The organism is Paenibacillus oleatilyticus (genome assembly GCF_018998565.1).
GTDB lineage: Bacteria > Bacillota > Bacilli > Paenibacillales > NBRC-103111 > Paenibacillus_G > Paenibacillus_G oleatilyticus.
Genome location: NZ_JAHNZO010000021.1, coordinates 1 through 114,665, shown reverse-complemented (window position 1 = coordinate 114,665; position 114,665 = coordinate 1). Strand labels below are relative to the sequence as shown.

The window sequence follows — 114,665 nt, the reverse complement described above, 5'->3', positions numbered from 1 at the left end:
CGAATGCGTATAAAAGGATTCCATCAATCGGTAAACGGATTGTTCCTCCGTAAGGCCCGCAATGAAAACAAAGGCGCACGGAATCTCGTTATCCGGTCCTATCATCATTTCCCTTATGATCAGATCGGAGCTGTTCCCGAGCTGCTGCCGCAGCTCTTGAAGATCGACCTGGAGGAGACCGCTGAGTGGACTGTTGTCGTTAGAAGCGGCTTTGCCGCCTCCCTGTTGTCCGGTTTGCTTCGAGGCCGGCAAGCGATTCATGCCGCTTTTGTTTTTGCGAAAAAAAAATTGCACGGTTCCTCGACCTCAAATCTTAAGTGTTGCCATTATTATTCATCCCCGGCAGTTACTTTATTCCATAAGATGCATATGGTTGGCGAAACGAACAAAATATAGTAACGATTTACACGGGAAGGGGGACCGATCGTGCATTTTTTTTCATTAACCGCTCGCCAGTTTATGCTTTTGACGGCGTTGTTCGTTATTGGCGACACCATTTTGTACGTCCCCTCCAATGTCGCTTTTGTAGCCGGGCGAGACGCCTGGATTTCCGGCCTGGTTGCAACTTGTGCCGGTCTTTTGTTGGTTTCGCTGTACGGAATATTAGGTAAACAGTACCCTCGTATGCTGCTGATTGATATTTGCGAAAGCGCGTTCGGACGCTTCCTTGGCAAGGTGGTCGGCCTGTGGGTGATTTTATTTTTCTTTATCGATTCCGGGGTGCTCCTTTGGCAAATCGGCGATTTTATGTCCACCCACATCCTGATGGCAACACCGATTCAGGCTAACCTGATCCTGTTTATCGCGATTATTGTCATGGGGGTACGTTTGGGGGCCGAGGTTCTTGGGAGGGCTTCCGAAATTATTTTCGGATGGAGCGCTGCGCTTTTTGTTCTGTTCGTGCTGATGCTGTCTCCCAATTTGGAAGGTCATCGCATTGTGCCGTTGGCCGAACATGGACTCCGTCCGGTCGTTCGCGGCGCTCTTTTATTAATCGGCTACTATTTGGAGTGCTTCGTCCTTATTTCCCTTTTTCCATATCTCAAAAATAGGGAAAAACTATCAGATGTTTTCCGCAAGGGAATGCTGATCGGATCGTCCGTGTTAGCCTTAACCATCCTGATGAGTGCCTCCATCTGGATCTTTACCCTTTACTTCAAATTGACCCTTTGTTTTCACGCCGCGGTCCGGGAAATGGCACAGTTGTTTCAAATAAAGATTACAAAATATTATCGTTCCCCTCGGCCGTTCTGGTCGTCGCGGCTTCTCTGATCCTTGTACCGAATGTCTCTTATTTCAACTCGCTCATTATCCAAACCTGGTGGCCCTATACGCTAACTCAAGGGCTGCTTCTGCCGCTGCTTCTGCTCGGTATCCCTAAAGTCAAGTCGCTTATTTCCGCAAGACAGAGATAACGGTGCCGATTCTGGCTGCAGCGCTCATGCGCCTGCCGGAACATGAATACAATGGGGAAAAGCGGAAAAAGCGGCAGAGGAGGTCATACGTATGACCACAATGCTTACGGGAAGCGTCGTCCGTCCGGGAGACCCCGGTTATGAGGAGGCACGGCTGAATATCAATGCCCGGTTCTCGAAATATCCGGCGGCCATCGTCTTTTGCGAGCATGTCGAGGATGTCGCGAATGCGGTCCGCTGGTCACGAAAGAACGGCTATCCGCTCCGCGTGCGCAGCGGCCGGCATTGCTACGAGGATTTCACGCTGGCCGACGGCGGAATCGTCATCGATGTCAGCCCGATGAACGATGTCCGGTTCGATCCGGCGAGCGGAACCGCCGTCGTCCAGACCGGTATCCGGCAGCTTTCGCTGTATGAGGCATTGTGGCGGGAAGGAGTCACCATTCCGGGCGGCACCTGCCCGTGGGTCGGAATTGCCGGGCTGACACTGGGCGGCGGATTGGGATTTCTCTCCCGGCTTCTCGGACTTGCCTGCGATCAACTGCTGGAGGTCGAAATGGTGCTTGCCGGAGGCCAGGTGATCCGGGCCAACGACCGCCAGTATGCGGATTTGCTCTGGGCCTCCCGAGGGGGCGGCGGCGGCAACTTCGGCATTGCCACTTCGTTTACGTTTCGGGCACACCCCGTATCAAACGTTGCCATCTACCGAATCGTCTGGCCTAGGGGGGATTTGCCGCAGTTGCTGAACGTATGGCAGCATTGGGCGCCGTCGGTCGACGAGAGGCTGACGCCTTCACTCGTCCTGTCGGCCAGCTCGAACGACTATTGCTCCTCTTCCGGCCTATTCTTGGGACCCGAACGGCGGCTTCGCGAACTGCTCGCCCCGCTGCTTGGGACGGGAACGCCCCTTGAAACGGAGATCATGACGGTGCCTTATCTGGAGGCGATGTACCGGTTCGGCGGATTGAGAAAGGAGCAATCGCAGTGGCAAATGATCCCCGAGCGCAGGTACCGGTTCAAAAACAGCGGCGGCTTCGTATACCGCCCTCTGCCGCCTCAGGCGATCTCGACGATTGCCGCGTTTCTGGATGCGGCGCCAAGTCCGCTCTGCATGATCGTCTTCGAAGGCATGGGGGGCCGTTTGGGGCGGATTCCAGCCCATTCCACCGCCTTCGTTCACCGTCAGGCAAGCTTTCACATGCAGTACATCACGCAATGGGACGATCCGGCGGCGGACGAACCTCATCTCCGCTGGGCCGAGAGCATTCGGAAGGCATTGCTGCCTTATACGTTCGGTCAGTACGTCAATTACCCGAACGTCTTCGACCCCGATTGGGCGCACGCCTATTACGGCTCCAATCTTAATGCGCTGCGCCGGATCAAGCGGAAATACGACCCGGATAACGTGTTCCGTTTCGCGCAGAGCATTCCGCCGTTGTAAAACGCTTGCAACACCAAGCTCCGTTGTGCTATAGTATTAATCCTGTCCATTTTTAGGAATTCATAACACGAACGGAGGTACGGACCCATGGAATCCGGTCTGCAAAGCGCTTACTTGGAGGAAAAAGAACGGCTGGAGCACACCATACAAGAAATGGAAAGGCATCTTGAGGCACTACAGGCTATACCGCCCTATACGGGACACGACATGACGGAGCAGGTGCTGGAGTCGATCCGCGAAAACAAAAGGCGCAGCTTGGCGCACGCGCTGCCCGAGCCTTACTTCGGCAGACTGGATTTTCACGAAACGGGCAAGCCCGGTCCGGCCCCGCTCTATATAGGCAAGTCCGGCGTGGAAAAGGCGGACTCTCCCGAGTTAATGGTAATTGATTGGCGCGCTCCGGTAGCGAGCCTTTTTTATTCGTTCACGGGTGGCACCGAAGCGGCCAGCTACGATTCGCCGGACGGCGTCGTGCAAGGGCTCGTCTACCTGAAGCGCAACCTCGTGATCCGCAAGCAAATTTTACAGCGCGTGGTCGATACGTTCGACCGCGCATCGGACGCGATGGCGGTCACGGACGAGTTCCTGCTGTACCGGCTCGGCGAGAACAAGGACAACAAGCTGCGCGATATCGTCTCGACGATTCAGGCGGAGCAGGATGCGATCATCCGGGCCGGCAAAAACCATGCGCTCGTCATTCAAGGCGTCGCCGGAAGCGGGAAAACGACCGTGGCCCTGCACCGGCTCGCTTACCTGCTCTACCAATACCGGGATCAAGTGAAAGCGGAAAAAATGATCATTTTCGCCCCTTCCCGCATGTTTCTCGATTATATTTCGGGCGTTCTGCCGGAGCTCGGCGTCGGGCATATCCAGCAGACTACCTTCGCCGACTGGGCGCTGGAGCTGCTGGACCACGAAGTCAAGCTGGCCGATCCGGCCCATGCGCTGCGGCATTGGTTCGCCGTCGGCACGGCGCGTCCGGTTATTGACGATACGGCGCCCGGCCGGTTTAAGGGCTCGCTCTTCTTCATGCAGTGGTTGGACGGGCTCTTGAACGCATACGAGCTGCAAGCGGTGCCGCAGACGGATTTTGTGCCGTGGGACGGCGTCAAGCTTCCGTACCGCACCATCCGCGAATGGTACGCGGTGGAATATAAGCACGAGCCGCTCATGAAGCGCCGTGAGCGGGTGCTGGCCCGGATCAAGCGTTGGCTGGAGATGGAGCTGGATAAAGTATGGGAAGTCCACTTAAAGAAGGACTACAAGAAGCGCGGCTCTGCCCGTCTTCGCGATTACGGTAAGCAGTGGACGGCCTATACGCCGTTCGGCTTCTATAAGGAGCTGTTCCGCTCCACGGTGGAGTCCGGCGCCCTGCCTTTCGTTTCCGAGGCGGATGCGCAGTTCATTCCCGAGGAGCTGCGGCAATCCACACTTGCGGCAGCCAAGAAGAAGCTGGTGCAGCCGGAGGATCTCGCCCCCCTGCTCTATATTCGACAGCGCTTCGAAGGCATTCACGGCGATCTGCGCTTCGACCATACGGTCATCGACGAAGCGCAGGACTTCTCGCCATTCCAGGTGGCGCTATTGGCGCTGCACACGAAGAATGGCTCGTTCTCGATTCTCGGCGATTTGTCGCAAGGCATCCACGCCTACCAAGGCATTCAGGATTGGCAGGAGCTGCTGTCGCTGTTCCCGGAAGAGAACCGCGCGTACTATACGCTTAACCGCAGCTACCGGTCAACGATGGAAATCATCTACTTCGCGAACGAAGTGCTGAAGCGCGGGCTTGCCGAGCCGCCGGCGCTGGCCGTGCCGGTATTCCGCAGCGGCGAGCCGGTCGAGCTCGCGCAAGCGGACGGCCCGGCGCTGGCGCAGCGTCTCGCCGGAGCCGTGCAGGAACACCGGCAGCGCGAGAGCGCAGGCACGCTGGCTGTCCTCGCCCGCACAGAGGAGCGGTGCCGCGAGCTGCACGCGCAGCTGCTCGCCGCCGGATGCGACGGCGTGAACCTGATCGTCCCGGGCCAGCAGCAGTACGAGGGCGGCGTCTCCGTCGTTCCGGTGTACATGGCCAAAGGGCTTGAGTTCGATTCCGTCCTGCTCGTGGACGTCGATCCGGTCCATTACGCGCAGACGCCGCAGGACGCGAAGCTGCTCTATGTCGGCTGTACCCGGGCTCTGCACGAACTGAAGCTGTTTTATTCGGGCGAACCATCCCCGCTGATCGCCGGCGTTCAAGGCGACTTTGTGAAGGCCGGGCTGTAATCGAGGGGCCGGCAATGAAGGCCAGGTGCTCTGCCTGGCCTTCATTGTGCCTTTTTTTGTCGGCGCACTGTCACTCTAGAGATCAATCCATTCGAAGTTCGTCACGAAGTCTGCCGTATCGTTTTGTTCCCTTCTCAATTGTTCATTGGCCAAATGCATGGCATATTGAATCGGCCTCCTGATGGATTTTCGGTAAGTGTCTATTTCTTTCGACTTGATGAAAGCCGTATGGCCTGGTTTAGGATTGGCCTCAATCAGCCATACGCGTCCGTTGACGTCAACTCCCACATCCAATCCAAACTCGACCATAGAGCCAAACCGTTCTTCCACAACTTCCATCAACCGATGAGCAAGCTCCTCGCATTCCAGCTCAATTTCTTTCGCTTTATCCAATCCGAAACGGGATTTGATGAAAGTCTGAAATCTCAGCACTTTTCCATCCCCGTAGATTAAATTCGTGGTAGGACTATTCTTAGCGCCTACGCGCAAAACTTTGCCGGTCACTTCCCAGTTTCCAATTTCGTTCTTTTGAATTAGCAATCGAACATCCACCTGTCGGCGAGGGATAAGCTGCAAATCCAGTCCTTGCTGGACCATAAATGACCCGGATCGTATTTTTTCAGTTTGCACCCAACGGTTAATCCAGCGGATGACCCTCTGTTTCGTCATTACCGGCCTTACCACAATCCGGCCTGACCTTTTTCGTCCTTGAAGCCGGTAACCGCAGACCGTTTTCTTGATACTGAGAACACTATGCCCGCCGGTCCCGTTCCCCGGTTTCACATAGACCAGGTCATAGTTCTCAATCATCTGCTCTAACGCTTCTGGCGAGTAAAGAGACGTCTTGGGAATCCAGCGTTCCAACTTGTCGGATTCGGCAAACAGCTTCATCGCTTTCCATTTGTAAGTAAATTTATGATTGGCATAAACGAACAAATCCTTGCGACTGCGCATATCGCGAAACGGTTTGTATAGCTTTCGGCAAAAATCGATGACGACATCCGGCCACGGGCAAGTCGCTCCCGTCCATCTCCCTTCGGATGGGGTAAAGCCGTGAATCGTCCTGCTTTCTTCTTGTACGTCCCTGTGGGAAAATACGTATACGTCAGCCCCTAGCTCCCTCCCTTCCGTTACAAGGTCGCTTAAAAACCTGGAGTTCAGAAAAATATTGCCTTGCCGATGAGCAAGAATGCCTATATTCAGCTTTTTCATACGGGCCTCCGTCTAGTTGTTATGCTGCAATATATACTCATACCCAGCATTGCGTAACGGTACGTGCCTATATGCTTTAACGCCCAAAAACGGATGGCCTGCTCATTTTCCTCCCACAAGCCCGCCACTTTCAAGCCTAGAGGAACTGACGTTCGTTATCCGCTTCATTTTGTCATTTTTTTGTGCAATAGAGGAACTCAGGTAATCTATCCATCGTGTTTCTCAACAAAGAAACATGATTCGACACGAATAAAGCCTTTGGCTTCCTCTACCGCATAGCCCTCGATTGTCCAGATCATTGCACGCAAAAAAGCCGCATTCAGCGGCGAGCTTGTTGAGAAAGTGGTCAGACGGAATAACGAAGGGCGGGGTATCTACTTCCGACCGCTGCCCCACCCCACAAAGTGAAGTTGAATCAGGGAAGCTTAGTCCGAGTACTTTGCGGGGACCCCGGGTCCTCGGGAAATTTGATTGGAAGCCGCTTCATAGCGGATGTTTCCCGATGACAAAGGCGGACGCTATCGCTTCTCCAGTAGATCCCCCACCTCCGTGTGTTTCTCTATTCTTGTCTTTACAGCATCGTACGACAGCGGCTATTCGAGCAGCTCCCGAAGCTCCGGCACGACATTCGGCGGATGCCCGCCGGTCAGGGCGGCGACGAGATTGCGCGCGGCGAGCATCGCCATATCGAGCCGCGTCTTGGCTGTGGCCGAGCCGATATGCGGCAGCGTGACCACGTTCGGCATATGCAGCAGCGGATTGTCCGGGCTTGGCGGCTCCGGGTCAAATACGTCAAGTCCCGCGCCCCGGATGAGTCCGGTTTGCAGAACTTGAATCAGCGCCGGCTCGTCCACCGTCTTCCCGCGGGAAGCGTTGATGAAGAACGCCGTCGGCTTCATCTTCTCGAAGTGCTCCAGACGGATCATGCGTTCCGTCTCCGGTGTCAGCGGCGTCATCATCACGACGAAGTCCGACTCCCCCAGCAGCTCGTCCAAGCCGCAGTAGCGGGCGCCGAACCGTTCTTCCGTCTCCGGCTTCCGGCTGCGATTATGGTAAAGCAGGCTCATGCCGAAGCCGTCCACCGCCCGCTTGGCAATCGCTTCGCCGATCCGGCCCATCCCGATGATACCGATCGTCTGATGGTGCACGTCTATGCCGAAGAAATCTTCGTCGGTCAGCCCTTTGCCCCGCTGCCAACGGCCCTGCTTCACGAACGCATCCAGCTCGGGGATACGCCGTGCCGTGGATAGCATGAGCGACAGCACCAGGTCCGCGACCGTCTCGTCCAGCACGTGCGGCGTGTTCGTTCCGATGACGCGGCGGGCTTTCATCGCTTCCAGATCGAAGTGATTGTACCCGACCGAAATGCTGCTCACCGCTCGCAGCTTCGGGGCATGCTCCAACAGCTCTTGGTTAATCGGACCACCGGTCGTCAGCAGCCCTTCCACATCGTGAAGCTGCGCAAGAAGCCCTTGTCGGGATGCGGCGCCTTGTCCGTCCCACATCCGGCACTCGCAGTGCTGCTCCAGATAAGCAAGCGCCTCCTCGGGAATCGCTTTGGAAATATAAATTTTCGGTTTGCTCATCGAATCGGCTCCTCTCCGAACTTATGCCTGCGCTGTCGCTTGAACCGACTGCTCCTGCGGCGAAAGCACTTCGTTCAAGCTGCCCGAACGGTATCCTTTCAAGTCCATCGTCACGTAGGCGTAGCCGATCTCCTTCAGCTTCGCGTGAACCGTCTCCGCGACGGCCAGCACGTCGGCCAGCTCCGACGCCGGCACCTCGATCCGCGCCAACGTATCGTGCTGGCGCACGCGCACTTGGCGGAAGCCGAGCTGAATCAGGAAGTCTTCCGCACGATCGATCATGGACAGCTTCTCCGCCGTGATCGCTTCCCCATACGGAATGCGCGAAGACAGACAGGCGAATGACGGCTTATCCCACGTGACCAGGCCGAATTTGCGGGACAGGTGCCGGATTTCCGATTTCTTGATGCCCGCTTCCAGCAGCGGCGCGCGAACGCCCCGTTCATGAGCGGCCTGCAGTCCGGGACGGTGCTCCCCGAGGTCGTCGGCGATGGCGCCGAACACGACATGCTCATAGCCGCGCGCACGGGCGATCGGAATCAAATGATCGAACAGCGAGTTTTTGCAGAAATAGCACCGGTTCGTCGGATTTTCCGCATACCCGGGAATATCCAGCTCGCTGGTGTGAATAACCTCATGGGGCGCGCCCAGGCTCCCGGCAAGCGCGATCGCCTCCAGCTTCTCCCGTTCGGGATACGTCTCCGAATCGGCCGTAATGGCAAGCACCCGGTCCTTGCCCATAAATTCAAGCGCCGCCTTGAGCAGAAAAGCGCTATCCACCCCGCCGGAGAAGGCGACGACGACTTTGTTCATCGACTGCAAAATTTCCCCGAGCTTGGCGTATTTTTGATCTATAACTTGCTCTATGGTTGCCATAGGTCCAGCCTCCCTTTTGCGCAAGCCGCGGCGTCAGTCGATCTGGTTGCACACGTTTGCAATCTACGGTTATACCGCTTCATACCTGTTTATTATAGACCGTTTTTCCTTTCGGAAAAAGGTGTATTTTTTCGAAGGCACGACTTCTCCCCCGCCTGAACGGCAAAAGCAGCCTGTCCCGGTACGGAACAGACTGCTCGCTTCGCCGCTTATTCGCTTAACAGCTTTTGAATGTCTCCCTCGATGGCCGCCGGTTCCGTGCGCGCAGCGTACTGCTTGACGACCTCGCCTTGGCGGTTAACCAGAAACTTCACGAAGTTCCATTCGATGTCCCCGGTCCGGTAAGGCTCCGGCACGTGCGAGACCAAATATTGATACAGCGGATGCGCGTGCTCTCCCTTGACGTCGATTTTGGCAAAGAGCGGAAACGTCACGTTATAGCGCGTTTCGCAGAACTGAGCGATCTCGGCCTCCGTCCCGGGCTCCTGTCCGGCAAATTGGTTGCACGGGAAGCCGAGCACGACCAGACCTTGATCCTTATAGGTTTCATATAGCTTCTGAAGCCCTTCGTAATGCGGCGTCAAGCCGCAGGCGCTTGCTGTGTTGACGATCAGCAGCACGCTGCCCCGGTAGTCCGACAGCGGCTTGTCCGCGCCTTGAATCGTTGTCGCCGAAAAATCGTAAACCGACATGTCCCATCGCTCCTTTTTTTCCATAAATGCCCTGAACTCTATTGTAGCATGAAGCGGTTTGGAATGAAAAATCCGCACGATCATTAGAGAAAAGAGCCGCGGTCTGCTACAATATGAAAATGGATGTCACAGGAAAACATAACGATCGAGGGAGGGAGCGTCTCCGTCCTATTCTCCTACAAGCCTGACGGCTGCAACGTTCGGACGGGATGCGACGATGGATATGAACGAGCTGGAATCGATAAGCCATAAACTGGAGCAAGCGATCGGCCATTTGGAAGCCCGCTTTCTCGAACGCGAAGAGTTGATCCGGGTGCTGCTGCTCGGTCTGATGGCCGGCGAGAACGCCCTGCTGATCGGCCCGCCCGGCACCGCCAAATCCCAGCTTGCCCGCGCCCTCTCCCAATTGTTCGGAAGCGGACGCTGGTTCGACTATTTATTGACGCGCTTCACGACGCCGGACGAGATGTTCGGGCCGGTATCGCTGCAGCGGCTCAAAGCCGATCAATACGTCCGCCAGACGGACGGCTATTTGCCTGCGGCTGACTTTGCTTTTCTTGACGAAATCTTCAAGGCGAACAGCGCCATCTTGAACGCGCTTCTGTCCATTCTGAACGAACGGGTGTTTTTTAACGGACAGGAGAAGCAAAGCGTGCCGCTGCTGTTTCTGATCGCCGCCTCCAACGAACTGCCGGAGGAAAACGAACAGCTCGCCGCGCTGTACGACCGCTTCCTGATCCGCTACGAAGTCGGGTACTTGAAGCAAATGTCGAGCTACGAGAAAATGTTCCAGCTTCCAGACGAGCCGCTCCCCGCCCTGCTCTCGCTGCGGGATATCGAGACCGTACGGCGGGCGAGCGCGGATGTCGTCATCCCCGAACCGCTGATTTATATGCTGTATCAACTAAAAACCGAGCTGGAAGCGAAGGAATTCGCGTTGTCCGACCGCCGCTGGCGCAAGATCGGACAGGTATGGAAAACGTCGGCCGCGCTGAACGGTCGCCGCGAGGTCACCGTGTGGGATACCGTGTACACCCCGCATATGCTGTGGGATTTGCCGGAGGATTACGGCACGCTGAAGGAGATCTTTCAGAAGGTATTTCAGGAGGGGCTCAAGCAAGAGACGGAAAAGGAGCTCCCTCTTCGCCGCTACGACCGGATCGCCAAGCACTGGCTCGAAGAAGAAGACGCGCTTCACGCGTTTCAGTTCAAAAAAGAAGTCGGCGGCCGGCTGAGCAAGGAAGAACAGGACAAGGCGAAAGCCAATCTGGAGGAATGCCGGCTGGAGCTGGAGGAAAAGGCCCGGGAGCTGCAAAGCAAGCTGCTCCAGTGGCTGCAACGGGAAAAGGACTTGCCCGGGTACATCCGCAACCGCAATTTCCTGCTGCTGCAAACGGCGGAGTATGCGGTGAAGTATACGCACCTGCGCATTCAGGGCGAGCGCATTTTGCAATCGATGCAAGGGCTGTACCGGACGCTGTTCGACCGCGAAATTCCGGGCGTTCAATACGACTATACACTTTAGAAGCCCGATGAATGAACATGCCGCAGCGCAAGCGGATCATTCACCGGACTTCCTCGGCAGCGAGGTGATTTGGCATGATCATCCGGTCGGCAAAAATCGACCGCTACGTATTTGACGGGTACGTCCATTCCTCCCGCGCCGCACAGGAGTGGATTCGCGAGGCCAAGGCGCAAACGCCATGGTTTTCGGTGGAGCTGTTTGCCGATTTTTTCATGTGCTTCTATTTAGCCCGCCCCGAACTTGACCGCAGCCAGGAGGCGGCGCCGTTCCATCGCTGGCTTGTGGCGGAGCTGCAGAAGCAGTTTTTTTACCGCGCGATCCATCCGCGGACGACGGGCGAGGTCAACGCCTCGTTCAAAACGGCGCTGAAGGCGCTCATGTGGCTGACGCAAACGTTCGAAGACGAAGTGAAGCGCCGCAAGCAGGAGGAGCAGCAGCTTCGGACGATCGGCCTCAGTGAGAGCCGTCAAGGGCAAGGCGATGACCAACCGCAGGTGCAGGAGCGCTTGAACGAGAAGCAGATCGAGCAGCTGCGGCTCGTCGGCTACACGCTGCAGCGCGGCAAGCGCAACGTCGAGGAGAAGCAGGCGGCGCTGGACAGCCGGCCGCTCGTGGAAGCGGAGATCGGCGCGCTGAAGGAGCGCATCCGTTCGCTGCAGGAAGAGATGCGGACCGACTTCGTCCGGCGTGACAAGCTTCGGCAGAAGCTCCAGAAGGCCGAAGCCGAGCTCGGCGAGCGTGAGAAGCGGATCGAGCGGCTGGAGCGCCGCGACCGGGAGACGCTGCGGGAGCTGGAAGCCCAGCTCGGCGGCTGGCTCAACCGGGCGCTGCAGGAATCGCTCGGCCGTGAAGACAGCGAAAGCTTGAACCTGTTCGAGCTGCTGCAAGCGAGCCAGCGGATCGCCAACCGACGCTGGGGCAGCGATCTCGGACGGCTGCACCGGCAGCAGTTCGCCAATTACCTGCAATGGGTCGAGAAGCTGAAGCGTCACCCCGAGCTCGTCGCCTTCCTGCAGGAAATCGGCCGGAACGTGCAGCATTTGAAGGCGCAGCGCCGGAAGATCCGTTCGCCGCGCATCCCGGAAAGCTACGACGACCTGCGTCAGTCCGGCGATATTACGCATATGCTGCCGAGCGAAGCGAGTCTGCTGGCCGACGAAGACTACGAAGCGTATTTTATGGTCAAGTGGCTGGAGCGCAAGCTGCTCACCTATAACGTCACGGGCTGGACACAAGAGCCCCTGAAAGGGCCGGTCGTCTGCATGCTCGATACGTCCCATTCGATGCGCGGCAGCAAGCTGCGGCTCGCCCAGCTGTTCGTCGCCACGTTCGCCGCCTTCAGCCTGCTGGAGAAGCGCGATTTTCGGCTGCTGCTGTTCGGCGCACGCGGCGAGCTGGTCGAGCATCCGCTCTACTGGCGCAAGCCCGACTGGCCGGCGTTCTACGCCTTGTCGCAGCTCGCCTTCGGCGGCGGCACGCACTTCGACGCCCCGCTGCGGCGCGGCATCGAGCTCGTGTCCGCCGAGCCGCGCTACCATGACGCCGATTTCGTCATGGTGACCGACGGCGTCGGCGCGGTGTCCCCGCCCGTACGCGAAGCGCTGGCCGAGCTCGGCCGCTCGAAGCAGGTGCGCCTGCACTCGCTGATCGTCGGTACGGCGCGTCAGCATCTCGCCCAGCGCTACGAGATTTTGGGCGTGTCGCATCAAGTGCGTTTCGCCGCCACATGGGAAACGCAGCAAAGCGAAGAGCTGCTGCTGGACGTGCTTAGCACAAAGGGGTAGGAGGAAAATTCCCCCTACCCCTATTGCTTAACGAGCCGCTTCGGTGGCCTCCTTGTCCTTGGCCGCTTCGGTAGCCTGCTTGGCCTTGCTTTGATCGATGGCGATATCCCCCTTCCAGCTCCCTTTGGTTTTGCCGATGCGGTCGATATCCACACTAAGCTTAATCGTTTGCGGTAATGAAGCGCCGCCCTTCATCACGAAGCCAATCGTCCCTTCCGGCTTATCCTTGTCCGCAACGCCCGTCTCGATTTCTTTGCCCGCCGCATCGGTCAGACGAAACGTAAGATAGTCTTTGTCTTTCAGTTCCCTACCGATAAAGTTGAGCCGGTTGAAACCTTCCACACCCGGTTCCTGGTAAGTCGGATTGTCCACCTGTTTGCCGTCTTTTTTCCCGTCGGAGATGATCTGCAGCCCGGTCGTATCGAATTCCCAAGGAACGAGCGTGCCATCCTGCTTCTCGATCCGGTAATGAACCAGAACCTTGGTATCCTCGACATACATTTCTTTAAAATGTATCGTGATGCCTTGATCCGTGATTTTGTGGTCGATCGGCACCGACAGCCCTTCGGACACCGCGCGTTTTACCCCGCTGCCGACCAATCCGCTGATGTCCGCCTGATCCTGGGCAAAATAAGAGCTGCTGAGCGAATAAGCGCCTGTCGGGATTAATACGGCTGCCGCAATGCTGAAAGCGATGATCGTTTTTTTCATTTTCTTGTTCTCCTTTTTCTCATGAAATTGTACGAAAGATTGTCTTACCCGCCTATCGACGTCTTCCGGAACTTGCGTCTTGTCGAATTGCTCCGTCAGCGATTGTTTAATTTCGTCCGAGATTGACATGTTCGGAACCAGCCTCCTCATTTTCTTGAGTGTCCAACCATTTGCGCAGCTGCTTCAAGGCCAGATGATTTCTGGATTTGACCGTGCCGAGCGGAATTTGCAACAGCTCCGCCACCTGTTCGTGCGAAAAATCATAGTAAAACCGGTATATAATCACGATGCGCAGCTTGAACGGCAATTGATTGATCAGGCGCTGCATTTCCCTTTGCGATTCGTTCTCCAGCAGCGGTTCTTCCGGCCGCTCCACATGCTGCTCCACGCTCAAACGGTTTTTTTTCTCAAGCAAACGGAATCTTCTCCAAAGCTGCCGCCGCCAACTGCTTATTTGCCGAAGGACGATCCCGTTGAGCCAGAACAGAAAAGGACGCGTGCGGTCGTAGCCCGGCAAAGCCCGCCACAGCTGATAATAAATCTCGCTCACAATGTCGTTGACATCGGCGGGATGAGCCACCAACGCCGCCACGGTCGCATACACTTTGTTTCTGGTCATGCCGTAAATCACTTCAAAAGCGTCCGGATCGCCGTCGATCAGCCGGTCAAGCCAGACGTTCAGTTGTTCGTTATCCATTGGAGGCCTCCCGAAATTGTATACACGATGTATTGGCTCCGTCGCCTCATAAGGTTCACTGGAAATGAAAAAAAATATTTCGCGTTAAAAAGTTTATTATACCGCAAATAGGCGGTATCGGATGTCGGTGGTTACGTTTGGAAAGGATGGGGTTGTCAGAAGGGCTTTTTCATTTGAGTGGTTGAGGAGGTTCTTCCAAGAACGCACAATCGCCTGCAAATCCGCAACTTTAGGAGCTACGTACGGATCGCAGGCGAAGGGGTTCTGGTAATATTCGGTAAACCTACTAATTAATAATCCAAATTGACCAGCTCGAAAATCGCTCTGGCATAAATGACAGTCGCTTTGAGCAGATCCTCGATCTCGATATATTCGTCCGTCTGATGGGCGACGTTTTCTTTTCCTGGAAACAACGCGCCGAACGCGACGCCGTTATCCAGGAAGCTGGCATACGTGCCCCCGCCGGTCGTGAGCAGTTCGGGCTCCAGCGAGGTTTCTTGTTGGTAGATGTTCTGAAGCGCTGCAATCATCGGATGATCCTTGGCAACATGATGCGGCTTTTTCAGAATCGGCGGTTCCATGGCAAAACGGTACTTTCCGACCTTGTCGCGAATGGTCTCAACGTGCCGCAGCTCATCCGCCACAAGCGGAAACCTTATGTTGAGGTAAGCAAACGAAGGTTCCGACGAAGCCGCATACCGCATAATCCCCACATTCACCGTCAAAGGCCCCATAATTTCGTCTTCGCAATCGATCCCGATGCGCCGCCCCGCGGGATCGTCATAAAAATATTCGTCCAGACAAGCGATAAAATGCTGCGCATCAGCCTGAAACTCGTAATCTCTCAAAAAATGAACGAGCATGAGCCCCGCGTTTACGCCTAACTGCGGCTCCATGCCGTGCGCCGCCTTCCCTTGCAAAGTCAAGACGAGCGTCCCATCTTGAACGGACGCCGTGCCTTTCAGGCGATTTCTACTGCAATAATGGCTAAATTGCCCGGCCAACGCTGCGAGGAGCGAAAGCTCGCCGGTCACCGCAGCTTCCGCCGATTCGGGAACCATATTCGCCGCACTCCCGGCATGGAAAGAAACTAACTCCACAATCCCTTGTTCCGTCCCCTCTTGTTCGCCGGCATCGCCGTTCTTCTGTAGGACGATTCTCGTATTGATCTGCCCCTTCTCCGCATGAATGATCGGAAAATCCGCATCCGGCGCAAACCCGGCTACCGGCATCTGTTCGATGCGCCGGTAATATTCCATGCAGCTCATCGTATGCTCCTCGTCCGTCCCGAAGATGATCCGTACCCGATGCTTCAGCGGAAGGTCCAGCTCCTTGACGATTTTCATCGCGTAAAATGCCGCCATCGTCGGCCCTTTATCGTCGATCGCTCCGCGCGCGTACAATTTTCCGTCGCGAACCTCCGGTTCAAAGGGCGGAGAAGTCCATGGTCCAGTCGCCGGGACCACATCCAGATGACACAGCACGCCGATATAATCGGCGCTCTCGGCTGGGCCGTACTCCGCATAGCCTGCATAGCCGTCCAAGCTGCATGTCCGCCACTGTTCGCGCTCGGCAAGCCCCAGCATCAACTCCAACGCCCGGGCGATCTCCCGCCCCATCGGCTTGCCCGCCTCGCCGGTCCTAACATCTTTGACGCTCGGGATTTTGAGCAGCTCTGTAAGGTCGCTCAGCAGTGCTTCTTTCCTTGCCCACACTTCCTCGGTCCAGTTGATGGATTTCACCTTTACCTTTTCCCCTTTCATGATCTTGCGCCTTGCGGCGGCTGAATACGCGGGGCTCGCTCGTCCAACAGCCAGCAAGCAGCGTGATGTGTTCCCGTGATGGCCTTCGTTCTTGGCGGTAAAGCCCGGCATACTTCCATGACATATGGACACCGGGCGGCAAAAGCGCAGCCGGCCGGCATACGGATCAGATCGGGCGGCGTCCCGGGGATGCTCAGCAGCGCTTCGGTCTGCTCATGAATTTTCGGCATCGAGGAGAGCAGGCCCCAGGTATACGGATGCTTCGGATCAACAAAAATTTCGTCCGCCTTTCCGGTCTCGACTATTTGCCCGGCATACATCACAGCCACCCGGTGAGCAATATTGGCGACGACTCCCAAATCATGCGTAATGAGAATGATGGACGTCCCCTTTTCCCGCTGCAGCTCCTTCAATAAGTCCAGAATTTGCGCTTGAATCGTGACGTCCAGCGCCGTGGTAGGCTCATCCGCAATCAGCACCTTCGGGTCGCAGGCAAGCGCAATGGCAATCACCACCCTCTGCCGCATGCCTCCGGAAAATTGGTGCGGGTATTGCTTCATCCGCACTTGCGGGTTGGGGACGCCGACCTGCCTCAGCAGCTCCAGCGCGATCTCCGCCGCTTCCGGTTTGCCGAGCTTCCGGTGCTGCATTAAGCCTTCCATGAGTTGACTTCCTACGGTCATCGTCGGATTAAGCGATGTCATCGGGTCCTGGAAAATCATCGAAATTTCGGCCCCGCGAATGTCCCGCATTTGCTTATCCGAGCGCTCCATCAAGTCTTCGCCCGCTAACAAAAGCTTTCCGTTCTTGATCTTCCCGAACGGATGCGGCAGCAACCGCATGATGCCTTTGGACGTGACCGACTTCCCCGAGCCCGATTCCCCGACGATGGCTAGAGTTTCCCCTTTGGCCAGTTCGAAGCTGACCCCGCGCACGGCTTGAATTTCTCCCTTGTAGATTTGGAACGAAATTTCCAATTCCTTGACTTCCAGAATTTTCTCCATCCTCGTATCGCTCCTTGTTCTCTCGTTCACAGGTCCAGGACATGACGCTTCAGGCTATTTGCGCATTCGGGGGTCCAGCGCATCCCGCAATCCGTCGGCCAAAATATTGAAGCCTACCATAATCGCAATAATGATCAGAGCCGGAAACAACAGCAAATAGTAGTTCGTGTTCAGTGACTGATACCCCGTATTGATAAGCACGCCGAGCGAAGCCATGGGCTCCTGCAGCCCCAGACCGATAAAGCTGAGGAACGCTTCCGTAAAAATCGCCGAAGGAATCGTAAACATCGTATTGATGACGATGACTCCGACCGTGTTCGGAACCAGATGCGTCAAGATCAGGCGCGAGTTGCTTGCCCCCAGCGTGCGGGCGGCCAGCACGAATTCCTGCTCTTTCAGCTTCAAAATTTGCGCCCGCACCAAGCGCGCCATGTTGACCCAGCCGGTAATGACCATCGCCACAATGATCGTAAAAATGCCCGGCTTCATCGCCATCATCAGCAGAATGACGACAATCAGGCTCGGCACACTGACCAAAATCTCAGTGATCCGCTGCATGATCGTATCCGTTCTGCCGCCGAGCAGCGCCGAGACGGCCCCGTACGCGACGCCGATGCACAGATCCAGCGCCGCCGCCAGCAGGGCGATCAGCAGCGAGATGCGCGTGCCCTGCCAAATTCGGACCCACTGGTCGCGTCCGAATTTATCCGTGCCGAGCCAATGATCGGCGTTCGGCCCTTGATAAGCGGCGCTGTAGTTCGTATCGAAGTACGTATAATGGCTCATCCAGGGGCCAGCCACGGCCATGAGACCGAGGAGAAGAAGAAGGTACAGACTGACGAGCGCTCCGCGGTTTTGGCGCAGCCGCCGCCAGCTTTCCTGAAATGCGTTCAAGGGAGGGCCGGACACGCTCTCGCTTTCGTGAGGATCGACGGTGGTCGGGACGAACAAGCGGTCCAGCTCCCGTGATTCGTAATTCAGCATAGTCACTTCTCCCCTCCCGCCAGACGAATTCTCGGGTCAATGACCCGGTACAGCAGATCGACGATCAGCACAATCAGCACAAAAAACGCGCTGTAAAAGATCGTTACGCCCATAATCGTCGTATAATCGTTCATTTTGATGGCATCGACAAACAGACTGCCGATCCCCGGCACGCTAAATATGCTTTCAATGACCAGCGAGCCGGTCAAAATGTTCACGGTGATGGGACCCAGAATCGTGATGACGGGAATCAGCGCATTGCGGATCGCATGCTTCCATACGATGGCGAACGGGCTGAGCCCTTTGGCTTTTGCCAGTACGATATAGTCCTGCTGCAATACTTCCAGCATTTCGTTGCGGACAAACCGGGCAATCAGCGCGATAACGAGCAGCGATAGCGCAATGGAGGGCATGATGGAGCTGGAATAGCTTTTCCAAAAAGCGACCGGCAGCAGCCCCCACTTCATTCCGACATAATACTGCAGCAATGCGGCAAAGACGAAGTTGGGAATCGATACGCCGATTACCGCAATGAACATCGCGACTGCATCCCACAGCGTATTATGGCGGAGCGCTGCGACCACTCCAAGGATCAGACCGAGCGCAACGCCGAGTATAATCGCCTGGATGCCAATAAGCGCGGATGGAACAAGGCGGTTCAACATAATGTCCAGCACCGGCCGGCCTTTATAGAAAAAGGAAGTCCCCAGGTCGGCCCGCGCCAAATTGCCCATATAATGCACATATTGCTTCCACACCGGCTGATCCAGGCTGTATTTGGCGTAAATCTCCGCTTTGGCCGCAGCCGGTAACAAAGCCAATTTTTCCTCGTCAAACGGCGATCCCGGCAGCTGCTTCATGAGAAAAAACGTCAGCGTCGCAATGATCCACAGCGTGATCAAGATGTACACAGCCCGAATGGCGATATATTTTTTCATTCCAGCACCTCTTTGTACCGATCTTCACACCTTCGCGCCACGTCGGCCTGCAGGAAAGGAGAGAAAGAACCCGCTTCCTCTCCTGATTCATCGTTATTTTTTGGCCGCAAATTTGAAATCCCACGACGCGCCATAGGGATGGTAAACAAGTCCCTCGATATTTTTTTTCTGGAGGAAGGCGTGGCCTTTATAAAATAACGGCGCCACGACGGCGTCCTCGCCGACTAATATTTTTTCCGCCTGCAGCAGCATTTCTGCGCGCTTCGCTTCGTCGGCTTCCTTCTTGGCTTCCGCAATCAGACGGTCGTACTTCGGATGGTTGTAGTTCCCGCGATAAGGCGTGTGATTGACCCAGAGATCCAGATACGTCATGGCGTCGTCGTAATCGGCTCCCCAAGCGGTGACAGCCATCTGATAGCTGCTGTCGTCCATCAGCTTGTTGCGGGCCTTCTTCGGCATCGACTCGATTTCGATCTCGGCGCCGAGATTTTTCTTGAATTCGCTTTGCAGGAACGTGCCGACATCTTTATTCACCGTATCATCCAACACCAGCAGCTTGATTTTCGGCGCGTGACCGAGCTCTTTCATCCCTTGAGCCCACAGCTCCTTGGCCTTGGCGGCGTCCGGCGCAATCACCTCTCCCTGTATATCGCGGAACGACTTGCCGCCCGCTCCGTTCATAAGATCGGGGATCAATCCTACGGCTCCCTTCGATCCGTTATTCAAAAGCTGCTCCAGAACCTTGCCGTCATAGGCCAATTGAAGCGCTTTCCGAATGTTTGGGTTGGATACGTCGCCGGCTTTCAAGTTGAATTGCAGGTAGGTCGTCGCAAATTCGATGTCGGAACCGAATTCGGGACTTGTTTTGTTAGCGCTCACATCGGCGGACGACAAATTCACCCGATCCAGTTCCCCGACCTTATACAAGTTCAAAGCGGTGTTCATTTCTTTCACCACTTTAATATTGACTTTATCCAGGTTCACCGAGCTGTTGTCCCAGTAGTTCGGATTTTTCTCCAATACCGCGCCGCTGGCCGGATCGAATTGGGTGAGCACGAAAGGCCCGTTGTACAGCAAATTTTCCGGTTTCAGTGCGAAGTCTTTTCCTTTTTCCTGTACGAACTTTTCGTTCAACGGGTAATACGGAATAAAGGAAACCAGGCGGAGGAAAAAAGGCGTCGGATTTTTCAGCTTGACCGCGAGCGTCTTGTCATCCTTCACCACAATGCCGGAAACATCGGCCGCTTTGCCTTCGGCGTACTCCGCCCCGCCTTCAATATAATCTGTCAAAATAAAGGCGTACCCGCTGAGCGACGTTTCCGGCTTCATCGAGCCGAGCCATGCAAATTTGAAATCCGCCGCCGTCACCGGGCTGCCGTTGCTCCATTTCACGCCATCGCGCAGCGTAAAGGTGTACGTTAATCCGTCTTTGGAAATATCGACCCCTTTGGCCATCGCCGGCTGCGGCACGTTTTTGGGGTCAAGACGGTACAGCCCTTCGTTGACGTTATTCAGGATGGCAAAGGCAACATTGTCGGATGCGGAAAATTGGTTCAAATCCGTAATCTCCGTTTCCACGGATAAGGTGATTGCTTTTCCGCTTGACGGCTGCTCCCCGTCTTTCGAGAAGGGTTGGCCGCTTGGCGATTCTGCGCCTTGGGGAGCTTCGCCGGTAAAATTGCAGCCGGACAACATCACGCTGAACAGTAACAATAAGCTAACGAAATAAAATGCCCATTTTTTCATGTAAAACGCCTCCGGATTGATCAATTGATAATTTATTCCTGTTTGCGCTTCCAAGATAAAATAGCCGTAGGCCTGCTCCTTTTTCCTTTATTTTCTCCACTGTCGTTAATAAAAGACTAGGAAAACCGTGTTTTAAATAAGTAAATCTTATAAAATGATGAGTAAAGCGATTACATTTTGATATTTTATTACCTTCGTGTTAGTAATTTAATGAAGATATTACCATCGATTCCAGCTTGAAGTCAATCGTTTTTCTATGGTTGCGGACCGCTTGCCGCGATTAGCCTCATAAAAAAGCTGACGTCGGTTCGTAACCGCGTCAGCCGTAGTTCAAGCTTCCCTCTTTCTTCCTGTCTCAAGCTTAGTTTGCCACGAAACGGCCTGAGCACAGCCCTTTCGTTTACGCATAAATTCCTTCGCGCTCTTCCTCCGCCGCTTTCCGCTTGAGCCGTTCCATCAGCGATTCCAGCGGCTCGGGGGCCAGCAGCTCCACCGGCGAAATTCCGCGGTCGAACTGCAAATCGCCCTCCAGCACGACGACGTACCGGTCGCCAAGCTTGGCGATATGCAGCCGGTCGCCGAAATCGGCCAGCAAGGCGCGGACGGACATATGGCCGAGCTTGAGCTTCATTTCAAGGTCGGGCTTTTGCTCGACCATAACGGACGTCGCTTCCATGACCTGCACCTGATCCCATTTCTCCTGCAGCTCGCGCTGTTCGCTGCACGCCCACAGCTCCATCGCCTCAAGCTCCCGCTCTTTGGCTTCCGGCTGGTCTTCGAATACCTCTTCGACATACTGCTGCACGAAGCCGAACACCTGCTCGTTCATCAGCTCGGGCACGGATTTTTCATATTCGACGTATTTCAAAAAATCCTCGAAGTACCGTGCATGCGACGACTGGTGGATTTTCAGCTCCCACAGCTCTGTCATCCCCGGTTCCGGCATAAAAGGGTACATGATCGACTTCATATTTTTGGCGTTGATCGCCATCTCGACTTTATTGAGCAGACTCCGCTCGTCCGTAATGCGCGCGATCTTTTGCTCGAAGTCGCATTTGAACACGAACAAGAACGGCTCGTCGGAATATTGGCTGAGCCTTGCGCGCACGATAAACATGGCCCCGCCGCGAATCGCGCTGGCATCCATGTAAGTTGTGACGAGCTCGTCCGCATGGCCCTTAAAATGCTCTAGCGTCTCGGCGGCGCGCAATCTGGCGAACAAGTTGTAATTCGGATTGCTGTCCAGGTCGTATCCGGGCTCGACCGCGAAACGGCCGATTTTGGTCGGCACCTGATCGGCTTTGGCATGACGCTCGGCCTTGCGCTTCGCCGTCTTGGCGAACTCGCCGTCCAGAAATCCGCTGAGCTCGCACGACGCGTAATCGTCACCGTCCATGGTGACGTAGTGCTTGCTGCGCTTGCCCGGCGTTCCGTCTTCCCCGTCCACTTGAATGACAAAAAACGAAATATAGTCCACGTCAAATCTCATCTTGAGCGTCCCTTCTGTCGTATCTGAATCAAGCCGTAAAAAAGGCCGAATTTTAGTATACTACAAGGCCGCCCCCCGTCATAGAGGCAAAAAGTTCGAACCCGCTCGCCCCAAGCTTAAGATAACCTTCAGATTTATTTAGGACTTCGTTCAGAAATCCTTTGGGTTTTATTTACTCGCAAGATCTACTATGATAAAAGGAATGGAGTAATGAGGAGAGGTAGAGATGAACCTGTTGCAAGTCGTCCAGCAGTTGTTTGAGCAGTACGGATATTTCGTATTACTGATCGGTCTGCCTTTGGATTTTATTGCGCTGCCGATTCCTCCGGGAAACAGCACCTTGGCCTATACCGGTTATTTATCCTTCAAAGGCGTGCTCTCCTGGCTCCCTGCCTTTGCCGCGGCGCTGACGGGGGCGTTCATCGGCGTGACGGTGACTTACTGGATCGGGCACAAGGTGGGCATGCCGCTGATCGAAAGGTATGGCAAATGGCTGTCCCTAAAGCCGTCCCATGTAGAGAAAACGCGCCGGTATTACGACAAGTACGGGGACAAGCTGCTGCTAATCGCCTTTTTTATTCCCGGAGTCCGGCAGTTCCTCGGGTATTTTATCGGCATTATCCGCGTCCCTTATCGCAAGGTTGTGACCTATGCATACGCCGGTACCGCACTGTGGGTCGCTTCGTTTTTTGCGGTAGGGTATATCTTCGGAGAGCAGTGGGAGCAAATGTTTATGCTGATCGAACGCAATTTGAAGGTTTTCTTTATCGGCTTGGGCTGCGCCGCGGCAGGCTTTCTCTTGTTTCGGTGGGTTAAACGCGCCCGATAAACCAGGAATGAAAAAAACGAATCGACGGTACGATTTATAACCGCCGATTCGCCGCTTAGTTACCGGATCGCGCCGCAGGCGATGCGACCGCCCGCATTGCCGGCGGGGTCCGTTCTAAAATCGTCCGCCTTCTCGTGAATGACGAACGCCGTGCCGCCGGACTTGCGCAGCGAGTTCGGCTTCCCTGCCTCCAGCGTCAGCTGCTTGGCCACAAAGTCCGCCTTAACCTTGCCTTGCTGATCCGCTTCGAGATTCGGAAGGTCGCCGGTATGAGGCCCTTCCGGATTGTTCAAGCCGTGCTTCCGGGCCTCGGGATTGAAGTGCGCCCCAGCCGAAGTAAATTCCGGCGCCTCGCATTTGCCGGTCTCATGCACATGAAAGCCGTGCGGCCCCGGCGGCAACGAAGCCGCTTCCAGTTCGATCCGCACGCCGCCTCCCGGGCCGGCCGGTGTCAGCTTGGCCTTTCCAATCGCCGTTCCCTGCTTGCCAAGGATGTCCACATGAACGGCTTCCTTCGCTTCATTCGCCATCACGGCGGCGCTATCTTCCGTCTGCTTCGGTTCATGCCGGTGCTGCGGCTTCTCGGTCTGTCCGAACCAAGCCCGCAGGTCTTGCTGACAGCCGCTCAGCACAAGCAGCGATACAGCGGAAATTGCCGCAGTTTTCCATCGCGTTCCCAAAGATTGCTCCCTCCTTAACGTTCCGCAAGCTACATTAGACCATTGTTTACCAAAATCGGAGACCATAAACGTCCGGAACAGGGGCAGCTTTAGGAAGCGGCTTGACTCCAAATCAATAGTACTGTATAGTTCTAATCATGAATAAGAACAAAACCACTTCCCCGCCGTCCAACCGCCAGCATGTGATTGAAACGGCCGCCGGTCTGTTTCTTATTCGCGGCTACTCGTATACGAGCATGGACGACGTTATGCGGGAGAGCCAAGTATCCAAGTCGAATATTTACTACCATTTCAAAAGCAAGGAGGAATTGCTTCTCGCCGTCGTCAATTATTGGGCCGAGTCCTACGAGCGTTCTTTATTCGCCCTGCTAAGCCGGAGCGAGCTGTCCGTGGAAGAACGGATCATGATGTTCTTGGACGGTTTAACGGAAGGAATTGCCCGGCGGAACGGCCATGGCGGCTGCCCATTCGTGACGCTCTATCTGCAATGTCCGGAAAATGCGGTGCCGGTGAGAGAGCGGATCGCGCTATTTTTTACCGAGCTGCAGCCTATGCTCGTCAAGCTGTTCCGTCAAGGCGCCGCCAAAGGGGAATTCCGTCAGCAGCTCGATCCCGAGCAGGCCGCCCCGCTGTTTATCGCTTGTCTGGAAGGCTCGCTCGTACTGGCCGAAACGACAAAAGATTTGTCGGTCATAGAGACGACGGTACGCGGCTTTTGCCAAATGCTTCACTAGCTCGCTAGCGAAGCATCTTTTTTTAACTTCAATTAGAACTGGATAGTACTAGTTATAAGGTCATGAGGAGGAGCATCAATGTCGGATTTATTGATTACGGGCAGCACCGGATTTATTGGGAAGCAAGTATTGAAGCAGTTGGCTCAGGGTGAGGAACGGCTGCTGCTATTGGTCCGTTCTCCGGAAAAAGCGGCGGCCGCTTTGAGCAAGCAAGGATTCGGCGGCGGCGATGCCGCGGAGCGGATTCAGTTCTTGAAAGGCGATTTATCCGAGCCGAACCTCGGGTTGAATCCCGCCGACTACAATCGGGCGATGCAAGCCGATGTCATCATTCATGCGGGAGGCCCGATGAGCATTACACTAGATAACGCCAAGGCGCAGCGGACGTTTCTCGAAGGCTCACGGCATCTTGCGGAGCTGGCGGAGCGGGTTCATAAAGCGCGCGGGCTTCGCCATTTCATCCATGTCGTCGGCTACATGAGCCCGATTCACGACGGGAACGTCGACCCGGATGCAGACGTATTCCGCATGGATGATTTTATGAAAGGCGAAGGCCCTTACGAACGGATGAAGTTTTTGGCCGATTTGCTCATTCGACAGCAGGCGCTACGGCACGGTTATCCGCTGTCGGTCGTCAACCCGAGCACCGTCGTCGGGGCGAGCCCTACAGGCGCAACGGAGCAAACCGGCGGACTCGGCATCCTCGTTCATGCGGTTAGAAAAGGGCTGATGCCGGTCGTACCGGGCGGCGCTTCCCATTGGGTCCCGCTCGTGGCCAACGACGCTCTGGCCGGCGTAATCGTCCATCTGGCCCGCGAAGCCAAGCCTGAGGGCGGCACCTACAACATGCTGGGGCGCAAGGAAGCCGGCCCGAATATGAAGGAGTTGCTCGATCTCATCGCCCGGGAGCTTGCCGTCCCCGCTCCCCGGGGAGCGCTGCCGGTTTCCCTGCTACGCGGTGTCATGAAGACCGGACTCGGCCGTCTGACCGGCATTCCCGCCGAATCGCTTGCATTTATCACGGAGCGGTCGTTCGATACGAAAACGACGGAGAAGCTTATCGGACGGATGGGAGCGAAGCCGCTGGAGGTTATGGAGCTGCTGCCGATGGTCGTGGCCGATCTGGATTACCGGCTTACACATCCAGGCGCGTCGGAGCCTGCGCATTGGTCCCGCGAACGCAAAGGAGACCTTGCCGCGCTTGTGCGGGAAGGTCTCGGTGAGCCTTGGGTTATCGTGCACGGGCTGCTGAGCGGCGCCGACGACTTCGTACCGCTCGCCGAGCATCTTCATGCCAGCACTGGAAACCCGGTGTGGCTGCTCGACTTGCCGGGCTTCGGCCGTTCGCCCTTGCTGCGGGAGGGCCGCCACAGTCTGGAAAGCTACGCGAAAGCGGTAAGCGATGCGATTGCGGACTCCCCCGTTCCGGTCCGCTTGGTCGGGCACTCCTTCGGCGCGCGAATCGCCCTCGAAACGGCCAACGGGCCCGCGGGAGGGAAGCTCAGCACGCTAGCGCTGCTTCAGCCCGTTCTGCACCGCCCCGATGTTGGAGCATTGCGCCGCGCGCTCAGCGGCACCCGCCGCACGGCTTCCGCCGCCCTTCGCTTTATGTCGGTCCGGGCGATGCGAAACACGATGCTGCGGGAAGGTGTTTTTGCGGCGGCAGAGGAAATCCCGGGCGGCTACGTCGAAGCCGTCGTCCGCAGCTTGACTTCCCCGCGCATCGCCGCGGCGAACGCGGATATGCTGCATTCGCTTTACCGGAAGCTGCCTGCAAAGCCGGCGACGCCCGTTCTTCCAGCCTCGCTCGATACGTCAGTCATCTGGGGCACGAAGGATCGCGCCTATGCTTTGCCGGAAGCATACCGGAATCAGGCGGGGACTCAGCTCGTTTCGTACGGCCATCAGTTCCCGGTTTCGCATCCGGCCGTTACCGCGAAATTACTGGCGGAGCAGACTTAACCGGACAGTTGCGAAGCGTTTATCCCGTCCGTAAGCCTATCCCCGTTTCGCGTTGAGAAACGGATTGCGCCACTCCATCAGCATCGCGTGATTCAGGGATTCTTCATCTTCCAAATAATTGGTAACTAATTTCACCGGCGTTCGGCCGCACCGCAGCAGAAACGTCATCACCGGATCTTTCCGTTCCCCTTCCAATACGCTGCGCACGTAGTCTTCGGCAGTCATTTCCCCGGCTACCCGGTGATACCCGGGCAGCCGGCCGCCGCCGAGCAGCCGTTCCAGCTTCAGCTCGACGACCACCTCGTACATAGAGAGCATCAGCCATTTGCCGAGGCCTAGCTTCCGGTAAGCCGGTCGCGCGCATATGTCCACGATATACAGCGTGTTACCGGACGGATTATGGTTGCGGATGTACCCTCTGTCAGTAATCTCCTCCCACGTATGGTCGACATGCGCGGGATCGAAATCGACCCGCAGGCCCGTCACCGATGCGGCGAGTTCGCCGCCGATCTCCACGCAGAGCGCGCCTTCGGGAAACCGTTCGACGTGATTCCCAAGCTGCTCCTCGTTCCACCACAGCTCCGAAGGAAACGGTGGCGGAAAGCTTTCCTGCTGAATCCGAATCAAGCCAGCGAAGTCCCGTTCGGTGTATGAGCGAATCGTTGCCTTAACAGGACGGTCTCCGTCGAATACGTACATGTCTTTCCGGTACGAGCCCACGGGCGTTCCTCCCTTACTTCCAATCCGGATACAGATCGGTGCGCCGGTCTCTCCAGGTCGTAACGGAGCCCTTTTCCCGCACCTCGTACAGCAGCGCAAGGTCCAAATCCCCGGTAATGATCATATCGTCGTTGATCTCTCCGGCCGTCATCAAGCCGCCCGGCGGGAACGGCACATCGTTCGGCGTAATGATTGCAGCCTGCCCGAAATTGCCCCGCATAAAATCGACCGTCGGCAGCGAACCGACCGTACCGGTTGCCACGACATAAATTTGGTTTTCGATCGTCCGGGCATGGCACGTATAGCGTACCCGGTGGAAGGCGTGCCGGTCATCCGTGCACGACGGGCAGAAAATAACGTCCGCCCCGCGCGCTCGGGCCATCCGGACGATCTCCGGAAACTCCATATCATAGCAAACGAGGATCGCGATCCGTCCTTTATCCGTATCGAACACCTGCAGCGAATCGCCCGCCGCCATGTTCCATCCTTTAACTTCCCACGGGGTAATGTGCAGCTTGCGCTGTTCAGCGACCCGGCCGTCCGGGTAGAACAAAAACGCCGTATTGTACAACCGGCCGTTTTCTTCAATAATATGCGTTCCTCCGATCAGGTGCATGCCCGTTTCGCGGGCCAGTCCCTGGAACAGCTCCTTATACTGCCGCGTGTATTGCGGCAGCTCCCCGATCTGGAGCGCTTCGCCGCTCCCGTCCCCCCGGCCTATGGACATGAGTTGGGTCGTGAACAGCTCCGGGAACAGCACGAAGTCCGATTCGAACTCCTCCGCCGTCCTGACGTAACTCGTCACCTGCGCGGCAAATTGTTCAAAGCTGCCAATCGTATGCAAATGGTATTGTACCGCCGAAACTCTCAGCTTCATCTAAGTCATCCTCCCGTTTCTGTTTCGTCCGTTTCGCCGGTCCCCTCCGGCAATCGTTCTTCCGACCGTTCTTCGATCGGATCGAAAAATAAAATATGCGGCTTTTTCAAGCACCAGGTCGTCATGCACCGCAGGTTCTCCACGTTCACCGTTTTCAGCGGCTCCACCTGCAAAGCATGATGCTTTTCCGCCATTCGCTCCAGCAGCCCGGAGTCGGCCAGAAACCGCTCGCTGCCGTCCGGCAGCACATACCGGCCGCCGCCAAGCGGACGGATGCGGTCCTCCAGACCTTCACCCGAAGCGAGACGCACGAACAATAGGCCCCCCGGCTTCAGCACCCGCCAAAGCTCCGATACCATCTGCTGAAAATGAGTTTCGTTTTCGGCAAAATGCAGCACCGCACAAGAGATGACGACGTCAAACGTATCGTTGGCGAAGCTCATTTTCTCCACCGGCTCCATACGAAAACGCTCCTCCGGAGAAATGCGTTCTCCGTGCGGCGCAAGCTCGCGAGCCAAAGCGCGGACCGCTTCCACCGCTTCAGCCGACCGGTCCACGGCCCACAGGTCGTATCCTTCTCGCAGAAAATGGACCAGATTCCTCCCATTCCCGCAGCCTGCATCCAGCAACCGCATCCCGGGAGCGATCCTCCCTTTCAGCAGCTGGTCGAACAAATAAATATCGATATTTCCGAACTGCTCCCGCACGTTCATGCTTTGCGCTTCACTCACTTCCAAATGGTGGCGTTTGTCCGATCATTATATCACAATCCCGGACCCAGCGTCTTTAACTCGTTTTTCGCGTCAACAAGTTCATGCGGAAACAAAAAAACAGCCTGCAGCGGAATTCCCGATGCAAGCTGTTACAGACAAATAGCGTTTTCGATTTCGGCCCGGACAAGCCTAAATATCCCCTTCCCCGTGCTCCAGCCAGTGCAGCTCCTCCCGCGTTAAGCGGATGTCCGCTCCTTGCCGGCACGACTCCAGCTCCTCCGGCGTCTGCGCCCCGATCAATGCGCAAGCGGGGAACGGCTGGTTCAGCACATAGGCAAGCGCGATCTGAATCGGGCTGGCGCCTTTTTGCTTGCCCAGCATCTCGGCCCGGCGCAGACGTTCCCAGTTATCGTCGCTATAGAACACCCGCACCAGGTCGGCGTTATCCGTCACCTCGGGCGTATAGCGCCCGGTGAAAAAGCCCCGGGCCTGCGACGACCAGGATAGCAGCGGGAACCGGTTCCGCTCGTGCCACGCGCAATCGTCGGCGTAGGCCGAAACGCAGCCGGCCCAGAACGGCTCCTTCGCTTTGGCCAGGCTTAGATTCGGGCTGCTGAACGCGAACCCGGTTAAGCCGTTCGCCGCCGCATAGTCGTTCGCCTCCTGCAGCCGCTGCACGGTCCAGTTGGATGCGCCGATCGCCCTGATGCGGCCTGCCGCGATATGCCCGTTAAGCGCTTCGATGATCGCGCCGACCGGTACGGACGGATCGTCCCGATGCAGCGCATACAAATCCACATAATCGGTGCCGAGCCGCTCCAGGCTTTCGTTCAGATCGCTGGCGATCGCTTCGGGCGTTACTCGCGGTCCGCTGCTGTCGTGATGAGCCCCTTTGGTCAAAAGGATCACATCGGCCCGGTTCCCCCTGTCCTTCATCCATTGGCCGATCGTGCGCTCGCTGTTCCCGCCGCCATAGACGTGAGCCGTATCGATCGTATTGCCTCCGATCTTGAAGAACGCGTCGAGCACGCCGCAGACCTTGTCGTAAATGTCCATGCTGAAATAATCCGACCCTTGAATCAGGCACGATACCGGTTTTTCCAAGCCTTCAATGCGAATCATTCTCACGTCTCGTTCCTCCCTATGATTACAAGTTCAACTCCACGCGGCGGCGTTCCCGGGCTGACGTCAGGCAGGCGTCGACGGCGCGCATGTTGTTCACCGCGTCGGACGGTCCGAACGGCATCGGCTCGCCGTGCAGGACGTTCCGGCCGAACGCGTCGGCTTGAAGCGTATATTGGTTCAAGTAAGGAACCTCTACTTCCCGCTTTTCCCCTCCGGCATAGACATAAAAATGATCCTGCGCGTTTTCATGGACAACGTACGCGGATGGCACCTCGATCCGGCCCTCCGTTCCGACGATCTCCAGCGTATTGCGCCCGGCCGCCCACATCCCGCAATCGAAGGTAAGCGCAACGCCGCCGGCAAATTCGAGCAGTCCCGAAGCCATCATGTCGACGTGATCGTGCTCCGGCGAGAAGAAGGCATGCACCGTCGCCGCTTCCGGCTCCCGTTCCAGAATGAACCGCGCCGCGCTGATCGGATATACGCCGACATCGTAGATCGACCCGCCGCCCATCCATTGCTTGTAGCGAACGTTGTCCGCATCCTTCGCATTGTTGAAGGTGAAGGCGCCGTGGATCGCACGGATCTCGCCGATTTCCCCGCTCCGGATCACAGCTTTTATGGCCGCATAGCGCGGATGATAGCGGTACATGAACGCTTCGGCGAACGTCACGCCCGACCGGCGGCAAGCTTCCGCCATCTCCTCTGCTTCCGCCGCATCGATCGCGGCCGGCTTCTCGCACAGCACGTGCTTGCCCGCCTCTGCGGCGCGGATCGTCCATTCCTTGTGCAGATGGTTCGGCAGCGGAATGTAAACGGCATCAATCCCGGGATCGGCAAGCAGTTCCTCGTAGCTTCCATACGCCTTCGGGATATTCAGCCGCTCCGCCGTTTCCTTCGCTTTGTCCAGTCCTCGGCTGGCAATGGCCGCCACGGTGCCGGTAACCGATTGTTGAATCCCCGGAATGACCGAGCGTACGGCGATACCGGCGCAGCCGATGACCCCCCAACGAATCTTGTTTTCCCTCATTCCCTCATCGCTCCTTCAGCTTGGTTTGGATGAATATGCTAAGATATTGTCATTATATTGATCCTGGAATAAAATGAAAATAACATCTTTTTGCAGTCGAATAAAACAATATTGTCATTTAAAAGGAGAAGTAAAAATGCGGCGCCAAAGCTTTCTGCCGACGCTTAACGAGCACGAATATTTGCTGCTGCCCGAATCGGTCGGCTGGTACAAGGACCCCGAGCATGAGGTGCTGCGCAAAGCGGGAGCTCTCAACAATTTCAGCATCCATCTGATCGTGGACGGCAAAGGCTATCTGGAAACCGACGGACAGCAGCATACGCTGCACCGGGGAGACGCCTTTCTCTACTTCCCTTTACAATCGCAAAGGTACTACAGCAGCAAGGACGATCCTTGGGAAGTGCGGTGGGTGCATTTTTACGGCAAAACGCTGAAGGAGTTTTTGCTGGAACGGGGCATCGGACCGAAGCCCTTGTGGAAAATACCGCAGTGGAAGCCGCTTGAGCGGACTTTGGCGGATTTGCTGGAGGAGCTGGAGCAGAACGGGTTTTGGCAGCTGACCCGGATCTCGACGCTGACTTACGCGATCCTGGCGGAATTCGTCACGCAAGCGGTTCCCTGGTCCGAAGCCCGAAGCCCCGAAGCCGACAACCGGATCTCGGAGCTCTTGCCTGAAATGCAGCGCGATGCTTGCCTGCCGTTCGATTTGCAGCATTGGGCGGACCGGGCCGGCGTCAGCAGTTATTATTTTTGCCGCCTGTTCAAGAAAGCGACTCATCTGACGCCGATGACCTTTATTACGCTGTGCCGTCTGCAGAACAGCAAGCAATGGCTGCTGGAGCAGCCGCAGCTGACGGTGAAGGAAATTGCCGAACGCGCCGGCTATCCGAGCGTCAGCTACTACAACAAGCGATTTCTGGAGCAGGAAGGCATGACGCCGACGGAATACCGGCAGCTCTATTTGCGCCGTTAGCCTCGGCATCCCCCGGTTAACTCCCCGGCTGATAGCTTTCGCTCCGGTTGCGTCCCTCCTGCTTGGCCCGATACAGCGCCTTGTCCGCCATCCCGACCAATTCGAGCGGCGAGAGCCCCGCATATGGAATGGCCGAAGCGGCGCCGACGCTGACCGTGACGTACTCGGACACCGACGATCCGATATGCCGGATACGAAGCGCTTCCACTTCCCGGCGAATGCTCTCCGCCACGCCGGCGGCTTGCAGCCTTCCGCATGACGTCAGAATGACCACAAACTCCTCGCCGCCATAGCGGGCAGCGAGTCCTTCCATGCTGCCGACGACCCGCTGCAGAGCGCCTGCAACCTGTTTCAGACAAGCGTCTCCGCCTTGATGACCGTACGTATCGTTATACGCTTTGAAGCAATCGATGTCGAGCATAATGACGGATAGCGACTGCGAATACATCGCTGCTGTCGCCCAGGCCGCATCGAGAAATTCGTCGAACGCCCGGCGGTTAGCCGCTCCCGTCAGCCCGTCGCGGCGCGACAGCTGCTCCAGCATGCGGTTGGCCTGCATCATCGTCTCCTCAGCCCGCTTCGACTCCGTCCTGTCGACGATAATCGCCAAATAGCCAAGCAAGCGGTCCCCGCGTTCCCTTACTTCGCTGAGCATCAAATGTACGTGAAACCGTTCCCCGTTGCGCCGGACAAAGGTCCATTCCTGCTCTTGACCTTTCCCTTCGGACAAGCCTGCCACGAATACCTCCAAATCTTCTACCGGTCGTTCGAGCTGACGCTGAAGCTCCTGTTTTCTCAGCGCAAATTCCGCAGGGTCCACGATCGTACCTGGAACCCGCCGCCCGATCGCTTCCTCGGCGGGAATTCCGAACATCCGTTCCGCCCCCGGATTGAACACTTTAGCGACACCGACCGGGTCCGTGAAAATAATGGCAACGCCCGTCGCCGAGCGGAAAATCGCCTCCTGCAGTGTGAACGACCGCCGATACTTGGCTTCGCTTTCCTCCAATTGATAGACGAGACGGTTGGCGTCGGTCAAATAACGGATCAGGTATGCGACGAACAGACCGCCGGACAAAATAATGGCGATAAAGTAAAGATTTACCTTCCAGCTCTGCCATCCGAGCAGGAAGAATAAGCTCGTGGTGATGACGCCAATGCTCGCCGCGATGGAAAGCAGCCATTTTTTCCAATAATCCGTAACAAGCATCGCTATGATGCCGCTGACCAAGCCGAGAAGCGTAGCTGTCGTGGCTGCCGTCAGAGAAGACGGATTCACCCCGAACATCGCAATCCGGCCGACGGAGATGATCAAGCCCGTCGCCGCCGAAGCGTAGATCCCTCCGAAATGCGCTGCGGCGATAATGGCGATCTGCCGAAAATCGAGGATGGTCGACCCGTCGACCCTGACACTGAAGAACATCAGTAAAATGCCGAATAAGCCATGCGCCCCTCCGATAACGAGACGCAGCTTAACCGGCAGAGACGGCTTCCGTTCGTGGTTGCGCAGGATGCGGCTTGACAAAAACATAAATGCAGTTAATAATGCCAAATTAGCGATAAATAATTGAAACATAGACCGCACCCCCTCTATTTCTCTGTGCTGTCGATCATAGCAGACACGTATTAAAAAAGTGTTAGGACTATTGTACTATTGTGTTAAGAATAAACGAACCCCGTTGAAAGGAGCCTGTCATGAAATCACTCGTATTGGCGGAAAAACCTAGTGTCGCCAAAGAAATCGCGCGCGTCCTGGGCTGCCATCAGAAGCATAAGCATTATATGGAGGGCCCCGGGTACGTGGTGACTTGGGCATTGGGGCATCTGGTCACGCTGGCCGAGCCTGAGGAATACGATCCAAAGTACAAAAGCTGGAATTTGGACGATTTGCCATTGCTGCCCTCGCGGATGAAGCTGAAAATCATTCGCGAAACGACGCCGCAATTTAAGGCGATTGCCCAGCTTGCGAAGCGCAGCGATCTGGAGCAGCTCATCATTGCAACCGACGCCGGACGCGAAGGCGAGCTGGTCGCCCGCTGGATCATGGAAATGGTTCATTGGAAAAAACCGTTCAAGCGGCTCTGGATTTCCTCGCAAACGGACAAAGCGATCCGCGACGGCTTCGCCTCGCTGAAGCCCGGACAGTCTTACGACCCGCTCTACCGATCCGCCGTTTGCCGGGCGGAGGCGGACTGGCTGATCGGACTTAATATTACGCGCGCCTTGACCTGCAAGCATAACGCCCAGCTGGCGGCCGGACGCGTACAGACGCCGACGCTCGCGGCGATGATGGACCGCGAGCGCGAGATCAAATCGTTCCAGGCGAAAGACTACTGGATGCTGCGGGCGCAGTTTGGCTCATTTCAAGCCGTATGGCGGAGCCAGGCGCATCCGGACGGACGCCTATTCGACAAAGCCGCTGCCGACGCGCTGCTCGAACGGTTGAATAAGGTGCGCTCGGCCAAGGTTGCGCAGCTTAAAGTTGCGGAGAAGAGCGAGCCCCATCCGCTCGCCTACGATTTAACCGAGCTGCAGCGCGATGCCAACAAGCGGCACGGTTTCACCGCGAAGCAGACGTCGAACGTGCTCCAGCGGCTGTATGAGCAGCACAAGCTTGTTACGTATCCGCGCACCGATTCGCGGTACTTGTCCTCGGACATGGTCTCTACGCTTCCCGACCGGCTGAAGGCGTTGAACGTCCAGCCTTATGCGGCTTGGATCAAGCCGCTGCTTGCGAAGCCGCTGCCGGTCTCCAAGCACGTCGTCGACGACAGCAAAGTATCGGACCACCATGCGATCATTCCGACGGACGAACGCCCGCAGCTGCACAATCTTACGGCCGAGGAGCGCAAGCTGTACGACCTGATCGTGCGCCGGTTCATCGCGCTGTTCTCTCCGGCGTTCCGCTATGACGAGACGTCGGTGACGCTGGAGGTCGGAGGAGAGCATTTCCACGCCAAAGGGCGCATTGTCAAAGAAGCGGGCTGGAAGGCGTTATATGAAGCATCGGCCGGCGCAGACGAGGACGACGATGCGGCCGAAGACGAGCCGGCCTCCCGGCAAACGCTGCCCCCGCTTCAGCCCGGGATGGAGCTGAAGGAGTTCCGGCTCAGCCAGCACAAGCAGACGACCAAGCCGCCGGGCCGTTACACCGAGGCGGCGCTGCTCTCGGTCATGGAAAAGCATAATCTCGGGACACCGGCGACCCGTGCCGATATTATTGAGAAGCTGCTGCAGACCGATACGATCGAGCGTCGCATGAATACGCTCCAGCCGACCGGCAAAGGCGCCCAGTTGATCGAGCTCGTCGTGCCCGAGCTTCGCACCCCGGAGCTGACGGCCGCTTGGGAGCAGGAGCTGGAACGGATCTCCAAAGGCAAAGGCGACGCCGGCAAGTTTATGGAGAGCATCCGCAAGCAAACCGAGGCCATTGTCCGGGAAGTGAAGGTAAGCGAAGCCGAATACAAGCCGCACAATCTGACCCATTCCCGCTGCCCCGAGTGCGGCAAGCCGCTGCAGGAGATCAAGAGCAAGCGCGGCAAATTGCTTGTGTGCAGCGACCGCGAATGCGCGTATAAACGAGCTGCGGAGCCCGCTCTGTCGAACAAGCGTTGCCCGCAGTGCCATAAGCGGATGGAGATCCATACGGGCAAGGCCGGCAAATACGCGCAGTGCCGTCCGTGCAACGTGGTCGAGATGCTTGGCGAATCCGGAGGCGGCGGACGCGCGGCCAAGCGGCAGCAAGCCCAGCTCGCCAAACAGTATAGCGATAACGTTTCGCTCGGTTCCAGCCTGGAAGAAGCGCTGAAAGCCGCGATGGCGAAGCACAAAAAAGATTGAAGCCGCAATTGGCTTCAATCTTTTTTTAGCGCATTGTTTCCACCGTCGGCCGGACTTCCCGCTCATAATACGTCCGCAGCTGCGCTTTTTCCTGCTCCGTGAACTGGTACTCGCAGTCTCTTCCTTCGTCCTGCGGGACAATTTCAACGATATCGCCCCGGCGCGTACAGACGATGAGCGCTCCCAGTTCGACAATCCCTTCCGGCGCCTCGCTGCCCTCTTCCAGCCCCAGACTTACCTCCACATCGATCCACTGCTCGCTGCGCACCTCTGCCCGGGAATGAAATCGCGTGAACCGAAGCTCCCGGATGTCGGGATTACCGTATTCGATCATCGCGTGTTCACCCTTTCTTTCCGGACCGCACCAGATTTTCCAGCGCATGGTCGATAATCGAATATTTATAACGAAATCCGAGGTCAGTCACGACTTTCGGAAATACTTGTTGACCCTTCAACAAAAGCTCGGACATTTCGCCGAACAACGCTTTCAGCACGAATTCCGGAACCGGAAACCAGTACGGCCGGCGAAGCGCCTTGGCCAAGCTGCGCCCGAACTGGTCGTACGTCACCGGAATCGGCGCCGTCGCATTGACCGGCCCCTCGATCTCTTCGTGCTCGATGCAGAACTCAATCATCCGGCACAGGTCTTCGATATGAATCCACGACATGATTTGACGTCCGCTGCCGACCCGTCCGCCGACACCGAGCTTAAATGGCAAGCTCATCTTCGGAAAAGCGCCCCCGTCTTTGCCAAGCACAAGTCCAATCCGCAGCAGAACGACGCGCGTATCGGGGATATGCTCCGCTGCCATCTCCCATTGGTCGACGACGCCGGACAAAAAATCCTCTACGCGCAGCTCGCTTTCCTCCGTGAACGACTCGGTCTCCGACGTTCCGTAGATCGACATGCCGGACGCATTCACCAGCACAGGCTTTTTCTCCAGCTGTTCGATCAGGGCTTGGACACGGTTAACCGCATCCAGACGCGATTCCAGAATCCGCTTCTTGGCTTCCTCCGTCCAGCGCTGGTTGATCGTTTCCCCCGCCAGATTGACAATCGCGTCGACGCCCTCCAGCGGTTTAATATTATTTTCCAGTTCATCCCAAGTCATGTGGCGAATCAAAGGATGATCCGAACGTCGCTTTTTCCGTGAAATGAGGATTACCGTATCTTTTTTTTGTAAAAACAACTGGGTCAAATGCTTGCCGACAAAGCCGGTCCCCCCTGCAATAGCGACCTTCATGAATATTCCTCCGCTTACACTGATATCTTTTTGACATTCATTATATCGGAAATCGCTTCGTGAAGCCATGCCGCGTCGAAAATCTTTACCTTCCGTTCCGCTTCCGGCGCTGCAAGAGCTGGCAGCAAGCTTCTTTTAATGGCGGATAATGGGATTAATGGTTGCTTCCACACCTGTGAAAAAGTACAATGAAATGAAACATAGCAGTTTATCGGAGGGCATTCCATTGGCTTGGAACGTAAATGAAAAGTCGCTTGAGCCGATCGGCGAAAACGGCTTCACGATTCTTTACCGCGGCGAAGAGCTTCCTTCCGGCGAGACAAGGCTCGTAAAAGTATTAAAAGACGAATATTCCCAGCCTTCGCAACCCGACTGGCTGCATCAAGAATATAAAATCGGCAAAACCCTTCCACTGGGCGACATCCTCGTTCCTTGCGGGATGATCTCGGTCGGCGGCGCTTCCGCGCTTGTCATGGAGCACGCGGACGGGTGCCCTCTTTCTTCCCTGTTAACTCCGCAGCCTATGGAGCTCGGCCTTTTTTTGCAGTGGGCCGTTGCGGCGTCGGAACTGATCCGAAGGCTGCATCAATTGAAATTCGCCCATCTGGCTCTTTCGGCGTCTGCATTTTTTGTCGAATCCGATAGAAAAAAGATGAAACTTACCGATTTATATAGCGTAACGCCGACGACCGCAATACCGGACGCCGTCGAGGAACCGCCTCGTTACGAAGCGGAACGGCTGCTCTACGCAGCGCCGGAGCAGACCGGACGTATGAACCGCCGAACGGATACCCGGACGGATGTGTACGCGCTGGGCGTTTTGTTCTACCGGATGCTTACCGGAGTGTATCCGTTCGACAGCGAGGATGCCTGCGAGCTGGTGCATCAGCATATGGCGAAGCAGCCAGTCCCACCCGGCGAGCGGTCGTATGGGGTACCGCAGCCCCTTTCCGATATTGTCATGAAGTGTCTGGCCAAGCATCCGGAACACCGGTATCAGAGCGCATTTGCGCTGCGGCGGGATTTGGAAAGCTGCTTGAAGCAGCTTCAGACGGAAGGCTGCATCGACGAGTCCGCCGTAGGCGGCGCAGAAATGTCGGACCAGTTCCGCATCTCCGATGCGATCTACGGCCGCGAAGCGGAGCTGCAGCAGCTTCAGGGCGCTTACCGGCGCGCACGGCTCGGCAACCTCGAAATCGTGCTCGTCTCCGGCTTGTCCGGGATCGGCAAGTCGTATTTGATCCATGAATTTCAACAATCGGTGCAGAGCGGCGGCGGCTTGTTTGTTACCGGCAAGTTCGACCAATTCAGGCGCGAGACGCCGTACCATGCCATTCAGCAAGCGGGACGGCAGCTGCTGCAGCATTTGCTCGCGCTTCCCGAGGAACAGTTCCAGGAGCTGAAACAGCGGATTTTGGATGCCGTCGTACCAAACGGACAGATCTTGGTAGAGATGAATCCCGATGTTGAGCTAATATTAGGCAAGCAGCCGCCGCTTTCCAAGCTTCCGCCTGTCGAAACGCATAACCGGTTTATTTTAACCTTGCAAAAATTTTTGTCCGCCTTTATGTCCAAAGAGCAGCCTCTGGTTATTTTCTTGGACGATCTGCAATGGGCCGATCCGTCATCCGTCCAGATCATCGAGGACCTGGTGTTGGAATCGGGGCTTCAGTACGGACTGTTCGTGGGAGCCTGCAGGGACCGGGAATTTAGCGAGCCTCCCCCGCTGCAGGCGTTCCTGGACAAAATGGAGCGAAGCCAAATGCCGAACAGGACGCGAATCCGGCTCGAACCGCTCCAGGAAGAGCACATCGAACGCATGCTGAACGACTCGCTTCGGCCGAGCCGCCAGCCGGTGAAGGAATTGGCGGACCTGATCATGGATAAGACGAAAGGCAATCCGTTCTTTACCAAGCAGTTTTTCCGAACGCTGTACGATCATCAGCTGCTGCGCTTCAACTATGACGCCGACTGCTGGGAATGGGACCCCGACAAAATCGGCGAGCTGCATATTACCGACAACGTAGTGGATTTTATGATCAACAAAATACGCCGTCTCTCCGGACCTTTACAGCAAGTATTGATGCATGCCGCTTGCGTCGGGCACCGTTTTGATATCGATACGCTGGCCCATGTGCTGGACCGGCCTCCGGACACGATCGTCCCCCTGCTGCATGAAGCGGTTACCGACGGACTTCTGATGCAGGCCGGACTTGCGCGCCAAGTCCCGCCGGATAAGCTCTTCTTCAAATTCATGCACGACCGGGTCTATCAAGCGGTCTACTCGCTTGTCCCGAAGGAGCGAAAAAAAGAGATTCATCTGCATATCGGAAGGCTGCTGCAAAATCATGATCAAGGGGATGCACGGGAAGAGCGACTGTTCGAAATGACGAATCAGCTCAATCTCGGCTCGGAGCTGATGACGCTCCCTGAGGAAAAAAATCAATTGGCCCGCTTGAATGCGGCGGCATGCCGGAAAGCGAAGACCAATTCCGCTTATGACGTCGCGCTGCGCTATGCGGCCCAAGGTATCGCATTGCTGGAGGAAGACTGCTGGGAGCGGCAGTACGAGCTGACCTTCTCTCTGCAGCTGGATCAAGCCGAGCTGGAGTACTTGTGCGGTCGATTTGAAGAAGCGAAGCGTTCATTTCAGACGGTGCTGAAGCATGCGCGGACGAAGCTGGAAAAAGCGGAAGCCTGCAACCTGATGATCGTGCTTTTTACCAATATGGGCGAGCATGAAGAAGCGTTACGGATCGGCTTGGAAGGATTGAAGCTGTTCGGTCTTTCGATCCGGCCGAATCCCGGCAAGCTCAGCATTGGACGGGCGTTGGTGAAGGCGTATCTGCTGGTAGGAACCCGGCATTCTCAAGAGGTGCTCGATCTGCCGGTCATGACGGACCCGAACCATAAAACGGTTATGCGGCTCATGGTGAATTTGACGCCTCCGGCTTATTTTTTAAATTCGGAATTATACGTTTATCTGATGCTGCAAATGTTCAACTACTCGCTCGTTCACGGCCATTCGGAAGGCTCGGCCCTCGCCTGCTCGACGTACGGGATCATTCTAAGCTCGCTGCTCGGGCGGCTTGAGGCCGGTATGGAATATGGTCGGCTTGGAGCGAAGCTCAGCGATACGTTTAACGATTTGTCCATGAAATGCAAAGTCTATTTTGCTTACGGTTCCTTTACGAGCAACGCAAAGGAGCATATCGAAGCAAGTGTCCGGTATTTGCGCAAGGCTTATCAATACGGTGTAGAATCGGGGGATTTCATATACGCAGGCTATTCGATCGCGTTCAGCTTTTTTATGCGGCTGCTTAAAGGCGATCCGTTGGCTGTAGTACTTAAGGAAACGGACCAGTACCATGCGTTCATACATAAAGCAAAAGACCGGGATACCATTTGGATTTATACCGTGCTTCAGCGCTATATGATGTTTTTGAAGGAAGATATCCTGCCTGCCCCGGCCGGCGCAAACGACTGCGACCCCTTCATGAATGCGAACGAAGCGGAGCAAATGAAAGCTTTGACCAATCAGGCTATTGCCCACACGTATTACGCGCTTCAAGCGCAGACGTATTTGCTGCTGGACCGCCCGGATGAAGCCAAGGCGATTTGCGAGACCGCGGAAGCTGGCATCAAGTCGGTTTTCGGTCTGCCGCACGTGCACCTGCATCACTTTCATTATGCTTTGGCGCTTGCCGGATTGTATGCCAAAGCGCCGGCCAAGGAGCAGAAAGCTTACAAAGTCCGTATCCGCAAAAGCATCCGGTTTCTGGAAAAATGGTCAACCTTCTCGCCGGACAATTTTTTGGCGATGAAGCTGCTTGTCGAAGCCGAATGGCATCGGATTTCGGGTAACCCGGTGCTGGCTGTGGAAAAATACGACCAGGCCATTCATCATGCCTCGAAAAACGGCTTCCTGCCGCTCGAAGCGATGGCCGGGGAATATGCCGTAAAGTTCTATATGCAGACCGGCAAGCTCAAGGTGGCCCGCTCCTATTTCATGGAAGCCCGAAGCTTATATGCAAAGTGGGGCGCCAACCGGAAGGTATCCGATCTCGCCCAACGCTATCCGTCCTTACTCGGCCGGGTGCAGACCGGCGAATCGACGATCGACCTCTCCTGCATGATGAAGGCGTCTCAAGCGATCTCGAACGAAGCCGTCTTCCAGCACATGCTCGAAAGCATCATGACGATCCTGCTGGAAAACGCGGGTGCGGACAAAGGACTCCTCGTGCTCGAACGGAACAGCCGGCTGTTCGTCGAAGCGGAAAAGGCGCTTCAAGCCCCGTTCAAATCGCTGCATTCGGCCCATTTGGACGATTGCCGCAGCGCGGCCGTTACGGTGATACAGTTTGCTGCCCGGACCGGCGAAACGGTGCTTTTGCACGATGCGACAGCCTCGGACATTTTTGCCCGGGACGCTTACATTTTGGCGCAGCGGCCCAAATCGATTCTTTGTGTGCCTATTCTTAAGCAGAGCAAGCTGATCGGCGCGCTTTACTTGGAGAACAGCCTGGCCAGCCATGTATTTCAAGAAACGCGTCTCGACACGCTTAAGCTGCTGGCTGCCGAGGTCGCGATGCTGGTCGAGAATTCCAAGCTGTACGACCATTTGGAATACAAAGACTGCAAGCTGCAGCTCATGGAGGAGCGGGAGAAAAACATCCGTTTGCAGCTGGACGAGAAGGAACGGTGGGTACAATCGGCGGAATCAACCATGCTGAATATACGCAAAGCGCAGCACGAGCTGATCAACAATGTGCAAACCGTTCATGCTCTGCTGATGATGAACAAGTTCGATATGGCGAAGGAATATATCTCCGTCTGGTGCAAAGAAATCGTGCAGCATTCGGTCATCGGCTCGGTTGAATTTCCGGTGCTCGGTGTCGTTCTGAGCAACCTGTCGCTGATCTGCATCGCGGAGAAAATCGATCTGCAGGTCGCCGGGAAGCTTGACTGCACGTTTGAAGAGCTGACGCTGCCGATCTGTTATTTCTCCAGCATTATGTACAATTTGCTAAAAAATGCCGTAGAGGCCATTCCGGCCGACGACTTGCTCCGCATCGTCCGCCTGACGATCGAAGAATCCGATGACCGATACACGGTTTCCGTATTTAATACCGGCTCCTATGTCAAGGAAGAGGACCGGTTAAACCTATTCGAGAAAGGGTTCTCCACCAAATCCGACGTTACGAATTCCGGTCTAGGTCTGCATATCGTGCAAAATTATTTGCAGCATTACGGTGGAGACGTGGAGTGCCATTCCGATCCGGGGAAGGGAACGACGTTTACCGTGCATTTGTGTAAAAAAGGTGTCCGCCGAAAATAAAATATTAGACTGACCTGAGTATAAAACCAGCGGCAGCCTAGGACCGAAAAATAAGGTCTTGGATTGTCCACTGGTTTTTTTTGAACTAACGTTCGGTTCGCGTCAGCCAATACTTTTCGGTTAACCATACACCTTCACTTTGGCAAGTTTACGTTCTTATCGACGATTGAATCCATTGAACTGCCGGAGCATTTGGATGAAATCATGAAGCTCTGCATCCTTCCAGTCCGAGAGACGTTCATAAAAAATGGACTCTTTCTCCTTAAGCGCATCGATTATTTTTTGTTGTCCATACTCGGTAAGAGACAACACGATTCCCCGTCCATCTTTAGGAGACGCTTCTCTGTTCACATATCCCAGAGACTGGAGCTGTTTCACAAGGCGACTAACCGAACTTCGATCCATCGCAGTCGATTCCGCTAATGTGGCGGCATTAGTGGGGCCATAGGAGTACAGCCAACGAACAATATGGAAAGCGGCCGGCTGTAAGGAGGAATCGAATTTCGCTGCGGCTCTGACATTCAAAGCATGTGAAGCGCTAATGAGGGCGTTAAGCTGCTCGCCCAACGCAATCTCCAGTTTCTCCCTCGGTTCATTTTCCTTCATCCTCAATCACCTTTCTTCAGATCAAAAAGATTACCCGAATTTGATTGACATATATCAATCAAATTATTATAGTGGACATATGTCAACTAAACACTGCCTATTGGTTCCAAAAAAATTATATCACATGAAGGAGAAATGACGATGCCTCATAAAGCAACTGTTGTCATTACTGGTGCCACCAGCGGTCTTGGACAGCTTGTCGCGCTTGAATTGGGGAAACGCGGTTTCGACCTTGTCTTGACGGCCAGAAGCAAAGAGCGCGCTGATGCGACGAGAAAACAGATTGAGGAGAATGCACCATCGGCAAAAGTTGATTTTTTTTATGGAGATTTATCGCTCTTGAAGGATGTAAAACGGATAGGGGGTGAAATAGCTGACACTTATCCTAAAATTAATGTGCTGTTGAACAATGCGGGAATCCATGCCTTTGAGCCCCGCATCACGCCCGAGGGGTTTCCTGAAATGATTGCTGTCAATTATTTGGCACCGTGGCTATTGACAGATACGCTAAAACCGTCCCTGGAGAACGCAGACATGGCCAGAGTTGTCAATGTCGCCTCCGAAGCTTCACGTCGTCACGGCGTTTTGAAGCTCCCCGAGGATTTAACGGATCCAACTCCCTTTACCCCTCGCGGCTCATCCCCCATTTATGGAAAAACCAAATTGTTAAATATAATGTTCACAGCTGGACTGGCACGTCGGTGGGCCGGTACAGGAATCAGCGTAAACGCGCTAAATCCGGGATTTAATGTTACCGGACTCGGACGGGAGCTTTGGTTCGCACCCGTATTAGAACGATTGTTGAAGGCCCTTCGTCTTGGAGATCCGCGAAGAGGCGCCGATATTATCACCCGATTGATAGTGGAGCCGGAATATCAAAAAATGACAGGCGGATATTTTAATGTTGGAACCGGAAAATCAATTGAACCCGTATCGCCCGGAGGAGATGCTGCAATGCAGCACAAGCTGTGGAAAGCCACAGAAGAATTGCTGGAGCAAAAAGGATTTCTTTCCTAGAATACGGATGAGGAAAGGATAAACTGAATTAACGCTCCGGACACAAAAAAGCCCGCCTGTCTCCAGCGATGAAATCATGCGTTTCATCCACTGAAGACGGCGGGCTTTTCGGCCGTGCCGGTTGTCAAACTGCCGGGCTGTGCTTTGGCGCCGATCCGGCGAAAGATCGTTCGATGAACCGAAGCGCCTCAGGCAGATGCCCTCCGAAATACTCCCAATTATGATCCCCTTCGAACTCCATATACTCGTGCGGGTAGCCGATCTGCTCAAGCAACGCCTGATAAGCGGAGTTGAGCGGGAATAACGAATCCGATGTACCGCAGTTGAAATGAAGCGCGGGCCGGACTTCCTCCTTCACCCTTCGTGCAGCCAGCATGTGCAAATCCAGCTCTTGCGCAAACGGCCCGTGGACGGGTCCGATCATCCGGCACACATCCGTACGAAGGAACGCTTCGTTCATGAGGCCGACCGACATGAGCGCACCCGCGATACTGGCGGCCGCGCCGAAGAGATGCGGATTGCGCAACGCCAGCACGAACGAGCCGTAGCCGCCCATGGACAGGCCGCAGAGAGCTCTATGGGAAGTATCTGCAATTGTGCGGAACTCGCGGTCGATCGCAGGTATAAGATCGTACAGGAAATAATCTTCGAAGCGTCCCGAGCCGTCAAACCAGTTGACGTAAAACGTGCCGTGGCCGTAGCCTCCGTCGCTGACCATGACTACGATGCTTTCGCGAAGGTCGCCGGAAGCCATGAGCTTTTCGATCGTTTGCTCGGCGTTTCCTTTCACGCTCCAGCTCGTTTCGTTCCCGTATAGCCCGTGTAGCAAATAAATAACCGGGTAGCGGGTGTCCTCGGACTCGTTATAGCTCGGGGGAAGATAGACGTAGCATAGCTTGCGCGCAAACAACGCGCCGGAAAAAAACGCAAACGGCGTCACTCCCATAGCGGTCGTTCCCCTTTCCTTAGCCTCGGTTTGCCGGCCTTAGTTCAATACGGCGGTCATATGTTCTTCGGTGATCGCCCAATGCGACGTGTTCCAGACCGTTTCTTTGTTCTTGATATATAAAATTTGCGGCGAAGCGTGCTTTACGCCCGTATCCTCGGCAATTTGGTTGGACACCGGACGGGACTCGATAACCTTGACCAAAACATACTCGACATCCTCGTTCGGCGTTTTTCCGAGATAAGCCTCATATTCCTGCAGCGCATTGAAGCTGACCGGGCATGCCGTGCTATGCTTTAGCACAACGATCGGTTGTTCCGTCGTCGCCGCTAAAAGCTGTTCCCATTCTTCATTCGTTGTAATTTCCTTCCATTGTGCCATGTCGCTTCCTCCGTCTCCTGATTCAATTGGTTTTGTCAAAATAATAATGGTCGGCTTCCACCCGGTTTCCAAGCTGAAGGATACCGAAGGAATACCTGGGCTGCCGGCGCTTATCGGTCGGCGATCCGGGATTGAACAGCAGCATGCCTCCGCGTTCTTCCTTGTAAGGGATATGCGAGTGGCCAAACAGCACGATGTCCGCCGTCCCCTTCCCTTCCGCGTCCCGGAACGATTCATAAGCCGTATCGGGCGTAGAACGGCCGCCGTGGCCGTGCACCATCCCGATGCGATACCCGCCGAGCTCGAGAAGCTTGCGGCGGCCGAAGCGTCTAACGATGTCCATGCCGTCGTTGTTGCCGGCAATCCCGTCAACCGGGGCCAGCGCCTCAAACAGATCGCACACGGCCTCGTCCACCCAATCTCCCGCGTGCAGGATCAGATCAACCCCCTGCAAGCCCTGGACGAGCGGCTCAGGCAGCGTTCTGGCCCGGCTGAACATATGAGTATCGGATACGACTCCGATGCGCATGGCAGCTCCCGCCTTCCAATTCCATTGATTTCTTCATTTTACCATACAACCGCGGGAAAAGAAAAAAGCACCGCGAGGGTGCATGCCCATATCGAACGCAAAAACCCGTGAACAAGAGGTCCACGGGTCCTTCGAACGGTCCGCCGGTTAAGCTTGTGGAGTACCCGCCAAGTCAAGCGCTTGAGACGAAATGTTTTCTTTGAACTTGGACATGCAGTTGCACAAAAAGTCTTTGCGGCAAATCGGGCAAGGCTCTTTCAGCAGCCGGTTAATATGGGTTGGCGTGACGTTGCCTGCCGTATCCTGTTCGTAAATAAGACGGCAAACCGTCCGATCCTTCAATTGTGCTACGATTTCGAACAATCCGTTTTTCGGATTGTGACTGACGATTTTGGCATCGATGACTTGTGGTTGGTACGCCATCTACAGCACCTCTTTCAACGATATTGTGAGCGGCAAAAAATAATCGTACTATCAATCATATCGTTTTTTAACGGTCGCCGTCAAGCAGATTCCCAAGGCCGCCCAAAATGCTGCCTTCCTCCTTGCGTCCGCCCGTCCGTGCCGCGCTCATCACCCGATCCGCCAACCGGCTGAACGGCAGCGACTGAATCCATACCCGGCCCGGTCCCCGCAGCGTGGCGAAGAACAGCCCTTCCCCGCCGAAGATCGCCGTCTTGACGCCTTTGACGAACTCGATGTCGTAATCCACATCCTGCGTCATCGCGACCAGACATCCGGTATCCACGCGGATCATTTCGCCCGGGCCCAGCACTCGCTCATGAATCGCCCCGCCCGCGTGAACGAACGCCAGACCGTCGCCTTCGATCTTCTGCATGATAAAGCCTTCGCCGCCGAAAAATCCGGCGCCCAGCTTGCGCTGAAACTCGATGCCGACCGAAACGCCTTTCGCCGCGCACAGAAACGCATCCTTTTGGCAGATCAGCTTGCCGCTCAGTTCCATAAGGTCCATCGGTAAAATGCGGCCGGGATACGGGGAAGCAAAGCTGACGCATTCCTTGCCCGAGCCCCGGTTCGTGAACGCAGTCATGAACAAGCTCTCGCCCGAAAGCAGCCGCTTGCCCGCGCCGAACAGTTTTCCGACGAAACCTTTGTTCTGCCCGCTGCCATCGCCGAAAATCGTTTCCATCTGTATGCTCTGGTCCATCATCATCATCGATCCGGCTTCGGCAAAAACGGTTTCTCCCGGGTCAAGCTCGACCTCGACAAACTGCATTTCCGAACCGACAATCCGGTAATCAACTTCATGCGCATTCATGGACGCTCTCTCCTTTTAGGGGGGGCTTGTACCCGTTGTTAAACTGATGGAAGGACTCTATGAACCTTATGGATGGTATACGCACATCCGGAAGAAGTGGTTTCGCGGCCTCAAGTCTTGTCTGTCCCGTACTCGATCCGTAGGTGCGAAGCGGCTTCCATGGCCTGCTGGCGGGCGGCTTCGACCGTCTCTGCAGAGCTCAAAGCGACAGCCATGCGCCGGCCCGGCTTCGTCTCCGGCTTGCCGAACACGCGAACCTGGGAATTCGGAACCGCCAGCGCCTGTTCGAGACCGCCGATACGAAAATCCGACGTTTCCCGGTCCGCCTTCAGCGTATAGGAAGCCGCCGGTGTCAGCAGCCGCACATTCGGAATCGGGAACCCGAGGATCGCCCGCACATGCAAGGCAAATTCGGACAAATCCTGCGAAGCCATCGTCACCATCCCCGTATCGTGCGGGCGGGGACTGACCTCGCTGAAGTACACCTTGTCCGGCGCAAGGAACAATTCGACCCCGTAAATGCCGGCGCCGCCAAGCGCTTCGGTGATCGCCCCCGCCACCCGCTGGGCCTCCGCGATTTGAGCGTCGCTCATCGCATGCGGCTGCCAGGATTCGATATAATCGCCATCCTTTTGAATATGGCCGATGGGCGCGCAATACGTCGTTCCGGAGACGGATCGGACGGTAAGCAGCGTAATTTCCGAATCGAAGCGGATGAATTCCTCCACGATGACGCGGGTCTTTTTGGCCCGGCCGCCTTCCATGGCATAGTTCCAGCTAGCTTCTACGTCTTCCGGTGTGCGGCAGACGCTCTGCCCTTTGCCCGAGGAGCTCATAATCGGCTTAATGACGCATGGCGTACCGATCGTCGCGACAGCCTCCTGCAGCTCCTCCAGGCTGTCGGCGAACGCATACCTCGCTGTCGGCAAACCAAGCGTCTCCGCGGCCAGCCTGCGGATGCCTTCCCGGTCCATCGTCAGCCTTGCGGCGGTTGCCGTAGGCACGACGCGATAACCTTCGCTTTCCAGCTCCACCAAGGTAGGCGTCGCAATCGCTTCGATCTCGGGCACAATAAGATCGGGGCGTTCTTTCTCAATGATTCGGCGCAGCTCCTCGCCGTCCAGCATGTTGATGACATAGGCTCGGTGCGCCACCTGCATAGCTGGCGCATTCGCGTAACGGTCGACCGCGATCGTTTCCACGCCAAGACGCTGGGCTTCAAGAATAACCTCCTTGCCCAGCTCGCCTGCTCCCAGCAGCATCATTTTTTTCGCATTCGTCGATAACGGTGCACCGTACATGGAAGGTTCCTCCTGAATGATGGTATGATTTTCATAAAAGTCCTATCGCTGTTATACTTTACTTTATTCGATTTTTCAACTCTAATCTTCGACGAAAAACGACAAATTTAGTTCAGAAGCAGGAAAAGCCCCGCCACGCCTGAGGCGAACGGATCTGCCGGGACTTCGGGATGGCCAAACCGGCAAAAACGAAACAAAAAACTTACTTTTGTCAAGTAACTTATGCTAAAATGAAGGGTAAGAAGAGGTGAAAACGATGGCAGATCATCCGCATCATTTATGTCCCAAATTCGAAGCCGCCTTTGAAATTTTAGGCAAGCGCTGGACCGGTCTGATTATCCGGGCATTATTGGGAGGTCCGTGCCGCTTTAAAGATATCTCCGAGATGATTCCCGGAATGAGCGACCGCATGCTTGCCGAACGCTTCAAAGAGCTGGAAGCCGCCGGATTAATCAGCCGGCACGTCTATCCCGAGACGCCGGTCCGGATCGAGTACGAATTGACAGATAAGGGAAAAGCACTGGAACCGGTCATGAATGCGGTTCAAAAGTGGGGAGAAACGTGGGTCAAATGACCCCGTTTCTTGACATGCCCTCTCATGCTACAATGAAAGAAGCGTTAATCGTGGTGGACAGGCTCGGCCATCCAGGTGACCGGGTAATAGAACATACGGTGCCCGCACTGCGGGCATTTGATTTTCATGTCCAGCTCGTTCAAGCCGTTCATAAATAACGCACGCGAAAAGGACGACTCATGGTTGATCGTCCGAATGATATCTCGTTGAGGCGCATAGTTGCAGCTCGAAGCGCTGCGGCAAGCACAAACTTTGTAAGCGCTGCTCACGGCGGAGGCACATCCTTCCAAAAAAGTCGTTTACTTCTTTGGTGTGGCCTCCTGCCGGCGCTTTTATACGGCGGCTTGTCCGGCTGGCTGCAGCGGACGCATGGCGAGTAAAATGAGCTCGTCGAGCTCCATGCTTTTATGTAGGACTTCCGGATCGGTCAGCAAACAGCCTTGGCCGGTTACCAAAGCGTTCAGCTCGTCGATGCAGCTGTGAATCCGGTGTTCCAACTGTGCTTGAATCAGCATCGGTATACCTCCTTGGCTTTGTTCGCGCAAACGAACGGCCGGCCGTTTCCATGTCGGGTTATTCGCTCTTAAAGCTTTCTACGACTTCGATTATGAAGGACATTCTTTAAAAAAGTAGCAGCCGCATATTTGATTTTTATTAAGTTTCTTAACATTTTTCTAATACTTCATTTCGTCGAGGTGGCACGTCATGTCTAAAGTATTGCTGGTTGAGGATGATCAAAGTATTGCGGATATGATATCCATTTACTTGAGCGAAGAGGATTATACCGTGTATTGTGCAGCCGACGGCAAGCAGGGCAAAGAATTGTTCAGCCGGCATGAGCCGGATGTCGTCATTCTTGATTTGATGCTTCCCGATACGAACGGCATCGAGCTGTGCAAGCACTTTCGCACCGTCTCCAACGTACCGATCATGATCGTTTCCGCCAAAAGCGAGGTATCCGAACGCGTCAACGCGCTGATGATCGGCGCCGACGATTATTTATGCAAGCCGTTCAGCATGCGGGAGCTGGCCGCGCGGACGAGTGCGCTTCTGCGCCGCTCCGCCTTAACCCAAACGGTCAGACCGGCAGCAGAGGACCCAGCACCTGCGGAAACGAAGGACATCGTCCTCGATTTGGAAAAGCGGGGCATCTATTTGCACGGACAAGCGGTGGAAACGACCTATTCCGAATTTGAAATCATGAAAAATTTCTGGCTGCACCCGGGCAAAGTATTCTCAAGAGAAGAGCTGCTGAACAAAATTCGCGGCATCGATTCCTTCGTGACCGAACGCTCGGTCGACGTACATATTACGAATCTCCGCAAAAAAATCGAGGCGGACCCCAAAGAGCCCAAATATATCAAAACCGTATGGGGCGTCGGATATAAATTCGAAATGCCAATGAAGGCGAATTAGCCAGGCTCACCGACTGCATTTTTATCAACATAAAAATCCGGCCGGCACGCAACCTTGTCGAAGCGTTGCGACCGGCCGGATTTTTGCATACGGCGGCATCGTTATTTGCGGGTATTGGCATCGTCCGGAAATACATGCAGGACCAAAGTATTGAACTCGTTCATATAATTGGTCATGGTGCCGCGCTCCTTTTCTTCCTTCGCATAAAAGCGGACGCGCTGCACGAAATTCGGGTTCGCCGATACGTATACTTGCTGAATGTTGGTTGGCGCCATCGACATGGCCAGCTTGCGAATTTCATCGGCCTTTCCTGTCGACAAGCCCCCGTTTTCCGTCCACGAATATCGGTTTGGCCCTTTATCGGTGCCTCCGAATATCCCGACTCCGCCTTTCGACGTTACCTGATACCCCAGCATGTCCGGCGACGCCTCGGCTTCCGGACTATGACCGTCCAGAACGACCGCCACATAGCCGTTCACTTCCGTCAGCAGCACTTGAGCCTCACGGACGCCGGAGACGCCTTTCACCCGCTCGGCGATCTGCGGAGCGAATGCCATCGTACTCGCCGAGTGCCGGTTCGTCATATCGAGCTGTTTTCGTCCGCTGTATTCCTTCCCTTGACGGGCCTGCTGTTCGTCTACCCAACGCTGCTTGACCCCCAGCGATCCGTCTTCGTTATTGCGGGAATCGCGGTCATACAAGGCTTGCTGCCGGTAATCCTCCAGCCCGCCGCCGGGCCGGCTGGCCTGCGGCCTATTCCCGCCGCACGCGCTTTGCAGCAGCAAGCAGCCGGCTACTGCGAGCAGAAGCAGCCCCTTTCGGTGTATCGCGGTGTTCATCCTGTCGTGTCCCTCCTGTAGACGTGCCCTCGTAAGGCTCACGCTTAGGATGAATCACCCGCCGGAAAATATGCGCAGCACTACTTCTTTTCGCTATCGTTGGGATTCAACCGCTCCAGCAGCTCGCGGACTTTTTGTTCCGATACGTCTCCCGCTTGCTTAAAGAGCGCAAGCTGCTCCGCAATGTCGCGGCCGATCGCTTCATGCTCGGCTTCTGCCGCCGAATAGCCAGGATCGAACCATACATAATCGCCTTCGGGGCCGTTGCGCAAGAACGGCTTGCTCCAGTGGGCCGGATAATCGTAAGGCGCTTCCCCGAATAAAAAACCGAGCACCTCGTCGCTTTCCAGCGGCATCAAGTGATGAAACGATTCTTCCTGTACGGCCTCCGGTCCCGCCGGGATCGCGGCCAAATTCCGGTGCAAGTAGGCGTAATGCAGGTAATGCTCCCCCGTTGCCTTGTCTTTGGCGATTTCATACAGTTCAAGCCCATCTTCTTTCAACACGCGAACGGAGTCGAGCCGCTCCCCGATTTCTTCGCCCGGAATACGTTTCCGGCTGCTCCAGGACGCGTTCGGTTCGTTTGCTTCCGACATCATGCTAAGCCCCCTTAGCTTGCTTGGATTCCTCATTAAGCCGCAGCGTACGCCGCGGCAGCCGCCATTTGTACACCACCGACAGCATCCGCAAAATAACAATAAGCGCGAATAGTCCGAGCAGCGGCCATGATCCTTGGAACCAGCCGATTCCAATCAGAAATCCTGCCAGCATGCCCCAAACCGCATAGATCTCGTCATGCAGTACTAGCGGCTTCCGTCCGGCCAGCACGTCGCGAATAATCCCGCCGCCGATTCCGGTCATCATCGCCGCTACAATGACGGCGCTTAGCGGAGCATTCATCTGAACCGCATACAGTGCCCCTTGAATGGAGAAAGCCGCCAAGCCGATAGCGTCGAACAAGGATTCCCACGTTTTCCAGCGGCGAATCCAGCTGACGGGAACGATAAAAACAAGAAACGCCGCGATGAGCGCCGTTTTCAAGTAAAGTCCCTGCGTCCAAAGCGTGTTGACAGGTATGCCGATCAGCAAGTTCCGGACGACCCCGCCGCCGAACGCCGTCACAAAAGCAAGTACAAAAACGCCGAGAATATCGTATTCTTCTTCCATGGCAACGACCGCGCCGGAAATAGCAAACGCGATCGTGCCGATAATGCTGAATAATTGCAAATTTACTTGAAGCAGTTCATCCATAAGGGTTAATCCAAGCTCCAATCCAGCGTAACGAGTTGACCCGTACGGGACGACTCATAGATCGCTTCCAGCACTAAACTGTTCGTCAGACCTGACATCGCGGATGTGAGCGGCTCGCGGTGCTCCCGGATGCAATTAAGGAAATGACGGCTCATGCGCTGACGAGGCCCTTCATCGTTCGAATCCACCGTCAACTCTACGTCGGCGGTCCGCTCGAACAGCTCGGTATGCAGCGTCCCTCTTCCTGCACGCAGAGAAGCGCCTCCCTCGGAGCCCATCAGGTAAATATAAGGTCCATTATCGATAAAATCGGTATTGGCCGCCCAGCTTACATCAAGCGACAGCGTGCTGCCGTTATCCAGCTTGATAAGAGCGGTCGCCAGATCTTCAACGTCATAAAAGCCGTTCCAGTCCGGCTTACCCCAAGTACCGATACCCCGCTTCTTCGGTCCGAACTCGGCATACGTCGTCCCGAAAACGGAGACCGGCTTCGGACTGCCCATCAAGTGCAGCGACAAATCCAGCATATGCACGCCGATATCGATCAGCGGTCCGCCGCCGGATTTATGCATTTGCGTAAACCAAGTGCCCCAGCCCGGAATTCCTTTGCGGCGCAGCCAGCCGGTTTTGACATTATAGATGCTGCCGAGCGCGCCCTTGTCGATTTGTTCCTTCACCTGCATGTTAAGCGATTCCCAACGCATCTGATGCGACATCATCAGCACTTTTCCCGACTTCAGGTGCGCCTTGACAATTTCTTTGGCGGAAGCAGCGTTAACGGCCATCGGCTTTTCAAGCAGAACGTGCTTGCCGGCTTGAAGCGCTTCAATAGCAATGGGGGCATGAGCGTCGTTCGGGACGGCTACGATGACCGCATCCAAGCTTGGGTCCTGCAGCAGCTCCTGATAGGTTGCGTAAACGTTCGGAATATTATATTCCTTCGCCCGCGCGATCGCCATAGGCTGGTAGACGTCCGTCACGGCCGTTACCGCGGCGTCCGGGATTTGCAAAAACTCCTGAATGTGTACATTGCCGATGTTGCCGGCGCCGATGACGCCGATTTGTATTTTGTCGTTTGCGCTCATGCGTTAGGCTCCTTCGCTGACGGTTTTCTATGTTCTCAAACAGTTTCACTATACCACAAACTTCAGGCAAGTTGTAACGAAAAAAAGCGGCGTCCTTCCGGTTTTTACGCCTGTGGCAGCCGCTTTTCGGGCAGCTTACAAAATGCCCATATCTTTTGCTTTTTGTGCCGCTTCCTTGCTGCTTTTTCCGCCCAGTTTCTTCAAAATGTTCCCAACGTGCACTTTGATCGTCCGGATCGAGACAACGAATTTATCGGCGATTTGCGTTTGGGTATGACCTTTTTCGATCAAATCGAGCACTTGAATTTCGGTCGGCGTCAGCAAATTTTTGAGCTCTCTCACCCGCACCTCGTGCTCAAGCTGCTTCAGGCGGCGGAATTCTTCCCGCATCTGTGCGGCGACGCTCGGATGGATGGAGCTTCGGTTGGCGTACGCACTGCGGATCGTCTGCGGAATTTCCGTGAAGTTGGACTTCACCATATAATCGACGGCGCCGGCCTTGAACGCTTCGAAAATGATTTCCTTCTCCTCCATCGAAGAAAGCATGACGACGCGTGCCCCGCTGCACTTGACGATTTCCGCTGCGGCCCACAGTCCCTCCGGGCTGTCGGACATCATGACGTCCATCAGAACGACATCCGCTTCCGTCTTTTCCAGCAGCTCGACAGCCGCTTCACCGGACGAAGCCTGACCCACCACTTCGATATCCGGCTCCTTCTGCAAGTAGCTGTGCAGGCCGCGCAGCCAGTCCGGATCGTCCTCGACAATGACGACGCGAATCGCAGGATGCTCCATTCAAATTAACTCCCTTCCCGCCGGAAGCCGCTTTTGCTTCGGAAACTGCATGAAGACGCTCGTTCCTTGGCCCGGCTTGCTGTGAATGTTCATGGTGCCTTTGTGCTTCTGAACTATAGTATAACAATAAGAAAGTCCCAAGCCGAAGTTCATTTTTTTACCGCTTTTGGTCGTGTAGAACGGATCGAAGACGCGCTTGAGCTGCGACTTGTCCATCCCGGGGCCCGTGTCCTTCATTTCCACAACGACTTTGCGCTTCGTTTCCGTCAAGCGTATGGTCAGGACGCCTCCGTCCGGCATCGCTTCAATAGCATTCGTCAGCACGTTGGTCCACACTTCGGCCAACTGCGCCCGGTCCGCGGCAATCCGCTCCTCCGTCAAATACTGCTCGCGAACCTCGACCTTATGCAGCTCCGGAGACAACGTGCGGATACAGTCCCTCATCAGCTCACGCGGGTCCAGCTCCTCCAGTTGAAGCTTGATCTCCTGCGTTTGTCCTTGAATCCGGTAGATCATATCGTAAATATGCTGCGAAGCGGACAAAATGACTTCCATATCCTGTACCACTTGATCCGGGTCCGTTCGTCCGGCTGCCGCCTCGGATTTGATTTTGTCGCCGAACAGCCGGATTTTGCCGACATCGTTCTTGATCGCGTGGTTCAAAATCGACGTCCCGGACGTAATCGCGCGCAGCGTATAATCAAGCTTCTGGTTACGTATCGAGATTTGTAGACCCATAAATCCGTAGCGGAAGCTCGATCCGACAATGATGGCCAGGGTGAGTGCGATTACCCATATGTTATAGCGCCACCATTCGTACAAACCGAAGAAGGTGGGCAGCAAATAAAGCGTAAACAAAGCGAACACCAGCGTCGGCGCAGCCGCAAGCGTCGTCAGCATCCGACTGCGGCGGAGAAACGAATTTTTCTCCTTCAGCAGCGCCATGATCAATAAAACGGCGCCTGCCACAATGTACGGCGCCGCCCAAGGGGTGACAAAGTAAAAAGGGATCGGATCGCCAGGTTTCGGTTCGAGCACAAAGGAGAAGGCAGGAAGAACCACCAGCGCCCACGGAATCCATCGTTTCCACGGCCACACCGGATAATCCGGGTAATAAACAATGGCGAACATCAAAAACGTATAAGGCAAGCCGAAGTAGCACATCAATGAACTGGCGAGCTCGGCTTTGGCAAGCAGTACCGCCACAGGCATCGTCAACAGGCCGCGGTCAAACAAATAAGGCACGAGATCGTCCGCAATTACCGCCGACAATCCCCCGCAGCCGCCGGTAAAGGCGATGCTGCTGATCCATTGTGTCGTCGCCCGCTTCGGATCGGTGACGATCAGGAGCAGCCCGATCGTCCATAGGCCGATAAAAACAAACAGCATGACAACCCGATCCCTTCCGTCTTAAGCGTACTCTCCCTCGAGCCGGTCCAATTCTTCGAGACATCGCTCGGCCCAGCGAACCGTCCGCTGCAGCTGCTCGCGCTCCTGCACCAAGGCCTGCCGCAGCGATTCGCGGTAATCCGGCACCGTCCCTTGGTACGGCCGGACCGTGTTCGGCGGCATAAGCGCAATCTCCTGATAGGCCAGCGCGCGCCGTTGATGGAAGAACGCCACATCCGGGTCCATCGGATTGTGCAAATCTCCTTGCGTCGGGTGTTTCACAACTGCGGCAATCTTAACGGCCACTTTACCGGTAGGCGACAGCTCGACCACCTCGCCGATGTATTCGCCTGTTTTGTAGGAAGCCCGGACCATCGTTCCGGGAGTTAACATAGATTCCAGCATCGTATAGATACGACTCCCTTCCTTGTTATAAGTCAGAAAGGCCTCATCAGCCATTCACAGGAACATTTATCCAGCGGTGCAGCTCCTGTACGTCGTCAAACCGGTATTTCTTATCTGCGACTGTTCCTCGGTGCCACCGCACCAGACACGGTACGCTTTCGATTTGCCAACTCCGCGCCAGAACCGGCGAGAAATTAATGTTGCAGCGGCCCATGGGAGTCCGCGGATTCAACGCCGTGACGACCTCCAGCATCCTCTCGCCTACCTTGCACGTGCCGCACAGCGGAGTGTAGAAGAATACGTACCGGGGCTCCGCATGAGCCAAGTGGCCTCCAGCCGCGTTTTCGGGGAATTCCGGTTCTACGGCTTCGGTCAGAGCAAGCGTCCATGCAAGCAGATCTTTTTCCGACCATTCCTCGAGCGTCATAGTTTCAATCCCTCCCCTACCGATTTGCTTATTGCTTCCAGAGGGACCTATCCGGTAGAATAGTACTATCCAGGGTATAGGGCAGGTGTTAAACAATGTCGGACACAACGAACCAAAATTCGAATGAGCAACCACAAACCGCAGGCGAGCCTAAAAAAGTCAGCTTGGCGGATGCGATTAAAAACAAGCTCGCACAAAAGAAGCAAGCCCAGCATGACGCTAAAGGCAACGGCCAACTGCGTGCCGGAAACGCATCCGTGATGAAAAGCCAAAACAACAAAAAGCCGAACAACCAACGCCGGCGTACCGGCGGAAGCTGACCGGCCGCGATTGGAAAAGAAGGATGAGCACAGCCTTTTCAGGCCTGCGGCTCATCCTTTTTTAATTATACGGAACCGTTGTTTCGGACAAGCTCGGGATGGAAATTAAGCATACAGCAGGTCGCGCTGCTTTTTAATCTCATCGTTTTCCAAGTATTCGTCATAAGTAATGACCTTGTCGATCAGGCCGTTCGGCGTAATTTCGATAATCCGGTTCGCCACGGTTTGCACGAATTGATGGTCATGGGATACGAATAAAATCGTTCCGTCGAAATCCATCAGTCCATTGTTCAGCGCCGTGATCGACTCCAAATCCAAGTGGTTTGTCGGCTCATCCAGAATGAGCACGTTGGCGCCGCTCATCATCATTTTGGACAGCATGCAGCGCACTTTTTCGCCCCCGGACAGCACGCTTGCTTTCTTAAGCGCCTCTTCACCGGAGAACAGCATGCGGCCCAGGAAGCCGCGGATATAAGACTCGTCTTGATCCTTGGAATATTGACGCAGCCAGTCAACCAGGTTGATGTCCGTATCGAAATAAGCCGAGTTGTCTTTCGGGAAGTACGCCTGCGTCGTCGTCACGCCCCAGCTGTACTCGCCGGCATCGGCTTCAAGCTCGCCCGTCAGCACTTGGAACAACGTCGATTTGGCAATCCCGTTCGGGCCGACGAGGGCGATTTTGTCGCCTTTGTTTACGGTAAAACTGATATTGTTCAAGATCAACTGACCGTCGATCGATTTGCTGAGCCGGTCCACTTGAAGCAATTGCTTGCCCGCTTCCCGCTCCGGAGTAAATTTGATAAACGGGTACTTCCGGGTCGACGGCTTGATATCATCGAGCGTCAGCTTCTCCAGCAGCTTCTTACGCGAAGTCGCCTGCTTCGACTTGGAGGCGTTCGCGCTAAAGCGCTGAATGAACGTTTCAAGCTCTTTCCGCTTCTCCTCGACCTTCTTGTTGGCCTCGCGCTGCAGCTTCAAAGCCAGCTGGCTGGATTCGTACCAGAAGTCGTAGTTGCCGACGTACAGCTGAATTTTGCTGAAGTCGATATCCGCAATGTGCGTACACACCTGGTTCAGGAAGTGACGGTCATGGGATACGACAATGACGGTGCCTTCATATTTGGCAAGGAAATTTTCAAGCCAGTTGATCGATTCGATGTTCAAATGGTTCGTAGGCTCGTCAAGCAGCAAAATGTTCGGGTTGCCGAACAACGCCTGCGCTAGCAAGACGCGGACTTTTTGGTTGCCGTCGAGTTCTTTCATTTTGACATCGTGCAGGTCTTTGGAAATGCCAAGACCGATCAGCAGCTCCGCCGCGTCCGATTCCGCCTGCCAGCCGTCCAGCTCCTGGAATTCGCCTTCCAGCTCAGCCGCACGCATACCGTCCTCTTCGGAGAAATCCGGCTTTGCATACAAAGCGTCTTTCTCCTCCATGATTTGGAACAAGCGCGCATGTCCCATCATGACCGTTTTGAGCACATCCACTTCGTCATATTCGAAATGGTTCTGCTTCAGAACTGCCATGCGCTCGCCCGGAGTGATGCTGACTTCGCCTTTGTTCGGCTCCATTTCGCCGGACAAAATTTTCAGGAATGTCGATTTGCCCGCTCCGTTCGCGCCGATCAAACCGTAGCAGTTGCCGGGGGTAAACTTAATGTTTACATCCTCGAACAGTGCCCGTTTACCGTATCTTAAGGTGACTCCTGTTACCGTAATCATCTGTTTAAAACCTACTTTCGCGATAGAATAAAGCGATCAGCCCGTGTAAAGCCGCTTCCAAACGTATATTATAGCATAAATTGGCGCGTCTTCCCACTGGATGTTATTTTTTGTGCCGCCCAAGTTGGCCAGCCGCACCGATGAAACGCTTCGTTACTTGTTCTGTGCGATACTTTCGACCAGCTCGGACAGCTCGGTCCAGCGCTCCATCGCTTCCTCCAGCCGCTGTGTCAGCTCCTGCTCTTCCTGGAACAGCTCTTGCGCTTTCGTATAATCGCTGCCTGCGTTCTCGATGTCCTGCTTAACCTGCGCCAAACGATCCTCGAGCCCGGCAATTTTATCCTCGATTTCGTCCCATTCCTTCTGCTCCTTGTAGGAGAGCTTGCGGGGACGGTTCGATTCGCGCTGCTGCGTCTGAGCCGTTTCGACAGCCGCTTTGGTTTCGCGCCGTTCCTCCGCTGCCGCCTGCTTTTCGCTTCGGGACGCTTCCAAATATTCCGTATAGTTGCCGAAAAACCTTCGGATGCGGCCCTCCCCTTCGAACACGAACAGATGATCCGCCGTCCGGTCCAGGAAATAACGGTCATGGGATACGGTGATGACTACGCCCGGAAAATCTTCCAGGTACTCTTCCAAGATCGTCAACGTCTGGATATCCAGATCGTTCGTCGGCTCGTCCAGCAAAAGCACATTCGGCTCGCCCATCAGTGTGCGCAGCAGATACAGCCGACGCCGCTCGCCTCCGGACAGCTTGCCGATCGGCGTCCATTGCTGGGCAGGCGTAAACAGGAAGCGTTCGAACATTTGCGCCGCCGTAACCGATTCGCCGCTTGAGGTTCGCACCACCTCGGCCGCTTCCTTAATATAATCAATCGCCCGCTGCTTCTCGTCCATCTCGACGCTTTCCTGCGTATAGTAAGCCAGCTTCACCGTCGGTCCGGTTACGATCGAACCCGCATCCGGCTCCAGTCGGCCGGCCAGCATGTTCAAAAACGTCGATTTACCGGTCCCGTTCGGTCCGATAATGCCGATGCGATCTTCAGGCAAAACGATATAGCTGAAATTGTCGACGATTTTACGCTGTTCGAACGACTTGCTGACGTCTTCCAGCTCCATGATTTTTTTGCCGAGCCGGCTTGCACCGAGCGAAATGTCCATCTGTGCGGCGGGTCCGTCCACCTTACGGTCGCGCAGCTCGATGACACGCTCCACGCGCGCCTTCTGTTTTGTCGTCCGGGCTTTGGCGCCTCGCCGAAGCCAAGCCAGCTCTCTGCGCAGCAGGTTTTGCCGCTTGTCTTCCTCGGCTGCCTCGCGCTCCAGCCGCTCGGCTTTTTTCTCCAGAAATGCCGCATAATTGCCTTCGTAGCTGTACAGCTTGCCGCGGTCCAGCTCGAAGATCCGGTTCGTCACCCGGTCGAGAAAATACCGGTCATGCGTCACGAGCAGCAGCGCGCCTCGCCACTTCGCAAGAAATTCTTCCAGCCACTGCACCGTTTCATGGTCAATATGGTTGGTCGGCTCGTCCAAGATGAGCAGATCCGCCGGTTGAATCAGCGCTCGCGCCATCGCCACGCGCTTGCGCTGCCCGCCGGAAAGCGTACCGACTTTTTGGCCGAAATCACGGATGCCGAGCCGGGTCAGCACAGTCTTAGCCGTCGTCGAGGCGTCCCATGCGCCTGTCGCATCCATGCGCTGCTGCGCGGCGAACAGCTTCGCCTGCCGTTTTTCATCCTTTGGGGCAAGCTGCAGCTCGGCAAGCGCCCATTCGTATTCCCGCAACGCCTGCATCATCGGCGTATCGCCGTAAAACACCTGCTCAAGCACGGTCGAGTCAGAATCGAACGACGGATTTTGCGGCAAATACTCGACATGGAAGTGGTTCGCATGGATGAGCTTTCCCCGCTCCGTCGATTCGAGTCCAGCCATGATTTTCAGCAGGGTCGATTTGCCCGTGCCGTTTACGCCGACGAGCCCGATCCGTTCTTTTTCGTTGATCTGAAAGTGAATGCCGTCAAATAAAACTTTCTCGCCGTAGCTTTTATATAAATCTTCTACCGTCATGATGTTCAAGCGGATTCAAGCCTCCTCGCCGTTGCTTGCGTTTATTGATTGCCGTAAGGTTCGGCGGGCTCCGTCACGTAAGCGGCAAGCAGCGAAGCCGTATGCCGCACGGCGTCCTTATGCGTCCGCTCCATCGCGTGGGAAGCGTGAACGCCCGGGCCGATCAAAGCGGCGCGAATGTTACTTCCTCCGCGAAGCGCAGCGGAAGCATCCGACATGTACTGCGGGTAAATATCGACCGCGTAGCTCAATCCGTCGCGCTTCGCCAGCTCGATCAGCTTCGACGTCATTGCGTAATCGTAAGGCCCGGACGAATCTTTGGCGCAGATCGAGACGTCGAACTCCGTACAATTCAGATCTTCCCCCATTGCGCCCATATCGACCGCGAGCACCTCGCTGATGTCTCCCGGTATCCAAGCCGAGCCGTGGCCGACCTCTTCATATACGCTAATCATAATCTTAAGCGTGCAGGACGGTACGATAGCCTCGCGCTTAAGCAGTTCAAGCAGCCCGAACAGGGCGGCAACACCCGCTTTATCGTCCAGGTGACGGGATTTGATAAAGCCATTTGTTTTGAACTCGGCGCGTGGGTCGAAGGAAATGATATCCCCCGTACCAATACCGAGCGCTTTGACATCGTCCGCCGACTTGACCGGTTCGTCCAGACGCACCTCCATAACCGCTTCTTCCCGCTTCAAATCTCGCGCATCCGGAAAGACATGTACCGAGGGCTTGGTCGACAGGATCGTACCGTCGTAGGTTCGTCCGTCACGGGTATGCACGCGGCAGTATTCGTTTTCGACGGAACCCATCATATAGCCGCCGATCAGCGTGAACCGCAGCGTGCCGTTGCTCTTAATCGAACGTACCATCGCTCCGAGCGTATCGACATGACCGAACAAGCCGATTACCCGGTCCTTTTGCCGGCCTTCGACTGTTATAATTCCGCAGCCCTTAGGCGTGAAGCTGATCGGGTACCCCAGCTTCTCCACTTCGGCGGCCAGCTTGCCCATGATATTGCTGCAAAAACCGCTCGGACTCGGCGTCGAGAGCAGCATGTCCAGCACCTGCATCATATACGTTTCGTTGATATCCCACTTCATACAATCTGCCTCCGTTCGTTTGCTTCTCAAACCATTTTAAGGTAAGCTACGGAATGGATCTAATAACCAAGGAGGTACATATCAATATGTCTCAACCATTGCCGCCAAAAACCTGTAGTATCGACCGTCTGGTCACCGTTCAAGAAGATATCGATAAAGTGCTCCGCGGAGAAAAAACGGCCACCCGCCGCAACGGACGTTATGCCGATCCGGGCGAAATCATGGAGTTGAACGGCCACCGTTTTGAAGTGACGAACGTTTATCAGCAATCTCTCGGAGAGCTGACCGACGAGCATGCAAAGACGGAAGGATACGAGTCGGTCGAGGCCTACAAAAATTATATTTTGTCCATGCATGCGGGCATGCCGTGGCTTCCGCACATGAAAGTGTGGGTCCACGAATTCCGCGCCGTGTAATACGGCAAAACAGTGTAGCCTCGGTACTTGCCGCGGGCTCCCCGGCCAAGCCGGGTCCGCTTGCTGCAGGTGCCTTTGCTACACTGTTTCTTTTTCTTTACGATTTTCAGCTACCGTTGTGGAGGTTGTTGACCATGTATTCCTGGCTTGTATTCATTCATGCCGTCAGTGCCATGGTATCGATCGGACCGTTCTTCGTGCTGATACCGATGCTTCGCAGGTTAAAAACCGCCGATGGCGATCTGCTGCACTCCTACCTCGATTCCTTCCGCTTCGTCGTTCGTTTATCCAAGCATGCCGGACACGTGCTCGTCGCTTCCGGGCTGCTTCTGATGTGGCTTGGCAGCTGGCCATGGACGACCCCGTGGATTTTCGGCACCTTCGTCGTCCTGTTCGCGTCGCTGTTGTTCATGGCCCGTGCGTTCTCTCCAACGATCCGCAAGCTGCGCGAACCGGAACACGACCGTCAGGCGCTTCTCCGCAAGCTTAGCCGGTCGCTTTATTTATATTTGTTCGTCCTGTTCGTCATGCTGTGGCTCATGATCATGAAGCCGATGATATGGTAATACCTTGCAGAAGCTAGTCCGGAATCAGCTTTGGAAATCGACGCAAATGCTGGTTCCGTCAAGCACCTGCTTCATATGCGCCTTCACTTCTTCATGCACCGGGTGTGTATCGTACATTTTCAAATCTTCGAGGGAATCGAATTTCGTAATAAGCGCGATATCGTAGGAACGCTCCAAGTGAAGCACGTCCATACCGACTTCCAGATGGCGAAGCACTGGGATTTTCCCTTCCATGTTCACCAGAACGTCATACGTGCGCTTGACCGCTTCCGGGCTGCGGTCTTTTAATTTGAACAATACGATATGAGTAAGCATCGATTCCAGTCCCCTTTTTCAAAATCGAATTCGTCGGAGGTTTTGTCCTTACCTGCCTGCTTTGGCCGCGGACCATTCCTCAACATTCCATACCTTCGTTACCCAATCCTCGTAAAAATCGGGCTCGTGGCATACAAGTACGATCGTCCCTTTATATTCCTTCAGCGCGCGCTTCAGTTCGTCCTTGGCCGCTACATCCAAGTGGTTCGTCGGCTCGTCAAACGCAATCCAGTTGCTCTCGTGCATCAACAGCTTGCACAGCCGAACCTTCGCCTGCTCGCCCCCGCTCAAGCTGCTCAGCGGCCGGGTGATGTGCTCGTTTTTAAGCCCGCACCGGGCTAGCGCAGCCCGAACTTCATGCTGATTCATATGTGAGAATTCATTCCACACATCGTCGATCGGCGTCAAATTCGGCGCTTTCACTTCCTGCTCGAAGTAAGAAGGGTACAGAAAGTCGCCCAAAAACGTCGATCCGCCAAACGGCTGGATCTTGCCCAAAATCGTCTTCAACAGCGTCGACTTCCCGACCCCGTTACATCCCACGACAGCGATTTTATCGCCGCGTTCAATCGTGACATTCATTTTAGGTAACAGCGCATGGGAATAGCCGATTTCCAGGTCTTTACCCTCGAATACAATGCGTCCGCTTGCCCGGGATTCCTTGAACACGAAGGTCGGTTTTACCGCCTCCTCGGGGCGGTCGATCCGCTCGATTCGGTCAAGCTGCTTTTGGCGGCTTTTTGCCCGGCCTGACGTTGAATAACGTGCTTTATTGCGCTGAATGAAATCTTCCTGCTTCTTGATAAACTCCTGCTGCTTCTCATAAGCATCGATATGCTGTTGTTTATTGATATCTGCCATCTGCAGAAATTTTTCGTAGTTAGCGGTGTAACGCGTCAGCTTGGCAAACTCCAGATGATAAATGACGTTTACAACCTTGTTCATAAACTCGGTATCATGGGATATCAGCATGAAGGCGTACGGATAGTTTTGCAAGTAATCCGTCAGCCAGTCGATATGCTCGACGTCCAAATAGTTGGTCGGCTCGTCGAGCAGAAGCACCGTCGGCTGTTCCAACAGCAGCTTGGCCAGCAGTACCTTCGTCCGCTGTCCCCCGCTAAGCTGAGCCACGTCGCGGTCCAATCCGATCGCATCAAGCCCCAATCCGTTCGCCATCTCCTCGACCTTCACGTCAAGCAGATAAAAACCGCTATTTTCCAACCGGTCCTGAATCTCGCCCATTTGCTCAAGCAGCAGCTCCAATTGGTCCGGATCGGCGTCGGCCATCTGTTCGGTGATCCCATTGAGTTCCTGTTCCAGTTCGAATAAAGGCAGAAAAGCGTCCTTAAGCACTTCGCGGACCGTTTTCCCTGGTGTCAGCTTCGTATGTTGGTCCAAATAGCCATAATTTACTTTGGGGGTCCATTCGACCTTCCCCGAATCCTTCAATAAATTGCCCGTCAAAATATTCATCAGCGTCGATTTGCCGACGCCATTGGCACCTACTAATCCAACATGCTCTCCCGGAAGCAGGCGAAACGAAACATTTTTAAACAATACCCTGCCACCAAAGCTGTGGCTTAATTCTTCCACCGTCAACAAGCTCATGTAATTTCGGAATCTCCTGTCTATGAAAATAATTCGCGCTCGACAATTCATTATAACATCAGTAGGCGCAAGTTATCCAGATGATAGACTTGACAGAAGCTTGCGGCCGCAGCGATAAAGTCGGCGGAGCCATAGTCCGCAGTGTAATCGCAGCCGTTCTTTCGCGTTCTTTCTCCCCGTCACAGGCTTGAGCAACACAACGCTGATATTGTCGTCGGATTTTCGCTGCAACGCTTTTGTTAACAGCAAGTCGCACATTTCCTGCAGGTCGCTGCCCTTACTGTTCGCCGTACGCAGCAGCGCGGCAATCGATCTGGGCAGAAACCGATCGTGAAAACCGTCGCTGCTCAACAAAAATAATGTGCCCGGGGCATAATATCCCGAGCGAATGTAGACGTCAGGCAGTTCTCCCATGCCGAGCGAATGCAGCAGCACATTGCGCTTGGGATGACTTCGCGCGCGCCGTACGGACATTCGCCCGCGGCGGACTTGGGCGGATACCCATGTATGATCGCGGGTCAGCCGCTTGCATCGGCTTGCCGGCGTTAACCAGTAAATCCGGCAATCCCCGACATGTGCTATGAAGTAGACGGCATCCGTTAATAGCAAGAGCGTCAATGTCGTGCCGAGACGGCCGCCGCTGCCCCGCCCTATTTCGACCAACTCCCGGTGAACGGCAAGAAACCATGCTTCCGCCTCGCGTTCCAATCTTTTCAGACTGTCTCCTGTGGAAAGCAAATCGGGGGCCTTGGCGTCAAGCCACTCCTTCAACCGACGAATGGCCAATTCGCTGGCTTGCGCGCCGTCCTCCGAGCCGCCCATCCCGTCGGCGAGCGCGGCAGCGGCATACGGAATGCCTTTCACTGTCTGTCCCACTCGCAGCAGCGAGCGGTCTTCATTAATTGTACGGAACCATCCCGTATGCGTGGCGGATCCATATTGAAAATGGACGGCAATCGTCGGTTTCACGCGTCAGAACCCCATTTTAAACGTAAATTCGGTCGATACGATCTTAACTATATCACCTTCCTTCAATCGATGCACCCGGTAAGGCACCAAAGATTCGCCATTGACAGTTGTTCCGTTCCGCGATCCTAAATCTTTGACGGCATAGCCTTCGTCATCCTTTACAAATTCGGCATGCAAGCGGGACACGCCCGCTTCCTCGTGCACCCAATCCGCACCCGCTCCGGCGCGTCCGATGACGAAGCTGTTTTTATGGAGCTGTATTTGCTCCCTGACGCCATTGCGATAAACCTCCAAACATGCGCATGAACCATCCGAGGGCCGCGGCGCTTTGCCTAAAAAGACCGTTGCGTCCTGCGGAGCAAGCAGCGTTGTTCGCATCGCGAGATCCGAGGATTGGGGCTGTATCTCATGAGGCTGCGTCTCTCCATGCGACAATTGGCTGTATCCAGTTGCCGGAGAAAAAATCGGGTCCGGCTCCCTGGAACGTCCTGCGTCCGGCGTAACCGGATCTCCCGGAGCGGCAAAACTAATCGGCGATGGCGACGCCAAACCGACACGGCTCATAAAGCTTGCCTGATCCCCGCGACCCGGCTCAGGCAATTTTTCGTTGTTGGACTCAAAGGACAAACCCGGCGCACCCTGTTTCGGCTCCACGGATGAAGTCTTTGCCATTCTGAGAAACAATAACAATGCTCCCGCCGTGAAGATCAGCGTCAAACCAATGCACATCCAAAGCATTGTGTCGCTTGGATCGTCAAAATACATTTTCCAAACGAAGCACCATGCGAGAACGGTAAGTAAAATAACGAACAATTGCTTCTTACGAGATTCAGGCCTTGCTTTGGCTGCTGCTTCGGTCTTGGACATTCCGGGCTCTGACGAATGATGTGGCGGGGACGATACAGGTATCTGTCCGCCAACTGGCTCATATACCGAATACTCGTTGCGCACCGCTCCCAGGGGATCATTAAACGGCTGCTCCTCACTATGAAATAACGCAGGCTCCGGATGAACGGAAGCTCCGAAAACACGCTGTGACGGAGCCGTCATCCCCGCCACTTCCGGTCCTGCGGGTGATACATGCTGCAAAAGACCGATTTGCTTCAAGAGCAAATGTTTAAGCTCAGGCAAATTGAATGCTTCCTCCTGCAAATAACGCATCAGTTCTTGAAATCCGCTTCCCTGGAGTTCGGTTACCCGTTGAATCAAACGCGACGCCAGATGTTGGAGATCTGAAGAAACCGGTCCCTTTCCCTCTAAATGTTCCTTAGGGATATAAGTTAAATACAAATCTTGAAAACCGGCCCCGCAATAAATGTATTCCTCCTTTAGAACATACCTGCCGGGCTGGAGCATGTATACCTTGCTGTCGTCAAGCACTTCGACAATATGCAGCAGCAGCGCATAATATTGGGCGAGCGAAAGCATCTCCATTCGCAGCCAGTGGCTGAGCATTCGTTTGCCGGTAATGGCATAATACAAGCATACATCACCGTTCCTCGCCTCTACCTGAATTTCGAGCAGCCGCGGAATCCGGTTAGCCGACAGCATATTGACTTGAAAGCTCGAGAGGTCTTGCTGCTTTATCCCGGTCGGTGAAGAAAGTACCATAAAATGACCGTTCCGGTTGTCGAAATCGACTTTCAGGCCGTATAGCTGCTGGTCCAACGTCATTCTCCTTTCCTTTTAGTTTTTATTCATCACATTAAATGCCGAATGATTCCCATTGAATGATCGTAATCATGACGCCCGGCAGCACTGCCCACATGAATGGAAAACGGAGCCTGCCGTCGGATGCAGGATCGGACTTTAATATAGACAGCTTGCGGAACGCGGCGAGCTGAATAAGCAAAAATCCCGCATGGGTCAGCCGTTGAACGCCGTCGCTGCGCCATAACAGCACAAGCAGCGCGATCAGGCCCGCGCATATGAGTGAGGCTGCCATGGCGTAGAGAGAGAACACCGCCCCGGTAAAGGCTCCCAGCGCAGCAAACAGCTTGACGTCTCCAGCACCCACTGCACGAAGCACGTATAACGCGAGCATCGGAGCAAAGCCGCAGGCCAGTCCTGCAGCGGAAAACGCCAGCCCGTTCCAACCGGTCGAAGCCAAATGGAAAATCAATCCGGAGATTGCTCCCGTCACGGTGAGCCAATTCGGAATTTTTTGTTTCGTGATATCCGTAACGAACGCAACGGCCAACATGACCGCAGCAAACCAAATACCGGGCATGCTTATCCCCCTATCCATGCGCGCTCCTGCGCTTTTTTTCGAAGTATGACGGTTTTCTTAAAAAAAGGGACTGCGAACGTGTACTCATACTGGGCTTCGATAGCAACATAAGCCTTCTCCCGATCATCAAAGTTTGGAAAATGAAGAGAGGTGACTTTGAATTTACTTCGATCAAGTTTTCCCATATCGGCAAACGATGCAATCATTGGCGTCGCTGCTTCCGCAACCCTCTGCTCCACCTTTTTCTTCGCTTCGTCCTTTGCCGAACCTCCAAGCGCTTCCAACTGTTCTCTTCGTTCTTTTTCCCAAGCGACAAAACGAACCATAGGCTCAGGAATCCATTTACCATAATCCTCCACGAATTGTTCGGAATCGATGACCGTCTGTCTCGCCGTCTCCAGTTGGGTGACCACGTTACCTAACCAAACGCTGGCTTGGCTGTTCTGCCATCGCGCTTGCCCCTGTCGGTACAACAGCTCGACCGGATACATGTTAGCAGCAATGACTTTAGCCGATTCCGAGACGGCAGACTGCAGTGCCATCTCGGCCAAAGATACGCGAATAAACGCAATCAGCAGCAGAAGAAATGCCAGAAAAAAGGGCATCACGAGCGCCGCCTCAAGAGTGATGCTTCCTCTCTGCTCTTTCGTCCATCGCAAAATACTGGCCTCCTAATATGTAAAGTCTGCCGTTTTGGTCATTCGGCAGCGGTTACCGCTTACCTCGCAGCCGGAGAACCCGCTTTTACCCACCAGCTTCATGATTACAGGTAAAAACCAAAGCCGATATGAGGTTGTAGCTCCACCGGAAACATACGTAGTCATTTCATAAAGCTTCTGTTTTGTGTTTAACTCGATCAGCGCCTGCATCCGGGACAACAGAACCGACTCACGACTATGAAGCAGCAAAAATAACCTCAAATAATCTTTATATCCTAATGTAATTACCCCGCTCAATTTCTGTGACAGTGGCACCTGTTCGCCCTGAACGAGTTTCATCATGTCTGCTTGTGCCCGAATTGCGCCTTCCGTCACCGCGGCCACCAAGACGAGAAGCGGCGAACCGGCGGCGAGCACTTCGTTGCGCGGCTCAAGCAGCGCCTCGGTCGTTCCGATTGCCAGCCGTACGGCGAACATCTCCGCGTACGCCGACGAATAATTGCCGCTGCATGTAGTTGAACCGTAAATTAAATATTCAACTTCCTGATTGGTTAATTCATGGCCTGCGGGATTGGATAGCTCCTTGGAGGTTTTGGGCCTGCCGGAAGCATCTTTTTCCAAGCCAAGTGTCCGGTAACTGAATTTGCTGACTGCGAATTCATCGATATAAAACTCGTCCCGCACATCCGTCAACACCCCTTCCAGTGCTGAAACCAGCTTCAAAGAGCTGGACCCTGCCTGATCCGCTGTTTTCAAATTAACATTCGATACAGGTGAAATTGCCCCAACAGCTTGGTTCATTTCCAAATACGTCTGATAAAAGCCTTTGCTGCCAGCCGTCTTCGGATCGCCCTGAAGCTTGCGATAGCTCTCCTCATACGGGTCGGCATTCGATACAAGAGAGCAGCTGCCGATCGTTCGCCGAAACTCGTCCAGAATCGGCTGCGCCTTGGCCCTTTGCTCCCGTTTAGCCGCTGCCGTCGCTTTGTTTTTGCTCTGACGTTCGGTTTGGACCTTATTCTGTTTGGCGTACCATTCATCCACTTTCGTTTTGAATCCATTCAACGCTGCTGTAGTCGTAGAGTATTTTTGTTTTGTAAACATAAGGTTATCTTCAAGCTGAACCCGTACGCTGGAAAACTGGGCTGCCGCCGTTCCTACTCCCGCTTCCCACTGTTCCAGTTCCTGGCGGTCGATTAAATGCACAAAGTTGAAGACGTCCTCAGCCTTTAGCTGCTGACCCGAACCTTTTGGCTGCCGTACTTTACTGATTTCCGTATTCAAGTCATCATTTGCTTTTTTAGCCAGCTTCATCGCTTCCAAGAATGCATCCTTATGTTTGGAGAGCGCCGCATCATCGAGCGCTGCCTCGCCTTTCAACAATCCGAGCAGAGCGGCGTATTTGGTAAAATCGTCCAACAGCTGTTGGAACTCTGCTACCTTCTGCGCCGCTTCCGCCGCTTGACGCTGCAATTCGTTTTTCGTCTGATTCAGCTCCCGGATCGAATCGGCGGCACCTATGCCGCCTTGGATCAAAGACATGATCGAACCGTCGATTTGCTTGATTTGATCGTTTAACGTCTTCAGGGTAGCTTGCGCCGACTGCAGCGAAGCCTGGATATTTTCCAGCGTATGGATGCCGATTTTCTCACTTAGTGTGTTCAAATCGCGAAGCTGCGTATCGTAATGCGGATGCAACACTTCAGATTTTTGACGTATCGCTTGAAAGACGTCCCAAGCTTCATCCAATCTACGATCGCGTTCCTCCAGGAGCTCTTCTACTTTAACCGCATTTTCGGCGAATTTCGAAGCCTGACTCAATTGGGCATCGAGGCCTGTTTTTTTGAACTTGTCGGTTAGTTCAAGTGCGTAAATCATCGGAGCCCGGTATTTCATTTCCTCCAAAATTTGCTGCTTGAAGATCGTATGACTGGACAGAGCGTAGATCGGTGTTATCTTTGTCGAATCCTCTTCCAATCGTTGATCGATAAAACGGAATTGACCAGGCTCCGCAGCGCCGGACAAATTGCCGGCTACCGTTTGCTTGAAAATCCCGTCCCCCTTGCTTCCGGTCAGATCCGTACCAAACAACCCGTAGGCTGCCAGCTCCGGAGAAAAAGCGGAAAGTGTCGAGCGAACCCCGGATTTTACGGCATTCTCGGCTTCCTTATCCGCGGTCTTCCACCTCGCGACATCGATCAGCAGCCCGCACAACAGAAACAAAGGAACAAGAATGATGATCAAATAGATCGATACGGCACCGCTTTGCTCCTTCCATAGCTTCAACAACCTCCTCAAAAATTCACCTCCGGATTCCCCCACCCATTACTCATGAAGCACGACAACAATTCCTTTTTGTTCCAGCTCGCGTTTCAACCCTTGAGTCAGCTTCATTTTATCGTTCTTCGACACCTTAAAAAAATGCCATACCACGCCTTTAATTTGAGTGCCCTGCCTTAGCAACTCCACGTCTTTTGCCATCTGCTCTCGCAAATTTTTTTCATTAAAGGTGTAATAGGCCTGGTGCGCCACACCGGAAGCGTCCAAGGCATCGACAACCCGGATGGTTTCAGGGGTCAAATTAAATTTCTTGCTTATCCCGCCAACCAAGCCACGTAAATGCTCGGCAGCTTCAATTTCCGAGGTGATTTTTACCGGTTCTTTGACTGAGGTCTTCGGGTCGACCATCGTTTTCAGCGCATCCTTCGGCTTGATTCGTCCTTGAATTTCACCAATAAAAGTTCGGGTCAGATCCGTCAACCGGATCGTTTCGATCGGGTCAATGACGTAAGATTTGGACGAAGTCTCCACATCAGCCTCTTTGCCCCAAAATTTCTGTGCAAAGGAAGGAAAGTGAAACTTTTTTTCCAAGGCGACGCGAACATAGCGCAGAAATCCATGATTCGTATAATCGATCTCTCCACGCAGCTGCCCCGGCAGACTGCCAGCGGCTCGGGACAGTTTGCCTACAGGGCCGCTTTGACCGGCTGCGTGGCCGGATACCGGAAGCTGAACGGAAGCCGGAGAGATAGGGAGCAAAAAGCTGAATATATTCATCAAATGGTCGGTCGTCAGCCGCCAGTACAAACCATCCGTTTGCCCCAACCCAACCGATCCGGTGACCGGATCTTTTCTGCTGTTATCCCAAATGTAAGCCGTCCGATCCGCCGTCAATGCCGCCGTGTAATGAACGGAAGCTTGCTGATAGGCAAAGAGCGATAAGAAAATAAGCAGCAAAGTCGCGATTAAAATGACAGGAAGCGTCAGGGACGCCTCAATCGTAAATTGACCGGAATGACCGGCAAAAAATCGGCGGATCGTTATAACGAACAACCGTTTGTGGATAAATCTCATCAGCACTGTCATGTCATCATGCCAAGGTCAGGGCGTGCCTAACTTGCTATCGTCGATATTTACATTTTTGGAATCCTTTATTTCTTTACTGGCATCGTTAAACAAGCTTTCCATCCACTTCGTGATCCACTTTCGGAAAGCAATCGCAATAATGAGCAGCACCGCAATGATTAACAAAATCTCAAGCGTACCAAGTCCGTCTTCTTCTTTCCAAAACCGCTGCCACGCCGTTTTCAAAGCTTCCATTTCTTTTTCCTCCTCTATTGTCGCAAGACTATATCTGTTGCACGATTAGTTCATCATCATTAAAGCAGGGGCTGCTACCATAACCATGACGACGAAAAATATCATGACCATCGGAAATACCAGCTTGGACGCCGCCTCTTCACCAAGCGTTTTGGCAAGCGCCTTGCGCTTCTCCCACAGGTTGACGGACAATTCCCTCAAGGCCATTACCAGTTCGTCACCACCCCGCTTGTAATTCAACAGCAGCGTTGTCGTAAACAGCGAAACCTCCTGCATTGCGCACCGCTTGCTGAAGTCCTCCATCGCTTTGGAAAAGGACACGTTCACCTTAAGGGCGTGAGCGGTTTCTTTCAATTCGGCCATTAACGGACTGCCGATAGTCTCTTTTCCATTCGCAATCCGTACCAGGGCCTGCGGTACCGTTTCGCCTGCGCCAACCAGCAGCATCAACTGGTTCAATATTTCCGGAAGCTCAATTAAAATGGACTGTTTCTTCCGTTTAAGCTCCCCGGCTGCTTGTTTGTACATCAGAAACGGAACAAAGATGATCAATGGCAGACTATAAAGCAGCATCTCGGCTTCTCCGGCAGCCAAACCGGCCATGGTACTCAAAATAATCAGGCCGTAAGCAATAATAAGCGTCTTGGCTGCAAACCATTTCGTTTCCGTGATCGCCGGTTTCGCTCCATATAGTCCTATCATGACGCGATGCACCTTGCCGAGCGGCTCGGATAGTCGATCGGCTAGCTTCGCCCGGTCCATAAACCATAAGCCTGCCGGGGCGAGCCAATAGAACACATCTGACCGAGAAAGACCTCGCTCGTCGCGGACCCATGGAGCATACTTTGGAAATCCTGCCCAAGCCGCACCGGCAACGGCGAACAGCTCCAGCAGCAATAGCGCGAGCATCCACAAATCGCTTCACACCTTTATATTCATAATTTTTTGCGCCAAGGCAAAGCAGCCGAACAATACCCCGAGCGCACCGGTCATGATAAACAGGCCTCCACCTTCATACAGCGGTTCCATATAATCCGGCGTCGTCCAAGCGAGTGCTGCAATGAGAATGACGGGGGCAACCGTGAGCACTTTGGATTCGAATTTCTTTTGGGCCAATGCCACCTGGATGTCCTGTTCGATATCCAATTTTTCTTGGATAATGACTGCCGTTCGCCGAACCACCTGAATCAGACTGCCGCCCGTCCGCTTGCATATAACGAACACGTCCGCAAACTGGCCGATCTCTTCGATGTGAGCCCGACGGCTGAAGTCGAGCAGGCATGCCTCGACGGTTTCTCCGTTTTGCAGCCGCCAGATGATGAGCTCAAGCTCTCGTACAATCATCGCTCCTGTATCGGGATACAGCATCCGTAAATCGTCAAGCGCTTCGTTAAAAGACGATTCGATCGAGCGGCCCGCCCCCATGGAAGAGGCCAGCGAAGCAAGCATTTGTTTAAACTGCTGTTTAAGCTGTGCCTTCCTTTTAGCAATGATGGCCTTGCGCCGCATGCCGGGATAATAAAACCCGGTTAAGGCAAAAACCCCGGCAATCAACGGATTTTTATAAAACACCATAGCAATCCCCGCCATAATGGCTGCACCGTAAAAGGTAGCAGCGGCCTTTTGTCCCCACGTCAGGTGGTATTCGTTATAGTCCGGAAGCTTTGCTTTGGAAGCCGCAGGTGCCGACTTCGTGCCGAAAGAAAACCCCGTAAAGGCGCGCAAAAGGCCGAAAGCCGATTTGCTCATGTTTGATATCCTCCCCCTTTCCTGCCATCGTTTTGTTAGATCAAGCCTGCCATCTCGAGCTTCCAAGTCCCTTCTAGGGCATTCCCGGTAGACTCAAGCTGCCCGATTACTTTGCCTTCCGCCGTTTCGCCCGTCTCCACGAACCGGAAAAGCGGATTAAGCTTCACCTCCCCTTCGTTGACCCCGATAACTTCGGTAATTTCCGTCACCCGTCTGGAACGGTCGCGAAGACGGGTCAAGTGGATCATTATGTCGATCGCCGATGCGATTTGTTTGCGCACGACTTCAACCGGCAGGCTGGCCCCGCTTAATACCATCGTCTCTAAACGACTCAGCATATCCTGAACCGAATTGGCATGGCCGGTCGATAACGCTCCATCATGACCGGTATTCATCGCCTGCAGCATATCCAAGACTTCCGCGCCCCGGACCTCTCCGACAATGATGCGATTCGGCCGCATCCGCAGCGATGAGCGGATCAAATCTCGAATCGTAATCCCGCCCTTTCCTTCCGTATTGGCATTGCGAGTTTCGAGGCTGACGAGGTTTGGCACGCCGCGAATTTGCAGCTCGGCCGAATCTTCGATCGTGATGACACGTTCGTCCGGCGGAATATATTGTCCCAGAGCATTGAGAAATGTCGTTTTCCCCGAGCCTGTCCCCCCTCCGATAAATAAATTGTATTTTGCCTTGACGAAGCGGATAAGCTGCTCCGCCGCTTCGCGCGTAAGGGCCTGACGTGCAATCAGATCGTCCAACGTCATCGGGTGTTCCGGAAATTTCCGGATCGTCATCGCCGGGCCTTTCAACGCAATCGGCGGCAGGACGACATTGACGCGGGAGCCGTCCGCAAGCCGTGCGTCGACGATCGGAGTCGACTCGTTCACAATCCGGTTGACCCGGCCGACGATCGCTTGAATCGTATCTTCCAGCTTCTCCCTGCTTTCAAATCGGATCTCCGTCTCCAGCACGCGGCCGTCTTTTTCAACGAAGATCTGGTCATGGGAATTGATCATAATTTCAGTAATCGTCCGATCGTCGACGAGCGGCTGGAGTACGTCCAAACCGCGGAACGAGTGAAACACCTCTTGAACCAACGTCTGCTTTTGCCCCGCGGTCAAAAATGATTCTCTGGAGTAAGCAAACACGATTTGCTCAATCTGCTCCATCAACTGCTCGTCCGACAAGGCGTTTCCATAATCCAAGCTGTCCTGTACGCGCTGTTTAATCAGTTGCTTTACGGCGACGTCCTTCATCTGTACCGCGATCCTTCCCCGTCGGCTCGAACCAAACCGGCAGCGGCCAAGGCAAAGGCTGACGACATCATGTCCTCCACTCGCCCAACACCTTTCCATTCGGGGACGTAAGGCAACTCACTGCGATGCGCAAATCCGTACGTTTCGAATCGGTTCACCGTCTGTCCGGCATTTTTGTTATGTACGAACCGCACCCGATGCAGCCAGTCTGTCGTTCGCTCCCCGGCAGTCCAGCTTCTTAAGAGCTCGGCGTTTTTGCTCAAATGTACGCAGTTGTCCAGCAGCAGCCATAAAACGAGGTCAGCCCCTTGAATCGCCTCCCTTGTCACAGCATGCAGCGCCGAGTCCAAATCGATGACGATACGGTCGTACATCCCTGTGGCTTCGATCCCTTGTAAAATGTGCTTCAGATCGGACGCCTCCATCTCCGCCAACTCTTTCAGGTGCATCGACGGAGGAACGTAGTCGAACTTGCAGTCGGGATGTTTCCTTTTGAGCCCTTCCAGCTTGGAAGAAATAAGCGCTGGGGCCGTCTTGGCATAGTATAAAAGCTGGGAAAACGACTCCATTTCCTCCGCTCCTGCCTGGACATACCAAGCACGGGATGGGAGCAGCTCTAATCCCAAACAGAAGACACGTTCCCCCTGCTGGGCAAGCTGGTACGCCAAATGAACCGCCGTTACTGTTTTGCCCGCTCCGCCGACGCCCGCATAAACGGCGACCGTCTTTGCTCCCCGGTTTCCCCGCAGCGGCTCGCCTGCGCAAAATTCGTTGTAATGCGCGGTAATGCCCGATAACAGCCTGTCCAGCGGCTGGTATTTGAACATAACCGGATATTCGAGCAGTCCGCCCTCTCTCGCCGAATCGCTGATCACAACCGTACATCCCGGTTTTAGCCCGAATACGGCGTCAGGCAGCGGCGTAAGCGATTCGTGAACCATAATAATCAGCGATTCTTTGTTTTGTTCTACAAACCGGACTCCTTCGTCTATCGACGTAAACACGCGTATACTGAACCGCTCCGCATATTCGGACGAACGGACGTAGGCGGACAGCATCTCGCCAAAATACACATCTTCGTCCAACAGTACCAGCATAATTTTAGCCACCCGCGGCACCCCCTCCATCGTATTTGCGCCCCAAGCTTATTCCTGCGGTATCTCCTTTTACCTCGATACTTCTTCCCTGTGCTTCATTGATCACACGCTCTCAAATTCCCCCCTTAGAAACACAAAAAAGCACACACTGACAGGAAAACCATTCCTAAGTCAGCGGTGCTTCCGCTTTTGTAAATATGCAATTAACCGTATTATAGCATAAAAAATGGGAAGCGCAAGAGTCCGGGGCAAAAATTAAATTTCCGCCTGCCATCTAACTAAACTTCCGCATCGCGCCGTTGTATGGCCGTCTAACAAAATTCTGGCCTAGTTGCCGCCAATACCCAGACGACCTTCGGCTTGTCATAGCGGTCCATAGTTTGCTCCTGTAAAAACGAGACATGCCATTCCTGAAACAGTTGTTCCAACTGCGGACTATCGAAAAAACGCTTGCGCTTCCCGTCCAGCTCGTAATAATTCGGCTCGATCGGCATTCCTTGTCCTGCGCCGTATTCGAAGTCCCTCGTCGAATTGACCCGGCACCAAAGCTGCCCGCCCGGCCGAAGCACCCGGGAAATGTCTGCGACGATTCGCTTCGTATCGCTCCATGAGAAGTAATGGAGACTTAAATCGGCCACCACAGCCCGCGCCGAACCGTCCGGGAACGGCAGCGGCTGAAGCAAATCAAGCCGCTCCGTTTTAACCTGTGGCACAAGCTCTTGTACCAGCGCCAGCGCTTCATCCGAACGGTCGCAAGCGATGACGGAGTAACCTTTTTCCGTTAAATACAGCGTATCGTTCCCGGCGCCGCAACCGAGATCCAATATGGGACCGGTCCCGGACGAATCAAGGCCTCCGATGAACGGCTCAAGCCACATATCGTACTTGACCTGCTCCGGTCTGAGCTTGGAAAACAACTCGTTCCAAAAAATCGCATCGGACATTCGCAACACTCCTTTCGGCTCGCATTGCCAGAAAAGCCGGTCACACTTGCTTCATCAAAAACAGCGTCAGCTCCTCGCGGTTGTGAAAAAGCTGCTTCGCTTGCTGAAGCTCCAGCTCCGGAGCCAGATCGCTCACCACTTCGCGAATCGTTTGAAACGCCTTCTTGTGCATCAGCTTCACCGTGATAACAGCCGTTCCGCCCGGCTGCAGTGCGCCTAACAGCCCCCGGACAAGCTTGGCCATTTGCCGGTGGCTCCAGCTCATGTCGCAAACGAGCAGGTCGAATGCATTTGCCGCAAACGAAACCTCATCCGCCTTTTTCTGAAAATACGTAAGCTGCGGATGACGCAGCAACGTCGCATCCAGCTTGGCCGGGTCAACCGCAGTTACCCGTAGTCCGCGCTCCAGCAGCAGCGACGTCCATCCTCCCGGCGCCGCGCCGATATCGAGAGCCGACCGGTACTGGGACAAATCCAAGCCGAAGGCCTGCTCTGCCTCCAACAGCTTGAACTTGGCTCGCGACACTTGTCCCTCCTCCTTGCGGAAACGGATGGCTCCGCCGGACCAATCGGACAAATTGTCCTGCGGGCGGGACAAGCCGAAATACAGCTTAGTTTCCGTAAAATACAGAGAAAGGATCAGGTCCGCATCGCGCGATACCGGAGTTGCCTCGAAAACTGTTGCCAGCATCTCTTCAACGGAAGAGCGCACAGTCGGCAAGGATAAGTTCGCTAAGGCTTCCCCTTCCGCTTTTCTGGCTTGTACCGCTACGTTCATCTGCTTCAGCGATGCTCCTGCATCGACCAGCATCTCATGAATATGGTGAATCGCATGATCGAAAGTACCGTCCCACGATTGCGCCAGATCGACCGGCTGCATATGCCTCAGAAATACGGGCTCCTGTGCCAGGATGCGGCCAATCGTATCGCTGCGCTCAAATTCGGATGTAAAGACAAACACTTCGCCCGGAACCAGCCATTCGAATTTAACAGACTGATCCAACAGACGCCGGAGCTCTTCTTGCGCCTGCTGGGCAAATCCCCGGTTGGACGTGCCGATAAATGTCGAGTCGTTCATCACAGCACCTTAATCCAAGGCCGGTCTCCGGACCATTCGATCCGAATCGGCACTTGATACGCCTTTGCCAGATTTTCCTCGGTCAACACGTCCCGCTTCGCGCCGGAAGCAATAATTCGCCCCTGCTCGATCAGCACCACGTGCGTGAAAAGCGGAACGATCTCTTCGATGTGATGCGTGACATAAATGACCGTCATTTGCTGGCCGCCGAGCACGTTGATATTTTCCAGCAGCCGCTCGCGCTCATATAAGTCGAGGCCCGAACATGGCTCATCCATAATGAGAATAGACGGATTTGTCATCAGAGCACGCGCCAGCATCACTTTCTTCCGCTCGCCTTGCGACAGCGTACCAAGAGGCTGATTGGCCAAATGGGCAAGCTTCACCTTGTCCAGCATGGCGATCGCCTTCTCGCGGACGGACTGCGGAATTTCTTCATAAAAACGCAAGTAACCGAATTCGCCCGTGGCAATCACTTCCCACACCGGGTCCCCGGCATTTAATTTCTCATACAGCGATTGGCTGATATAACCGATCTGCTTGCGGACTTCGCGGACGTCGCATTGTCCGTATGTATTGCCGAGCACTTGCACTTTGCCCCGGGTCGGGAACTCGTAGCCGTTCATCAGCTCCAGAACCGTCGTTTTGCCCGAACCGTTCCGGCCGAGCACGACCCAATGCTCCCCTTGACGAATATCGATATGGACCCCGGACAAAATATGCCGGTCTTCGCGAATAAAATGAATATCTTGCAAGGATAAGACCATCGTCATGTTGAACCACAACCTATTCTTTTACAGTTTCAGAAATTTCCATAAGCAGCGCGGGAGGCATCGGACCGTTCGTCAGCCGGACGTGCTCCGGCTTGCTCGCGTACAGCAATTGAAACATCTGCTGACGGCCCGCATCGCTCGACGTATGCAAATAAATGCGCTGCGGAAATAAACCGGCGCTTGCCATCGCCCGGACCAACTCCAGTCCGTTGGGCTGTCCCCAGCCCAAGTCGTAGTCGAGCGAAAGCACGTCCACTTCGCACTCCTGCAGCAGCAGCAAGCATTCGTCCGCGGTACGGGCAGGTACGAAGCCTTTGGGACAAGCGCGATAATCGTCCAAATAAACGTGAATCACCCTTCGCTCAGCTCCTTGACGTATCGAATTTCCGAAGCGTGCGTGCTCCCTCGCAGGACAGGCGTTTCCAGCACCGCCGGAAGGTCGGGCATCGACTTGAGCACAGTCGAGCGCAGCAGCGAAGCGAACCTGGCTTCCCCGATTTCGCCCCGGCCGATCATGGCATGCCGATCTTTATGCGCGCCTCGCGGATACACGGAATCGTTCAGATGAATCGCCCGGAGGTGCTGCAAATAACCGGTCGCCGCCGCATGCCGCTCCAGCTCCGGCCATCCGTCTTTGGAGGAGGGCCACAAGCCCGAGGCAAAAGCATGACACGTGTCGAGGCAAAAGCCGACAAGTCCCGGAAAAGCGCAAAGATTCCGCACTTGCACGAGCTCCTCAAGCGTCGTCCCCATGGAGGTCCCTTCGCCCGCCTGATTCTCGATCAGCAGCAGCGAACGGCCCGTATAGCCGGCAAGCGCTTCATTCATACATTGTATAATATTTTTATAGCCTTGTAACGGGTCTTCCCCTTTATATTTGCCAAAATGGACCACGACACCGACCGAACCGCACGCGTCAGCAATCTCAAGATCGTTGCGAAGCGAGGCGATCGTCGCCTGGCGCAGCTCGCCCGGACCTACAGCAAGATTCGTCGGATAAGGAGTGTGAGCGATGCTGAGCAGGCCGTGCTCGCGGCAAAACCGGGCGCACTGCTCGGCGTCCTGGCGGTTGAACGACTTTACGGTCAGGCTTCGCGGATTTTTGGGGAAATATTGAAACGACTGGGCTCCAAGCTTTACCGCCGTCTTTGCCGCTTCCGCATAACCGCCCCGAATACTGATATGACAGCCGAAACGCATGGTCAACGCCCCCTCACCCCTGACAGACAGGACAGCAAAACGATTTCTTGGACGAAACGTCGCGTCTGGCAATCGGGCTACCGCAGCGCAAGCACGGTTCTCCTTCGCGGTCGTAAACCCGGCAGCGGCTGTCGAAGCCGCCCGTAAGCGCATCGCCGACGAATAGCGGCATTTCCATGTACCCGCCGCCCTGCGTCGCTTCCGTCAGCACTTCCCGCATGGAGCGGTATAACCGGTGAACCTCTTCATCAGACAGCCCGCTCGGACGCCGGGACGGCAGGAGACCCGCATGATAGCAGATTTCATCGCTATAACAGTTGCCGATTCCCGCAAAGACGCTTTGATCGACAAGGTTGCTTTTAAGCGTACCCGCTTTGGCGCACAGACGTTCGGCGAAACGGTCAGGTGTAAGCCCCGGATCGAACGGTTCGGGACCGAGCTTGTTCATCAGCTCATCAACTTCCCCCGGATCATGGAGATGCAAATAACCGAGCCGCAGCCCGATAAAAAACAAATGACGATCTCCAAAGCCGATCCGCACTTGAACGGACCGGTCCGGCTTTTCCTCTGTCTTGCCGTAAAACATCATGCCTCCGAGCATTAAATGAAGCACCAGTACGTTGCCTGTCGTTAAGCAAAACAGCAGATGCTTCGCTCTCCTGTCAATGCGGGAAACGGCCTGACCGATCAGCTCCTGCGTCCATCGCTCAGGCGTCACGTTAATCGATTTTTCTCTGGTTACTTCGGTATCCGTCACAGTCCGGCCTATGATTCGCTCGCTTAGCAGCTTTCGGTAATTTTCCATTTCGGGCAGCTCAGGCATCGTCATTGCTCCTTTCGGATCATGATCTTACCATGTATTTCCACCCCGAAGCGAAATTATACTTACAGCGGCATAGAAAGCTGCTCCGCCGCAGACAGGTCGGATTTTCTTTTTCTTGTTGATTGAGGAACGCGGGATACGGCAGACGCTGCCCCCTGCACCGGAGCTGATGCCCGAGCTTGGCCGGCTGACCCGCTGGATAGCTTTGTCCGTGTCCGGGCGCTTGACTTAGTCAGCAGTAGCGAATCGGACATTTCGTGCTCAATAGCATCAGTAACACGCGTCGCTTTCCGCCGCAGCCGTTCGATTCGCTTGCGCAGGCTGACGACTTCGGCATCCTCCTCCCGCTCCTCTTTTCCCTTCGCACGGTTGCCGCTAAGTGCGGACGATTTGCGCTCTCCGCTCCGCTTCAAGGCATCTCGCCGCCAGAGATGGTCAAGCGCTTCCTGAGCATAGGCTAGAGCGCGCTCCCACTGTTTTTCCTTATGTTCATAGTACATGGACAGCTCGATATACGGCTCCAGCGAAGCTGTCGCACGGCCGCCCTTCAGGGCGATATACCGGCTCCAAAGCGAGCAGGCTTGCGTATAGCGTCCCCGTCGCTTGCAAAATTGCGCAAGCGGCAGCAGGCAAGGTTCTTCGGAAGCAAGCTCGTCCGCAACAAGAAGCTCTTCGGTCAGCGCGTTCATTACCGTGTCAGCCATGCCGCTTCGACCGATTTTATCGAGCCACAGGCCGAGCCGAAAGCACTCCTCTAAACCGAACAACCTCGCGTGGGACCAATCATAGGAACCGTTCAGCAAGCAGCCAAAAAGAACGGCCAAGCCCGCCAGCGACAGCACGTCCAGCTCATTATGCACGAACACACCTTCCAAAACAGAAGGGTCGCGCTGGGCCAAATATTGAAAATAGAGCGTCGGCGCAAGCGAGCCTGGCACGTCTTCTTCGCGCTGGACGCCAAGCCGTTCCTCCTCTACTTTGCCTAGTCGGCAGGAGGGCAGCGTGTGCTTCCATAAGCTGCGAGACGGATGCAAAAAATCGATGTGCCCCACGGGCTCGGCGGCCAGCTCCATCCGGTTCATGATATAGCGGTTTTTGACAATCGGCCAATCGAACGATTTGCCGTTATAAGAAATTAACACCGGATGCGCAGCAAGCTTTTGCTCGAGATAGGCCAGCATCGCCGACTCTTCGCCGGGATGCCGGATTAGCATCTGCTCGATATGATATTGATTGCCTTGGTAAAATCCGACTCCGACCATGAACGGCACGTTGCCTGCCCCATGCCCCAGCCCTGTCGTCTCGGTATCCAGAAAAAGCAGCCGTTCATGGAACGGAGCAGCCGATCGGTTCGACACAGCACTGCCTGCCGCCGGCTCCAGCAACGCGAACAGCTCCTCGGCGCAGGAGGATAAACGGCCAAGCTCATACATCCCGTGACGAAACCCCGATTCATACGTGCGGCGGCGGATAACGAAATCGCCCCACTCCGTTTGCTCCATGGCCGCGCCTACAACCGACCATTCGTCAAGCTCCGCCGCGGACTCCGTATTACTCTCGCCGTGAGCCGCCCGGTCCTCTTCGGCCGACCCGGGTGGCTCCTCTCCCACGAGAATTTTGACTTCTTCCTCGCGTTCCTGCGTGCCCGCTATCGACTTTTTGTGCCGCAGCAGTCTTTCCTTAAGCGAGCTCATCGCGAGGCCTCCAACTGCTTCAGCAGCCCAAGCGACAGCTGCTTCCCGGTCAGCCCGACCTCTTCAATCGGTCCGACACAGGCCGGGCAGCCGCTTAAGCAGCCGCACGACGAAATCAGGCGCTGCGCTTCGGCCAGCAGCTCCCCATGCACTTCGTACAGCCGCTCGCTAAGCCCTACGCCGCCAGGGTATCGGTCGTAGAAAAAGATCGTAGGCTGCTTGTTATGCACCGCTTTCACCTGCGGAACGACGCGGATATCATGCGGATCGCACATCAAGTAAAGCGGCGCGATGTGCACAAGCACGTTCGCCAGCCCCAGCAGCGCAAACTGCATATCGTTCACTGTCATGCCTGCGGCAATCTCGTCGTCGAACGTGAACCAATAAGAGCTCGTGTGCAGCTCCTCCTCCGGCAGATGAATCGGTCCTGATCCGATATTCTCATGCGTCCGCAGCTTGATTTTTTTGAAAATCGTCGCCTTCGCGTTCACGGTCACTTCGCCGAACTGCCGCTTGAGCCCCCGGTCAATTGCCTCCCGGTGCACGTGCAGAACCTTCAATTGGACGGCCAAACTCGCGTCCGTGAAATAATCGACGTCGACCTCGCGTATGTAAGCCTTCTTCTCCTCATAATCGAGCTTCTCCACTTGATACTGTACGCCCTCGTGGATGTAGATCGCTTCCTCGTGAATCAGGGTCGGGGCGCTGAACCGGTCCACCTCGCCGATGACCCGGGCGCCGTTCGTCATATCGATGATGATGAAATTTTCCTGCGCGGCCGATCGCAAACTGATGTCGTGCGCGGGAAACGACTGCTCCATCCAGTGCCACCTGTTTTTGACCCGATGCAATATTCGTTCCTCCGTCAAAAACTCCAATATATCATGCAGCGACTCGCCGCCGAATTGTTCGTTCTCTTCAAACGGCAGCTCGTAGGCGGCGCATTTGACATGATCGACTAAGATAATGAGGTTGTCCGGCTCGATTAACGCCCGCTCCGGCGGACGCTCGAAAAAAAATCTGGGGTTCTGGATCATGTATTGATCCAGCGGATTGCTGCTCGCGACGAGGAACGTGACGGAGCTTTCCTGACGCCTCCCGGCGCGGCCCGACTGCTGCCACGTGCTTGCGATCGTGCCGGGGTAGCCGTTCAGCACGCACGCCTGCAGCTGTCCGATGTCGATCCCGAGCTCCAGCGCGTTTGTGCTGACGACGCCGCGGATGTCTCCGCTGCGCAGCCCCCGCTCGATTTCGCGCCGCAGCTTGGGCAGATACCCTCCGCGGTAACCGCGGATCGATTTCGTGCCCAACTCGTGGGCGACCAGCTCCTGCAAATACGTAAGCAAAATTTCGACCCGCACACGGCTCCGTGCAAAAACGATCGTTTGAATGCCCTGGCGCAGCAGCATCGCAGCGATTTTCCTCGTCTCCAGCACGCTGCTTTTGCGGATACCAAGCTGTTGGTTGACGACGGGAGGATTGTAGAAGACAAAATGTTTTTCTCCCGCAGGCGCGCCGTTGTCATTGACAAGGGATACGCTTTCCCCGATCAGCCGCTCCGTGTGCTCCCTCGGATTGTCGATCGTCGCCGAAGCGCAAATAAACTGCGGATTCGAGCCGTAAAACCGGCAAATCCGCTTAAGCCGCCGGATTACGTTCGCCACATGGCTGCCGAACACGCCGCGGTAAGAGTGAACCTCGTCAATGACAATGAACTTTATGTTTTCAAACAGCTTCACCCACTTCGTATGATGCGGCAAAATCGCGGAGTGCAGCATATCCGGGTTCGTCACGACGATGTGCCCGGCATTGCGAATCGCTTGGCGTACGGTCGGCGGCGTATCCCCGTCGTACGTATGGGTTTTGATATCGGCGCCCATGATATTCGCCAGCTCTTGAAGCTCGGCCACCTGGTCTTGTGCGAGCGCTTTGGTCGGAAACAAATAAAGCGCACGCGCGCTCTCGTCTTTCAATATGCCCTCCAGCACCGGCAGGTTATAGCACAGCGTTTTGCCCGAGGCGGTCGGGGTCACGGTCACGACGTGCCGCCCCGCGCTTACTTCGCGGAACGATTGGGCTTGATGCGTATATAATTGTCCGATGCCCCGGGCGAGCAATGCTTCCCGCAGCCCGGAGTGCAAGCCTTCCGGGAATGACTCGTACCGCCCTTCCCGCGGCGGAATCGTATGCCAGTAAGTCACCTGAGACATTAGCTCGGACGACGAACGGATCAAATCGATCATTTCTTCGATGGAAGAAACCTTGCCAGTCAAACGGTTCATAAATGCAGCTCCTTTTGACGGTAACGTTCCTTTCATTATATCGAATGCATGTTCGTGTGACAATCTCTTTTCTTAGCGGAGCCGGTCGAACTGGATCGGAATGACACGTCGAAGTGGTTGAAACTTGAAGAAAGCATGTCGTATCCTGCGCTTTCCCGGGAAAGTTTTTTCGTTGAGAGTCGTCTGTAAATGGGGGCAGTTCGATTTTTGAAGAAAAAGGGATGGGGGGATAGTCACATGAGAAACCGGCAAGCGGCAGTCGAGCAGAAAAGCCTTGGCCTGCCGCTCATCGGACTGGCGGGGTCCCGATCGCTCTAAACGCATGGATTAACTTAGAGCACATCGGAGGAATCGTCGTAGTCGAACCTTATGCCGTCATACATAGACACCTTATGAATCGAAGCTGAGTTCATGGCCGCGTTTGCGCTCACCTGGAGCTTTCCCAGCACTTCCTGAAACGGCTGGGCCTTGGCGCCGCTTGATTGCGACCGAATGGCAAGCTGCAGCGCCTGCTCGATCACGGCGATATCCTGGCTTGTAAAATCCATTCCGTCAACCTCCCCATGCTTGGTTGTATACTGGAACTATTCTAACCCGATCGTTTTTTATTCATACCTCGGGAAAAACCGCATTTGCCAATTATGGCATGGGCATACAGCACTTCGCAGCTTTGATGACCTGAGGCCTGACCGATTTTCGTCAAATTCCGACAATTCCCGGCTGTTTTTACACATACGGCGGGTCCCACGCTTTTTTCCTCCAGCCGAGTGTTTGACTGACGACCTTAAGATCCCGGTCGAGCGTGACGTCCACTCCGAAGGGCAACTTGTGATTGTGCCAAAACCGCATATCCCGCCATCGGACCTCATAGCCGTCCTGCCTCTCGGTACAAGTGACATGCACGCGCTGCGCAAAATGCAAAAACGTCCGCACGCCATCAACCGCTCGCGTCACCTCTACGGCCATGCCGCCTTCGGTATGTTTGGCATAAATATCTTTGACCGTCAGCTCCTTGCTATAAACGTTTCCCGTATAAAAAGCATCGCTGCTCTCAAGCACAAACTGCCAGCGAAACCAGTGCAGACTCGGGACAACGTGACATATCCCTTCCAGCCCAAGCTGTATTCTTACCAAACGGACTACGCTCCGGTGATGAACCAGCCGTCCTCCGATATATACAAACGTGAACGAATAAATCCACAAAAACATCTACCCCGGATTAAGCCCTATGGACAGCCATGCAATCAAACCGGCCGCGTGCGTCACAAACAGCACCGGTTCGAACAATGGGAGCGCATCTAGGTGATGCCAGCGCTGGGAAAACGGACGAAAGCACTGAACGCCGTATGCATTGAGCCAATCCAGAACTACGTGGAAAACGACCGCCGCCATCGTCCAGGCGAAAACAAGCGGCTCATGCTCCCATACCCCGAATCCCCAAGCGATCGGAACGGACAGCACCAGCGGCCATAAAAGCATAGCCGGAAGCGAATGCGTAATTCCCCGATGCACCCGGATATAAGCGGCATAGCCCCGAACCCGGGCAACCGTATCAAAATCCGGCGCATGCGAGCCGATCAACGTGGCCGCCAGCACCGCGTGCAGCAGCACCGGATTTTGAGCCACTTCAGGTTGAAGCATAGCCAGACCGGCCAATGTAGCGCCAAACAACAGATGACTTCCGGTATCCATGCAGCTATACGCCTCCTTCGCTTTTCACGCCGTATGCGTCTTCCCCCGCTCTTGCTCTGTATGAGCCCCAGCCCCGTCACCTTGCTCTGTTTCCCAACGCTCCTCTGCATTAAACCAATAGAACCACTGTTCTGGCCGTTCCCGAATGACCCGTTCCATGAAGCGGTTCAACACATTCGTCGCTTCTGTCCGCGTCGCCCTCGTGAACGAAGATGACAAATATAGCGGAGCTTCGAACCGCATCCGGTGTACCCATGCGCGCTCGCGCCATCCACTGAATGGAATAATGGGCACCCGCTGCTCGATTGACAGCGTCGAAGCGCCTTCGGGCGGGCGGAAACGTCGGGCGCCAGAAGTCCCCCAGCAAAAAGACGACGCCCCCCGCCTGTAAATGCTTCCGCAGCTTACGAAGCAGCTCCAGCGGCGGCATGTTATCATAATCGAGACCCGGACAGCCCATATCCCGAAACTTCAAATACAGCGGCCGCAGCTCCGGACTCCCGCCGGTAGCAACAGTTAGACACGAATATATCTGGCATAAATACCAGCAGCAATGCCCTCCCACAGCATTTGAATCGCTCTGCTACCGCGGTAGGCCGGTGCGATGCAGCTTCTCCCGAGCTCCAGTGTATGGCGCTTCAGCGAATCGAACGCGTGCAGGTCGAATTCGGTTTCCGAGTAAAATCCGATGCCCGTAGTCGCCCGCTCTCCCGGCAGCAGCCGGTACGTGCCAACAACCTCTCCCGTGATTACATCTTTGACAATCAGATGGTCGCAATAAGCATCGTAAATATCCCGCTCCAAACCATTCTCGGTTCGCATCCTCATGTTCTTCTCTTCTTCCACAAAAACCTGATACCTCAGACGCAGTGCCTGCTCCACTTCAAAGTCGGTTTCTGCCAGCTTTACGGTTAAGATGGACGGCTCGCTTGCGACTTGACTTGCTGCTTGTCGGATCATCGTCAACACGCCTTTCTCCAAGTAAAGGTTGATGGGATGAAAGATACAGCTTTAGGGTAGCAGACGATTATTAGGATAGCGTTTTCGCGGTGTAAAGCTTTTGTAAGGCTTCGCCCGGCTTGTCCGGCTGTCCGGCATAAAAAAGAACCGTTCGGCAGAACGGCTCCATTATGGAAAGAAACTATATTTTCTTCAATAATGCGACTTGGAACTCACCGCAAATACCAATACAGCGGAATAAACAGCAACGACGTCAAAATCGCCGCAGCGCCCATCGCGAAGCCGCTGACGCTTCCCGCCAGCTCCGAATCGCGGATGATCCGCGCCGTGCCGATGCCGTGCGACGAGGTGCCGATGGCGGTGCCGATCGAGATGTCGTCGCGCACGCCTGCCAGCCGCAGCAGCCCCGGTCCGAACATGCTTCCGATCAGGCCGGTCAGAACGGTCAGCACGGCGGTCAGCTCGGGAATCCCTCCCGCTTGCCGGGAAATCTCAAGCGCAATCGGCGAAGTGACCGATTTGGGCATCATGGTCACAAGCAGTTCGCGACTGCCTCCGAGCCCCCAGACAAGGCCGGCAGACAGCAGTAACGCGCTGATTGAACCTGCAGTAATGCCCGCAGCGATCGGCAGCAAGGCATTGCGGATGCGCTGCGCGTTTTTGTACAGCGGGATGCCGAGCGCTACCGTCGCGGGACCGAGCAGGAACACAATATAATCTGCGCCTTTTCGGTACGCTTCGTAAGGCACGTTCGTGGCTAGCAGGAAGGCGATAACAAGCGCCGAGCACGTCAGCAGTGGATGAAGCGCTTTCCAGCGCTGCTGCAGAGCGAGCGCAAACACATAAGCCAGCACCGTCAAAGCGATGCCGAATAACGGCTGCTCCGTCCATTCACGGAACGTCATGACGACGATCCCCCTCCTTCCGTGCACGTCCGCCACCAAGGAGCTTAGTCGTCCAGCCTGTCACAAGCAGCACCCCGAATGTGCTGGCAAACAAGCTGACCAGGATGGTCACTGCCTGCTCCCCGATCCAAGAAAAAAACACCATCGTCCCAACGACAATCGGCGCAAAGAGCAGCAGCATATGTTTGATTAGGAAGCTGCCGGCCTCCTCTACCCATTCCACCTTAACCCATTTTAGAAACAGACTGGCCGTAAACAAAATCAAACCGATGACGTTGGCCGGAAGCGGAAGCTGCAATCCGAGCTGCAGAATCGTTCCCAGCAAATAAAAACCGAGCAAGATGGCAAAACCGCGCATCAGGAGCCGCCTCTCCTCTCCCCAAAAATATCAGCCTGCTTCCGCTAGTATGCGAAAGATGATGCTTTCATGCATATTCCTGCACGGACAGTGGCATCGTAAAGATGGTTGCGCTATCCTGGCGCCATACTTTTACAATAAAGGAGTACGATGGGATAATGGCAAAACCGGACAACCGTGCCGACAACGTGGAGCATTTGCAAAACAGCATCGACCACACGATTGAAAACATGAATGAAGCCGAAGGCTACTTGAGCGAGCACGCCGATGAAATCAGTCCGCAGGAACGGGAGCAAATCGAGTCCAAAAACGAACGCCGCCGCGAAAGTTTAAATGCCTTCCGTTCGGAAATTAAGGACGAAGCCGAACATCAACAATAATTTGCAGCCCGCAACGGGGCATGATACAAAAACCTCCGGTTCCTTGCAGACTTCCCGTAAGGAACGGAGGTTTTTGTCATAGCGCGATGCGATACGGACCACACTTACAGCGGAGCCGCTTCACCGGTAACCGACGACGGTTTTCGCACTGGAATGTCCAAACGAAAATGATCGTGTGCAAGATAGGTTTCATCATGAACCGTACGTGCTTCTTCCCGCAGCCACTCGACCTCTGCGTCCTGATACCGGGAACTGATATGGGTCAAAACCAACATTTCGGCCCCTGCTTCCTGAGCGGTACGAGCCGCATCCATCGCTGTGGAATGATCGTATTGCATCGCAAGCTCCTTGCGGTCCTCCGCAAAGGTCGCTTCATGCACCAGCACATCCGCCTGGCGGGCAAGCGTGACGGCATGTTCGCAAGGCTGGGTATCGCCAAGGATCGTCACGATCCGGCCGGGAACCGGAGGGCCGATAAACCGGCTGGCTTCAAGCACCGTGCCGTCCTCCAGCGTAACGGCTTCGCCGTTCTTGATTTTGCCGTACAGCGGCCCCGAAGCGATGCCGAGCTCCTTCAGCTTCGCCGCGTCAAGCTTCCCCTTCTGCGGCTTTTCTTCGATCCGGTAGCCGTAGCTGTCGACCCGGTGAACAAGCGGGGCCGCCTTCACGACGAACTGCTCATCCTCGTACAGCACGAACTCCGCCTTCTCTTCGAACTCCACGATTTTCGTCTGGTAGCCGAGATGGGAGTCGCTGATCCGAAGCGCCGTTTCTACAAACTCCCGGATGCCTACCGGCCCGTAAATTGTAAACGGCGTATCCCCCCCTTGATAAGAACGGCTCGACATGAGTCCCGGAAGGCCATAAATATGATCGCCGTGCAGATGGGTAATAAACAGCTTTTCCAGCTTGCTGATTTTGACCGGCGCCCGTAATATTTGATGCTGCGTTCCTTCCCCGCAGTCGAACATCCAATAGACGTTTCGTTCCGCAAGCAGATTTAGCATGACGGAGGTGACATTCCGTTCTTTGGAAGGCATACCGGCACCTGTCCCCAGAAAATACAGCTCCAAGCTCCATCGACCCCATTTCTATCGTTCCGATTGGTAAGAAGCTTACACACCTTCGTACTTCAGTGAAAGCAAGCTTTTTCTTTCTTCTTAAACAAAAGAGTGGAGCGACCAAGGCCCCACTCCTTTTATAGCATACCCAAAAAACGGTTATGCGTTGAAATAACGAGCCTGCGGATGCGCAAACACGATAGCCGAGACGGATGCCTCCGGCTCCATCATGCTGCCTTCTGTCAAATGTACACCGATATCCTCCGGCTTCATCAAAGCAAACAGCTGCTGCTGATCGTCGAGGTTCGGACACGCCGGGTAGCCAAATGAGAACCGCTGGCCGCGGTACTTGGCACCGAAGCGCTCCTGCATCGTCATTTCGGCCGGGTCCGGGAAGCCCCAGACATCGCGCATCATTTGGTGGATACGCTCGGCGAACCCTTCGGCCGTCTCAAGAGCCGCCGCTTGAAGCGCATGAGACCGCAGGTAGTCGCCTTTCTCCCGCCACTCGGCCGCCAGATTGCTGACGCCATGACCGGCTGTCACGACGAGGAAACCGACGTAATCCATAATTCCGCTGTCTACCGGCTTGAGGTAGTCGGCCAAGCACAAGTACGGCTCCTTTTCCTGCCGCGGGAACGTAAACTTCTGAAGCACTTTTGTATAATCCTCGGGATCGTAGACGAGCACATCGTTGCCATCCGATTGCGCCGGGAAGAAACGGTACATGCCGTGTGCTTGAAGGATGCCGTTTTTCTGCGCCTCCGCCAGCAGTTCGTCAACGGTTTCTTTGAGCTGCAACGCCTTCGGATCTTTGTCGGCCAGCAATTGCTCGACTTTCCCCTTCAAGCCAAGATGGTGCCCAAGCAGCATCTGCATGTTGATATAAGGGATCAGATGGCTTATCGGGTAGTCTCGCAGCACGCGGCGCTCCAAGCTCGGCGGCACCTGCACCGGAACGTCCCGATCCACCGAAGACGTTCTGACGCGGGTCAAAGCCGGCAATTGCTCTTCTTTGCGGCCGGATTCCTTCACGTCGGATTCCATACTTTCCCGAAGCTCCCGTACAAGCTGCTGCCGCTGCTCGGGGTCGCTCAGCTTGTTTGCAATATCCAGCCCGTCCATTGCATCTTTGGCATATAATACCAAACCGTCATACTCCGGCGCAATGCGCGTCTTGGTGAACTTCCGGGTCAGCGCCGCGCCGCCCACCAGAATCGGCACGTCGATACCGGCCGTCTTCAAGTCCTGTGCCGTAACGATCATTTGCTGCGCCGATTTGACGAGCAGCCCGGACAGTCCGATCGCATCCGGCCGCTCTTTGCGGTAAGCGTCGATCAACTGCTCCGGCGGCACTTTAATGCCCAGGTTGATGATCTGGTAGCCGTTGTTGGATAAAATAATTTCGACCAAGTTTTTGCCGATATCATGCACATCGCCTTTGACCGTGGCCAAAATGATTTTTCCTTTCACGGCGCTTTCCGATTTTTCCATGAACGGCTCCAAATAAGCAACAGACGCCTTCATAACCTCGGCGCTTTGCAGCACCTCCGCCACGATCAACTCGTTATTGTTGAACAGCCGGCCGACTTCCTCCATTCCTTTCATCAGCGGACCGTTAATAATATCGAGCGGCTTGTATTTTTGCAGCGCTATGTCCAAATCCGCGATCAGTCCGTCCTTCGTGCCTTCGACAACGTAAGAGGCCAGCCGCTCTTCCAGCGTTAAGTTCGAAATCTTTTCCTTCTTCTCGACCTTCTTCGTACGGAAGTGCGCTACGAATTCGGCCAGCGTTTCGTCGTTCGTATCGTAGATCAGGCTCTCGGCAAGACGACGCTCTTCTTCCGGTATGGACGCATAGCGCTCCAGCTTTTCCGTATTGACGATCGCATAGTCCAGACCGGCTTTCGTACAATGGTACAAAAAGACTGCGTTCAGTACCTCGCGGCCCGCTTCCGGTAAGCCGAACGACACGTTGCTGAGGCCAAGAATCGTCTCGGTGTCAGGCATCGCTTCTTTAATTAACCGGATTCCTTCGATCGTCTCCTTAGCAGAGCCGATATATTGCTGATCACCCGTTCCGACCGGGAAAACAAGCGGGTCAAAAATAATATCGTTCGGATGCATGCCATATTTGTTCACCAGCAAATCATAGGATCGCTTGGCTACTTCAAGCTTGTCGGCAGCTGTAATGGCCTGCCCCCGCTCGTCAATCGTACCGACGACAGCGGCCGCGCCGTATTTATGAATAAGCGGTACCACCGTCTCGAACTTCTCTTCCCCGTCCTCCAGGTTGATCGAGTTGATGATCGCTTTCCCCTGCGAATATTTGAGCCCCAGCTCGATTACCCGATAATCCGTGGAATCGAGCATAAGCGGGACTTTCACTTTTTTGACGACAAGCTCCAAAAACTGCTGCATATCGCTCATTTCGTCGCGATCCGGGTCCTGCAGACAGACGTCGATGACATGCGCGCCGCCTTTCACCTGCGCCCGGGCAATCTCGGATGCTTCCTCATACTTGCCTTCGGCAATAAGCCGCTTAAACTTCCGCGATCCGAGAACGTTCGTCCGCTCCCCGACCATGTAAGGACGGTTCGCATCTTCAATATAGACCGTCTCGATGCCGGATACCGCGGGCGGATGCTCTCCCCGGTGACTGCGCGGCTGGTACTGGCCCAGCGTTTCGGCCATCGCGCGGATATGATCCGGCGTTGTTCCGCAGCAACCGCCGGCAATGTTCAGCCAGCCCTGCTCGGCAAAGCCTGCTAACTTCTTCGCAAGCGATTCCGGCGACTCGTGGTACTCTCCGTTCTCGTCCGGCAAACCGGCGTTCGGATAACAACTTACCGCCGTTCCCGCAATATCGGCCAGCGTCCGAATATGATCGCGCATAAACTCCGGTCCGGTAGCGCAGTTCAATCCGACCGAAATCGGTTCGAGATGCTCGAGCGAAATATAGAACGACTCGATATTTTGACCGGCCAGCGTCGTGCCCATCGGCTCGATCGTACCGGAAATCATGAGCGGCAGCTTGCGGCCTTCCGTCTCAAACGCTTTCCGGATACCGATGCTGCCGGCTTTAACGTTCAGCGTATCCTGCGATGTTTCGAGCAGCAGCGCGTCCACGCCCGCCTCCATCAACGCAAGCGCTTGCTCGTAGTAGCTGTCCACGAGTTCGTCGAAGGTAACTCCGCCGGTGACGGAAAGCGTCTTCGTCGTTGGACCCATCGCACCGATAACGTATCGGGGCCATTCCGGCGTACTGTATTTTTCAGCTGCTTCGACGGCCAGCTTGGCCGCAGCCAGGTTAAGCTCCCGCGCGCGGTCCTGCAGATCGTATTCCGCCAACACGACGCTTGTTGCGCCGAACGTATTCGTCTCTACCATATCGGCACCGGCCGCAAAATACGCTTCGTGGATTTTGCGAATAACGTCAGGCCGGGTCACAACCAAAATTTCGTTGCAGCCATCCAACTCGTCGCCGCCGAAGTCGGCAGCGGTTAAATTCTCCTGTTGGATCATCGTACCCATGGCGCCGTCTAAAATCATAATTTTTTTCTGTAATTGTTCCTGCAATAAAGGCTTGCTCATCCGTGATCCCCTTTCACCCTGCCGCCCCGCTCCATTCTGTCATGGGGTCGGATACTCCTGCAGCCGATCTATGATTCTTGCACCGTACTGCGCATAATACTCACAAATTATGTAACCTTAAGTGTATCAGAAACGATACATGTTGAAAAGCAATTGTGACAAAATTCAGCGCTTATCTAATGAATCCTATCGGATTTATCTGTATTATACATCGACAGATGCGTCCCCTTCCACTATAATAAGAAGCAGAAGTCACGAATTCAAGAAGGAAGAGGGAGAACTATGGCAGAAATTCGCATTCGCAACACCAACGAGCGCATCTCGGGCGAAGCCAACGTGAAAGCATTTTTGGATAAGCAAGAGGTGCTTTATGAGCATTGGAACGCCGATAAACTGCCCGCAGAGCTTCAAGGGAAGTTTTCGTTGACGGACGAGGAAAAATCGCAGATTTTGGCGACCTTCGATGAAGAAATCCGCGATCTGGCCAGCCGCCGCGGTTATCAGACATGGGACATCGTCGCGCTGTCCGACGCTACCCCGAATTTGGATGAACTGCTCAAAAAATTCGAACAAGTGCATACGCACACGGAAGACGAAGTTCGCGCCATTACGGCTGGCAAAGGAATTTTCATCATTAAGGGGACCGACGATGTCGGCTATTTCGACGTTGAATTGGAAGCCGGCGACGTGATCTCGGTTCCGGAGCACAAGCCGCACTTCTTCACCCTAATGGAAAACCGTCAAATCGTAGCTGTCCGTCTGTTCATCGAAACCGAGGGCTGGATCGCGCATCCGTTCGAAGACCCGACTTTCCAAAAAGCGTAAGTGGAACTTTTAAATAAATGAACACTCAAGCCGCAAGCCCCTTGTCAAAGGCGGCTTGTTTTATTTTGGCACAATAAAAAAACCACCATTATGAAATGGCGGGTTTTTGGCTAGGCAAAATGAGTGCTGATCCTAAGCTTCCAGAGAATCGATAATCTTCTGAATATCCCGGAGGCTCGTAATTTCGTGCGCCGGGGTAATCTCGTCCGATAACGTGAGCCCATGGCGGTTAATCCACATATTCCGCATCCCGATCGAGTTGGAGCCCAAAATGTCCGTCGTCAGCTTGTCGCCGATCATGACGCCTTCCTCAGCCGAAATGCCAAGCAGCTGCATCGCGTGCTTGAAGATCGATACCGCCGGCTTTCCTTCGCCAAACTCACCGGAAATAATAATATGATCGAAATAAGGAGCAAGCTGCGGGACACCCGCCAATTTCTCTTTTTGCAGATCAGGCGAACCGTTCGTAAGCAAGAGCAGCTTGTACTTCTCTTTCAGTTGATCCAACACCTCGAACGTCTCTTCGTAAACGATCGGACGGCTTCTTCGCTCGGCCGGGAACATCTCCGCCAGCTTCAGTCCCAGCGCGGCATCTTCTATTCCTAAGGCCTTTAGCCCCCGAGTCCACGAATCCCGCTGATAGGTCGGGGCCAACGATTGAAGCTTGCGGAACTCTTCCTGTTCTCCTTCGACAAATCGGGCCCACAGCCCTTCAAACGGGTTAATTCCGATTTTTTTAGTAAACGGGAACGTCTCGAACGATTCGTACAATGCCCGCGCTTCGCGTCTTACCGCTTCCTCAAGCTGGGCAGGATCGATCTCGTAATGCTTGGCGGCCTCGCTGCAAGTCGCCTGAAACGCTTCTTTCACGCTGCGCTCGTCCCAGAGCAGCGTATCGTCCAAATCAAAAAGCACCGCTTTAATTGCCATAAGCCGGATTCCTCTTTCTCCCCTGTGATGTCGGTTCTATTTTAAGATTCTTGCTTAAATGCCACTTGATTTTTTTGAGCAAACTCTTGAAGCTTTTCCTTCGCCGCATCTACGGGGAATTGATGATAAAATTTCGTGTACCCCCAGCGGGCGCCCTTCGGCTTTAACGTAATAAAGATCGAATCCTTCGTCACGGAAATTTCGTCGATCATATCCGCACTCATGGTCCGGTCTCCGCCGAAACGACGGGAGGTAAGCGAATCCGGGCCTATTTTCAACAGCGGCCGACGGACCCAATAAATCAACAGTGCAAGGACAATATAGCTCGCGCCCGTGAACCAGTACATCTGATCCTGTCCCGCTTGACCGCGGAATATAATGAAGCAGAAGATCCCGGTGGCGACCAATATCATTGGAAGAAACCAGCTGCGCCCTTTAAAGGTGACCGAGTTGTCGGAAGCGCTTGACTCCGAAATCGCTTCCTTGCCGCTCTTTTTGCGCTGAACATTCGTTACTTTCGTATTTTTGCGAACCATGCGTTGCCATTTCCGTGACATAGCTGAGCCCCTTTGTCCATTCTTTCTACACTTGCCGTTAACTCGCCGTTCCCGATCGATTTCGTCAACCGAGACGTCTAAATACGCCAAAAAGTTGGAGCATCCAATATACCGCGCTTTTCCAGCGGCTACTAGATCATCCAACGTATAGTGCGTATTCCAATTGGATTTAACCCCAATCCCGGACTTGAACTCTGAAACAGACGATGTTGTTCCGGCGCCCGGAAACGCTGTATCAGCGAAGCAAGTCCCTTACTCCTTACTTCTTCTCGTCCTCATCCACGAATTTAATGTTGTCCAGTTGAGAACGCAAGGAGGATTTAAAAGAATCGATATACTTTTTCCTAAGTACGTTGCGCTCATCCATTTCTTCTTCCGTCAATCCTTCGGCTTTCGCCTTGCGGGCCAACTCGTTGATCCGCTTAACGGTTATGTCGTGCTCCGATTCAATCATGCTTGTCCTCCCGGTAATGTTAGGTCTCCGTTCGCTAATCCACGAACGAGAAAGCTTCATATCAAATTATACTTTGACATTACCGGATTTGAAAGTCAAGAGATTGAGCCGAAGCCCACGGAAGAAATTTAGGAAAAGCTAAGCCGGCTATGTATTATGGAAGCAGCAGCTTTTGCCCTTCATGAATCGTTACGTTCTTCAAGTTGTTCAACTTCCTTATCTGAAAGACGTACTCTCTCAGATCTTGTCCTTTGTTCGCGTGCGAAGAAGCAATACTCCACAACGTATCGCCTTGAGTTACAACTACGTAAGCTTGAACGGATACGGTGCTTTTGGCATAAGCGTCATCGTTTCCTACCCAAGCGGATACGGTACCTCCGACAAAGAGCAGTATCAGTACCGATATAACAAAAACCATAACTCGCACATATGTTCGGTTTTTTTTCACTTTGTAAGCGGGATCTATGGAGACGGCAGCTGAATTACGGTTGTATTGAGCTAACATTTGATTGTTCTGATACATGAATATCATCCCCCAAACATTTGTTCTGTTCTGAATTTAACACGAACAAACGTTTGTGTCAATCCGTTTTTCGAACTTATGTTTGTACGAACTCCGGTTCTGTGTTATACTCCTAAGTAATGATTACCAAAAATGGAGTGATTCATATGGGCAAGATATCCACTCGCCAGCAAGCTATTCTGGAGTTCATCAAGAACGAGGTCAAAGATAAAGGGTATCCTCCGTCCGTTCGGGAAATCGGCGAAGCGGTCGGCCTTGCTTCCAGCTCGACGGTACACGGTCATTTGGAGCGGCTGGAAAAGAAAGGGCTGATCCGGCGCGATCCTACGAAGCCCAGAGCCATTGAGATTTTGGACGGTACGACCGGGGACGGAGCATTCGCAGTATCGGTTTCCCGCGTCCCGCTGATCGGACGGGTTACGGCCGGCGTACCGATTACCGCGACAGAGAACATCGAAGACTACTTCCCACTTCCGAGCAACTTCGTCGGGGACCATAACGTCTTCATGTTGAGCGTCATCGGCGAAAGTATGATCGACGCAGGCATCCGCAACGGGGACTACGTTATCGTTCGCCAGCAGCAAACGGCCAACAACGGCGAGATCGTAGTCGCTATGACCGAGGACGACGAAGCGACGGTCAAAACGTTCTATAAAGAAAAGGACCACATCCGCCTTCAACCGGAAAACCCTACAATGGAGCCACTCCGTCTGAAGAACGTATCGATTCTCGGCAAAGTCATCGGCGTATTCCGCAATGTTCATTAATCCTATTTTCACGTAATCAAAATCAAGACTCCCGATCGGGGAGTCTTTTTTGCGTCCGTCGAGCGTCCGAGCCTTCAAACGAATACGTTCGTAAGCGGCAGAAATACGCGGCTGGAAGTATGCGGAGTTGTTCAGGAGATTGAAATTTCCTTTCAAATCCAAGTCGCTTTTAAAATGCACAAAAGCCTCTCATCATGGCTTCACCATCATGAGAGGCTGCTGCTAATGCCTGCTAAGTATTAATAAAGGGTCAAATACTGATCGCGTTCCCAAGCGTGAACTTGAGTCCGGTAGATATCCCACTCGATTTCTTTGAGCTCGACGAAGTGCGCGAGAGCATGGTCGCCGAGCGCGTCGCAGATCACGTCGTTGCGAAGCAACTCATCGATCGCTTGCTTCAGGTCGACCGGCAGGCTTGGGATGCCCTGCTCTTCCCGCTCCTCTTCGGACATCACATAGATGTTCCGGTCGGTCGGAGGCGGCAGCTGCATTTTGTTCTTGATGCCGTCGAGCCCGGCTTTAAGCATAACGGCGAGCGCAAGATACGGGTTGGCCGCCGGGTCCGGGTTACGCACTTCCACGCGCGTGCTGAGACCCCGCGAAGCCGGAATGCGGATCATCGGGCTGCGGTTGCTGGCCGACCATGCTACGTAGCAAGGCGCCTCGTAGCCTGGCACCAGACGCTTGTAGGAGTTGACCGTCGGGTTCGTAATGGCCGCAAAGGCGCGGGCATGACGCAAAATACCTGCCATGTATTGTCTGGCCAACGTACTCAGACCCAGCTTGTCGCTCTCGTCGTAGAACGCGTTCTCTTTGCCGCGGAACAGCGATTGGTGGCAGTGCATTCCGGAGCCATTTACGCCGAACAGCGGTTTGGGCATAAAGGTGGCATGCAGGCCATGCTGTCTTGCGATCGTTTTGACAACGAGCTTGAACGTTTGAATCTGGTCGGCCGCTTTGATAGCGTCCGCATATTTAAAGTCGATTTCGTGCTGGCCCGGAGCCACCTCGTGGTGAGAAGCCTCGATTTCGAAGCCCATCTCCTCCAGCGTCAGAACGATTTCGCGGCGGCAGTTTTCTCCCAGATCCGTCGGGGCGAGATCGAAATAACCGCCTTGGTCGTTCAATTCCATCGTCGGGTTGCCTTTTTCATCGGTTTTGAACAGGAAAAACTCCGGCTCCGGACCGACATTCATCGAGCTGAAGCCCATTTCCTCAGCTTCCTTCAGTACCGATTTCAGAATGCCGCGCGGATCGCCCGGGAACGGCCGTCCGTCAGGAAGGTACACATCGCAAATCATGCGGGCAACACGGTCTTCCGTCACCCACGGAAAGACGACCCAAGTATTCAGATCCGGGTATAAGTACATATCGGATTCTTCGATACGGACGTAGCCTTCGATCGAAGAACCGTCGAACATCATTTTGTTATCGAGTGCTTTCTCCAGCTGACTCACAGGAATTTCCACATTTTTAATCGTACCGAGCAGGTCGGTAAATTGCAGGCGGATGAATCTTACATTTTCTTCCTTAGCGATGCGCAGAATGTCTTCCTTGGTGTATTGTTTATCCGTCACTGTACGATCTCCTCCTTAAACTATGAGACAAATTAACGAAGCGATGTCCGGTAAAATCGCGAAAGCGCTACCGGAACAAGCCCCGGCACAGCCTTACTTGCGGAAAAAGCGGGATAATTCGCCCTGAATCAGCGATACCTGATTCGGACGCTTGCCGCCGCCCAACAGCTGCTGCTTAAGCATGCGGTGCAGCTGCGTATCGGTCAGCTCCCGGCGCTTAACCTCGGTTTGCTCGTTCAAGACGGTCGCTTCTTCGGAGTTTTTGTCGACCGGCAGCAGCACTTGCTTGATCCCGGCGATGTTGACTCCCTTTTCAATCAAATCTTTAATCTCGAGCAGCCTCTCGACGTCGTTGAACGAATACAACCGCTGGTTGCCTCCCGTTCGGGCCGGAATTACAAGCTCGTGCTGTTCGTAGTACCGGATTTGCCGCGCGGTTAAATCGGTCAGCTTCATTACGATGCCGATAGGAAAAAGCGCCATATTCCTGCGGATATCATCACTCATGAACATCACTCCTAAGCACTTAGAACCTTACCGTTATTGTAACCTTGTTCAAAAAACGTGTCAAGTCATGTAAGGTTTTCGCCTTATGTCAACCCATATTACAGTATATTTTCTCACAAAAAATACGCGGATGACCTGCATCCGCGCATCGAATTACGGACAAACGATGTTATGACAGCAGTCCGCGGTCCACCATATTCTGGATCGCGGTCAGTACGCCCATTTTGCAATGCGAATACGTTAACCCGCCTTGCATATAGGCGATGTACGGCTCCCGGATCGGCGCATCCGCGGAAAGCTCCAGACTTCCTCCCTGGATGAACGTGCCTGCAGCCATAATGACCGGATGCTCGTACCCCGGCATATCCCAAGGCTCCGGAACGACATGGGCATCGACCGCTGCCGCCTGTTGAATCCCCTGTACGAAAGCGATCAAATGCTCCGACCCCGTAAATTGAACCGCCTGAATCAGATCCGTTCGCGGATCGTTCCAGCGCGGATGCGTCGTGAACCCAAGCTGCTCGAACACCGAAGCGGCAAAAACCGATCCCTTGACGGCCTGCCCAACCAGATGAGGTGCCAGAAAGAGCCCTTGGAAAATAGCCCGGGTCGTCCCGAGCATGGCCCCCACCTCACCGCCGATACCGGGTGCCGTTAATCGGTAAGAAGCCAGCTCCACGTAGCGGCTCTTGCCCGAGATGTAGCCACCCGTAGCCGCGAGCCCGCCGCCGGGATTTTTAATCAGCGAACCGGCCATTAAATCGACGCCGACCTCCGTCGGTTCAGTCAGCTCCGTAAATTCCCCGTAGCAGTTGTCGACAAATACAATGACGTCCGGCTTGATTTCTTTGACGAACCGCACCATCTCTCCGATTTGGGCTACGGTGAACGACGGACGCCAAGCGTACCCGCGGGAACGTTGAATGCCGATCACCTTCGTCCGAGGTGTAATACGTTCCGCAATCGCGGCATAATCGGGGGTCCCGTCCTCCAGCAACGCGACCTCTTGGTAAGCAATGCCCCAATCCTGAAGCGAGCCTTGCCCGTCTCCCGGCTTGCCGATCACTTTATGCAGCGTATCGTAAGGCCGCCCGGTCATCATGAGCAGTTCGTCCCCTGGACGAAGCACCCCGAAAAGCGCCGTGCCGATCGTGTGCGTTCCCGAAACGAAATGCGGCCGTACAAGCGCGGCCTCGGCGCCGAATACGTCGGCGTACACCAGATCAAGCACTTCCCGTCCCCGGTCGTTATATCCGTAGCCTGTCGAGCCCGCAAAATGATAATCGCTCACTTTATGCTTCTGAAAAGCGCGGATGACCTTCCATTGGTTCCGGTCGATCACGCGGTCGATCTCTTTCAACTTCCCCTCGATCTGCAGCTCGGCCTGCTCCATCAGGCCAAGCACCTTCTCCTTAAACATCCTACCATGTCTCTCCCTTGGGTTCCTCTTGCGTTGGGCGCGCTTCGTCGTAAGCTGCGAGCAGGTAACCGATTTTGTCGTATTCTTTGTTGTTTACCCGGACCTTGAACCGCATGTCTTCCCCATCCACTTCATTTTCCAGCACCTCGCCCACGCGATAAACGAGCGAAATCAGATCGCCTTTGTCTGCCGGTATGCGGAAGGTTCGGCTTGCACCCATGAAACGAGACTCGATCAGCTCAACTAGAAGGTTTAAGTCTTCTTCCCGGTAAGCCGAGATGCGGACAAACGGCCCTTCGGCTGTCAGCAGCTCTTTCTGCTCAGGGGAGCAGAGGTCGATTTTGTTAAACACCGTCACACGTTCTTTGCCATGTGCCCCTAGTTCTTCCAATACTTGATCGACGACCTTCATTTGCGCGGCCATCATCTCGGACGAGCTGTCGACGACATGGAGAATCAGATCCGCCTCGCAAGCCTCCTCCAGCGTCGCCCGGAAGGCCGCAACCAGATCGTGAGGCAGATTTTGAATAAATCCGACCGTATCGGTGACGACGATCTCCATGCCGCCCGGCAGCTCAAGCGAGCGCGAAGTCAGATCGAGAGTCGCAAACAGCTGGTTCTCGACATAAACGTCGGCCTGGGTCAATTGCCGCAGCAAAGTGGATTTTCCGGCGTTCGTATACCCGACCAAAGCCACTTGAAACACGCCGGTCTTTTTACGGCGCTCCCGGTGCAGGCTGCGGTGCCTGACGACCTCTTGCAGCTGTCGCTTCAGCTCTGCGATTCGCTCGCGGATATGTCGGCGGTCCGTCTCCAGCTTCGTTTCCCCGGGCCCCCGCGTCCCGATGCCGCCCCCGAGACGGGACAAGTTTTTGCCTTGTCCGTACAGCCTCGGCAGCAGATAGCTGAGCTGGGCAAGCTCGACCTGAATGATCCCTTCCCGCGTCTTCGCCCGCTGCGCGAAAATGTCCAGAATGAGCTGCGTCCGGTCGATGATTTTGACATCCAAAAATTGCTCGAGATTGCGCACCTGCGCGCCGGACAGCTCCTGATCGAAGATGGCGGTATTGCCGCCGGTCTGCTCCAGCATCGCTTTCAGCTCTTCGGCTTTGCCTTTGCCGATGAACCATTTGGAGTCGGTATACTCCTTATTTTGCGTCAGCGTGCCGAGCACCTCGACCTGGGCCGTCTCGGCCAAGCTAATCAGCTCTGCGAGCGAATGGTCGGGGTCGTACATCTCCTGCTTTTTGAGCTGCGGCGTGACCAGACTGACCAGCACCGCGCGGTCTTGAATTTCTCCCGTTACTTCGTGAATCGTTTTTTTCATATAAGTTAAGTTATCTCCTTTGGGGTTTTGCGCTCTAGCCTCGAGGGCTGGGGATTGGACTGTCCGAGAAGATGCACCACATGCTTGCGCATCTCCTAATCGGTCTCTTCCTCTCGACCACCAAATTTTAAACCAATTCCGATTTCATCTTCAAGGAATAAAACTTTTTCTATAAATACTTGAACAATGTGTTTTGTTTTTTGAACAGATTACGCGCTATTTTCTTTAACTATCATTCTAATGATCTTCTTTTGGTTTTATACCGACACGCCTACGATGTCAACAAAAATTTGGCGAGTTTAAAATAATACTAAGCATGATACTTGCCGGCAGGCGCATCCAGTACCCATTCCAAAATCTCAATCTTTGCTTTAATTTCGTTTATTTCATTTTCGTTGTGCGCTTTATCCAATCGTTGTACCATTTGTTCCAATTGAATCATCATTCGCTTAATCTGATCTTCCGATCTCATGAACCAAACCTCCAAGGCTGTAACAAATTAGACTCCGGCGTTGAATCGATTTTCGGCATATGCAGCTCCCGAAATTCATGCTCCAAAATGCTCATTATTATCGCATCGTGATACTGATGATTCCAATATAAGCAGTCCCTTTGAACTCCCTCTCTTTTGAAGCCCAGCTTCTCGTAGACATGAATCGCTCTGTCGTTAAAAGCGTAGACACTTAGTTCGGCCCTATGCAAATTCAAACACTTTCTGCGTCCCCGTGAACCTGCTGGTTGTCGGATCGGACAAGTAAGCATAATAATCATCCAGATCATCCATTTCGATTGCCCGCAAGTAAATATGTTTGCCTTCCAAAATTTTGGCTGCTCCTTGTTTTTCCACGCCGGCGTCTTCCTCATTTCAATCAAAATAAAGGTGCACTTATTTAAAAGAATCAACCCGATTTTACCATATAAACAAATATAACGCACAATTCACCTGACGAACCGCTTTAGCCTTTGACTCAACGGAGTGCTTGTCCCTTTTTAGCACAAAAAAAGAGGCATGAAGCCTCACTTTGTTTTAAAAGCGCAGCAATTCCGCTACGATGGTTTCAGGTTAAAAAAGGAATCTTCCTCTGTTTTGCCGTTAATATAAAAATCCTCATGTGTCAGATTCAGCAGATCCTGCTTTGTCAGTTTTCTTGCCCTTCGAACCAGCCTTACCGCCTGAAACCGGATTGCTTTTTCGATCAGATTCCGAATGTGACGGGCATTGCTGAAATTCAGATTCAATAACTTTTCTTGCATCAAGTGGTTCTTGATCTTATGAATGGCCTCGGGAAGAATAACGTACTCCCGTTCCGCCGCCATTTGCTTCGCGATCTCGATCAATTGGTCTATCGTATAGTCGGGAAAATTAACCTGGATCGGAAAACGGGAAGGAAGACCGGGATTCGTCTTTAAAAAATCCTCAATCTCTTTAGGGTAACCGGCCAAAATAAGAATAAAATCGTTTTTGTGGTCCTCCATGGATTTTACTAAGCAATCGATGCTTTCCTTGCCAAAGTCTTTATCTCCGCCTCGAGCCAGGCTGTATGCCTCATCAATGAACAAAATGCCGCCGAGCGCTTTCTTGACCATTTCTCTCGTCTTTAGGGCAGTATGGCCAATGTATTCACCGACCAAGTCCGCTCTTTCCACTTCAATCAGATGTCCTTTGGAGAGCAGCCCCATGGATCTGAACAGCTTCCCGATAATTCTGGCTACACTTGTCTTTCCCGTACCGGGGTTGCCCTTGAAGATCATGTGATATACATTGGAGCTAACCTGGAGCCCCTCTTGGGAGCGAAATTGCTTGATTTGCAAGATCGCATAAATTTGAAAAACAAGCTCTTTGATCTCGTCTAACCCGATCATCTTGTCCAGTTCTTTGTAGATATCCGAAAATGCTTCCATGGCTTGCATGACGTCTTTTGAATCAACTTTTTCCTGCACGGAAAGCGGCTCAGGAGAAGTTGACTTGAAAACAACATTGATTTGCCGGTCTCTCGTAGTAATGAGCCTGTTTGTCTCTGGAGTCATTTCATCACCTTCCCCTACCCTAATTAATAGTCGGACGGAGGAAAATTTATAACTCCCTGAAGCAAACTAATGTATGTGCCAAAACCAGCCGTCTCTCGAAGAGCCGGCTCTGACCGCTTGCCCCTTTTTTTCTCTGTTGCAAAAAAATAAAAGAGTTGAATTTTTATTCATACATATGTATATTCATAATAAAATCCCTTCAATAAGGAGGCCCGAGGGCAAATGAAGGCACTACGAGATCGATCGATGTTCCGCCTCCTTGAACGATTGGCTTTGCGGACATGGCCGGCTCAGTTGGAGCAGCCTTGCGAAGGCTGGATTTTGCGGGCATCCGATGGGGTGACGAAGCGAGCGAACAGCGCATGGACCATTGACGACATCGAGCAGTGGACCGAAAATGAAAAGGCGATCGCCCAATCGGAAGCTTTCTATAGGAGTCATCGTTTGACTCCGCGCTTTCACATCAGCGAAGCTTCGCCCTCCGGGTTGGACGAATACCTCGAACGCCGGGGATATGTAAAAGAAACGCCGTGCCTCATGATGACGACGGACGTTGGTCAAGCGATACGGCGGACGGAGCCCGTGTACGGAAATTCGCTGCGCGCCGTTGTCCAACCGTCGCATGACGCCTCTTGGCTGGGCCATTTTTTGGCACTGGAAGGCTTCGCTCCCGAGCTCTTGGAGTTTTACACTAACCTCTTCTCCCGAATCGAGGCCCCGACCGTCTATGTTAGCATAATGGACCGCGACCAATGCGTCGGGATGGGAACGGCCGTCGCTGAAGACGGATGGTCCGGCTTCATCAATATCGTCGTTCATCCGCAGCTTCGCGGTCAGGGCATCGGCAAGCGCATCGTTCACGAGTTGGCGCGCTGGAGCCGAGATCAAGGAGCGGACCGCTTATATTTGCAGGTGATCGCGGACAATGCCCCGGCCCTCCGGCTTTATTCGGGAGCGGGCTATGAGAAGCTTTTCGCCTATCACTATCGTACGAAGCCTATGGACAACCTTTAGCCGAAAATGGACTACGAAAAAACTCCCTCTATTCCAAGCTCAAAACGAGCATATGGTAGAGGGAGTTTACGCCGGCACTCAGGCTTTCTTATCGTCCTGCGGCTTGTTATCGTCTTTATCCCCGGACACGAGTCCGCGGGTCGATTCCTTGAATTCACTGAGCGTCCGACCGAAGGCTCTTCCGAGCTCAGGCAGCTTGGACGGACCGAAAAGCAGCAGCAACACGATGACAATCAGAAGAAGTCCTCCGATACCGATGTTTCCGAAAGGCAATGCAATCAACTCCTTCGCACCTGGAGATCGTAACTTACATTATACCAGCTTGTCCCCGGAAAATAAACCGCTTCCGCCTTACATTACCCGCCAGACTCAGGTGATCGGCCGGTACCCGAAGACGGACCGCATCTTGTCCCACTGCCATTTCGTCAACGCAAGCGTTTCCCTGCTCTTATGCCATGCCATCGCAAGCACACTGGATTCCATCGGCGATACGGAAGGGGAATCATAGCCCAGGAAACGCGCCATATCGAGCGCACGCACCGCATGATAGCGGTGTGTAACGATAACCGCTGAAGTCCAGCCGTGTTCCCGCATGATCGTTTGGCTGAACAGCATATTTTGCAGCGTACTGCGCGCTTCGTTTTCCAAATAAATGGACGCGCTCGGCACTCCTCTCTCCACCAAGTAGTTGCGCATCCCCTCCGCCTCCGTCAGCAGCGAATCCGTACGGTCGTAGCCGCCGGACACGATGATGCGGGGGATGACACCAGCTTGGTACAGCTCGACCGCACGGTCCAACCGTTCCTTTAACGCCGGACTCGGCGTCGTTTGCCATAAAGCCGCTCCCAACACGATTCCAACGTCGTGCGGCGGCAGTTTCTCATCCGGAAGCGTGGCGATCCGCCATTGAATGAAGCCGACCCATAAGAGAGCCACAGCGCCAACGGCGAGCATGAATCGGAACAGCTTGCTGGCAGTACGGCGAAACCCTGGTGCAATCAGCTTTACACGGTTCACCCCGGCCATCAGGACCACCCCTTCATACGTTCCGCTAAACTGCCTGTAAACAGCTCCAGCTCGGTACCGTCCGGATCGAGAAAGTTGATGCTGTACCCGCCTCCCCGCTCCAGCGGTCCCCTGACGATAGGAACGCCCGCCTGCTGCAGCTTACACGCTGCGTCATGGAAATCTTCATCCGCTATGGAAAATGCAATATGGTCAACGCCATAACCCGGCTTCTCCGAAGACTCGCAGCTTCGTTCGATCAAACATACCCATGCGCTGCCCCATTCCAAATAAACGTCGAGGCGGCCGCGATGAACGAGCTTCATTCCGAGCAAAGATTCGTAAAACAACAACGATCGGGACAAATCGGATACGCGAATCGTCACATGATTGAACCCTGTAGCTTTCAACTCAAACTCCCCTATGCTGTTCATTCGATGAGTCCAAAAAGCGCGCAACGGCCGAGAATAGCTGAGGAGCTTCGGGCTCCAAGCATATCATATGGCGGGAATGCGGCATATAGAGCAGCTCTTTCTCACCCTGGAGCCGGTCATAAATATACCGGGCGCTATAGGGGTGAATGACCTGGTCCTGCTTCCCTTGGACGACGAGCGTCGGCACGGAAATTCGCGGCAGTTCCTGCTGCTTCACATAGCGGACCAGCCTCATGAACTGCACGGGCGCCGAAAGCGGTACGCTTTTGGGACGTTCCCAAGGCTCGCGCAGCCCGTTGCGGACACGCTGCGCCAAATTGCGGATAAACTTTCCCGGACTCACATAAATGACCGCCGCATTAAGCAGCACGAGACGGCGTACCGGAAAACGGTTAGCCACATAAGTGGAGAGCAGACCGCCCATCGAAAAACCGACTACATCGATCTCGCCGTACTGCCGGCTTAGCCGTTCCGCTTGCTCCGCAACGGCCTTCAGCCAATCTTGCCATTGAACGCCGCGCATCATCCGTAGTCCTGCGTCATGCCCCGGGAGTGTAGGAAGCACGCAAACATAGCCCTGCTGCCGCAAATGATTCGCAAGCGGTTCGAGCTCAAACGGTCCGCCGGTAAATCCATGCAGCAGTAAGCAAACACGCGGTTCATGATTCGGCATGATCGACATTTCTCCTTAGGCAAGCGGTTTAAGCGCTGCTTCATCATTTGGACTCTCTTCTTAGTAGACGTAAGACAGGGGAGTTTCGTTTCAAATGCATTCCGGTTTTTCGCCGGTCACCGGATCAATGCCGATGAATGCAAAAACAGCGTGGCACTGCCACGCTGCTGTCAACTTATTTCTCGGTAATCGCAACCGATTGGATCTTCACTTTCTCGGTCGGAACGCTCGGAGACGCTTCGCTGCCCTGCTTAACGGGGGTCTCGGCGATCTTCTGGATGACATCCATGCCTTCGACCACCTTACCGAAGATGGTGTAATTCGGACGCTGGTTCAATGACTTGCTGTCATCGCCGGTGCAGATGAAAAATTGGCTGCCGTTCGTATTTTTCCCGGAATTGGCCATCGCGACGATTCCCGGCTCGTATTTGTGCGACGTTTTCAGCTCGTCTTCAAATTTATAGCCGGGGCCACCCGTACCGTTACCGAGCGGGTCGCCCGTCTGGATCATAAATGTCTTGATGATCCGGTGGAACGTGATGTTGTCGTAGAAGCCTTCCTTCGCCAGAAATACGAAGTTGTTTACGGTTTTCGGCGCTTCCTTGGCGTACAACTCCATCGTAAATGCGCCTTTGGACGTCGTGACCGTCGCCTTATAAGTTTTGTTAGGATCAATGGACATCGGAGGCGGAGACGACCAAGATTTTTTGGCTGCCTGGTCGGTGCCTGTTTTCCCTCCGGCCTGATCGTTCGTCTGCCCGGCAGTCTGGCTGCCGTTTTGTGCGGGTTCCTTCTGAGCTTCCGGAGCGGGCTTCGTGCCGCAGCCGGTCGTAATCATAGCGAGCAGCGCGGCAGCGCATGCCCACTTTGCCGTTTTTCTTACCATTTCTGCATTCATCGGATCAATTTCAACTCCAATTATGTCAAAGTTTGTATAAACCAATCTTCACATGCTCTATTATACTACGAGCTTTCCGAAAAATAAAAATCCTCTCGTGCAACGGGACGACGCGATCGCATTATCGTCCCGTCTGTGTTGTTGATCCTGTCGAAGCGGAATCGGTTCCCGCTCCATCCGTCGTTCCTGTCGAAGCGCCGGAACCAGTCGTGCCTCCCGTTGTTCCGCTACCTCTGGAAGTGCCCCCGGCGGTCGCGTCCGAGCCGCTGCCGGTTCCTGTGCCACTTTTTCCGCCGCTTGTTCCGGAGGTTTTACCGCCGTTCGTCTGCGTGCCGGAATTCGTGCCGCCGGCAGGGCTCGTGCCATTCGTTCCGGTTCTTGTATCGGTGCCGGCTCCGCTATCCGTTCCTGGGCGTCCCGTCCCCGCTCCGGTTCCGTTACTGCCTCCCGGCTGCGAAGTCTCGCCACCGGGCCGTGTGCTTCCGCCCTGTCCTGTTCCGGGCTTGGTACCCTGTTCTGTATCGGGGCGGCCGTCTATCCCGCTTCCGCCTTCCTGGTCAGGACGCTGTCCTTGGTCCGGCAGACCGGTTCCCGGATCGCCGTTCCCCGGTTGTCCGGTGCCCGGCGGATTCGTTCCCGGTTTTCCGCCCGGCGAATTCGGGTCAAGCTTACCGTTCGGATCAGTTCCCGGGTGCAGCGGGTCGAGCGGATTTCCACCGAGCATATCCACCTTGACCGTCGCCACGTTCGAGCGCGCGCCGGTCGTATTGTTCTCGGGGTTGTAAGGCACAACGACATATTCATACGTATCCGGCTGAGAAATGAACTCCGCAAAATCCGTCATCGTCGTGCTTTCTGTCGGCTCTGCCGGGAAGTCTGCCATCTTGCTATCTTTGCGGAAGATCTGGTACGTCATATTGTCGCCAACGCCGCTCCAATTGAGCTGTACCTTCGAATTGCCGCCCATCACAACGTGCTCGGCCTTCAAATCGGTGATTCCTTTCGGAGGCGCAGTCAGATCCTTGACGCCGTCCGGTCGCTTGAAGGAGGTCATCGGGCGTTTGGCCAGCGCTTTTTGCATGACCTCCTTGAAAATAATGCCAGGGCTGCCGCTGCCCATTGTGACGTAATGCTTCGAATCCGTTTTGTCGAAGCCCAACCACACGGCTGCGGTCCATTCCGGCGTATAGCCGACGAACCACAGGTCACGGTTGTATTTCTCCAACCCTTTCAAATCAAGCTGCGTGGTACCTGTCTTTGCCGCCAGCGGACGATCGAATTTCGCCGCCGCTCCAGTACCTCCCGGCTCCACGACACCCTGCATGAGCTGGGTCATATACCAAGCCGTCTTGGCGCTCATGACGGACTTGGTTTCACCTTTGAACGGAGTGATCTTGCCGTCATCGCCAACAATTTTGGTAATGGCGTGCGCGGTTGGCAAATTCCCGTTGTTCGGGAAGGCGCTGTAGGCCCGCGCCATTTGCAGCGTCGTTACGCCTTTGTTCAATCCTCCAAGCGCAATCGCCAAGTTGCGATCGTTTTTCTCATCGAGGTCGATGCCGAGCTTTTTGACAAAGTCGATACCCGTCTTTACGCCAATTTGGCTCAAAAGATCGACGGCCGGAAGGTTCATCGACTTCTTGACCGCATCCAACATGCTTACTTCGCCGCGGTACACTCCGTCGTAGTTGCGAGGCGAATAGCCGTTATACGATTTCTGCACGTCAGGCAGCCTGCTGTACGGATTGTACTTGCCGGATTCGATGGCCGGCGCGTAAGCGACAAGCGTTTTGAACGCCGAGCCCGGCTGCCGCGGCTGGGCGACTGCTCGATTCAAGCCGCGCGCTACGTAGTCCCGTCCCCCGATCATCGCGACGATGCCGCCGTCCTCGTTGTTCAGGATGACCATGCTGCTCTGCATCTTCTGCTCCGGTCCGTCCTTTTGGAACAGCTTGTCGTTCGCGTACGTCTGCTCCATGATTTGCTGGGCGTTCGGGTCAAGCGAAGTATAGATTTTGTACCCGCCCCGCAGCAAATCGTCCTCGTCGAACTTATACATATCCTGCGCTTCCTTGAGGACGTAATCGATGTACGTCTGATACTGCGATTTGCCCGCGTTTGCCGGAGGCGCGTACTCTGCAGCGGCGGCTTCCGCGCGCTGGGCCTCCGTAATGTAGCCCTGCTCCTGCATTAGCTTCAGCACAACCGCCCGGCGGTCCTTCGATTTATCCGGATTCGAGATCGGATTATACGTGTTCGGCGCTTTCGGCATCGCCGCGAGCGTAGCGACCTGCCACAGCTTCAAGTCTTTCAAATTGGAGACGCCGAAGTACACTTTGGAGGCGGCCTTTACGCCATAAGCCCGGTTGCCGAAATAAATCCGGTTTAAGTAAAAAGTTATAATTTCGTCTTTCTTATATTCTCTTTCAAGCGCAAGCGCAATGGACATTTCCGTCGCTTTGCGGAAAAACGTTTTGTCCGAGCTTAAAAATACGTTTTTGGCGAGCTGCTGCGTAATCGTACTCCCGCCTTCAACCATGCTTCGCGCGACAACATCCTTCACAAGAGCGCGTCCGACGGAAAACAAATCGACGCCTTGGTGTTGTTCAAATCGCTGATCTTCCGTAGCAATGAACGCCTGTTTCAACATTTCGGGAACCTCGGCCGGATCGACATTTTCCCGGTTCTCCACCTTCAAAACGCCGGCTTCATTCCCGCCCGCATCATATATGATTGACGCTTCGCTGAAATTCAATTTGCCGATGTTGTCTCTTAAGATATTTGCTCCGTTGACCAGGACGAAAATGTATACCCCCATCCCGCAAATGGCGGCAAGCGCGCCGGCGACAAACGTCCATGCCAGAACTTTGCCTAAGGTGATTTTCCTTTTTTTCTTCGGTTTTGCGGATGATTTTGCGGATGATGTCGGTTTCTTCTCCTTCGGTGCTTGGCCCGGTGTTCTGCTGTTTCTTCCCGTCATGCCCCGACTCCCTTTCTGTGTCTGTGTGCAATGCACAGCCTATTTAACCTGCATCAAGGCTTACTAAACAAAGAACAACCCTAACGAGCCGGGTTGCTCTTATGCTTCGTATCCATTTAGACGTAAGGGAAGCTGAAAAAGTTGCTCCTTTTGCTTCCAAGTTCTGGCCGCTAACCAAAAAATCCGCTATTCGGCGCTATTTTCCTGCTGCATGAGCGACACCGAACGCTGCGGCGTAAAGGTCGAAATCGCATGCTTATACACCATCTGCTGGCGTCCTTCGCTGTCGATAATGATCGTAAAGTTATCGAACGCGCGAATGACGCCGCGAATTTGAAATCCATTGGTCAAATAAACGGTGACCGGAATGTTCTCCTTGCGCAATTGGTTCAAAAACGTGTCCTGAATGTTGATTGACTTGTTCATCAATGGGCCCCCTCAAAAATGGTTAACGCCAAATGTTAGCTTGTCTGCTATTATAGCACGAATCCGGTTCAGTTGGGTAGAAAATTCTTCCATTTCACTCATATCCACCCAAACGATGTCCTTCATATGCCGGAACCAGGAAAGCTGACGTTTCGCAAAATGACGCGTGTTCTTCTTCAGTAAATCGACGGCTCCTTCCAAAGAATACTCTCCCTGCAAGTACGCCGCGATCTCCTTATAGCCGAGCCCCTGCATCGAAACGAGCGACGGTTCGTAACCTTTCGCCAGAAGCCCTCGAACCTCCTCGACCAGCCCTTGCTCCAGCATGAGATCGATTCGCTCTTCAATACGTTTATATAGTAAAGCTCTATCCATTGTCAACCCGACGATACACAATTCGTACGGGGTCTGTTTTTTTTGCGTCTTAAGCTGGTCGGAAAGCCGTTCTCCGGTCATATGAAAAACCTCAAGGGCCCGGATAATGCGCCGCCTGTCGTTCGGATGCAGGCGCTGCGCCGACTCCGGATCGATCTGGCGCAGCCGCTCGTGCAGCGCTTCCGCACCGTGAGCTTCGGCATAAGCCTCCTGCTCCGCGCGAAAAGCCTCGTCCGAGCCTCCTTCGCTGAACCGGAAGTCATAGCAAACCGATTCGACATAAAGGCCCGTTCCTCCGACAATAAACGGCAGCTTTCCACGGGAATCGATATCCCGGATCAGCGATACGCACCGTTCCTGAAATTCTGCCACCGAAAACGGATGGTCCGGGTCGTGGATGTCGATCATATGATGCTTGACCCGGGCAAGCTCTTCCGGCGACGCTTTTGCCGTACCGATATCCATCCCTCGGTATACCTGCATCGAATCTCCGGAAATAATTTCAGCGTTGTATTCTTCGGACAGCGTTAAGCTAAGCTTGGTTTTGCCGACGGCGGTCGGGCCGACCAGCACAAGCAGCTTCGGCCGATGCCGGTCCGTCTCTGTCAGCATCTTATCACTCCATAAGCTATTTTGGTGGAAGAACGGTGCACTTCCGTAAAGCCCAGACGGTCGAATTCCTGACTGTCCCGGTGCTCCTTCATCACGACCATCCGGCGGGCAACCCGCCGCGCTTCCGCCACCGCTTCTTCCGTCAGTGCCCGGTCGTCGGCGATGCCGCGGATCGCCTTGATCGAGGTCGATTCCGTGATCGGCTTGCGAAACATCGGATCGAAGTACACCAGATCGGCGCTGTCCGGCGGCAGCGCACGCAAATAACCGGTATGATCTTGACCGATCACCTCAATGCGGCGCATCGCTTCGTTCAGTCCGGGTACATCCGAATGGTAGGTCTTAAGACCTTGTTCCAACAAAAAGCACGGTATCCGCGCCGTTTCCAGCGCCGTCACCGTTCCTTCGGGTCCTGCCGCAAACGAGAAGACGATGGCGTCGGAGCCGAGACCCGCCGTGCAATCGATAATCCGGTCCCCGGAACGGATGCCAGCCAGCGTCAGCAGCGGGTCCGTCTCGCCGTTCAGCAGCCTTTTGATCCGGACCGCTGCCGTGCTGGGATGAAAAAACAGCGGCAGCCGCTGTTCGTGATGGTATTCGATCCGCTCTTTCGAGATCAGCAAAATATCCTCGTCTCCGTACCGCTCCCGCAGCTGGGCCAGCGTCATCCGCCGCCGCCGGATACAGCGCCCGCCAAGCGCACGCGCCAGCGCCTCCGCCTCGCTCAGCTGTGCGGGATTCGGGTCATAGGAGGTGGTAACGAACAACTACATCACCCTTTTAAACATTTTTTCCAGCTCGTAGGTCGAAAAGCTTACGACAATAGGTCTTCCGTGCGGACATGTATACGGATTGCGACAGGCCGCCAGCCGGTCGAGCAGCGTCTCGATTTCCAGCAGACCGATGCTTTGGTTCGCCTTAATCGAAGCTTTGCAGGAGCACATGATCGCCGCTTTTTCGCGCAGCTTGCCGATATCCACCTGCTTCTTCTCGCCAAGCAGCCATTCGATCATTTCTTCGATGAGCGCCTGCTCCTCGCCCGCCGGCAGCCAATGCGGATACGCGCGGACGAGGAACGAAGCCCCGCCGAACGGCTCCAGATAGACGCCCGCCTGCTCAAGCTGCGGCAAGCGGTCGGCCAGCTTCGCCGCTTCGATCGCGGTGAATTCCAGTGTCAGCGGCACAAGCAGCTCCTGGCTCGCTTCCGCGGGATTGCCGAATTTGTCGTAATAATGCTCATAATTGATCCGTTCATGCGCCGCATGCTGGTCGATCAGGAACAGCCCTTCCTCGTTCTGAGCGACGATGTAGGTGCCGTGAAGCTGCCCGATCGGGTGCAGCTTCGGAAAGTCCGGCAGCGCAGGAGGCTCCTCCGCCTGCGGCGTCATCGCGCGCAGCAGCGCCTCCGAGGCCGCCGCCGTCTCGCGCGGCGAAAGCCGCTCGCGCTCCGCGCCCGGCTGCGCCGCGGGGCCCGCGGACGCGGTGCGCAGC

At 54.5% G+C, this 114,665-nt stretch carries 114 protein-coding genes and 1 pseudogene (1 of these 115 running past the window's edge); 21 read left to right on the top strand and 94 right to left on the bottom strand.

Annotated features, from left to right (window positions below; genetic code table 11):
- Positions 1-294 carry the beginning of a spore germination protein gene (locus tag KQX66_RS24295; protein WP_216795399.1) on the bottom strand. Its footprint begins 1,338 nt before the window's first position, so 294 of the gene's 1,632 nt are visible here — the first part of the coding sequence; its start codon is at positions 292-294; its stop codon lies beyond the left edge, outside the window.
- Positions 295-426: 132 nt separating this feature from the next.
- Between KQX66_RS24295 and KQX66_RS24290 the strand changes: the two genes are divergently transcribed.
- The 3 genes from KQX66_RS24290 to KQX66_RS24280 all read left to right on the top strand — a co-directional run bounded on the left by KQX66_RS24290 (position 427) and on the right by KQX66_RS24280 (position 5,118).
- A complete protein-coding gene (locus KQX66_RS24290; protein ID WP_216795398.1) occupies positions 427-1,272 on the top strand; it encodes a GerAB/ArcD/ProY family transporter in 846 nt (281 codons plus the stop codon).
- Positions 1,273-1,506: 234 nt separating this feature from the next.
- Complete coding sequence (locus KQX66_RS24285) at positions 1,507-2,856, top strand: FAD-binding oxidoreductase (protein ID WP_216795397.1); 1,350 nt, start codon at positions 1,507-1,509, stop codon at positions 2,854-2,856.
- 87 nt (positions 2,857-2,943) lie between these two features.
- Positions 2,944-5,118: a HelD family protein gene (locus KQX66_RS24280; RefSeq protein ID WP_216795396.1), complete on the top strand. Its 2,175-nt coding sequence runs from the start codon at positions 2,944-2,946 to the stop codon at positions 5,116-5,118.
- A gap of 75 nt (positions 5,119-5,193) precedes the next feature.
- On the opposite strand, the gene KQX66_RS24275 is transcribed toward KQX66_RS24280, so the two are convergent.
- From KQX66_RS24275 to KQX66_RS24260, 4 genes are all read right to left on the bottom strand, one after another.
- Positions 5,194-6,330 (bottom strand): YheC/YheD family endospore coat-associated protein, encoded by a 1,137-nt coding sequence (locus tag KQX66_RS24275; protein ID WP_216795395.1) that lies wholly within the window; start codon positions 6,328-6,330, stop codon positions 5,194-5,196.
- 593 nt (positions 6,331-6,923) lie between these two features.
- Positions 6,924-7,916, bottom strand: coding sequence for a 2-hydroxyacid dehydrogenase (locus KQX66_RS24270; RefSeq protein ID WP_216795394.1), 993 nt, complete (start codon positions 7,914-7,916; stop codon positions 6,924-6,926).
- Positions 7,917-7,937: 21 nt separating this feature from the next.
- Positions 7,938-8,792 (bottom strand): ATP-dependent sacrificial sulfur transferase LarE, encoded by an 855-nt coding sequence (gene larE / locus KQX66_RS24265; RefSeq protein ID WP_216795393.1) that lies wholly within the window; start codon positions 8,790-8,792, stop codon positions 7,938-7,940.
- Between the two features lie 209 nt (positions 8,793-9,001).
- On the bottom strand, positions 9,002-9,484 hold the full coding sequence (locus tag KQX66_RS24260; protein ID WP_216795392.1) for a glutathione peroxidase: 483 nt from the start codon (positions 9,482-9,484) through the stop codon (positions 9,002-9,004).
- 217 nt (positions 9,485-9,701) lie between these two features.
- Between KQX66_RS24260 and KQX66_RS24255 the strand changes: the two genes are divergently transcribed.
- Together KQX66_RS24255 and KQX66_RS24250 are read left to right on the top strand one after the other, a co-directional pair.
- Complete coding sequence (locus tag KQX66_RS24255) at positions 9,702-11,009, top strand: AAA family ATPase (protein ID WP_438804209.1); 1,308 nt, start codon at positions 9,702-9,704, stop codon at positions 11,007-11,009.
- A 74-nt stretch (positions 11,010-11,083) separates the two neighbouring features.
- The gene (locus KQX66_RS24250) at positions 11,084-12,793 is read left to right on the top strand and encodes a vWA domain-containing protein (RefSeq protein ID WP_216795391.1); all 1,710 of its coding nucleotides are present in this window, start codon (positions 11,084-11,086) and stop codon (positions 12,791-12,793) included.
- 27 nt (positions 12,794-12,820) lie between these two features.
- Here KQX66_RS24250 and KQX66_RS24245 read toward each other — a convergent pair whose 3' ends face one another.
- The 8 genes from KQX66_RS24245 to KQX66_RS24210 form a co-directional block, all read right to left on the bottom strand.
- Positions 12,821-13,633: a DUF4179 domain-containing protein gene (locus KQX66_RS24245; RefSeq protein WP_216795390.1), complete on the bottom strand. Its 813-nt coding sequence runs from the start codon at positions 13,631-13,633 to the stop codon at positions 12,821-12,823.
- Entirely contained in the window at positions 13,611-14,201 is a 591-nt protein-coding gene (locus KQX66_RS24240; protein WP_216795389.1) for a sigma-70 family RNA polymerase sigma factor, read from the bottom strand. Before KQX66_RS24240 ends, KQX66_RS24245 begins: the two co-directional genes overlap by 23 nt.
- A 290-nt stretch (positions 14,202-14,491) precedes the next feature.
- The gene (gene pepV / locus KQX66_RS24235) at positions 14,492-15,943 is read right to left on the bottom strand and encodes a dipeptidase PepV (protein WP_308647266.1); all 1,452 of its coding nucleotides are present in this window, start codon (positions 15,941-15,943) and stop codon (positions 14,492-14,494) included.
- 17 nt (positions 15,944-15,960) lie between these two features.
- Positions 15,961-16,968: an ABC transporter ATP-binding protein gene (locus KQX66_RS24230; protein ID WP_216795387.1), complete on the bottom strand. Its 1,008-nt coding sequence runs from the start codon at positions 16,966-16,968 to the stop codon at positions 15,961-15,963.
- Positions 16,969-17,022: 54 nt separating this feature from the next.
- The gene (locus tag KQX66_RS24225; protein ID WP_253957408.1) at positions 17,023-17,952 is read right to left on the bottom strand and encodes an ABC transporter permease; all 930 of its coding nucleotides are present in this window, start codon (positions 17,950-17,952) and stop codon (positions 17,023-17,025) included.
- A 2-nt stretch (positions 17,953-17,954) separates the two neighbouring features.
- Positions 17,955-18,890 (bottom strand): ABC transporter permease, encoded by a 936-nt coding sequence (locus KQX66_RS24220; RefSeq protein WP_216795386.1) that lies wholly within the window; start codon positions 18,888-18,890, stop codon positions 17,955-17,957.
- A 93-nt stretch (positions 18,891-18,983) separates the two neighbouring features.
- Positions 18,984-20,636, bottom strand: a complete 1,653-nt coding sequence (locus KQX66_RS24215; protein WP_216795384.1) for a peptide ABC transporter substrate-binding protein — start codon at positions 20,634-20,636, stop codon at positions 18,984-18,986.
- A 400-nt stretch (positions 20,637-21,036) separates the two neighbouring features.
- Positions 21,037-22,125 carry a DUF3900 domain-containing protein gene (locus KQX66_RS24210; RefSeq protein WP_216795383.1) on the bottom strand — a complete coding sequence of 363 codons (1,089 nt, stop codon included), beginning with the start codon at positions 22,123-22,125 and terminating at the stop codon, positions 21,037-21,039.
- Between the two features lie 226 nt (positions 22,126-22,351).
- On the opposite strand from KQX66_RS24210, the gene KQX66_RS24205 reads away from it, so the two are divergent.
- Complete coding sequence (locus KQX66_RS24205) at positions 22,352-22,954, top strand: DedA family protein (protein ID WP_216795382.1); 603 nt, start codon at positions 22,352-22,354, stop codon at positions 22,952-22,954.
- 59 nt (positions 22,955-23,013) lie between these two features.
- Here the strand turns inward: KQX66_RS24205 and KQX66_RS24200 are convergent, their stop codons facing one another.
- Positions 23,014-23,634, bottom strand: a complete 621-nt coding sequence (locus tag KQX66_RS24200; RefSeq protein WP_216795381.1) for a superoxide dismutase family protein — start codon at positions 23,632-23,634, stop codon at positions 23,014-23,016.
- A 137-nt stretch (positions 23,635-23,771) separates the two neighbouring features.
- Here KQX66_RS24200 and KQX66_RS24195 point away from each other — a divergent pair, with 137 nt between their 5' ends.
- Positions 23,772-24,368, top strand: a complete 597-nt coding sequence (locus KQX66_RS24195; RefSeq protein ID WP_216795380.1) for a TetR/AcrR family transcriptional regulator — start codon at positions 23,772-23,774, stop codon at positions 24,366-24,368.
- Between the two features lie 78 nt (positions 24,369-24,446).
- Positions 24,447-26,330 carry an alpha/beta fold hydrolase gene (locus KQX66_RS24190; protein ID WP_216795379.1) on the top strand — a complete coding sequence of 628 codons (1,884 nt, stop codon included), beginning with the start codon at positions 24,447-24,449 and terminating at the stop codon, positions 26,328-26,330.
- A 36-nt stretch (positions 26,331-26,366) separates the two neighbouring features.
- Here the strand turns inward: KQX66_RS24190 and KQX66_RS24185 are convergent, their stop codons facing one another.
- The 5 genes from KQX66_RS24185 to KQX66_RS24165 all read right to left on the bottom strand — a co-directional run bounded on the left by KQX66_RS24185 (position 26,367) and on the right by KQX66_RS24165 (position 30,795).
- Positions 26,367-27,029: a GNAT family N-acetyltransferase gene (locus KQX66_RS24185; protein ID WP_216795416.1), complete on the bottom strand. Its 663-nt coding sequence runs from the start codon at positions 27,027-27,029 to the stop codon at positions 26,367-26,369.
- A 34-nt stretch (positions 27,030-27,063) separates the two neighbouring features.
- A complete protein-coding gene (locus tag KQX66_RS24180) occupies positions 27,064-27,927 on the bottom strand; it encodes a carbon-nitrogen hydrolase family protein (protein ID WP_216795378.1) in 864 nt (287 codons plus the stop codon).
- Positions 27,928-27,932: 5 nt separating this feature from the next.
- A complete protein-coding gene (locus KQX66_RS24175; RefSeq protein ID WP_308647268.1) occupies positions 27,933-28,658 on the bottom strand; it encodes a class I SAM-dependent methyltransferase in 726 nt (241 codons plus the stop codon).
- Between the two features lie 171 nt (positions 28,659-28,829).
- Positions 28,830-29,768, bottom strand: coding sequence for an aldo/keto reductase (locus tag KQX66_RS24170; protein ID WP_216795376.1), 939 nt, complete (start codon positions 29,766-29,768; stop codon positions 28,830-28,832).
- A gap of 19 nt (positions 29,769-29,787) precedes the next feature.
- Positions 29,788-30,795, bottom strand: a complete 1,008-nt coding sequence (locus KQX66_RS24165) for a Gfo/Idh/MocA family protein (protein ID WP_216795374.1) — start codon at positions 30,793-30,795, stop codon at positions 29,788-29,790.
- A gap of 136 nt (positions 30,796-30,931) precedes the next feature.
- Here KQX66_RS24165 and KQX66_RS24160 point away from each other — a divergent pair, with 136 nt between their 5' ends.
- Complete coding sequence (locus tag KQX66_RS24160) at positions 30,932-31,768, top strand: AraC family transcriptional regulator (RefSeq protein ID WP_216795373.1); 837 nt, start codon at positions 30,932-30,934, stop codon at positions 31,766-31,768.
- Positions 31,769-31,784: 16 nt separating this feature from the next.
- On the opposite strand, the gene KQX66_RS24155 is transcribed toward KQX66_RS24160, so the two are convergent.
- The gene (locus KQX66_RS24155) at positions 31,785-33,344 is read right to left on the bottom strand and encodes a diguanylate cyclase domain-containing protein (RefSeq protein WP_216795372.1); all 1,560 of its coding nucleotides are present in this window, start codon (positions 33,342-33,344) and stop codon (positions 31,785-31,787) included.
- A 119-nt stretch (positions 33,345-33,463) separates the two neighbouring features.
- Between KQX66_RS24155 and KQX66_RS24150 the strand changes: the two genes are divergently transcribed.
- Positions 33,464-35,608: a DNA topoisomerase III gene (locus KQX66_RS24150; protein ID WP_216795371.1), complete on the top strand. Its 2,145-nt coding sequence runs from the start codon at positions 33,464-33,466 to the stop codon at positions 35,606-35,608.
- 25 nt (positions 35,609-35,633) lie between these two features.
- Here the strand turns inward: KQX66_RS24150 and KQX66_RS24145 are convergent, their stop codons facing one another.
- Positions 35,634-35,942: a hypothetical protein gene (locus tag KQX66_RS24145; protein ID WP_216795370.1), complete on the bottom strand. Its 309-nt coding sequence runs from the start codon at positions 35,940-35,942 to the stop codon at positions 35,634-35,636.
- A 7-nt stretch (positions 35,943-35,949) separates the two neighbouring features.
- Entirely contained in the window at positions 35,950-36,852 is a 903-nt protein-coding gene (locus tag KQX66_RS24140; protein WP_216795369.1) for a TIGR01777 family oxidoreductase, read from the bottom strand.
- Positions 36,853-37,078: 226 nt separating this feature from the next.
- On the opposite strand from KQX66_RS24140, the gene KQX66_RS24135 reads away from it, so the two are divergent.
- A complete protein-coding gene (locus tag KQX66_RS24135; protein WP_253957400.1) occupies positions 37,079-42,190 on the top strand; it encodes an AAA family ATPase in 5,112 nt (1,703 codons plus the stop codon).
- Between the two features lie 156 nt (positions 42,191-42,346).
- Here KQX66_RS24135 and KQX66_RS24130 read toward each other — a convergent pair whose 3' ends face one another.
- Positions 42,347-42,796: a MarR family winged helix-turn-helix transcriptional regulator gene (locus KQX66_RS24130; RefSeq protein ID WP_216795367.1), complete on the bottom strand. Its 450-nt coding sequence runs from the start codon at positions 42,794-42,796 to the stop codon at positions 42,347-42,349.
- A gap of 141 nt (positions 42,797-42,937) precedes the next feature.
- Between KQX66_RS24130 and KQX66_RS24125 the strand changes: the two genes are divergently transcribed.
- Positions 42,938-43,813 carry an SDR family NAD(P)-dependent oxidoreductase gene (locus KQX66_RS24125; protein ID WP_216795366.1) on the top strand — a complete coding sequence of 292 codons (876 nt, stop codon included), beginning with the start codon at positions 42,938-42,940 and terminating at the stop codon, positions 43,811-43,813.
- 124 nt (positions 43,814-43,937) lie between these two features.
- Here the strand turns inward: KQX66_RS24125 and KQX66_RS24120 are convergent, their stop codons facing one another.
- The 6 genes from KQX66_RS24120 to purT form a co-directional block, all read right to left on the bottom strand.
- Positions 43,938-44,759 (bottom strand): alpha/beta hydrolase, encoded by an 822-nt coding sequence (locus KQX66_RS24120; protein ID WP_216795365.1) that lies wholly within the window; start codon positions 44,757-44,759, stop codon positions 43,938-43,940.
- A 39-nt stretch (positions 44,760-44,798) separates the two neighbouring features.
- Positions 44,799-45,140, bottom strand: coding sequence for a bacillithiol system redox-active protein YtxJ (gene ytxJ / locus KQX66_RS24115; protein WP_216795364.1), 342 nt, complete (start codon positions 45,138-45,140; stop codon positions 44,799-44,801).
- Between the two features lie 22 nt (positions 45,141-45,162).
- Positions 45,163-45,669, bottom strand: coding sequence for a metallophosphoesterase family protein (locus KQX66_RS24110; RefSeq protein WP_216795363.1), 507 nt, complete (start codon positions 45,667-45,669; stop codon positions 45,163-45,165).
- Positions 45,670-45,816: 147 nt separating this feature from the next.
- Positions 45,817-46,092: a hypothetical protein gene (locus KQX66_RS24105; protein WP_216795362.1), complete on the bottom strand. Its 276-nt coding sequence runs from the start codon at positions 46,090-46,092 to the stop codon at positions 45,817-45,819.
- Between the two features lie 67 nt (positions 46,093-46,159).
- Positions 46,160-46,948, bottom strand: coding sequence for a TIGR00266 family protein (locus tag KQX66_RS24100; RefSeq protein ID WP_216795360.1), 789 nt, complete (start codon positions 46,946-46,948; stop codon positions 46,160-46,162).
- A gap of 110 nt (positions 46,949-47,058) precedes the next feature.
- Entirely contained in the window at positions 47,059-48,249 is a 1,191-nt protein-coding gene (purT, locus tag KQX66_RS24095; protein WP_216795358.1) for a formate-dependent phosphoribosylglycinamide formyltransferase, read from the bottom strand.
- 256 nt (positions 48,250-48,505) lie between these two features.
- Here purT and KQX66_RS24090 point away from each other — a divergent pair, with 256 nt between their 5' ends.
- Positions 48,506-48,823 (top strand): winged helix-turn-helix transcriptional regulator, encoded by a 318-nt coding sequence (locus KQX66_RS24090; RefSeq protein WP_010494072.1) that lies wholly within the window; start codon positions 48,506-48,508, stop codon positions 48,821-48,823.
- Between the two features lie 44 nt (positions 48,824-48,867).
- Here KQX66_RS24090 and KQX66_RS24085 read toward each other — a convergent pair whose 3' ends face one another.
- Positions 48,868-49,092 (bottom strand): hypothetical protein, encoded by a 225-nt coding sequence (locus tag KQX66_RS24085; RefSeq protein ID WP_216795355.1) that lies wholly within the window; start codon positions 49,090-49,092, stop codon positions 48,868-48,870.
- A 63-nt stretch (positions 49,093-49,155) separates the two neighbouring features.
- Positions 49,156-49,338 carry an aspartyl-phosphate phosphatase Spo0E family protein gene (locus KQX66_RS24080; protein ID WP_216795353.1) on the bottom strand — a complete coding sequence of 61 codons (183 nt, stop codon included), beginning with the start codon at positions 49,336-49,338 and terminating at the stop codon, positions 49,156-49,158.
- Positions 49,339-49,528: 190 nt separating this feature from the next.
- Here KQX66_RS24080 and KQX66_RS24075 point away from each other — a divergent pair, with 190 nt between their 5' ends.
- Positions 49,529-50,239 (top strand): response regulator transcription factor, encoded by a 711-nt coding sequence (locus KQX66_RS24075; RefSeq protein WP_216795351.1) that lies wholly within the window; start codon positions 49,529-49,531, stop codon positions 50,237-50,239.
- A 101-nt stretch (positions 50,240-50,340) separates the two neighbouring features.
- Here the strand turns inward: KQX66_RS24075 and KQX66_RS24070 are convergent, their stop codons facing one another.
- The 8 genes from KQX66_RS24070 to KQX66_RS24035 form a co-directional block, all read right to left on the bottom strand.
- Positions 50,341-51,078, bottom strand: coding sequence for a YhcN/YlaJ family sporulation lipoprotein (locus KQX66_RS24070; protein WP_216795349.1), 738 nt, complete (start codon positions 51,076-51,078; stop codon positions 50,341-50,343).
- Between the two features lie 80 nt (positions 51,079-51,158).
- Positions 51,159-51,677, bottom strand: a complete 519-nt coding sequence (locus KQX66_RS24065; RefSeq protein ID WP_253957399.1) for a hypothetical protein — start codon at positions 51,675-51,677, stop codon at positions 51,159-51,161.
- Between the two features lies 1 nt (position 51,678).
- The gene (locus tag KQX66_RS24060) at positions 51,679-52,329 is read right to left on the bottom strand and encodes a trimeric intracellular cation channel family protein (protein ID WP_036685561.1); all 651 of its coding nucleotides are present in this window, start codon (positions 52,327-52,329) and stop codon (positions 51,679-51,681) included.
- Positions 52,330-52,334: 5 nt separating this feature from the next.
- Entirely contained in the window at positions 52,335-53,414 is a 1,080-nt protein-coding gene (locus tag KQX66_RS24055; RefSeq protein ID WP_216795347.1) for a Gfo/Idh/MocA family protein, read from the bottom strand.
- Positions 53,415-53,549: 135 nt separating this feature from the next.
- On the bottom strand, positions 53,550-54,209 hold the full coding sequence (locus KQX66_RS24050; RefSeq protein ID WP_216795345.1) for a response regulator transcription factor: 660 nt from the start codon (positions 54,207-54,209) through the stop codon (positions 53,550-53,552).
- The gene (locus KQX66_RS24045; RefSeq protein ID WP_216795343.1) at positions 54,210-55,598 is read right to left on the bottom strand and encodes a sensor histidine kinase; all 1,389 of its coding nucleotides are present in this window, start codon (positions 55,596-55,598) and stop codon (positions 54,210-54,212) included.
- Positions 55,599-55,619: 21 nt separating this feature from the next.
- Positions 55,620-56,003, bottom strand: a complete 384-nt coding sequence (gene kapB / locus KQX66_RS24040; RefSeq protein ID WP_216795341.1) for a kinase-associated lipoprotein KapB — start codon at positions 56,001-56,003, stop codon at positions 55,620-55,622.
- Between the two features lie 46 nt (positions 56,004-56,049).
- On the bottom strand, positions 56,050-56,430 hold the full coding sequence (locus KQX66_RS24035; RefSeq protein WP_216795340.1) for a thioredoxin family protein: 381 nt from the start codon (positions 56,428-56,430) through the stop codon (positions 56,050-56,052).
- A 95-nt stretch (positions 56,431-56,525) separates the two neighbouring features.
- Here KQX66_RS24035 and KQX66_RS24030 point away from each other — a divergent pair, with 95 nt between their 5' ends.
- Positions 56,526-56,750, top strand: a complete 225-nt coding sequence (locus tag KQX66_RS24030; RefSeq protein ID WP_216795339.1) for a hypothetical protein — start codon at positions 56,526-56,528, stop codon at positions 56,748-56,750.
- A gap of 105 nt (positions 56,751-56,855) precedes the next feature.
- On the opposite strand, the gene KQX66_RS24025 is transcribed toward KQX66_RS24030, so the two are convergent.
- From KQX66_RS24025 to KQX66_RS24015, 3 genes are all read right to left on the bottom strand, one after another.
- Complete coding sequence (locus KQX66_RS24025; protein WP_216795338.1) at positions 56,856-58,469, bottom strand: ABC-F family ATP-binding cassette domain-containing protein; 1,614 nt, start codon at positions 58,467-58,469, stop codon at positions 56,856-56,858.
- A 153-nt stretch (positions 58,470-58,622) separates the two neighbouring features.
- Entirely contained in the window at positions 58,623-60,539 is a 1,917-nt protein-coding gene (locus KQX66_RS24020) for an ABC-F family ATP-binding cassette domain-containing protein (protein WP_216795337.1), read from the bottom strand.
- A 32-nt stretch (positions 60,540-60,571) separates the two neighbouring features.
- The gene (locus KQX66_RS24015; RefSeq protein ID WP_216795336.1) at positions 60,572-61,633 is read right to left on the bottom strand and encodes a M42 family metallopeptidase; all 1,062 of its coding nucleotides are present in this window, start codon (positions 61,631-61,633) and stop codon (positions 60,572-60,574) included.
- Positions 61,634-61,719: 86 nt separating this feature from the next.
- Here KQX66_RS24015 and KQX66_RS24010 point away from each other — a divergent pair, with 86 nt between their 5' ends.
- Together KQX66_RS24010 and KQX66_RS24005 are read left to right on the top strand one after the other, a co-directional pair.
- Positions 61,720-62,049: an ASCH domain-containing protein gene (locus KQX66_RS24010; RefSeq protein ID WP_010494096.1), complete on the top strand. Its 330-nt coding sequence runs from the start codon at positions 61,720-61,722 to the stop codon at positions 62,047-62,049.
- A gap of 134 nt (positions 62,050-62,183) precedes the next feature.
- On the top strand, positions 62,184-62,615 hold the full coding sequence (locus tag KQX66_RS24005; RefSeq protein WP_216795335.1) for a DUF2269 family protein: 432 nt from the start codon (positions 62,184-62,186) through the stop codon (positions 62,613-62,615).
- A gap of 24 nt (positions 62,616-62,639) precedes the next feature.
- On the opposite strand, the gene KQX66_RS24000 is transcribed toward KQX66_RS24005, so the two are convergent.
- From KQX66_RS24000 to KQX66_RS23870, 28 genes are all read right to left on the bottom strand, one after another.
- The gene (locus KQX66_RS24000; protein WP_216795333.1) at positions 62,640-62,930 is read right to left on the bottom strand and encodes a Dabb family protein; all 291 of its coding nucleotides are present in this window, start codon (positions 62,928-62,930) and stop codon (positions 62,640-62,642) included.
- 48 nt (positions 62,931-62,978) lie between these two features.
- Positions 62,979-64,538 (bottom strand): ABC-F family ATP-binding cassette domain-containing protein, encoded by a 1,560-nt coding sequence (locus tag KQX66_RS23995; RefSeq protein WP_216795329.1) that lies wholly within the window; start codon positions 64,536-64,538, stop codon positions 62,979-62,981.
- A gap of 72 nt (positions 64,539-64,610) precedes the next feature.
- A complete protein-coding gene (locus tag KQX66_RS23990) occupies positions 64,611-65,507 on the bottom strand; it encodes a PP2C family protein-serine/threonine phosphatase (RefSeq protein ID WP_216795327.1) in 897 nt (298 codons plus the stop codon).
- Between the two features lie 3 nt (positions 65,508-65,510).
- Positions 65,511-67,175 (bottom strand): DUF6382 domain-containing protein, encoded by a 1,665-nt coding sequence (locus tag KQX66_RS23985; RefSeq protein WP_253957398.1) that lies wholly within the window; start codon positions 67,173-67,175, stop codon positions 65,511-65,513.
- A gap of 37 nt (positions 67,176-67,212) precedes the next feature.
- Positions 67,213-67,737 (bottom strand): A24 family peptidase, encoded by a 525-nt coding sequence (locus tag KQX66_RS23980; RefSeq protein WP_216795324.1) that lies wholly within the window; start codon positions 67,735-67,737, stop codon positions 67,213-67,215.
- Between the two features lie 2 nt (positions 67,738-67,739).
- Entirely contained in the window at positions 67,740-68,396 is a 657-nt protein-coding gene (locus KQX66_RS23975; protein WP_253957397.1) for a TadE/TadG family type IV pilus assembly protein, read from the bottom strand.
- A gap of 12 nt (positions 68,397-68,408) precedes the next feature.
- Positions 68,409-70,682: a hypothetical protein gene (locus KQX66_RS23970; RefSeq protein WP_253957396.1), complete on the bottom strand. Its 2,274-nt coding sequence runs from the start codon at positions 70,680-70,682 to the stop codon at positions 68,409-68,411.
- A gap of 39 nt (positions 70,683-70,721) precedes the next feature.
- Positions 70,722-71,762, bottom strand: coding sequence for a TadE/TadG family type IV pilus assembly protein (locus tag KQX66_RS23965; RefSeq protein WP_253957395.1), 1,041 nt, complete (start codon positions 71,760-71,762; stop codon positions 70,722-70,724).
- Positions 71,763-71,777: 15 nt separating this feature from the next.
- Complete coding sequence (locus KQX66_RS23960; protein WP_216795323.1) at positions 71,778-71,996, bottom strand: Flp1 family type IVb pilin; 219 nt, start codon at positions 71,994-71,996, stop codon at positions 71,778-71,780.
- Positions 71,997-72,041: 45 nt separating this feature from the next.
- Positions 72,042-72,905, bottom strand: coding sequence for a type II secretion system F family protein (locus tag KQX66_RS23955; protein WP_216795322.1), 864 nt, complete (start codon positions 72,903-72,905; stop codon positions 72,042-72,044).
- Between the two features lie 12 nt (positions 72,906-72,917).
- Complete coding sequence (locus tag KQX66_RS23950) at positions 72,918-73,745, bottom strand: type II secretion system F family protein (protein ID WP_216795320.1); 828 nt, start codon at positions 73,743-73,745, stop codon at positions 72,918-72,920.
- 35 nt (positions 73,746-73,780) lie between these two features.
- Entirely contained in the window at positions 73,781-75,001 is a 1,221-nt protein-coding gene (locus KQX66_RS23945) for a TadA family conjugal transfer-associated ATPase (RefSeq protein ID WP_216795318.1), read from the bottom strand.
- Entirely contained in the window at positions 74,998-76,110 is a 1,113-nt protein-coding gene (locus tag KQX66_RS23940; protein ID WP_216795316.1) for an AAA family ATPase, read from the bottom strand. Before KQX66_RS23940 ends, KQX66_RS23945 begins: the two co-directional genes overlap by 4 nt.
- Before the next feature lie 299 nt (positions 76,111-76,409).
- Positions 76,410-77,042, bottom strand: a complete 633-nt coding sequence (locus KQX66_RS23935; RefSeq protein WP_216795315.1) for a class I SAM-dependent methyltransferase — start codon at positions 77,040-77,042, stop codon at positions 76,410-76,412.
- A gap of 40 nt (positions 77,043-77,082) precedes the next feature.
- Positions 77,083-78,120, bottom strand: coding sequence for an SAM-dependent methyltransferase (locus KQX66_RS23930; RefSeq protein ID WP_216795314.1), 1,038 nt, complete (start codon positions 78,118-78,120; stop codon positions 77,083-77,085).
- Positions 78,120-78,893, bottom strand: coding sequence for an ABC transporter ATP-binding protein (locus tag KQX66_RS23925; protein WP_216795313.1), 774 nt, complete (start codon positions 78,891-78,893; stop codon positions 78,120-78,122). Before KQX66_RS23925 ends, KQX66_RS23930 begins: the two co-directional genes overlap by 1 nt.
- 13 nt (positions 78,894-78,906) lie before the next feature.
- Positions 78,907-79,248 carry a cyclic-phosphate processing receiver domain-containing protein gene (locus tag KQX66_RS23920; RefSeq protein WP_216795311.1) on the bottom strand — a complete coding sequence of 114 codons (342 nt, stop codon included), beginning with the start codon at positions 79,246-79,248 and terminating at the stop codon, positions 78,907-78,909.
- Positions 79,245-80,093, bottom strand: coding sequence for a deoxyribonuclease IV (locus KQX66_RS23915; protein ID WP_216795309.1), 849 nt, complete (start codon positions 80,091-80,093; stop codon positions 79,245-79,247). The genes KQX66_RS23920 and KQX66_RS23915 overlap by 4 nt, the downstream gene beginning before the upstream one ends.
- A gap of 13 nt (positions 80,094-80,106) precedes the next feature.
- Positions 80,107-80,916 (bottom strand): Fpg/Nei family DNA glycosylase, encoded by an 810-nt coding sequence (locus KQX66_RS23910; protein WP_216795307.1) that lies wholly within the window; start codon positions 80,914-80,916, stop codon positions 80,107-80,109.
- A 62-nt stretch (positions 80,917-80,978) separates the two neighbouring features.
- Entirely contained in the window at positions 80,979-82,610 is a 1,632-nt protein-coding gene (locus tag KQX66_RS23905) for a ribonuclease H-like domain-containing protein (protein WP_216795306.1), read from the bottom strand.
- Complete coding sequence (locus KQX66_RS23900) at positions 82,607-84,892, bottom strand: DEAD/DEAH box helicase (RefSeq protein WP_216795305.1); 2,286 nt, start codon at positions 84,890-84,892, stop codon at positions 82,607-82,609. The genes KQX66_RS23905 and KQX66_RS23900 overlap by 4 nt, the downstream gene beginning before the upstream one ends.
- A 332-nt stretch (positions 84,893-85,224) precedes the next feature.
- The gene (locus tag KQX66_RS23895; protein WP_216795304.1) at positions 85,225-85,440 is read right to left on the bottom strand and encodes a hypothetical protein; all 216 of its coding nucleotides are present in this window, start codon (positions 85,438-85,440) and stop codon (positions 85,225-85,227) included.
- Positions 85,441-85,618: 178 nt separating this feature from the next.
- Complete coding sequence (locus tag KQX66_RS37515; protein WP_253957394.1) at positions 85,619-86,026, bottom strand: hypothetical protein; 408 nt, start codon at positions 86,024-86,026, stop codon at positions 85,619-85,621.
- Positions 86,027-86,101: 75 nt separating this feature from the next.
- Positions 86,102-86,584: a metal-dependent hydrolase gene (locus tag KQX66_RS37510; protein ID WP_253957393.1), complete on the bottom strand. Its 483-nt coding sequence runs from the start codon at positions 86,582-86,584 to the stop codon at positions 86,102-86,104.
- A gap of 24 nt (positions 86,585-86,608) precedes the next feature.
- On the bottom strand, positions 86,609-87,022 hold the full coding sequence (locus KQX66_RS23885; RefSeq protein WP_253957392.1) for an LpxL/LpxP family acyltransferase: 414 nt from the start codon (positions 87,020-87,022) through the stop codon (positions 86,609-86,611).
- Positions 87,023-87,100: 78 nt separating this feature from the next.
- Complete coding sequence (locus KQX66_RS23880; RefSeq protein ID WP_253957391.1) at positions 87,101-87,544, bottom strand: GNAT family N-acetyltransferase; 444 nt, start codon at positions 87,542-87,544, stop codon at positions 87,101-87,103.
- Between the two features lie 212 nt (positions 87,545-87,756).
- Entirely contained in the window at positions 87,757-88,449 is a 693-nt protein-coding gene (locus KQX66_RS23875) for an LrgB family protein (RefSeq protein ID WP_216795303.1), read from the bottom strand.
- The gene (locus KQX66_RS23870) at positions 88,436-88,807 is read right to left on the bottom strand and encodes a CidA/LrgA family protein (RefSeq protein WP_216795301.1); all 372 of its coding nucleotides are present in this window, start codon (positions 88,805-88,807) and stop codon (positions 88,436-88,438) included. Before KQX66_RS23870 ends, KQX66_RS23875 begins: the two co-directional genes overlap by 14 nt.
- Before the next feature lie 158 nt (positions 88,808-88,965).
- On the opposite strand from KQX66_RS23870, the gene tlp reads away from it, so the two are divergent.
- The gene (tlp, locus tag KQX66_RS23865) at positions 88,966-89,187 is read left to right on the top strand and encodes a small acid-soluble spore protein Tlp (protein WP_216795300.1); all 222 of its coding nucleotides are present in this window, start codon (positions 88,966-88,968) and stop codon (positions 89,185-89,187) included.
- Between the two features lie 104 nt (positions 89,188-89,291).
- Here tlp and rnz read toward each other — a convergent pair whose 3' ends face one another.
- Positions 89,292-90,260, bottom strand: a complete 969-nt coding sequence (gene rnz, locus KQX66_RS23860; protein ID WP_216795299.1) for a ribonuclease Z — start codon at positions 90,258-90,260, stop codon at positions 89,292-89,294.
- 147 nt (positions 90,261-90,407) lie between these two features.
- On the bottom strand, positions 90,408-93,842 hold the full coding sequence (gene metH, locus KQX66_RS23855; protein WP_216795298.1) for a methionine synthase: 3,435 nt from the start codon (positions 93,840-93,842) through the stop codon (positions 90,408-90,410).
- 282 nt (positions 93,843-94,124) lie between these two features.
- Between metH and KQX66_RS23850 the strand changes: the two genes are divergently transcribed.
- The gene (locus tag KQX66_RS23850; RefSeq protein ID WP_216795297.1) at positions 94,125-94,667 is read left to right on the top strand and encodes a 1,2-dihydroxy-3-keto-5-methylthiopentene dioxygenase; all 543 of its coding nucleotides are present in this window, start codon (positions 94,125-94,127) and stop codon (positions 94,665-94,667) included.
- 132 nt (positions 94,668-94,799) lie between these two features.
- Here the strand turns inward: KQX66_RS23850 and KQX66_RS23845 are convergent, their stop codons facing one another.
- From KQX66_RS23845 to KQX66_RS23830, 4 genes are all read right to left on the bottom strand, one after another.
- A complete protein-coding gene (locus KQX66_RS23845; protein ID WP_216795296.1) occupies positions 94,800-95,597 on the bottom strand; it encodes an HAD family hydrolase in 798 nt (265 codons plus the stop codon).
- A gap of 41 nt (positions 95,598-95,638) precedes the next feature.
- Positions 95,639-96,154 carry a hypothetical protein gene (locus KQX66_RS23840; RefSeq protein WP_216795295.1) on the bottom strand — a complete coding sequence of 172 codons (516 nt, stop codon included), beginning with the start codon at positions 96,152-96,154 and terminating at the stop codon, positions 95,639-95,641.
- 259 nt (positions 96,155-96,413) lie between these two features.
- Complete coding sequence (locus KQX66_RS23835; RefSeq protein WP_063180459.1) at positions 96,414-96,608, bottom strand: DUF896 domain-containing protein; 195 nt, start codon at positions 96,606-96,608, stop codon at positions 96,414-96,416.
- Positions 96,609-96,762: 154 nt separating this feature from the next.
- A complete protein-coding gene (locus KQX66_RS23830; RefSeq protein ID WP_253957390.1) occupies positions 96,763-97,131 on the bottom strand; it encodes a LysM peptidoglycan-binding domain-containing protein in 369 nt (122 codons plus the stop codon).
- Between the two features lie 146 nt (positions 97,132-97,277).
- On the opposite strand from KQX66_RS23830, the gene lexA reads away from it, so the two are divergent.
- Entirely contained in the window at positions 97,278-97,898 is a 621-nt protein-coding gene (gene lexA, locus KQX66_RS23825; RefSeq protein ID WP_216795294.1) for a transcriptional repressor LexA, read from the top strand.
- 239 nt (positions 97,899-98,137) lie between these two features.
- Here the strand turns inward: lexA and glnA are convergent, their stop codons facing one another.
- From glnA to KQX66_RS23790, 8 genes and pseudogenes are all read right to left on the bottom strand, one after another.
- Entirely contained in the window at positions 98,138-99,475 is a 1,338-nt protein-coding gene (glnA, locus tag KQX66_RS23820) for a type I glutamate--ammonia ligase (RefSeq protein ID WP_216795293.1), read from the bottom strand.
- A 93-nt stretch (positions 99,476-99,568) separates the two neighbouring features.
- Positions 99,569-99,982, bottom strand: a complete 414-nt coding sequence (locus tag KQX66_RS23815) for a MerR family transcriptional regulator (protein WP_010494149.1) — start codon at positions 99,980-99,982, stop codon at positions 99,569-99,571.
- Positions 99,983-100,151: 169 nt separating this feature from the next.
- The gene (locus tag KQX66_RS23810; RefSeq protein WP_216795292.1) at positions 100,152-101,402 is read right to left on the bottom strand and encodes a methionine gamma-lyase family protein; all 1,251 of its coding nucleotides are present in this window, start codon (positions 101,400-101,402) and stop codon (positions 100,152-100,154) included.
- A gap of 1 nt (position 101,403) precedes the next feature.
- Complete coding sequence (hflX, locus tag KQX66_RS23805; protein WP_216795291.1) at positions 101,404-102,729, bottom strand: GTPase HflX; 1,326 nt, start codon at positions 102,727-102,729, stop codon at positions 101,404-101,406.
- A 310-nt stretch (positions 102,730-103,039) separates the two neighbouring features.
- Positions 103,040-103,201: a hypothetical protein gene (locus tag KQX66_RS23800; RefSeq protein WP_167670203.1), complete on the bottom strand. Its 162-nt coding sequence runs from the start codon at positions 103,199-103,201 to the stop codon at positions 103,040-103,042.
- Positions 103,198-103,437, bottom strand: a pseudogene (locus tag KQX66_RS38740) (GNAT family N-acetyltransferase); the annotation flags it as partial. The pseudogene KQX66_RS38740 and the gene KQX66_RS23800, both read right to left, overlap by 4 nt.
- Positions 103,424-103,576, bottom strand: a complete 153-nt coding sequence (locus KQX66_RS38020; protein ID WP_306665890.1) for a GNAT family N-acetyltransferase — start codon at positions 103,574-103,576, stop codon at positions 103,424-103,426. The pseudogene KQX66_RS38740 and the gene KQX66_RS38020, both read right to left, overlap by 14 nt.
- Positions 103,577-103,776: 200 nt before the next feature.
- Positions 103,777-104,757: an AAA family ATPase gene (locus KQX66_RS23790; protein WP_438804208.1), complete on the bottom strand. Its 981-nt coding sequence runs from the start codon at positions 104,755-104,757 to the stop codon at positions 103,777-103,779.
- 222 nt (positions 104,758-104,979) lie between these two features.
- Here KQX66_RS23790 and KQX66_RS23785 point away from each other — a divergent pair, with 222 nt between their 5' ends.
- The gene (locus tag KQX66_RS23785) at positions 104,980-105,771 is read left to right on the top strand and encodes a GNAT family N-acetyltransferase (RefSeq protein WP_216795290.1); all 792 of its coding nucleotides are present in this window, start codon (positions 104,980-104,982) and stop codon (positions 105,769-105,771) included.
- A gap of 78 nt (positions 105,772-105,849) precedes the next feature.
- Here the strand turns inward: KQX66_RS23785 and tatA are convergent, their stop codons facing one another.
- The 10 genes from tatA to KQX66_RS23735 form a co-directional block, all read right to left on the bottom strand.
- On the bottom strand, positions 105,850-106,044 hold the full coding sequence (gene tatA / locus KQX66_RS23780) for a twin-arginine translocase TatA/TatE family subunit (RefSeq protein WP_025844320.1): 195 nt from the start codon (positions 106,042-106,044) through the stop codon (positions 105,850-105,852).
- Between the two features lie 96 nt (positions 106,045-106,140).
- Complete coding sequence (locus tag KQX66_RS23775) at positions 106,141-106,797, bottom strand: YdcF family protein (protein WP_216795289.1); 657 nt, start codon at positions 106,795-106,797, stop codon at positions 106,141-106,143.
- Positions 106,797-107,186, bottom strand: coding sequence for a Fos family putative thiol transferase (locus KQX66_RS23770; protein WP_216795288.1), 390 nt, complete (start codon positions 107,184-107,186; stop codon positions 106,797-106,799). Before KQX66_RS23770 ends, KQX66_RS23775 begins: the two co-directional genes overlap by 1 nt.
- A 1-nt stretch (position 107,187) precedes the next feature.
- Positions 107,188-107,883 carry an alpha/beta hydrolase gene (locus KQX66_RS23765; RefSeq protein WP_253957388.1) on the bottom strand — a complete coding sequence of 232 codons (696 nt, stop codon included), beginning with the start codon at positions 107,881-107,883 and terminating at the stop codon, positions 107,188-107,190.
- Between the two features lie 175 nt (positions 107,884-108,058).
- Entirely contained in the window at positions 108,059-108,781 is a 723-nt protein-coding gene (locus KQX66_RS23760; RefSeq protein WP_216795286.1) for a peptidylprolyl isomerase, read from the bottom strand.
- Between the two features lie 121 nt (positions 108,782-108,902).
- Positions 108,903-111,761 carry a PBP1A family penicillin-binding protein gene (locus tag KQX66_RS23755; RefSeq protein ID WP_216795285.1) on the bottom strand — a complete coding sequence of 953 codons (2,859 nt, stop codon included), beginning with the start codon at positions 111,759-111,761 and terminating at the stop codon, positions 108,903-108,905.
- A 186-nt stretch (positions 111,762-111,947) separates the two neighbouring features.
- Entirely contained in the window at positions 111,948-112,187 is a 240-nt protein-coding gene (hfq, locus tag KQX66_RS23750) for an RNA chaperone Hfq (RefSeq protein ID WP_010494175.1), read from the bottom strand.
- 12 nt (positions 112,188-112,199) lie between these two features.
- Positions 112,200-113,174, bottom strand: coding sequence for a tRNA (adenosine(37)-N6)-dimethylallyltransferase MiaA (miaA, locus tag KQX66_RS23745; protein ID WP_216795284.1), 975 nt, complete (start codon positions 113,172-113,174; stop codon positions 112,200-112,202).
- Positions 113,168-113,941 carry a class I SAM-dependent methyltransferase gene (locus KQX66_RS23740; protein WP_216795283.1) on the bottom strand — a complete coding sequence of 258 codons (774 nt, stop codon included), beginning with the start codon at positions 113,939-113,941 and terminating at the stop codon, positions 113,168-113,170. The genes miaA and KQX66_RS23740 overlap by 7 nt, the downstream gene beginning before the upstream one ends.
- On the bottom strand, positions 113,942-114,665 hold a 724-nt coding region (locus tag KQX66_RS23735; RefSeq protein WP_498047077.1), incomplete at its 5' end, for a DNA mismatch repair MutL family protein.

What these genes read in the sequence shown, in the direction of transcription:
- KQX66_RS24285 (WP_216795397.1), top strand. Translation starts at nt 1,507, where the DNA reads ATGACCACAATGCTTACGGGAAGCGTCGTCCGTCCGGGAGACCCCGGT.
- KQX66_RS24280 (WP_216795396.1), top strand. Translation starts at nt 2,944, where the DNA reads ATGGAATCCGGTCTGCAAAGCGCTTACTTGGAGGAAAAAGAACGGCTG.
- KQX66_RS24275 (WP_216795395.1), bottom strand. Translation starts at nt 6,330, where the DNA reads ATGAAAAAGCTGAATATAGGCATTCTTGCTCATCGGCAAGGCAATATT.
- KQX66_RS24270 (WP_216795394.1), bottom strand. Translation starts at nt 7,916, where the DNA reads ATGAGCAAACCGAAAATTTATATTTCCAAAGCGATTCCCGAGGAGGCG.
- larE (WP_216795393.1), bottom strand. Translation starts at nt 8,792, where the DNA reads ATGGCAACCATAGAGCAAGTTATAGATCAAAAATACGCCAAGCTCGGG.
- KQX66_RS24260 (WP_216795392.1), bottom strand. Translation starts at nt 9,484, where the DNA reads ATGTCGGTTTACGATTTTTCGGCGACAACGATTCAAGGCGCGGACAAG.
- KQX66_RS24255 (WP_438804209.1), top strand. Translation starts at nt 9,702, where the DNA reads ATGGATATGAACGAGCTGGAATCGATAAGCCATAAACTGGAGCAAGCG.
- KQX66_RS24250 (WP_216795391.1), top strand. Translation starts at nt 11,084, where the DNA reads ATGATCATCCGGTCGGCAAAAATCGACCGCTACGTATTTGACGGGTAC.
- KQX66_RS24245 (WP_216795390.1), bottom strand. Translation starts at nt 13,633, where the DNA reads ATGTCAATCTCGGACGAAATTAAACAATCGCTGACGGAGCAATTCGAC.
- KQX66_RS24240 (WP_216795389.1), bottom strand. Translation starts at nt 14,201, where the DNA reads ATGGATAACGAACAACTGAACGTCTGGCTTGACCGGCTGATCGACGGC.
- KQX66_RS24230 (WP_216795387.1), bottom strand. Translation starts at nt 16,968, where the DNA reads ATGGAGAAAATTCTGGAAGTCAAGGAATTGGAAATTTCGTTCCAAATC.
- KQX66_RS24225 (WP_253957408.1), bottom strand. Translation starts at nt 17,952, where the DNA reads ATGCTGAATTACGAATCACGGGAGCTGGACCGCTTGTTCGTCCCGACC.
- KQX66_RS24220 (WP_216795386.1), bottom strand. Translation starts at nt 18,890, where the DNA reads ATGAAAAAATATATCGCCATTCGGGCTGTGTACATCTTGATCACGCTG.
- KQX66_RS24215 (WP_216795384.1), bottom strand. Translation starts at nt 20,636, where the DNA reads ATGAAAAAATGGGCATTTTATTTCGTTAGCTTATTGTTACTGTTCAGC.
- KQX66_RS24210 (WP_216795383.1), bottom strand. Translation starts at nt 22,125, where the DNA reads ATGAGATTTGACGTGGACTATATTTCGTTTTTTGTCATTCAAGTGGAC.
- KQX66_RS24205 (WP_216795382.1), top strand. Translation starts at nt 22,352, where the DNA reads ATGAACCTGTTGCAAGTCGTCCAGCAGTTGTTTGAGCAGTACGGATAT.
- KQX66_RS24195 (WP_216795380.1), top strand. Translation starts at nt 23,772, where the DNA reads ATGAATAAGAACAAAACCACTTCCCCGCCGTCCAACCGCCAGCATGTG.
- KQX66_RS24190 (WP_216795379.1), top strand. Translation starts at nt 24,447, where the DNA reads ATGTCGGATTTATTGATTACGGGCAGCACCGGATTTATTGGGAAGCAA.
- KQX66_RS24185 (WP_216795416.1), bottom strand. Translation starts at nt 27,029, where the DNA reads ATGTACGTATTCGACGGAGACCGTCCTGTTAAGGCAACGATTCGCTCA.
- KQX66_RS24180 (WP_216795378.1), bottom strand. Translation starts at nt 27,927, where the DNA reads ATGAAGCTGAGAGTTTCGGCGGTACAATACCATTTGCATACGATTGGC.
- KQX66_RS24165 (WP_216795374.1), bottom strand. Translation starts at nt 30,795, where the DNA reads ATGAGGGAAAACAAGATTCGTTGGGGGGTCATCGGCTGCGCCGGTATC.
- KQX66_RS24160 (WP_216795373.1), top strand. Translation starts at nt 30,932, where the DNA reads ATGCGGCGCCAAAGCTTTCTGCCGACGCTTAACGAGCACGAATATTTG.
- KQX66_RS24155 (WP_216795372.1), bottom strand. Translation starts at nt 33,344, where the DNA reads ATGTTTCAATTATTTATCGCTAATTTGGCATTATTAACTGCATTTATG.
- KQX66_RS24150 (WP_216795371.1), top strand. Translation starts at nt 33,464, where the DNA reads ATGAAATCACTCGTATTGGCGGAAAAACCTAGTGTCGCCAAAGAAATC.
- KQX66_RS24145 (WP_216795370.1), bottom strand. Translation starts at nt 35,942, where the DNA reads ATGATCGAATACGGTAATCCCGACATCCGGGAGCTTCGGTTCACGCGA.
- KQX66_RS24140 (WP_216795369.1), bottom strand. Translation starts at nt 36,852, where the DNA reads ATGAAGGTCGCTATTGCAGGGGGGACCGGCTTTGTCGGCAAGCATTTG.
- KQX66_RS24130 (WP_216795367.1), bottom strand. Translation starts at nt 42,796, where the DNA reads ATGAAGGAAAATGAACCGAGGGAGAAACTGGAGATTGCGTTGGGCGAG.
- KQX66_RS24125 (WP_216795366.1), top strand. Translation starts at nt 42,938, where the DNA reads ATGCCTCATAAAGCAACTGTTGTCATTACTGGTGCCACCAGCGGTCTT.
- KQX66_RS24120 (WP_216795365.1), bottom strand. Translation starts at nt 44,759, where the DNA reads ATGGGAGTGACGCCGTTTGCGTTTTTTTCCGGCGCGTTGTTTGCGCGC.
- ytxJ (WP_216795364.1), bottom strand. Translation starts at nt 45,140, where the DNA reads ATGGCACAATGGAAGGAAATTACAACGAATGAAGAATGGGAACAGCTT.
- KQX66_RS24110 (WP_216795363.1), bottom strand. Translation starts at nt 45,669, where the DNA reads ATGCGCATCGGAGTCGTATCCGATACTCATATGTTCAGCCGGGCCAGA.
- KQX66_RS24105 (WP_216795362.1), bottom strand. Translation starts at nt 46,092, where the DNA reads ATGGCGTACCAACCACAAGTCATCGATGCCAAAATCGTCAGTCACAAT.
- KQX66_RS24100 (WP_216795360.1), bottom strand. Translation starts at nt 46,948, where the DNA reads ATGAATGCGCATGAAGTTGATTACCGGATTGTCGGTTCGGAAATGCAG.
- purT (WP_216795358.1), bottom strand. Translation starts at nt 48,249, where the DNA reads ATGTACGGTGCACCGTTATCGACGAATGCGAAAAAAATGATGCTGCTG.
- KQX66_RS24090 (WP_010494072.1), top strand. Translation starts at nt 48,506, where the DNA reads ATGGCAGATCATCCGCATCATTTATGTCCCAAATTCGAAGCCGCCTTT.
- KQX66_RS24080 (WP_216795353.1), bottom strand. Translation starts at nt 49,338, where the DNA reads ATGCTGATTCAAGCACAGTTGGAACACCGGATTCACAGCTGCATCGAC.
- KQX66_RS24075 (WP_216795351.1), top strand. Translation starts at nt 49,529, where the DNA reads ATGTCTAAAGTATTGCTGGTTGAGGATGATCAAAGTATTGCGGATATG.
- KQX66_RS24070 (WP_216795349.1), bottom strand. Translation starts at nt 51,078, where the DNA reads ATGAACACCGCGATACACCGAAAGGGGCTGCTTCTGCTCGCAGTAGCC.
- KQX66_RS24065 (WP_253957399.1), bottom strand. Translation starts at nt 51,677, where the DNA reads ATGATGTCGGAAGCAAACGAACCGAACGCGTCCTGGAGCAGCCGGAAA.
- KQX66_RS24060 (WP_036685561.1), bottom strand. Translation starts at nt 52,329, where the DNA reads ATGGATGAACTGCTTCAAGTAAATTTGCAATTATTCAGCATTATCGGC.
- KQX66_RS24055 (WP_216795347.1), bottom strand. Translation starts at nt 53,414, where the DNA reads ATGAGCGCAAACGACAAAATACAAATCGGCGTCATCGGCGCCGGCAAC.
- KQX66_RS24050 (WP_216795345.1), bottom strand. Translation starts at nt 54,209, where the DNA reads ATGGAGCATCCTGCGATTCGCGTCGTCATTGTCGAGGACGATCCGGAC.
- KQX66_RS24045 (WP_216795343.1), bottom strand. Translation starts at nt 55,598, where the DNA reads ATGCTGTTTGTTTTTATCGGCCTATGGACGATCGGGCTGCTCCTGATC.
- kapB (WP_216795341.1), bottom strand. Translation starts at nt 56,003, where the DNA reads ATGCTGGAATCTATGTTAACTCCCGGAACGATGGTCCGGGCTTCCTAC.
- KQX66_RS24035 (WP_216795340.1), bottom strand. Translation starts at nt 56,430, where the DNA reads ATGACGCTCGAGGAATGGTCGGAAAAAGATCTGCTTGCATGGACGCTT.
- KQX66_RS24030 (WP_216795339.1), top strand. Translation starts at nt 56,526, where the DNA reads ATGTCGGACACAACGAACCAAAATTCGAATGAGCAACCACAAACCGCA.
- KQX66_RS24025 (WP_216795338.1), bottom strand. Translation starts at nt 58,469, where the DNA reads ATGATTACGGTAACAGGAGTCACCTTAAGATACGGTAAACGGGCACTG.
- KQX66_RS24015 (WP_216795336.1), bottom strand. Translation starts at nt 61,633, where the DNA reads ATGAAGTGGGATATCAACGAAACGTATATGATGCAGGTGCTGGACATG.
- KQX66_RS24010 (WP_010494096.1), top strand. Translation starts at nt 61,720, where the DNA reads ATGTCTCAACCATTGCCGCCAAAAACCTGTAGTATCGACCGTCTGGTC.
- KQX66_RS24005 (WP_216795335.1), top strand. Translation starts at nt 62,184, where the DNA reads ATGTATTCCTGGCTTGTATTCATTCATGCCGTCAGTGCCATGGTATCG.
- KQX66_RS24000 (WP_216795333.1), bottom strand. Translation starts at nt 62,930, where the DNA reads ATGCTTACTCATATCGTATTGTTCAAATTAAAAGACCGCAGCCCGGAA.
- KQX66_RS23995 (WP_216795329.1), bottom strand. Translation starts at nt 64,538, where the DNA reads ATGAGCTTGTTGACGGTGGAAGAATTAAGCCACAGCTTTGGTGGCAGG.
- KQX66_RS23980 (WP_216795324.1), bottom strand. Translation starts at nt 67,737, where the DNA reads ATGCCCGGTATTTGGTTTGCTGCGGTCATGTTGGCCGTTGCGTTCGTT.
- KQX66_RS23965 (WP_253957395.1), bottom strand. Translation starts at nt 71,762, where the DNA reads ATGACAGTGCTGATGAGATTTATCCACAAACGGTTGTTCGTTATAACG.
- KQX66_RS23960 (WP_216795323.1), bottom strand. Translation starts at nt 71,996, where the DNA reads ATGGAAGCTTTGAAAACGGCGTGGCAGCGGTTTTGGAAAGAAGAAGAC.
- KQX66_RS23955 (WP_216795322.1), bottom strand. Translation starts at nt 72,905, where the DNA reads ATGCTCGCGCTATTGCTGCTGGAGCTGTTCGCCGTTGCCGGTGCGGCT.
- KQX66_RS23950 (WP_216795320.1), bottom strand. Translation starts at nt 73,745, where the DNA reads ATGAGCAAATCGGCTTTCGGCCTTTTGCGCGCCTTTACGGGGTTTTCT.
- KQX66_RS23945 (WP_216795318.1), bottom strand. Translation starts at nt 75,001, where the DNA reads ATGAAGGACGTCGCCGTAAAGCAACTGATTAAACAGCGCGTACAGGAC.
- KQX66_RS23935 (WP_216795315.1), bottom strand. Translation starts at nt 77,042, where the DNA reads ATGTCCGATGCGATTTTTTGGAACGAGTTGTTTTCCAAGCTCAGACCG.
- KQX66_RS23930 (WP_216795314.1), bottom strand. Translation starts at nt 78,120, where the DNA reads ATGAACGACTCGACATTTATCGGCACGTCCAACCGGGGATTTGCCCAG.
- KQX66_RS23925 (WP_216795313.1), bottom strand. Translation starts at nt 78,893, where the DNA reads ATGACGATGGTCTTATCCTTGCAAGATATTCATTTTATTCGCGAAGAC.
- KQX66_RS23915 (WP_216795309.1), bottom strand. Translation starts at nt 80,093, where the DNA reads ATGCGTTTCGGCTGTCATATCAGTATTCGGGGCGGTTATGCGGAAGCG.
- KQX66_RS23910 (WP_216795307.1), bottom strand. Translation starts at nt 80,916, where the DNA reads ATGCCTGAGCTGCCCGAAATGGAAAATTACCGAAAGCTGCTAAGCGAG.
- KQX66_RS23905 (WP_216795306.1), bottom strand. Translation starts at nt 82,610, where the DNA reads ATGAGCTCGCTTAAGGAAAGACTGCTGCGGCACAAAAAGTCGATAGCG.
- KQX66_RS23900 (WP_216795305.1), bottom strand. Translation starts at nt 84,892, where the DNA reads ATGAACCGTTTGACTGGCAAGGTTTCTTCCATCGAAGAAATGATCGAT.
- KQX66_RS23895 (WP_216795304.1), bottom strand. Translation starts at nt 85,440, where the DNA reads ATGGATTTTACAAGCCAGGATATCGCCGTGATCGAGCAGGCGCTGCAG.
- KQX66_RS37510 (WP_253957393.1), bottom strand. Translation starts at nt 86,584, where the DNA reads ATGGATACCGGAAGTCATCTGTTGTTTGGCGCTACATTGGCCGGTCTG.
- KQX66_RS23885 (WP_253957392.1), bottom strand. Translation starts at nt 87,022, where the DNA reads ATGATAACATGCCGCCGCTGGAGCTGCTTCGTAAGCTGCGGAAGCATT.
- KQX66_RS23880 (WP_253957391.1), bottom strand. Translation starts at nt 87,544, where the DNA reads ATGATCCGACAAGCAGCAAGTCAAGTCGCAAGCGAGCCGTCCATCTTA.
- KQX66_RS23875 (WP_216795303.1), bottom strand. Translation starts at nt 88,449, where the DNA reads ATGACGTTCCGTGAATGGACGGAGCAGCCGTTATTCGGCATCGCTTTG.
- KQX66_RS23870 (WP_216795301.1), bottom strand. Translation starts at nt 88,807, where the DNA reads ATGCGCGGTTTTGCCATCTTGCTCGGTTTTTATTTGCTGGGAACGATT.
- tlp (WP_216795300.1), top strand. Translation starts at nt 88,966, where the DNA reads ATGGCAAAACCGGACAACCGTGCCGACAACGTGGAGCATTTGCAAAAC.
- metH (WP_216795298.1), bottom strand. Translation starts at nt 93,842, where the DNA reads ATGAGCAAGCCTTTATTGCAGGAACAATTACAGAAAAAAATTATGATT.
- KQX66_RS23850 (WP_216795297.1), top strand. Translation starts at nt 94,125, where the DNA reads ATGGCAGAAATTCGCATTCGCAACACCAACGAGCGCATCTCGGGCGAA.
- KQX66_RS23845 (WP_216795296.1), bottom strand. Translation starts at nt 95,597, where the DNA reads ATGGCAATTAAAGCGGTGCTTTTTGATTTGGACGATACGCTGCTCTGG.
- KQX66_RS23840 (WP_216795295.1), bottom strand. Translation starts at nt 96,154, where the DNA reads ATGTCACGGAAATGGCAACGCATGGTTCGCAAAAATACGAAAGTAACG.
- KQX66_RS23835 (WP_063180459.1), bottom strand. Translation starts at nt 96,608, where the DNA reads ATGATTGAATCGGAGCACGACATAACCGTTAAGCGGATCAACGAGTTG.
- KQX66_RS23830 (WP_253957390.1), bottom strand. Translation starts at nt 97,131, where the DNA reads ATGTATCAGAACAATCAAATGTTAGCTCAATACAACCGTAATTCAGCT.
- lexA (WP_216795294.1), top strand. Translation starts at nt 97,278, where the DNA reads ATGGGCAAGATATCCACTCGCCAGCAAGCTATTCTGGAGTTCATCAAG.
- KQX66_RS23815 (WP_010494149.1), bottom strand. Translation starts at nt 99,982, where the DNA reads ATGAGTGATGATATCCGCAGGAATATGGCGCTTTTTCCTATCGGCATC.
- KQX66_RS23810 (WP_216795292.1), bottom strand. Translation starts at nt 101,402, where the DNA reads ATGTTTAAGGAGAAGGTGCTTGGCCTGATGGAGCAGGCCGAGCTGCAG.
- hflX (WP_216795291.1), bottom strand. Translation starts at nt 102,729, where the DNA reads ATGAAAAAAACGATTCACGAAGTAACGGGAGAAATTCAAGACCGCGCG.
- KQX66_RS23800 (WP_167670203.1), bottom strand. Translation starts at nt 103,201, where the DNA reads ATGAGATCGGAAGATCAGATTAAGCGAATGATGATTCAATTGGAACAA.
- KQX66_RS23790 (WP_438804208.1), bottom strand. Translation starts at nt 104,757, where the DNA reads ATGACTCCAGAGACAAACAGGCTCATTACTACGAGAGACCGGCAAATC.
- KQX66_RS23785 (WP_216795290.1), top strand. Translation starts at nt 104,980, where the DNA reads ATGAAGGCACTACGAGATCGATCGATGTTCCGCCTCCTTGAACGATTG.
- KQX66_RS23775 (WP_216795289.1), bottom strand. Translation starts at nt 106,797, where the DNA reads ATGGCCGGGGTGAACCGTGTAAAGCTGATTGCACCAGGGTTTCGCCGT.
- KQX66_RS23765 (WP_253957388.1), bottom strand. Translation starts at nt 107,883, where the DNA reads ATGCCGAATCATGAACCGCGTGTTTGCTTACTGCTGCATGGATTTACC.
- KQX66_RS23760 (WP_216795286.1), bottom strand. Translation starts at nt 108,781, where the DNA reads ATGAATGCAGAAATGGTAAGAAAAACGGCAAAGTGGGCATGCGCTGCC.
- KQX66_RS23755 (WP_216795285.1), bottom strand. Translation starts at nt 111,761, where the DNA reads ATGACGGGAAGAAACAGCAGAACACCGGGCCAAGCACCGAAGGAGAAG.
- hfq (WP_010494175.1), bottom strand. Translation starts at nt 112,187, where the DNA reads ATGAACAAGTCAATCAACATTCAGGACACGTTTTTGAACCAATTGCGC.
- miaA (WP_216795284.1), bottom strand. Translation starts at nt 113,174, where the DNA reads ATGCTGACAGAGACGGACCGGCATCGGCCGAAGCTGCTTGTGCTGGTC.